Origin of the sequence: Amycolatopsis eburnea, assembly GCF_003937945.1 — a bacterium.
Lineage (GTDB): Bacteria > Actinomycetota > Actinomycetes > Mycobacteriales > Pseudonocardiaceae > Amycolatopsis > Amycolatopsis eburnea.
Genome location: NZ_RSEC01000062.1, coordinates 1 through 112383, shown reverse-complemented (window position 1 = coordinate 112383; position 112383 = coordinate 1). Strand labels below are relative to the sequence as shown.

General features: G+C 72.0%; 112 protein-coding genes (1 of these 112 only partly in view). 50 read left to right on the top strand and 62 right to left on the bottom strand.

What is annotated here, in order from left to right; genetic code table 11:
• The 3 genes from EIY87_RS42715 to EIY87_RS42705 form a co-directional block, all read right to left on the bottom strand.
• Positions 1-385: the beginning of a DUF1996 domain-containing protein gene (locus EIY87_RS42715; RefSeq protein ID WP_125315702.1), read on the bottom strand. The gene continues 1010 nt to the left of window position 1, outside the view; the window shows 385 of its 1395 coding nt (coding positions 1-385); it begins with the start codon at positions 383-385; its stop codon lies off the left edge, out of view.
• Positions 386-661: 276 nt separating this feature from the next.
• Entirely contained in the window at positions 662-1435 is a 774-nt protein-coding gene (locus EIY87_RS42710) for a zf-HC2 domain-containing protein (protein WP_125315701.1), read from the bottom strand.
• A 7-nt stretch (positions 1436-1442) separates the two neighbouring features.
• Positions 1443-2003: a sigma-70 family RNA polymerase sigma factor gene (locus EIY87_RS42705; protein WP_125315700.1), complete on the bottom strand. Its 561-nt coding sequence runs from the start codon at positions 2001-2003 to the stop codon at positions 1443-1445.
• Between the two features lie 229 nt (positions 2004-2232).
• Here EIY87_RS42705 and EIY87_RS42700 point away from each other — a divergent pair, with 229 nt between their 5' ends.
• The 5 genes from EIY87_RS42700 to EIY87_RS42680 are packed head-to-tail and all read left to right on the top strand — an operon-like array spanning position 2233 to position 5872.
• Positions 2233-2829 (top strand): hypothetical protein, encoded by a 597-nt coding sequence (locus EIY87_RS42700; protein ID WP_125315699.1) that lies wholly within the window; start codon positions 2233-2235, stop codon positions 2827-2829.
• Entirely contained in the window at positions 2813-3610 is a 798-nt protein-coding gene (locus tag EIY87_RS42695; protein ID WP_125315698.1) for a DUF4142 domain-containing protein, read from the top strand. The genes EIY87_RS42700 and EIY87_RS42695 overlap by 17 nt, the downstream gene beginning before the upstream one ends.
• A complete protein-coding gene (locus EIY87_RS42690) occupies positions 3603-4220 on the top strand; it encodes a ferric reductase-like transmembrane domain-containing protein (RefSeq protein WP_125315697.1) in 618 nt (205 codons plus the stop codon). Before EIY87_RS42695 ends, EIY87_RS42690 begins: the two co-directional genes overlap by 8 nt.
• A 1-nt stretch (position 4221) precedes the next feature.
• On the top strand, positions 4222-4452 hold the full coding sequence (locus EIY87_RS42685; RefSeq protein ID WP_086865695.1) for a ferredoxin: 231 nt from the start codon (positions 4222-4224) through the stop codon (positions 4450-4452).
• Positions 4445-5872 carry an NAD(P)/FAD-dependent oxidoreductase gene (locus tag EIY87_RS42680; protein WP_125315696.1) on the top strand — a complete coding sequence of 476 codons (1428 nt, stop codon included), beginning with the start codon at positions 4445-4447 and terminating at the stop codon, positions 5870-5872. The genes EIY87_RS42685 and EIY87_RS42680 overlap by 8 nt, the downstream gene beginning before the upstream one ends.
• Positions 5873-6174: 302 nt before the next feature.
• On the opposite strand, the gene EIY87_RS42675 is transcribed toward EIY87_RS42680, so the two are convergent.
• A complete protein-coding gene (locus EIY87_RS42675; RefSeq protein WP_225440391.1) occupies positions 6175-7662 on the bottom strand; it encodes an MFS transporter in 1488 nt (495 codons plus the stop codon).
• Positions 7663-7737: 75 nt separating this feature from the next.
• Between EIY87_RS42675 and EIY87_RS42670 the strand changes: the two genes are divergently transcribed.
• The 11 genes from EIY87_RS42670 (at position 7738) to EIY87_RS42620 (ending at position 16799) form a co-directional block, all read left to right on the top strand.
• Positions 7738-8616 (top strand): LysR family transcriptional regulator, encoded by an 879-nt coding sequence (locus EIY87_RS42670; RefSeq protein ID WP_125315695.1) that lies wholly within the window; start codon positions 7738-7740, stop codon positions 8614-8616.
• A gap of 288 nt (positions 8617-8904) precedes the next feature.
• Positions 8905-9348, top strand: coding sequence for a helix-turn-helix transcriptional regulator (locus EIY87_RS42665; RefSeq protein ID WP_125315694.1), 444 nt, complete (start codon positions 8905-8907; stop codon positions 9346-9348).
• Positions 9349-9358: 10 nt separating this feature from the next.
• On the top strand, positions 9359-9769 hold the full coding sequence (locus EIY87_RS42660) for a VOC family protein (protein ID WP_125315693.1): 411 nt from the start codon (positions 9359-9361) through the stop codon (positions 9767-9769).
• Positions 9770-9801: 32 nt separating this feature from the next.
• Positions 9802-10998, top strand: a complete 1197-nt coding sequence (locus EIY87_RS42655; protein ID WP_125315692.1) for an MFS transporter — start codon at positions 9802-9804, stop codon at positions 10996-10998.
• Entirely contained in the window at positions 10989-11240 is a 252-nt protein-coding gene (locus EIY87_RS42650) for a helix-turn-helix transcriptional regulator (RefSeq protein WP_125315691.1), read from the top strand. The genes EIY87_RS42655 and EIY87_RS42650 overlap by 10 nt, the downstream gene beginning before the upstream one ends.
• Before the next feature lie 5 nt (positions 11241-11245).
• Positions 11246-11659: a VOC family protein gene (locus tag EIY87_RS42645; protein ID WP_125315690.1), complete on the top strand. Its 414-nt coding sequence runs from the start codon at positions 11246-11248 to the stop codon at positions 11657-11659.
• Between the two features lie 25 nt (positions 11660-11684).
• Positions 11685-14042 carry an ATP-binding cassette domain-containing protein gene (locus tag EIY87_RS42640; RefSeq protein WP_125315689.1) on the top strand — a complete coding sequence of 786 codons (2358 nt, stop codon included), beginning with the start codon at positions 11685-11687 and terminating at the stop codon, positions 14040-14042.
• A 184-nt stretch (positions 14043-14226) separates the two neighbouring features.
• Complete coding sequence (locus EIY87_RS42635) at positions 14227-15246, top strand: fatty acid desaturase family protein (RefSeq protein ID WP_125315688.1); 1020 nt, start codon at positions 14227-14229, stop codon at positions 15244-15246.
• A 10-nt stretch (positions 15247-15256) separates the two neighbouring features.
• Positions 15257-16318, top strand: a complete 1062-nt coding sequence (locus EIY87_RS42630; protein WP_125315687.1) for an MBL fold metallo-hydrolase — start codon at positions 15257-15259, stop codon at positions 16316-16318.
• On the top strand, positions 16303-16548 hold the full coding sequence (locus tag EIY87_RS42625; RefSeq protein WP_125315686.1) for a hypothetical protein: 246 nt from the start codon (positions 16303-16305) through the stop codon (positions 16546-16548). The genes EIY87_RS42630 and EIY87_RS42625 overlap by 16 nt, the downstream gene beginning before the upstream one ends.
• Complete coding sequence (locus EIY87_RS42620) at positions 16545-16799, top strand: Smr/MutS family protein (RefSeq protein WP_009075408.1); 255 nt, start codon at positions 16545-16547, stop codon at positions 16797-16799. Before EIY87_RS42625 ends, EIY87_RS42620 begins: the two co-directional genes overlap by 4 nt.
• Here EIY87_RS42620 and EIY87_RS42615 read toward each other — a convergent pair whose 3' ends face one another.
• From EIY87_RS42615 to EIY87_RS42590, 6 genes are all read right to left on the bottom strand, one after another.
• Positions 16800-17399, bottom strand: coding sequence for an Rv1733c family protein (locus EIY87_RS42615; RefSeq protein ID WP_125315685.1), 600 nt, complete (start codon positions 17397-17399; stop codon positions 16800-16802).
• Positions 17400-17579: 180 nt separating this feature from the next.
• A complete protein-coding gene (hsaB, locus tag EIY87_RS42610) occupies positions 17580-18119 on the bottom strand; it encodes a 3-hydroxy-9,10-secoandrosta-1,3,5(10)-triene-9,17-dione monooxygenase reductase subunit (RefSeq protein WP_125315684.1) in 540 nt (179 codons plus the stop codon).
• Positions 18116-19027, bottom strand: coding sequence for an iron-dependent extradiol dioxygenase HsaC (gene hsaC / locus EIY87_RS42605; RefSeq protein ID WP_125315683.1), 912 nt, complete (start codon positions 19025-19027; stop codon positions 18116-18118). Before hsaC ends, hsaB begins: the two co-directional genes overlap by 4 nt.
• Entirely contained in the window at positions 19027-19872 is an 846-nt protein-coding gene (gene hsaD, locus EIY87_RS42600; protein ID WP_125315682.1) for a 4,5:9,10-diseco-3-hydroxy-5,9,17-trioxoandrosta-1(10),2-diene-4-oate hydrolase, read from the bottom strand. Before hsaD ends, hsaC begins: the two co-directional genes overlap by 1 nt.
• Positions 19872-21035 carry a 3-hydroxy-9,10-secoandrosta-1,3,5(10)-triene-9,17-dione monooxygenase oxygenase subunit gene (gene hsaA, locus EIY87_RS42595; protein ID WP_125315681.1) on the bottom strand — a complete coding sequence of 388 codons (1164 nt, stop codon included), beginning with the start codon at positions 21033-21035 and terminating at the stop codon, positions 19872-19874. The genes hsaD and hsaA overlap by 1 nt, the downstream gene beginning before the upstream one ends.
• Before the next feature lie 27 nt (positions 21036-21062).
• Positions 21063-22661 (bottom strand): FAD-binding protein, encoded by a 1599-nt coding sequence (locus tag EIY87_RS42590; RefSeq protein ID WP_125315680.1) that lies wholly within the window; start codon positions 22659-22661, stop codon positions 21063-21065.
• Positions 22662-22760: 99 nt separating this feature from the next.
• Between EIY87_RS42590 and kstD the strand changes: the two genes are divergently transcribed.
• From kstD to EIY87_RS42560, 6 genes are read left to right on the top strand one after another with little or no spacing between them, the layout of a single operon-like run.
• Entirely contained in the window at positions 22761-24425 is a 1665-nt protein-coding gene (gene kstD, locus EIY87_RS42585) for a 3-oxosteroid 1-dehydrogenase (protein ID WP_125315679.1), read from the top strand.
• Positions 24422-25558: a Rieske 2Fe-2S domain-containing protein gene (locus tag EIY87_RS42580; protein ID WP_125315678.1), complete on the top strand. Its 1137-nt coding sequence runs from the start codon at positions 24422-24424 to the stop codon at positions 25556-25558. The genes kstD and EIY87_RS42580 overlap by 4 nt, the downstream gene beginning before the upstream one ends.
• Positions 25555-25812 carry a hypothetical protein gene (locus EIY87_RS42575; RefSeq protein WP_125315677.1) on the top strand — a complete coding sequence of 86 codons (258 nt, stop codon included), beginning with the start codon at positions 25555-25557 and terminating at the stop codon, positions 25810-25812. Before EIY87_RS42580 ends, EIY87_RS42575 begins: the two co-directional genes overlap by 4 nt.
• On the top strand, positions 25805-26836 hold the full coding sequence (locus EIY87_RS42570) for a ferredoxin--NADP reductase (protein WP_125315676.1): 1032 nt from the start codon (positions 25805-25807) through the stop codon (positions 26834-26836). The genes EIY87_RS42575 and EIY87_RS42570 overlap by 8 nt, the downstream gene beginning before the upstream one ends.
• 8 nt (positions 26837-26844) lie before the next feature.
• Positions 26845-27690, top strand: coding sequence for a MaoC/PaaZ C-terminal domain-containing protein (locus tag EIY87_RS42565; RefSeq protein WP_125315675.1), 846 nt, complete (start codon positions 26845-26847; stop codon positions 27688-27690).
• Positions 27691-27746: 56 nt separating this feature from the next.
• On the top strand, positions 27747-28199 hold the full coding sequence (locus tag EIY87_RS42560; RefSeq protein WP_125315674.1) for a riboflavin kinase: 453 nt from the start codon (positions 27747-27749) through the stop codon (positions 28197-28199).
• 90 nt (positions 28200-28289) lie between these two features.
• Here EIY87_RS42560 and EIY87_RS42555 read toward each other — a convergent pair whose 3' ends face one another.
• From EIY87_RS42555 to EIY87_RS42530, 6 genes are all read right to left on the bottom strand, one after another.
• Complete coding sequence (locus EIY87_RS42555) at positions 28290-28847, bottom strand: DUF5134 domain-containing protein (protein WP_125315673.1); 558 nt, start codon at positions 28845-28847, stop codon at positions 28290-28292.
• An 88-nt stretch (positions 28848-28935) separates the two neighbouring features.
• Positions 28936-30105 carry a lipid-transfer protein gene (locus tag EIY87_RS42550; protein ID WP_125315672.1) on the bottom strand — a complete coding sequence of 390 codons (1170 nt, stop codon included), beginning with the start codon at positions 30103-30105 and terminating at the stop codon, positions 28936-28938.
• Positions 30102-30488, bottom strand: coding sequence for a MaoC family dehydratase (locus tag EIY87_RS42545; RefSeq protein ID WP_125315671.1), 387 nt, complete (start codon positions 30486-30488; stop codon positions 30102-30104). Before EIY87_RS42545 ends, EIY87_RS42550 begins: the two co-directional genes overlap by 4 nt.
• Positions 30485-31393, bottom strand: a complete 909-nt coding sequence (locus tag EIY87_RS42540) for a bifunctional MaoC family dehydratase N-terminal/OB-fold nucleic acid binding domain-containing protein (RefSeq protein WP_125315670.1) — start codon at positions 31391-31393, stop codon at positions 30485-30487. Before EIY87_RS42540 ends, EIY87_RS42545 begins: the two co-directional genes overlap by 4 nt.
• Entirely contained in the window at positions 31390-32544 is a 1155-nt protein-coding gene (locus EIY87_RS42535; protein ID WP_191984474.1) for an acyl-CoA dehydrogenase family protein, read from the bottom strand. Before EIY87_RS42535 ends, EIY87_RS42540 begins: the two co-directional genes overlap by 4 nt.
• Positions 32545-32549: 5 nt before the next feature.
• Positions 32550-33599: an acyl-CoA dehydrogenase family protein gene (locus EIY87_RS42530; protein ID WP_125315668.1), complete on the bottom strand. Its 1050-nt coding sequence runs from the start codon at positions 33597-33599 to the stop codon at positions 32550-32552.
• Between the two features lie 146 nt (positions 33600-33745).
• Between EIY87_RS42530 and EIY87_RS42525 the strand changes: the two genes are divergently transcribed.
• On the top strand, positions 33746-34243 hold the full coding sequence (locus tag EIY87_RS42525) for a nitroreductase family deazaflavin-dependent oxidoreductase (RefSeq protein WP_125315667.1): 498 nt from the start codon (positions 33746-33748) through the stop codon (positions 34241-34243).
• On the opposite strand, the gene EIY87_RS42520 is transcribed toward EIY87_RS42525, so the two are convergent.
• Positions 34227-35612: a WS/DGAT/MGAT family O-acyltransferase gene (locus tag EIY87_RS42520; RefSeq protein WP_125315666.1), complete on the bottom strand. Its 1386-nt coding sequence runs from the start codon at positions 35610-35612 to the stop codon at positions 34227-34229. The two genes, EIY87_RS42525 and EIY87_RS42520, sit on opposite strands and share 17 nt — an antisense overlap.
• A gap of 64 nt (positions 35613-35676) precedes the next feature.
• On the opposite strand from EIY87_RS42520, the gene EIY87_RS42515 reads away from it, so the two are divergent.
• Positions 35677-36909: an alpha/beta hydrolase gene (locus EIY87_RS42515; protein WP_125315665.1), complete on the top strand. Its 1233-nt coding sequence runs from the start codon at positions 35677-35679 to the stop codon at positions 36907-36909.
• Here EIY87_RS42515 and EIY87_RS42510 read toward each other — a convergent pair.
• From EIY87_RS42510 to EIY87_RS42500, 3 genes are all read right to left on the bottom strand, one after another.
• Positions 36903-38063, bottom strand: a complete 1161-nt coding sequence (locus tag EIY87_RS42510) for an SWIM zinc finger family protein (protein WP_125315664.1) — start codon at positions 38061-38063, stop codon at positions 36903-36905. The genes EIY87_RS42515 and EIY87_RS42510 overlap by 7 nt on opposite strands.
• On the bottom strand, positions 38063-40843 hold the full coding sequence (locus EIY87_RS42505; protein ID WP_125315663.1) for a DEAD/DEAH box helicase: 2781 nt from the start codon (positions 40841-40843) through the stop codon (positions 38063-38065). Before EIY87_RS42505 ends, EIY87_RS42510 begins: the two co-directional genes overlap by 1 nt.
• 75 nt (positions 40844-40918) lie before the next feature.
• Positions 40919-42964, bottom strand: coding sequence for an acyl-CoA dehydrogenase family protein (locus EIY87_RS42500; RefSeq protein WP_125315662.1), 2046 nt, complete (start codon positions 42962-42964; stop codon positions 40919-40921).
• Between the two features lie 146 nt (positions 42965-43110).
• On the opposite strand from EIY87_RS42500, the gene kstR reads away from it, so the two are divergent.
• Positions 43111-43731 (top strand): cholesterol catabolism transcriptional regulator KstR, encoded by a 621-nt coding sequence (gene kstR / locus EIY87_RS42495; protein ID WP_125315661.1) that lies wholly within the window; start codon positions 43111-43113, stop codon positions 43729-43731.
• Between the two features lie 7 nt (positions 43732-43738).
• Here kstR and EIY87_RS42490 read toward each other — a convergent pair whose 3' ends face one another.
• On the bottom strand, positions 43739-44569 hold the full coding sequence (locus EIY87_RS42490; protein ID WP_125315660.1) for an LLM class F420-dependent oxidoreductase: 831 nt from the start codon (positions 44567-44569) through the stop codon (positions 43739-43741).
• Positions 44570-44645: 76 nt separating this feature from the next.
• On the opposite strand from EIY87_RS42490, the gene EIY87_RS42485 reads away from it, so the two are divergent.
• Positions 44646-45341, top strand: coding sequence for a class I SAM-dependent methyltransferase (locus EIY87_RS42485; protein ID WP_125315659.1), 696 nt, complete (start codon positions 44646-44648; stop codon positions 45339-45341).
• Positions 45342-45462: 121 nt separating this feature from the next.
• Here the strand turns inward: EIY87_RS42485 and icmF are convergent, their stop codons facing one another.
• Positions 45463-48696 carry a fused isobutyryl-CoA mutase/GTPase IcmF gene (gene icmF / locus EIY87_RS42480; RefSeq protein WP_125315658.1) on the bottom strand — a complete coding sequence of 1078 codons (3234 nt, stop codon included), beginning with the start codon at positions 48694-48696 and terminating at the stop codon, positions 45463-45465.
• 134 nt (positions 48697-48830) lie between these two features.
• Between icmF and EIY87_RS42475 the strand changes: the two genes are divergently transcribed.
• The 4 genes from EIY87_RS42475 to EIY87_RS42460 all read left to right on the top strand — a co-directional run bounded on the left by EIY87_RS42475 (position 48831) and on the right by EIY87_RS42460 (position 50901).
• Positions 48831-49169 (top strand): ArsR/SmtB family transcription factor, encoded by a 339-nt coding sequence (locus EIY87_RS42475; protein ID WP_125315910.1) that lies wholly within the window; start codon positions 48831-48833, stop codon positions 49167-49169.
• On the top strand, positions 49162-49608 hold the full coding sequence (locus EIY87_RS42470; protein ID WP_125315657.1) for an SRPBCC family protein: 447 nt from the start codon (positions 49162-49164) through the stop codon (positions 49606-49608). The genes EIY87_RS42475 and EIY87_RS42470 overlap by 8 nt, the downstream gene beginning before the upstream one ends.
• Positions 49605-50264 (top strand): DUF899 domain-containing protein, encoded by a 660-nt coding sequence (locus tag EIY87_RS42465; RefSeq protein ID WP_125315656.1) that lies wholly within the window; start codon positions 49605-49607, stop codon positions 50262-50264. The genes EIY87_RS42470 and EIY87_RS42465 overlap by 4 nt, the downstream gene beginning before the upstream one ends.
• Positions 50265-50340: 76 nt before the next feature.
• Positions 50341-50901 (top strand): dihydrofolate reductase family protein, encoded by a 561-nt coding sequence (locus EIY87_RS42460; protein ID WP_125315655.1) that lies wholly within the window; start codon positions 50341-50343, stop codon positions 50899-50901.
• A gap of 39 nt (positions 50902-50940) precedes the next feature.
• On the opposite strand, the gene EIY87_RS42455 is transcribed toward EIY87_RS42460, so the two are convergent.
• The 4 genes from EIY87_RS42455 to EIY87_RS42440 are packed head-to-tail and all read right to left on the bottom strand — an operon-like array spanning position 50941 to position 56797.
• Positions 50941-51504 (bottom strand): GTP-binding protein, encoded by a 564-nt coding sequence (locus tag EIY87_RS42455; protein ID WP_086861521.1) that lies wholly within the window; start codon positions 51502-51504, stop codon positions 50941-50943.
• Positions 51505-51532: 28 nt separating this feature from the next.
• Entirely contained in the window at positions 51533-52249 is a 717-nt protein-coding gene (locus tag EIY87_RS48780) for a DUF742 domain-containing protein (RefSeq protein WP_225440390.1), read from the bottom strand.
• Positions 52250-52256: 7 nt separating this feature from the next.
• Positions 52257-52709 (bottom strand): roadblock/LC7 domain-containing protein, encoded by a 453-nt coding sequence (locus EIY87_RS42445; protein ID WP_086861520.1) that lies wholly within the window; start codon positions 52707-52709, stop codon positions 52257-52259.
• Positions 52706-56797, bottom strand: a complete 4092-nt coding sequence (locus EIY87_RS42440) for a sensor histidine kinase (RefSeq protein WP_125315907.1) — start codon at positions 56795-56797, stop codon at positions 52706-52708. The genes EIY87_RS42445 and EIY87_RS42440 overlap by 4 nt, the downstream gene beginning before the upstream one ends.
• 1000 nt (positions 56798-57797) lie before the next feature.
• On the opposite strand from EIY87_RS42440, the gene EIY87_RS42435 reads away from it, so the two are divergent.
• Both EIY87_RS42435 and EIY87_RS42430 read left to right on the top strand, forming a co-directional pair.
• Positions 57798-58235: a DUF485 domain-containing protein gene (locus EIY87_RS42435; RefSeq protein ID WP_125315654.1), complete on the top strand. Its 438-nt coding sequence runs from the start codon at positions 57798-57800 to the stop codon at positions 58233-58235.
• The gene (locus EIY87_RS42430) at positions 58232-59821 is read left to right on the top strand and encodes a solute symporter family protein (protein WP_125315653.1); all 1590 of its coding nucleotides are present in this window, start codon (positions 58232-58234) and stop codon (positions 59819-59821) included. Before EIY87_RS42435 ends, EIY87_RS42430 begins: the two co-directional genes overlap by 4 nt.
• 21 nt (positions 59822-59842) lie before the next feature.
• On the opposite strand, the gene EIY87_RS42425 is transcribed toward EIY87_RS42430, so the two are convergent.
• Positions 59843-60409, bottom strand: a complete 567-nt coding sequence (locus EIY87_RS42425; protein WP_125315652.1) for a TetR/AcrR family transcriptional regulator — start codon at positions 60407-60409, stop codon at positions 59843-59845.
• Positions 60410-60544: 135 nt separating this feature from the next.
• On the opposite strand from EIY87_RS42425, the gene EIY87_RS42420 reads away from it, so the two are divergent.
• Positions 60545-61969 (top strand): MFS transporter, encoded by a 1425-nt coding sequence (locus tag EIY87_RS42420; protein WP_125315651.1) that lies wholly within the window; start codon positions 60545-60547, stop codon positions 61967-61969.
• Here EIY87_RS42420 and EIY87_RS42415 read toward each other — a convergent pair.
• From EIY87_RS42415 to EIY87_RS48195, 5 genes are all read right to left on the bottom strand, one after another.
• The gene (locus EIY87_RS42415; protein WP_125315650.1) at positions 61947-62288 is read right to left on the bottom strand and encodes a DUF3817 domain-containing protein; all 342 of its coding nucleotides are present in this window, start codon (positions 62286-62288) and stop codon (positions 61947-61949) included. The two genes, EIY87_RS42420 and EIY87_RS42415, sit on opposite strands and share 23 nt — an antisense overlap.
• Positions 62289-62298: 10 nt before the next feature.
• Positions 62299-62697 carry a hypothetical protein gene (locus EIY87_RS42410; RefSeq protein ID WP_191984473.1) on the bottom strand — a complete coding sequence of 133 codons (399 nt, stop codon included), beginning with the start codon at positions 62695-62697 and terminating at the stop codon, positions 62299-62301.
• Between the two features lie 315 nt (positions 62698-63012).
• Entirely contained in the window at positions 63013-63927 is a 915-nt protein-coding gene (locus EIY87_RS42405) for a lytic transglycosylase domain-containing protein (protein WP_125315649.1), read from the bottom strand.
• 118 nt (positions 63928-64045) lie between these two features.
• Positions 64046-64528: a helix-turn-helix transcriptional regulator gene (locus EIY87_RS42400; RefSeq protein WP_125315648.1), complete on the bottom strand. Its 483-nt coding sequence runs from the start codon at positions 64526-64528 to the stop codon at positions 64046-64048.
• Between the two features lie 360 nt (positions 64529-64888).
• Positions 64889-65056: a hypothetical protein gene (locus tag EIY87_RS48195; protein ID WP_166641399.1), complete on the bottom strand. Its 168-nt coding sequence runs from the start codon at positions 65054-65056 to the stop codon at positions 64889-64891.
• 102 nt (positions 65057-65158) lie between these two features.
• Here EIY87_RS48195 and EIY87_RS42395 point away from each other — a divergent pair, with 102 nt between their 5' ends.
• Together EIY87_RS42395 and EIY87_RS42390 are read left to right on the top strand one after the other, a co-directional pair.
• Entirely contained in the window at positions 65159-65932 is a 774-nt protein-coding gene (locus EIY87_RS42395; RefSeq protein WP_125315647.1) for a crotonase/enoyl-CoA hydratase family protein, read from the top strand.
• An 86-nt stretch (positions 65933-66018) separates the two neighbouring features.
• A complete protein-coding gene (locus tag EIY87_RS42390; RefSeq protein ID WP_125315646.1) occupies positions 66019-66549 on the top strand; it encodes a GNAT family N-acetyltransferase in 531 nt (176 codons plus the stop codon).
• On the opposite strand, the gene EIY87_RS42385 is transcribed toward EIY87_RS42390, so the two are convergent.
• Both EIY87_RS42385 and EIY87_RS42380 read right to left on the bottom strand, forming a co-directional pair.
• Positions 66546-67682, bottom strand: coding sequence for a CaiB/BaiF CoA transferase family protein (locus tag EIY87_RS42385; protein ID WP_125315645.1), 1137 nt, complete (start codon positions 67680-67682; stop codon positions 66546-66548). The two genes, EIY87_RS42390 and EIY87_RS42385, sit on opposite strands and share 4 nt — an antisense overlap.
• A gap of 11 nt (positions 67683-67693) precedes the next feature.
• Positions 67694-68845, bottom strand: coding sequence for an acyl-CoA dehydrogenase family protein (locus tag EIY87_RS42380; RefSeq protein ID WP_125315644.1), 1152 nt, complete (start codon positions 68843-68845; stop codon positions 67694-67696).
• 97 nt (positions 68846-68942) lie between these two features.
• On the opposite strand from EIY87_RS42380, the gene EIY87_RS42375 reads away from it, so the two are divergent.
• From EIY87_RS42375 to EIY87_RS42365, 3 genes are all read left to right on the top strand, one after another.
• Complete coding sequence (locus EIY87_RS42375) at positions 68943-69560, top strand: TetR/AcrR family transcriptional regulator (protein WP_125315643.1); 618 nt, start codon at positions 68943-68945, stop codon at positions 69558-69560.
• A 61-nt stretch (positions 69561-69621) separates the two neighbouring features.
• Positions 69622-70614, top strand: coding sequence for a hypothetical protein (locus tag EIY87_RS42370; protein ID WP_125315642.1), 993 nt, complete (start codon positions 69622-69624; stop codon positions 70612-70614).
• A 109-nt stretch (positions 70615-70723) separates the two neighbouring features.
• Entirely contained in the window at positions 70724-72334 is a 1611-nt protein-coding gene (locus EIY87_RS42365; protein ID WP_125315641.1) for a succinic semialdehyde dehydrogenase, read from the top strand.
• Between the two features lie 6 nt (positions 72335-72340).
• Here EIY87_RS42365 and EIY87_RS42360 read toward each other — a convergent pair whose 3' ends face one another.
• The 8 genes from EIY87_RS42360 to EIY87_RS42325 all read right to left on the bottom strand — a co-directional run bounded on the left by EIY87_RS42360 (position 72341) and on the right by EIY87_RS42325 (position 81685).
• Complete coding sequence (locus EIY87_RS42360; protein WP_125315640.1) at positions 72341-75364, bottom strand: helix-turn-helix transcriptional regulator; 3024 nt, start codon at positions 75362-75364, stop codon at positions 72341-72343.
• Positions 75365-75425: 61 nt separating this feature from the next.
• Complete coding sequence (locus tag EIY87_RS42355; RefSeq protein ID WP_125315639.1) at positions 75426-75635, bottom strand: hypothetical protein; 210 nt, start codon at positions 75633-75635, stop codon at positions 75426-75428.
• Between the two features lie 160 nt (positions 75636-75795).
• Positions 75796-75999 carry a DUF397 domain-containing protein gene (locus tag EIY87_RS42350; RefSeq protein ID WP_125315638.1) on the bottom strand — a complete coding sequence of 68 codons (204 nt, stop codon included), beginning with the start codon at positions 75997-75999 and terminating at the stop codon, positions 75796-75798.
• A 14-nt stretch (positions 76000-76013) separates the two neighbouring features.
• Positions 76014-76916: a helix-turn-helix domain-containing protein gene (locus EIY87_RS42345; RefSeq protein WP_125315637.1), complete on the bottom strand. Its 903-nt coding sequence runs from the start codon at positions 76914-76916 to the stop codon at positions 76014-76016.
• Positions 76917-77296: 380 nt separating this feature from the next.
• Entirely contained in the window at positions 77297-78193 is an 897-nt protein-coding gene (gene tesB / locus EIY87_RS42340) for an acyl-CoA thioesterase II (RefSeq protein WP_125315636.1), read from the bottom strand.
• 36 nt (positions 78194-78229) lie between these two features.
• Entirely contained in the window at positions 78230-79654 is a 1425-nt protein-coding gene (gene pyk / locus EIY87_RS42335; RefSeq protein WP_125315635.1) for a pyruvate kinase, read from the bottom strand.
• Between the two features lie 92 nt (positions 79655-79746).
• The gene (locus EIY87_RS42330) at positions 79747-80412 is read right to left on the bottom strand and encodes a DUF2461 domain-containing protein (RefSeq protein WP_125315634.1); all 666 of its coding nucleotides are present in this window, start codon (positions 80410-80412) and stop codon (positions 79747-79749) included.
• Between the two features lie 55 nt (positions 80413-80467).
• Positions 80468-81685 (bottom strand): glycoside hydrolase family 18 protein, encoded by a 1218-nt coding sequence (locus EIY87_RS42325; RefSeq protein WP_125315633.1) that lies wholly within the window; start codon positions 81683-81685, stop codon positions 80468-80470.
• Positions 81686-81850: 165 nt separating this feature from the next.
• On the opposite strand from EIY87_RS42325, the gene EIY87_RS42320 reads away from it, so the two are divergent.
• Complete coding sequence (locus tag EIY87_RS42320) at positions 81851-82162, top strand: ArsR/SmtB family transcription factor (RefSeq protein ID WP_125315632.1); 312 nt, start codon at positions 81851-81853, stop codon at positions 82160-82162.
• A 196-nt stretch (positions 82163-82358) separates the two neighbouring features.
• On the opposite strand, the gene EIY87_RS42315 is transcribed toward EIY87_RS42320, so the two are convergent.
• Positions 82359-82697 carry a winged helix-turn-helix transcriptional regulator gene (locus tag EIY87_RS42315; RefSeq protein ID WP_125315631.1) on the bottom strand — a complete coding sequence of 113 codons (339 nt, stop codon included), beginning with the start codon at positions 82695-82697 and terminating at the stop codon, positions 82359-82361.
• A gap of 69 nt (positions 82698-82766) precedes the next feature.
• On the opposite strand from EIY87_RS42315, the gene EIY87_RS42310 reads away from it, so the two are divergent.
• The 4 genes from EIY87_RS42310 to EIY87_RS42295 all read left to right on the top strand — a co-directional run bounded on the left by EIY87_RS42310 (position 82767) and on the right by EIY87_RS42295 (position 86370).
• Entirely contained in the window at positions 82767-83405 is a 639-nt protein-coding gene (locus EIY87_RS42310) for a group II truncated hemoglobin (RefSeq protein ID WP_225440389.1), read from the top strand.
• A gap of 34 nt (positions 83406-83439) precedes the next feature.
• Entirely contained in the window at positions 83440-84876 is a 1437-nt protein-coding gene (locus tag EIY87_RS42305) for an aromatic amino acid ammonia-lyase (protein ID WP_125315630.1), read from the top strand.
• Between the two features lie 65 nt (positions 84877-84941).
• A complete protein-coding gene (locus tag EIY87_RS42300) occupies positions 84942-85514 on the top strand; it encodes an RNA polymerase sigma factor (protein WP_125315629.1) in 573 nt (190 codons plus the stop codon).
• Positions 85507-86370: a CU044_5270 family protein gene (locus EIY87_RS42295; RefSeq protein ID WP_125315628.1), complete on the top strand. Its 864-nt coding sequence runs from the start codon at positions 85507-85509 to the stop codon at positions 86368-86370. Before EIY87_RS42300 ends, EIY87_RS42295 begins: the two co-directional genes overlap by 8 nt.
• A 63-nt stretch (positions 86371-86433) precedes the next feature.
• On the opposite strand, the gene EIY87_RS42290 is transcribed toward EIY87_RS42295, so the two are convergent.
• Complete coding sequence (locus EIY87_RS42290) at positions 86434-87459, bottom strand: 6-phosphofructokinase (protein ID WP_125315627.1); 1026 nt, start codon at positions 87457-87459, stop codon at positions 86434-86436.
• Positions 87460-87740: 281 nt separating this feature from the next.
• Here EIY87_RS42290 and EIY87_RS42285 point away from each other — a divergent pair, with 281 nt between their 5' ends.
• Positions 87741-88823, top strand: a complete 1083-nt coding sequence (locus tag EIY87_RS42285; protein ID WP_125315626.1) for a 3-deoxy-7-phosphoheptulonate synthase — start codon at positions 87741-87743, stop codon at positions 88821-88823.
• 109 nt (positions 88824-88932) lie between these two features.
• Here EIY87_RS42285 and EIY87_RS42280 read toward each other — a convergent pair whose 3' ends face one another.
• Together EIY87_RS42280 and EIY87_RS42275 are read right to left on the bottom strand one after the other, a co-directional pair.
• Complete coding sequence (locus EIY87_RS42280) at positions 88933-89421, bottom strand: polyadenylate-specific 3'-exoribonuclease AS (RefSeq protein WP_125315625.1); 489 nt, start codon at positions 89419-89421, stop codon at positions 88933-88935.
• A 20-nt stretch (positions 89422-89441) separates the two neighbouring features.
• Entirely contained in the window at positions 89442-90203 is a 762-nt protein-coding gene (locus EIY87_RS42275) for a lysophospholipid acyltransferase family protein (protein WP_125315624.1), read from the bottom strand.
• 209 nt (positions 90204-90412) lie between these two features.
• Between EIY87_RS42275 and EIY87_RS42270 the strand changes: the two genes are divergently transcribed.
• Genes EIY87_RS42270 through EIY87_RS42260 form a run of 3 tightly spaced genes read left to right on the top strand, consistent with a single transcriptional unit; the run spans position 90413 to position 92835 of the window.
• Positions 90413-91180 carry an alpha/beta hydrolase gene (locus EIY87_RS42270; protein ID WP_125315623.1) on the top strand — a complete coding sequence of 256 codons (768 nt, stop codon included), beginning with the start codon at positions 90413-90415 and terminating at the stop codon, positions 91178-91180.
• The gene (locus EIY87_RS42265) at positions 91177-91683 is read left to right on the top strand and encodes a hypothetical protein (RefSeq protein WP_125315622.1); all 507 of its coding nucleotides are present in this window, start codon (positions 91177-91179) and stop codon (positions 91681-91683) included. The genes EIY87_RS42270 and EIY87_RS42265 overlap by 4 nt, the downstream gene beginning before the upstream one ends.
• Positions 91684-91695: 12 nt before the next feature.
• The gene (locus EIY87_RS42260; RefSeq protein ID WP_125315621.1) at positions 91696-92835 is read left to right on the top strand and encodes a glutamate--cysteine ligase; all 1140 of its coding nucleotides are present in this window, start codon (positions 91696-91698) and stop codon (positions 92833-92835) included.
• Here EIY87_RS42260 and EIY87_RS42255 read toward each other — a convergent pair.
• The 7 genes from EIY87_RS42255 to EIY87_RS42225 are packed head-to-tail and all read right to left on the bottom strand — an operon-like array spanning position 92832 to position 97903.
• Complete coding sequence (locus EIY87_RS42255) at positions 92832-93677, bottom strand: NUDIX hydrolase (protein WP_125315620.1); 846 nt, start codon at positions 93675-93677, stop codon at positions 92832-92834. The genes EIY87_RS42260 and EIY87_RS42255 overlap by 4 nt on opposite strands.
• A 60-nt stretch (positions 93678-93737) precedes the next feature.
• Entirely contained in the window at positions 93738-94676 is a 939-nt protein-coding gene (locus EIY87_RS42250; protein WP_125315902.1) for an ROK family protein, read from the bottom strand.
• Between the two features lie 15 nt (positions 94677-94691).
• Positions 94692-95096 carry a hypothetical protein gene (locus tag EIY87_RS42245; RefSeq protein ID WP_125315619.1) on the bottom strand — a complete coding sequence of 135 codons (405 nt, stop codon included), beginning with the start codon at positions 95094-95096 and terminating at the stop codon, positions 94692-94694.
• Positions 95093-96220, bottom strand: a complete 1128-nt coding sequence (locus EIY87_RS42240) for an ArsA family ATPase (RefSeq protein ID WP_125315618.1) — start codon at positions 96218-96220, stop codon at positions 95093-95095. Before EIY87_RS42240 ends, EIY87_RS42245 begins: the two co-directional genes overlap by 4 nt.
• Before the next feature lie 4 nt (positions 96221-96224).
• Positions 96225-96659: an SRPBCC family protein gene (locus EIY87_RS42235; protein ID WP_086856845.1), complete on the bottom strand. Its 435-nt coding sequence runs from the start codon at positions 96657-96659 to the stop codon at positions 96225-96227.
• A gap of 27 nt (positions 96660-96686) precedes the next feature.
• The gene (locus tag EIY87_RS42230; protein ID WP_125315617.1) at positions 96687-97481 is read right to left on the bottom strand and encodes a metallophosphoesterase family protein; all 795 of its coding nucleotides are present in this window, start codon (positions 97479-97481) and stop codon (positions 96687-96689) included.
• A gap of 11 nt (positions 97482-97492) precedes the next feature.
• Positions 97493-97903 (bottom strand): polyketide cyclase / dehydrase and lipid transport, encoded by a 411-nt coding sequence (locus tag EIY87_RS42225; protein WP_125315616.1) that lies wholly within the window; start codon positions 97901-97903, stop codon positions 97493-97495.
• A 127-nt stretch (positions 97904-98030) separates the two neighbouring features.
• Between EIY87_RS42225 and EIY87_RS42220 the strand changes: the two genes are divergently transcribed.
• Positions 98031-99827 carry an AMP-dependent synthetase/ligase gene (locus EIY87_RS42220; protein WP_125315615.1) on the top strand — a complete coding sequence of 599 codons (1797 nt, stop codon included), beginning with the start codon at positions 98031-98033 and terminating at the stop codon, positions 99825-99827.
• 3 nt (positions 99828-99830) lie between these two features.
• Here EIY87_RS42220 and EIY87_RS42215 read toward each other — a convergent pair whose 3' ends face one another.
• The 4 genes from EIY87_RS42215 to EIY87_RS42200 are packed head-to-tail and all read right to left on the bottom strand — an operon-like array spanning position 99831 to position 104291.
• A complete protein-coding gene (locus EIY87_RS42215; protein ID WP_125315614.1) occupies positions 99831-101195 on the bottom strand; it encodes a GH1 family beta-glucosidase in 1365 nt (454 codons plus the stop codon).
• A gap of 16 nt (positions 101196-101211) precedes the next feature.
• Positions 101212-102096 (bottom strand): carbohydrate ABC transporter permease, encoded by an 885-nt coding sequence (locus EIY87_RS42210; RefSeq protein WP_125315613.1) that lies wholly within the window; start codon positions 102094-102096, stop codon positions 101212-101214.
• Positions 102097-102105: 9 nt separating this feature from the next.
• Positions 102106-103026: a carbohydrate ABC transporter permease gene (locus EIY87_RS42205; protein ID WP_125315612.1), complete on the bottom strand. Its 921-nt coding sequence runs from the start codon at positions 103024-103026 to the stop codon at positions 102106-102108.
• Positions 103026-104291 (bottom strand): ABC transporter substrate-binding protein, encoded by a 1266-nt coding sequence (locus EIY87_RS42200; RefSeq protein ID WP_125315611.1) that lies wholly within the window; start codon positions 104289-104291, stop codon positions 103026-103028. The genes EIY87_RS42205 and EIY87_RS42200 overlap by 1 nt, the downstream gene beginning before the upstream one ends.
• Before the next feature lie 159 nt (positions 104292-104450).
• Between EIY87_RS42200 and EIY87_RS42195 the strand changes: the two genes are divergently transcribed.
• A complete protein-coding gene (locus tag EIY87_RS42195) occupies positions 104451-105488 on the top strand; it encodes a LacI family DNA-binding transcriptional regulator (protein WP_125315610.1) in 1038 nt (345 codons plus the stop codon).
• 2 nt (positions 105489-105490) lie between these two features.
• Here EIY87_RS42195 and EIY87_RS42190 read toward each other — a convergent pair whose 3' ends face one another.
• The 4 genes from EIY87_RS42190 to EIY87_RS42175 form a co-directional block, all read right to left on the bottom strand.
• Complete coding sequence (locus EIY87_RS42190; RefSeq protein ID WP_125315609.1) at positions 105491-106360, bottom strand: aminoglycoside phosphotransferase family protein; 870 nt, start codon at positions 106358-106360, stop codon at positions 105491-105493.
• The gene (locus EIY87_RS42185) at positions 106357-107466 is read right to left on the bottom strand and encodes an FAD-dependent oxidoreductase (RefSeq protein WP_125315608.1); all 1110 of its coding nucleotides are present in this window, start codon (positions 107464-107466) and stop codon (positions 106357-106359) included. The genes EIY87_RS42190 and EIY87_RS42185 overlap by 4 nt, the downstream gene beginning before the upstream one ends.
• A gap of 67 nt (positions 107467-107533) precedes the next feature.
• Positions 107534-108508, bottom strand: a complete 975-nt coding sequence (locus tag EIY87_RS42180) for a ferritin-like domain-containing protein (protein WP_125315901.1) — start codon at positions 108506-108508, stop codon at positions 107534-107536.
• 116 nt (positions 108509-108624) lie between these two features.
• Positions 108625-109866, bottom strand: a complete 1242-nt coding sequence (locus tag EIY87_RS42175; protein WP_125315607.1) for an aminotransferase class I/II-fold pyridoxal phosphate-dependent enzyme — start codon at positions 109864-109866, stop codon at positions 108625-108627.
• A gap of 54 nt (positions 109867-109920) precedes the next feature.
• On the opposite strand from EIY87_RS42175, the gene EIY87_RS42170 reads away from it, so the two are divergent.
• A complete protein-coding gene (locus tag EIY87_RS42170) occupies positions 109921-110406 on the top strand; it encodes a hypothetical protein (protein ID WP_225440388.1) in 486 nt (161 codons plus the stop codon).
• Positions 110407-111036: 630 nt separating this feature from the next.
• On the opposite strand, the gene EIY87_RS42165 is transcribed toward EIY87_RS42170, so the two are convergent.
• Positions 111037-112242 (bottom strand): HNH endonuclease signature motif containing protein, encoded by a 1206-nt coding sequence (locus tag EIY87_RS42165; RefSeq protein WP_125315606.1) that lies wholly within the window; start codon positions 112240-112242, stop codon positions 111037-111039.
• Positions 112243-112383 lie beyond the last annotated feature (141 nt).

The following is a 112383-nucleotide window of genomic DNA, read 5'->3' as shown; positions in this document are numbered from 1 at the left end:
TGAGGTTCGAGTCCGCGTCGGTGGTCACGTTGCCGACGTAGTCGTGCAGGTGCTGGGCACCGTTCTTGATCCCGGGCTGGGCGATGAAGTTGTCCGGGTTGTGGTGCGCGCCGTCCGCGTTCGTTCCACAGTCGACGGTGAAGGAACCCTGCGCGCCCTTCTTCTTCAAGGCCGCGTTGACGTTGTTGCCGGCGGGAACCTTGGTGATGTCGATGAAGAACGACGGGTCCGCGGGGTCCGCGCTGGCCTCGCCCGTGCGGCCCGCGGTGACCGCGACGGCCAGCGCGCCGACGGCGATCGCCAGGCCGATCGCACCCATCGCGATCTTGGTTCGGCGGGCAACGCGGTGCTTGCCCGTCACGGGGGACCGAGAATTCCGGGCCATAGACTAGTTCACCTCGTTCGTTTTTCCGGGCGCGCGCTTCAGCAGCGCGGCAGCCCGGGCAAGAACTACCGTTGTTTTGACGTCGAGATTCGCGCGGAACCGGGGTTCGGGTCGGGTGGTTCCGCCGCGTCGGGACGCATCGGGGGATGCATTGGGGGATACGGACCCCAGCGCCTAGAGGTTCAAAAGCGACCGGTCCGTTATCTGTTCGTTATCAAGCGGAACGCAACCGGGCAGCATTCATCCAGGTCATCGCGTTATCGGGAAAAGAAAGAGTCAGCGCTGCACGGAAACGAGGACCGAACCGTCGTCACCCCGGACCTCGAAGCGCGAGATCTGGTCCATCGCCAGCGAGATGGTTCCCTGCAGCCGCAACGGTTCGGGCGAGCCCGGGATGCCGAACCCCTTGGGCGGCACCGCCCAGCTGGAGACGACGCGCTCGTCGCCGGCCGTGGAGATCGCGACCAGCTGGCACTTCACCGGCCCGACGATGCCGCGCAGCTCGAGCTCGACGCGGCTGCCCCACTCCACCGGCGAGACCGTCACGAGGGCGTTGACCGCGGACCCGCCGCTGCCGCGCCCGTAGGTCTGCCCGCCACCCGGCTGGGCCGGCGGCACGCTCGTCGCCAGGACGCCCGTCTCCGGCGGCGCCTGCTTGCTGCTCGGCGCGGCCAGCGACGCGGGCGGGACGGCGTCGGCGGGCCGGACCGCCAGCGTCACGAGCGGGCCGGCCACGACGAGGGCGGCGGCCGCGGCGCCGGCCAGCAGGCCGAGCCGCTTGCGCCGCCGTCGCTTCACCGTGGCCTCTTCCATCAGGCCGCGCAGCACGCGCGGCCCGGGCGCCAGGGTCCGCGGACCCGGCGCGGGCATCGGGGGTTCCGGCCAGCTGCGCTTGACCAGGTCGAGGACGTCCGGCAGCTGGTAGAGCTCGATCAGGTCGAGCTGGCAGTGCGGGCAGTTCATCAGGTGGGCTTCGAACTGGGTGTTCTCGGCCTCGCTGAGGACGCCGAGCACGTACGCGGCGACATCGGTGTGTGCGGACCCGGCCACCCTCACTTCACCCCCGCTCGCGCAGGGCCCGGCGCAGCGCGCGGACGGCGTGGTGGATGCGGGACTTGACGGTGCCCGGGGGTACGCCGAGGGTCGCCGCGACCTCGTTCACGGTCCGATCGCGCAGGTAGGTCTGCTGGATGGCCTCCCGCTGCTCGGGCGAAAGGCCCTGCAGCGCCTCGTAAACGATCATCGCGGCGAGCGTCCGGTCCGATTCGTCGGACACCGCGATCGCGTCGGATTCGATCTCCTCGAGCTCCTGGGGCCGGACACTGCGGCTGCGCCAGCCGTCGATGACGATCCGCCGGGCCACCGTGAACAACCAGGCACGCAGCATCTCCGGCCGGCGGTCGAGCTTGTCCGCGTTCCGCCACGCCTTGATCAGGGTCTCCTGCACGACGTCTTCGGCCCACTGCCGGTCGTGGCCGGTCAGCCGCAGCGCGAACGCCATGAGGGACCCGCCGAACTCCTGGTAGAGCGCCTTCGCCAAGTCGTCGGAGGCGTCGTTGAACTCGGCAACGACTTCCTGATCTTGAACGGGTCTCAGCGCTCGGGTGTGCCGTCCCACGCCGGACATCCTGGTGCTCCGAAGGGCCTACGTCCAGTACCAAACGGTCCCGAAACTTTTTTGAACCGTTTCCGGACCGTGTCCGTATCCCCTACCGAAGACCCCGACAAGGCGTTGTCCCCCGCAACGCTCCGCATCCACCCCGGACCAAATGTCCACTGTGGATCCTTCGCGCGCTTTTCCGTTGCACCTCACGGTACAGCGCGTAGTCATGCCCTCCGGAGGAGCAGTGATCCGCATTCCCCGAACGGCGGTCCCCGCCGCCGTGTGCCTCACCGCACTCGCCCTGCTCACCGCCTGTACCGCCGGCGCGGCCACCACCTCGGCCGGCGGGTACGCCGGCGGCGGCGCCGGGATGCAGATGCCCGGGATGCAGGCCCCGATGACCATCGCGATGCCGCAGCCCATCACCGCCACGCCGAACGACCCGGCGAAGAGCCAGCTCAGGGCCGCGAAGACGTTCGACCTCGGGCTCATGCTCGTCGACGGCACCGGTTTCACCATCTACCGCTACGACCGCGACACGACGAACCCCCCGCGGTCGAACTGCACCGGCGGGTGCGCGGCGAAGTGGATCCCGGTCAAGGCCGGCGGCACCCTCGCCCCCGTCGACGTCGACCAGTCCCTGATCGGCCAAATCACCCGGGACGACGGCACCCAGCAGCTCACCCTGGCCGGCTGGCCGCTGTACCACTTCGCCGGCGACAGCGAGCCCGCCGACACCTCCGGCCAGGGCGCGGACCAGGCCTGGTACCCGATCGCGCCGGACGGCACCAAGATCACGCTCACGCAGGACGAGTGGAGGCAGAATGCTTTCGGCGTCTGAGTTCGCCGGGCCGGACTTCGCGCTCCGGCCCGCCGCCGGCCGCTCCCGTCCCTTCGTCCGCGTCGTGTTCGTCCTGGTCGCGGTGCTGACGCTGCTCGCGTCGGTGGCCGTGACCTCCACCGCCCAGACCGCGGAGGTGTCCGAAACCGACGCGGTGCTGCTGACCAAGGTCCGCCAGGCCGGGCTCTGGGAAATGCCCTCGGGCATGATGGCGATGCAGAAGGGCAGCCCGATCGTCCAGGCCGTCGGCTTCGCGATCATGATGGACCACGGCCGCCTCGACGTCGCCACGCGCGCGCTGTCGCAGAAGCTGAACTCGCCGGTCCCCGACCAGCCCTCCGCCGAGCAGCTCGGCTGGCTCGCCGAGGAGATGAACGCCTCCCCCGGCCCGGAGTTCGACCGCATCTTCGCCAACCGGCTGCGCGCGGCGCACGGCCAGGTCTTCGCCGTCCTCGCGCAGCTGCGCGCCGGCACGCGCAACGACGACGTGCGCGCGTTCGCGACCGTCGGCAACCAGGCCGTCATGCGGCACATGACGATGCTCGAAAGCACCGGGATGGTCGACTACACGGCGCTGCCCACGCCGGCCGTCTCCACCACCGCGGCGCCCGTCGGGCAGCCGCTCGGCCTGGACACGTCGCAGATCGCCGTGGTGGGAGCGCTGTTCCTGCTGGTCGGCGGCGGCCTGTTCTACGTGCTGCGCCAGATCAAGGGCAACCGCGGCCGGGCCAGGGCGACGCGCCGGCCGGCCGCCGTGAGAACCGGGGGTAGCCATGGTTGAGACCTGGCACGAAGCGACGATCTTCCTCACGCAGCAGTTCCAGCCCAAGACGGACCCGGCGGCCCGCGGGCTCGCCGCCTTCGCGGCACGGGCGTCGTACGCGGCCATGATGCTGACGCTCACCTGGGGCGTGCTCACCGCCACCGGCTGGGTCCGCTCGGTCACCGGCCGCAAGGCGCTGCGCAGCTCGCACATGGTGCTGGCGACCGGGACGCTGATCTTCGGCGGCATCCACGCGCTGGGCTTCTTCTACCTGACGATCCAGCCGTACACCCTGCAGTACCTGTTCCTCCCGTTCCTCGCCGGCCAGGAAGGCAGGCACATCGCCGGCATCGTCGGCTTCGAGGTCATGCTCGCCATCGCGCTCACCGCGGGCCTGCAGCGGTTCACCTCCTACCGCCGCTGGCTGTGGCTGCACCGCTGCGCGTACCCGGCGGTGGCGCTGACCGCGCTGCACGCCTGGTTCGGCTCGATCGCCAACGGCCACCTCGCCGTCGTCTGGCTGGGCGGCATCACGCTGCTCATCCCGGCGGTCACGGTGTCGCTGCTGCGGTTCATGCCCGCGCGGACCCTCGAACGCATCGGCCTCGTGGAAGAGCAGGTGGCCTGACATGCCCTTCCGCCTACCCGGGAGCGGACCCCGGATCAGCGTCGACAACGACCGGTGCGAGCTCTACGGCATCTGTGCCATGGAGGCGCCGGACGTGTTCGACCTCGGCCAGGACGGCCGCCTGCGCTTCCACACGCGGCTGCTGGACGAAACCACCATGGAACAGGCGAAGATGGCCGCCCGCTGCTGCCCGATGCAGGCGGTCGTGATGAGAGGGGACCTCGATGGCTGACGGCGACCGGATCGTCATCGTCGGCGCGGGCGTCGCCGGGCTGCGTGCCGCGGAACGCCTGCGGGAACAGAACTTCGACGGCGAGATCGTCCTGATCGGCGACGAAGCGCGCCGGCCCTACCACCGGCCGATGGTCTCCAAGGCACTGGTGATGGGCACCGAACGGCCCAGCGACGTAGGCCTTTCGCACTACCTGCCCGACCTCGACGTGCACTGGCGGCTCGGCGCGCGGGTCACGCACCTGGACACCACCGAGCGGGTCGTGCACCTGCCCGGCGGCGAATCCCTCTGGTACGACGGCCTGATCGCCGCGACCGGCGTCTACCCGCGGCACCTGCCCGGCTCCCCGCGGCACGACCCGCGGGTGCGGATCCTGCGCACGGTCGAGGATTCGATGGCGGTGCGGCGCTGCCTGCACGCCAGCAAGAAGCCGGCCGTCGTGATCGGCGCCGGCCTGATCGGCAACGAGTTCGCGGCCAGCATGCGGCACATCGGCCGGGACGTCACCCTGGTCGGGCACGCGAAGGCGCCGCTGCACCGCTTCGGCGACCGCGTCTCCAGCGGCATCGTCGAGGCGCACCACGAGCACCGCGCGAAGCTCGCGATGAAGAGCGAAGTGCGGCACTGGATCAGCACGAAGGACACCGTCGGGCTGCACCTGACGAACAACCAGCTGCTGGTCGCCAGCGTCGTCGTGCTCGCCATCGGCAGCGTCCCGTCGGTCGACTGGATGCGCGGCTCCGGCCTCGACATCAGCGACGGCGTCCTGTGCGACGCGAAGCTGTTCGCCGAGGGCGCCTCCGACGTCGTCATCGCCGGCGACATCGCGCGCTGGCCGAACCTGCGCTTCGACGAGACCCCGCGGCGGGTCGAGCACTGGATCAACGCCGTCGAGTCGGCGCGGCACGCCGCGGACAACCTGCTGATGGGGCACTCGAGCGCGAAGCCGTTCACCCCGCTCCCCCGCGCCTGGTCGACGCTGTACGACACCCGGCTGCAGATGTGCGGGATGCCGTCGCTGGCCGAGGACACCGTGTCGCTGGCCGACGGCATCACCGGCTTCATCCGCGACGGCAGGCTCGTCGGCATCTCCGCGTGGGACAAGCCGCGGGCGATGCTCGACTGGATGGCCGAGCTCGACCGGCGGCTGCCCGCCCCCGACTACGTGCCCGAGCCGGAGCCCGCGCCCGAGGTCCCGGTGGCCGAGCCGTCGGTCGCCGCGCTGGCGGCCGACGTGCCCGCCGAGTTCGACAGCGGCTTCGACCACCAGGCCTTCGAGCGCGAGTTCGAAAGCGAGTTCGCCAACGACATCCCGACGACGGCGTTCCCCGCGCAGTCCCTGCCGGCCCCGCCGACCACGGCGTTCGCCGCGCAGCCCGGAGCGGCGCTGCCGACCATGGCCATCCCGATGGGGAGGTAGTGAAAGCCGGGGCGGGGCTGCGCGCGGCGGCCTGTCGTCCCCTTGCCGGTCACCACGCCCCCTCCGCGGCTGGGCGGTGTGGTGACCGGCCCCAGCGTCCCCCTGCCCGCCTCGCGGTTGCGGAACCGAGCGCCCGGCGGGCCAGGAGAGGGCCATCCCGAGGGAACCCGACGCCCCCGGGGTGGCCTTCTTCCGGCGCACCGGGCGGGGGCCCGGGGTCGACGCCGTGACGGGGTTCCCCGCCGCGGCGAACGGAACCGTGGGGGTCTTCGCGGTGGAAGGGTATGCCGCCGCGGAGGCCGTCACGGCTCCGGTCGGGGTTGCACCGGTGCACGGCCGTCCCGGGGGAACGGGAACTCCCGGGACGGTCGCCGCCGCCACGCTTCGCCGGCGACCAGCGCGCCGAGGACCAGCACGGCGATCCCGGCCACGCGCAGCCCCGCGTCCGTGCCTTCGACGAACGCCGTGACGACGTCCGCGGCGTGGGCGGTCCTGGCCAGCGCTTCCGCGACGGTCCGGGAACCGCGGGCGTCCGGCGGCAGCGCGGCCGTGAACTCCGCGGTCATGACCGTGCCGGCGACGGCGACGCCGAGCGCGCTGCCGAACTCGCGGGTGGTGGCCTGCAGCCCGGTGCCGACGCCGGCCTGCGCGGGCGGCAGCGACCCGGCGATCACGCCGGACAGCGTCGGCAGCGCCAGCGTCACGCCGATCCCGGTGACCACGAGCCAAGCCGCGTACTGCGCGTACGGCGTCTGAGCGTCGCTCGTGGACAGTCCGACCAGGCCGCCGCCGACGAACGCGAAGGCGAGCGCCACCGTCGCGTCGAGGCCGATGCGCCGGGTCAGGTGCCCCACGTGCCGTCCGCCGAGGACGATCGGGACGGTCAAGGGGACGATCCCCAGGCCGGTCCCCAGCACGCCGAACCCCTTGGCGTACTGCAGGAACGACGCGTTGACGTAGAACAGCGCGAACATGCCGAAGAAGACCGTGGTCATGCCGAGGCAGGCGCTGCGCAGGCCGGCGATCCGGAACAGCCGGGGGTCCAGGAGCGGGTGCGCGGCCTTCAGCTCCCGCAGCGTCCAGGCGGTGAACAACACCGCGGCGGCGGCGAACCCGGTCACGACGACCGCGCTCCCCCAGCCCGCCTCCGGGCCCTGGACGATCCCCACGAGCAGCGCGACCGACGCGGCGACCAGCAGCAACGCGGCCAGCGGGTCGAGCGGGCGGTCGTGGCGCGAGGAGACCGGCGCTGTCCGGGCCACCAGCGCGGCCGCGGCGAGAGCGGCCGGTACGGCGGCGGCGAACAGCCAGCGCCACGAGCCACCGGACAGCACCAGCCCGCCGCCGACGTTGCCCGCGACGCCGCCGATGCCGGTCATCGACGCCCAGGTCGCGATCGTGGCCGCCTTCCGGTCCGCGGGCGCGGCGTGCAGCAGGACGGCGAGCGAGTTGGGCAGCACGGCGGCCGCGCCGACGCCGGTGAGCGCCCGGCCGGCGAGCAGCACGGCGACGTCCGGGGCGAGCGCCGACAGCAGCGCGCCCGCCGCGAAGAGGCCGAGGCCCGCCAGCAGGACGCCCTTGCGGCCGAACCGGTCGCCCGCGGCGCCGCCGGGGATCACCAGGCAGGCGAACACGACGACGTAGGTGTCGACGATCCAGACCAGCGCGGACGCCGACGGGTGCAGCGCGCTCGCGGAGAGCATCGGGACGGCGAGGTTGACCGCCGCGACCATCCCGACGACGAGCACGACGCACGCGCACATCAGGGCGACCAGTTTCTTGAACTCCATGCGGCCGACGCTAAGGACGTCCCGGGGTGTCTTGCCACGCAACTTCGTCAAGGCAGGTTTGCGTACAGTGCAACCATGGACCTGAACCTCCTGCGCGTGTTCGACGCGCTGCTGCGGGAAGGGAGCGTCACGGCCGCGGCCGAGCGCCTGAACCTGTCCATCCCGGCAACCAGCCGCGCGCTGGGCCGCCTGCGGCGGGCGATGAACGACCCGATCCTGGTGCGCGCCGGCCGCGGCATGGCCCCGACGCCGTTCGCGCTGCGCACCGCCCCGCGCGTGCGGTCGCTGCTGGAGGAGGCGTCGGCGCTGATCAGCACCGAGGTGGCGATCGCCGATCTCGAGCGCACGTTCACGATCCGCATCAACGACGGCGTGGCGGCCACCCTGGCGACCGCGGCGGCCGAAGCGACGGCGGCGGCCGCGCCCGGCGTCACGCTGCGGTTCGTCGCGGAGGGCACGGAAAGCGCGGAGGCACTGCGCGACGGCTCGATCGACCTCGACATCGGCGTGGGCGAGCACGCGGCCCCGGACATCCACAGCGCGGTGCTGTACCGCGAACGCCTGGTCGCGGCGGTCCGCGCGGACAGCCCGCTGGGCAAGCACCGGCGTCCGACGCTGGCGCAGCTGTGCCGCTACCCGCACGTGTCGGCGTCCCGGCGCGGGCGAGCGCGCGGCCCGTTGGACGACGTCCTCGCGGCAGCGGGCTTGCAGCGCCGGGTGGCGGCGGTGGTGCCGACGTCCGCGGTGGCCGCGCTGGTGGTCTCGACCAGCGACTACGTGGGCCTGCTGCCCCAGCGCCTGGCCGAGCGGCACGGCCCGGCACTGGGCCTGCGGTGGTTCCCGGTCCCGGCGGAGCTGCCGGAGGTGGAGGTCCGGCTGTCGTGGCACGCGCGCCTGGACGCGGACCCGCCGCAACGCTGGCTGCGGGAGACGATCACGACCGCGCTCCGCTGACCCGAGCTTGCCGGCCCGGATGTCATGAAAGGGTCGTTCATGGCGCCAGACGACATGAAAGAGTCGTTCACGACATCCAGCGCCAGCCCGCGGAGAAGTCGGCGGACCGGCCGCCCCAGCCCGGGCCCCGGCGCCGACCGCCGCGAGCGGCTCCAGGCCGACCGGGCGTCTCGCCGTGCTCCCGGGCCCGGATGTCATGAAAGAGTCGTTCATGACATCCGGCGTCCCGCTGACCCGAGCCGGTCCGGTTCACTCCGCCGAGCGCTCCCCGTGTGGCACGATTCCCTCGTGACCAGCACCGCCGCCTCGGCGCAGTACCTGCGCGACCTCGCGCTGCTTCGCCGTGTCCGGGACCGGATCGACCGCGAATACGCCCAGCCGCTCGATGTCGACGCGCTCGCCAAAGGCGTGAACATGTCGGCCGGGCACCTCAGCCGGCAGTTCCGGAAGGCCTACGGAGAGTCACCGTATTCGTACCTCATGACGCGGCGGATCGAACGGGCGATGGCGCTGCTGCGCAAAGGCGAGCTGAGCGTCACCGAGGTCTGCTTCACCGTCGGGTTCTCGTCGCTCGGCACCTTCAGCACCCGGTTCGCCGAGCTGGTGGGCATGCCCCCGAGCGTCTACCGGGAGCAGCAGGCCGAGGCGACCGTCGGGATGCCACCGTGCGTCGCGAAGCAGGTCACCAGACCGATCAGGAATCGAGAAGCGCGACCGCAGGCGCACACATAGTGTGACGACCATGGACGTCACCATTCACTCGAGCTTCCTGCCCCACACCGACCCGGAAGCCTCGCTCGCCTTCTACCGCGACCTGCTGGGCTTCGAGGTCCGCCAGAACGTCAAGTACGGCGGCCTGCAGTGGATCACCGTCGGCCCGCCGAACCAGCCCGACACCGCGATCGTGCTGACGCCGCCGACCGCGACGCCGGGGCTGACCGACGACGAGCGCCGGATGATCGCCGAGATGATGGCGAAGGGCACCTACGCCGGGGCCAACCTCGCCACCAAGGACCTCGACGCCCTGTTCGCGAAGCTCCAGGAGGGTGGCGCCGAAGTCGTCCAGGAGCCGATCGAGCAGCCCTACGGCGTCCGCGACTGCTCCTTCCGCGACCCGGCGGGCAACCTGCTGCGCATCCAGGAACTGCGCTGACCACGACCGCGGCCCCGCACGGCTACCGCGAGGTGCTGCGCGACCGGCGGATCGCCGGGCTGCTCCTGGGGGATCTCCTGGCCGGCGTCGGCACCGGCATGCTGCTGGTCGCCATGCCGGTGCAGACGCTGTCCCTGCCCGGCGGCGTGCCGAAGGCGATCGCCGTCGGGCTCGTCGAGGCGGCGCCGTTCGTGCTGTCCACCGCGCTGGCGCTGGCCATCGGGCTGGGCCGGGTGCGCGTGCCGCCGCGGACGCTCCTGGTCGCCGACTGCGTGCTGCGGTCGCTGACGTTCACCGCGCTCGGGGTGCTGGCCGCCACCGGCTCGCTGACCCTGCCGGTGCTGCTCGCCGGGCTCTTCTTCGGCGCGACGTTCCGGCTGGCCGGGGCGAGCAGCCGCCGGGTGCTGGCGACGGCCGCCGCGGGCGAGGCCGGCCGGTTCTCGGTCAACGGCCTGCTCGGGCTGAACACGACGTTCGCGCTCTACATCGCCGGGCCGGTGCTCGGCGGGATCGTCGTGGCCACCGCGGGCGCGAGCCTCGCGCTGTTCCTGGACGCGTGCGGCGCGCTGGTCCTGCTGGCGGCCACCCTCGCGTGCGTCCCCCAGCCCGCCGAAGCGCCGGCCCGGCCGGAAAGCTCGGGCTGGCGGATCCTGCGCCGCCGTCCAGTGGCCGCGCGGCTGCTCGTGGTCGAGTTCTTCTTCAACTTCCTCTACATGCCCGTCGAAGTGGCCCTCCCGCTCTACGTGAGCGGGACGCTGCACGCGGGCGCGACCGGCCTGGGCTGGCTGTGGGGCGCGCTCGGCGCCGGCGCGTTCGTCGGGGCCGCGCTCGTCGGACGGCTGCGGAACCTGCCGCAGCGGCCGCTGCTGGTCGCGATCATCGGGCTGTGGGCGCTGTGCCCGATCGGCCTCGCGCTGACCGGCGACCTGACCGTGGCGCTGGTCGTCTTCGGCCTGGGCGGGCTGGTGTACGCGCCGTTCACCCCGGTCGCCTACAGCTTCCTCCAAGCCGGGCTGGCCCCGGCCGAACAGCAGCCGGTCGTCACGCTCTGGACGACCGGCGCGACCGTCGCCGCCCCGCTGGGCCTGGCGCTGGGCGGGCCGCTGATCGAGCTGGCCGGCAGTTCCGGCGGGCTGGTCCTGTCCGGCGTGCTGACCCTCCTGCTGCTCCCGATCGCGGCCCGGGCGGTGCTCGGCCGCACCCCGGAAAGGGAACCGACATGTGCCTGAGCCTCGCCGCCGCCGCGCGGAAGCACCTGGCCGAATTGGCGCTGCTGCGCCGCGTCCGCGATCGCCTCGACCGCGAATCGCCGCTCGACGTCGAAACGCTGGCGCGCGAGGTGGATCTGCCCGTCGCGCTCTTCGTCCGCCGGTTCCAGGACGCTTACGGCCTTTCCCCGCACGAATACCGGCGGGCCGCCGAAGCGATCAGGAATCGAGAAGCCCGCCCCGCGCCGGCGAAAGTAGCGTGATTCCCATGAACCTCACCATTCACCAGACGTTCCTCCCCCACCACGACCACGAAGCGTCGCTCGCTTTCTACCGCGACACGCTCGGTTTCGAAGTGCGCAACGACGTCGACTACGGCGGCCAGCACTGGCTGACGATCGGCCTCCCGGGCCAGCCCGACACCGCGCTCGTCCTGCAGCCGACCGGCGCCGCGTACGCGGGCCTGTCCGACGAAGAACGCCGTACCATCACGGAAATGATGGCCAAGGGCACCTTCGCGGCGGTCAACCTGGCCACCGACGACCTCGACGGCACCTTCGAGCGGGTGCAGGCCGGCTCCGCCGAAGTCGTCCAGGAGCCGACCGACCAGCCGTGGGGCATCCGCGACTGCTCCTTCCGCGACCCCGCGGGCAACCTCGTCCGCATCCAAGAAGTGCGCTGAACCCACCGAAAGCTGGAGAACCCCGATGAGCAAGCCCACCGCCGACAGCCACGACCTGATCCGCGTGCACGGCGCCCGCGTGAACAACCTCAAGGACGTCAGCGTCGAACTGCCGAAGCGGCGGCTGACGGTGTTCACCGGGGTCTCCGGCTCCGGCAAGAGCTCCCTGGTGTTCAGCACGATCGCGGCCGAGTCGCAGCGGCTGATCAACGAGACCTACAGCACCTTCGTGCAGGGGTTCATGCCGACGCTGGCCCGGCCCGACGTCGACGTGCTCGACGGGATCACCACCGCGATCATCGTCGACCAGGAGCGGATGGGCGCGAACCCGCACTCCACCGTCGGCACCGCGACCGACGCGAACGCGATGCTGCGCATCCTGTTCAGCAGGCTCGGCACGCCGCACATCGGTTCGCCGCAGGCGTTTTCCTTCAACGTCGCCTCGATCAGCGGCGCGGGCGCGGTGACCATCGAAAAGGGCGGGCGCCGGATCAAGGAGCGCCGCAGCTTCAGCATCACCGGCGGCATGTGCCCGCGCTGCGAGGGCCGCGGCAAGGTCAACGACATCGACCTCACCGCGCTGTTCGACGAGAACAAGTCGCTCAACGAAGGCGCGATCACCATCCCGGGCTACAGCATGGAAGGCTGGTACGGCCGCATCTTCCGCGGCTCCGGCTTCTTCGACCCGGACAAGCCGATCAAGAAGTACACCAAGAAGCAGTTCGCCGACCTGGTGTACAAGGAGCCGACCAAGATCAAGGTCGACGGCATCAACCTCACCTACACCGGGCTGGTGCCGGCGATCCAGAAGTCCATGCTGTCCAAGGACGTCGACTCGATGCAGCCGCACATCCGCGCGTTCGTCGAGCGGGCGGTGACGTTCCAGACCTGCCCGGACTGCGGCGGGACAAGGCTTTCGGAAGAGGCGCGGTCGTCGAAGATCGACGGGCTCAGCATCGCCGACGCGTGCGAGATGCAGATCAGCGACCTCGCCGCGTGGGTCGGGAAGCTCTCGGAGCCGTCGGTCGCGCCGCTGCTGGACGCGCTGAAGCACACACTCGACTCGTTCGTCGAGATCGGCCTCGGCTACCTCTCGCTCGACCGTCCATCCGGGACGCTGTCGGGCGGGGAAGCCCAGCGCACCAAGATGATCCGCCACCTCGGGTCGTCGCTGACCGACGTCACCTACGTCTTCGACGAGCCGACGATCGGGCTGCACCCGCACGACATCGCGCGGATGAACGAGCTGCTGCTGCAGCTGCGGGACAAGGGCAACACGGTGCTGGTCGTCGAGCACAAGCCGGAGGCGATCGCGATCGCCGACCACGTCGTCGACCTCGGGCCGGGGGCCGGCTCCGCGGGCGGCGAGGTGGTCTTCGAGGGCACTGTGGACGGTCTGCGCAAGAGCGGGACGCTGACCGGGCGCCACCTCGACGACCGCGCGTCGCTGAAGTCGTCGGTGCGCTCGCCGTCGGGCGTGCTGGAGGTGCGCGGGGCTTCGACGCACAACCTCCAGGACGTCGACGTCGACATCCCGCTCGGCGTGCTGGTCGTCGTGACCGGCGTGGCGGGCTCGGGCAAGAGCTCCCTGATCCACGGGTCGGTGTCCGGCGGTGAGGGCGTGGTGACGGTGGACCAGACCGGCATCCGCGGTTCGCGCCGCAGCAACCCGGCCACCTACACCGGGCTGCTGGAGCCGATCCGCAAGGCCTTCGCCAAGGCCAACGGCGTCAAGCCGGCGTTGTTCAGCGCCAACTCCGAGGGCGCCTGCCCGAACTGCAACGGCGCCGGAGTCGTCTACACCGACCTCGGCATCATGGCCGGCACCTCGACCCCGTGCGAAGTCTGCGACGGCAAGCGGTTCTCGGCCGAGGTGCTGGAGTACACGTTCGGCGGCCGCGACATCAGCGAGGTCCTCGGGATGTCGGTCGCGGAGGCGCTGGAGTTCTTCGCCGACGGCGACGCGAAAACCCCGGCGGCGCACAAGATCCTGACCCACCTCTCCGACGTCGGCCTCGGCTACCTGACGCTCGGCCAGCCCCTGACGACGCTCTCGGGCGGCGAGCGGCAGCGCATCAAGCTGGCGACGCACATGGCGGAACAGGGCGGGATCTACGTCCTCGACGAGCCGACGGCGGGCCTGCACCTGGCCGACGTCGAGCAGCTGCTCGGCCTGCTGGACCGGCTGGTGGAGTCGGGCAAGTCGGTGATCGTGATCGAGCACCACCAGGCGGTGATGGCCCACGCGGACTGGATCATCGACCTCGGCCCGGGCGCGGGACACGACGGCGGGAAGATCGTGTTCGAGGGCACGCCGGCGCAGCTGGTGAAGGCCCGGAAGAAAACCCTGACGGGCCGGCACCTGGCGGAGTACATCGCCTGACCGAAGCGCCCCAATGTGGCGTTCGGTGCGTTGGACGCACCGAACGCCACATTGGGTGCGCTGGACGCAACCAACGCCACATTGGGGCGCTCGTATACCAGCGCGGCCGGTAGGGCTGGCCCCCCGAAAGTGCCGGAGGCGCACCGGATTCCGCCGCGGGCCCGCGGCGCGAAGACTCGGCCGGGTGACCACCACAGAAAACCTCGTCGGCAGCGACTTCGCCCGGCTGAGCCGCCGCATCTCCGCCGCCGGGCTGCTGGCGCGCCGTCCCGGTTACTACGTCGCGAGGACCACCGTCGTCGCCGGGCTGTTCGCCGCCGGGTGGGTGGCCTTCGCGCTGCTCGGGAACTCCTGGTGGCAGCTCGGTGTCGCCGTCTTCCAGGCCTTCCTGTTCGGCCAGATCGCGTTGCTCTCCCACGACCTCGCGCACAAGCAGGTGTTCCGGCGCCGCCGTCCCACCGAGATCGCCGGGATGCTCGCCGGGAACCTCGGGATCGGGATGAGCTACGGCTGGTGGATGGACAAGCACACCCGCCACCACGCCAACCCGAACCACGAGGAGCTCGACCCGGACGTCGACCCGGACATCCTGGTGTGGTCGAAGGACCAGGCTCGCGCGGATCTCGGGCCAGTGCCCCGGTTCATCGGGCGGTACCAGGCGTTCCTGTTCTTCCCGCTGCTCACCCTCGAGGGCCTGAACCTGCACTGGTCGGGGATCCGCGCGGTGCGCAAACCCGGCCTGCGCCGCCGCGGCACCGAGGCCGCGTTGCTCGCGGTGCACCACCTCCTCTACTTCAGCGCGCTGTTCACCGTGCTCTCCCCCGGCATGGCGGTGCTGTTCTTCGCCGTCCACCAAGGACTCTGGGGTGTCTACATGGGATCGATCTTCGCGCCGAACCACAAGGGCATGCCGACGCTGACCGGGCCCGCCGAGCTGGACTTCCTGCGCAAGCAGGTGCTGACCTCGCGCAACGTCCGCGGCGGCCTCGTCACCGACGTCGCGCTCGGCGGCCTCAACTACCAGATCGAGCACCACCTGTTCCCGAGCATGCCCTCGCCGCACCTGCGGCGGGCGCAGCCGATCGTCCAGGCCTACTGCGCCGAGCTCGGCGTCCCCTACCTGCAGACGAGCCTGGCCGAGTCCTACCGGCAGGCGCTCACCCACCTGCATGAAGCTGGGGCGCCTCTCAGGAACCGTTCGTAGACTCGGAACCATGAGGAAGACGATCGCGGGGCTGCGCGACCTGCCGGCGGCGTTCGGCGCGAAGGCGGCCGGGGCGCGGGCCGAGCGGGTGCGCTCGTCGCCGCAGTTCGACGGGAAGGTGTTCCGCAACGCCGCCCCGCGGCACCCGATGACGGCGGCGGCGATGCGGACCATCTTCCGCGAGATGTTCTTCGGCGAGCACCGCGAACTGCGCAAACCGGGCGGGGCGGTCCCGCTGGTCGCGGCCGCGCCGGTCGAGTCCGCCGAGGGCGCGCACCTGACCTGGTACGGCCACGCGTCCGCGCTGGTCGAGCTCGACGGCGCCCGCGTCCTGCTGGACCCGGTGTGGAGCGAGCGGGTCTCGCCAGCGGCGTTCACCGGCCCGCGGCGGCTGCACGAGCCGCCGGTGCCGTTGTCGGGCCTCGGCCGGATCGACGCGGTGGTCATCTCGCACGACCACTACGACCACCTGGACCTGGCGACCGTCCGCGCGCTGGTCGCGTCGACGACGGCGCCGTTCCTGGTGCCGCTCGGCGTGGGCGCGCACCTCGAACGCTGGCGCGTCCCGGCGGCCCGGATCATCGAGCTGGACTGGCACGAAGAGGCCACGGTGGCGGGCGTCCGGTTCGTCGCGACGCCGGCCCAGCACTTCTCCGGCCGCGGCATCTCCAACGACAGCACGCTCTGGACGTCGTGGGCGCTGCTCGGCCCCGCGCACCGGGTGTTCTACAGCGGCGACACCGGGTACTTCGACGGCTTCGCGAAGATCGGCGAGGAGCACGGCCCGTTCGACGCGGCCCTGATCCAGGTCGGCGCGTACGCCCCGCACTGGCCGGACATCCACATGACGCCGGAGGAAGGCGTCGCGGCGGGGCTCGACGTGCGGGCGAAGCTGCTGGTCCCGGTGCACTGGGCGACGTTCCAGCTGGCGATGCACCCGTGGGGCGAGCCGGCGGACCGCGTGTGGCGCGAAGCGAAGGCGGCCGACCTGCCGCTGGCGATCCCCCGCCCGGGCGAGCGCATCGACGTCACCGCGCCCCCGCCGGTGGACGGCTGGTGGCAGGCGCTGTGACCGGCGAACACGAGCGGTACGCGCGCTACCTGCTCGAGTTCGCCAACGTCACCGACGCCGACGAGCCAGACCTGGTCCGCGCGGTGCTGACCGACCCCGATCGGGTGATGGCGGAATCCGCGGTGGTCCAGCACGTCGACCTGCGCGCGGTCACCACGGGCGAGGATGGGCGCGAGACCGACCGGCCGCAGCGGCGGCGGGCGGCCCGCCGAGCACGGGAGCGCGTGTGAAGCTCAAGCTGGACCTGCACGACATCTACAACCGCGGCGGCGAAATCGACCGGGCGCTGCGCGCGGTCATCGACGAGGCCGTGGCCAAGAAGGCGCCGCTGGTGGAGATCATCCCGGGCAAGGGGTCGGGGCAGCTGAAGAAGCACGTCCTGCGGTTCCTCGAGCGCAAGGACGTCAAGGCGCTGTACCACCGGGTCGAGAAGGACAAGGACAACTTCGGCCGGGTGTTCGTGCACTTCCGCTGGAAGTGATCAGAAGCGGCTGTCGTGCCGGGCTTCGGCCCACGCGCGGTCCCACGCCGCCGCGTGCAGGCGGCTCAGGACGAAGCGGCCGGCGCCGTAGAGGCCTGCCAGGGAGCCCGTGATCGCGACCCACAGCAGGATCGCCGCGAAGACGCCGTCGGCCGCCGAGGTGGCCGGGGACAGCGGCTCGCTCGTCAGCTCGCCGTGCTGGTCGAGCCACACGGACACGCGGGTGCCCGCCGGGCTGCCCGCGTCGGCGAGGACATCGCCGGTGTGGCGGGCGCCGCGCGCGTCGAACCAGGCGGCCTGGACCGTCGTCTGGTCGGCCGGGGCGCCGGCGCCGTCGGTGCTGTAGGTCTGGCTGGGCGCCGCGGCGAGGGACACCGCCGTCGCCGGGTGGCGGGTCGCGCGCTCCTGCTCGGCGCGGACGGTCTGCGCCGCGTAGGTGTCGGAGCCGAACGCCGCCGCGAACGGCACGGCCAGGAACGCCCCCGCGATCACCAGGAGCAGCAGGAGGGACTCGAGCCGGTCGCCGGTCCGCGCCAGCGGGTTGCGCCCGGGGTGCAACCGGCGCCGGAACCGGGCGATCCGTCCGCTGGGCCTGCGCATGCGCGACTCACTCCCTCCCGGTAAACGTCATCTCGATAACAGTGTGCGCGCAGAGGCTTGGCTTTCTCTCGTAAATGGGATGCGGCCCACCTGTGAACCCGTGCACAACCACCCGGTCGCGCTAACTCGCCGCGATCGCCGACCACAGTGCGTGAGCGATCGCGAGCGGACGACGGCTGCTCAGAGCCAGTCGTCCGGACGCGGCCACGGCATCAGCGCCGCCAGCGCGTCCTGGGCCGGTTCCGTCACCGCGTACCTGCCCCGGTGGAACAGCAGCGGCCGCGCGTCGGACGGCGCGCCCAGCGCCGTCACCCGGCCGATCACCACGTAGTGGTCCCCGGCCTCGTGCACGGCCTCCAGAGCGCAGTCGATCCAGGTCAGCGCGCCGTCGAGCAGCGGCGCGCCGGACGGTGCCGGCGTCCAGCCGACCCGGGCGAACTTGTCCTCGCCCCGCGCGCCGAACACCGCGCTGATCTCCTGCTGGTCCTCGGCCAGCACGTTGACCGCGAACCGCCCGGCCGCGGCCAGCACCGGCCACGTCCGCGAGGTGCGGGCCGGGCAGAACAGCACCAGCGGCGGGTCCAGCGACAGCGCCGCGAACGACTGGCAGGCGAACCCGGCGAGGGTGTCGCCGTCGCGGCCGGTGACCACCGTGACGCCGGTGCAGAAGTGCCCGAGCACGCTGCGGAACTCGGTCTGGTCGACCGCCACGGAAGTCATGCGCCCGGGGGTCGCGCGCCGACCGAGAAGTCGTGGCCCCACAGCGAGACCGCCGTGCTCTCGCGGGCGATCCAGTTGTCGTCGTCGACTTGGCGGCCTTCGCAGCCGAACTCGACGTCGAAGCCGCCGGGGGTCTTCATGTAGAACGACAGCATCAGGTCGTTGACGTGCCGGCCGAGCGTGGCCGACATCGGTACCTTGCGCCGGATCGCGCGGTCGAGGCACAGGCCGACGTCGTCGGTGTTCTCGACCTCCACCATCAGGTGCACGATCCCGGACGGCGTCGGCATCGGCAGGAACGCCAGGCTGTGGTGGCGCGGGTTGCAGCCGAAGAACCGCAGCCACGCGGGTGGCCCGTCGGCCGGACGCCCGACCAGCTGCGGCGGCAGGCGCATCGAGTCGCGCAGCCGGAAGCCGAGGACGTCGCGGTAGAACCGCAGTGACGCCTCGTCGTCCTTTGTGGACAAGACGACGTGACCGAGGCCCTGCTCGCCGGTGACGAACTTGTGGCCGTACGGGCTCACCACCCGCCGGTGCTGCAGCGCGACGCCGTGGAACACCTCCTGGGTGTTGCCGGACGGGTCGTCGAAGCTGATCAGCTCGTCGACGCGCCGGTCGGCCAGTTCCTCCGGCGTGCCTTCCTTGTACGGCACCGCCGCACTGTCCAGCCGCGACCGGATCTCGGCCAGCTCACCGGCGTTGGCCGCCTCCCAGCCCGTGACGGCCAACCGGTCCGCGGACCCGGGCGAGATCACCAGGCGCGCGGGGAAGTCGTCCATGCGCAGGTAGAGCGCGTCCGGGTCGGCGCCGCTGCCTTCGACCATGCCGAGCACCTTGAGCCCGTACTCGCGCCACGCGGCCATGTCGGTGGCCTCGATGCGGAGGTAGCCCAGTGACCGGATGCCCATCAGGAACTCCCGAGGAAGTCGAGGGCCAGCCGGTTGAACTCGTCGAACTTCTCCAGCTGGGCCCAGTGCCCGCAGCCGCCGAACACGTGCAGCTGCGCGCGCGGAATCGTCTTCAGGGCCACCAAAGCGCCGTCCAGCGGGTTGACGCGGTCTTCGCGGCCCCAGATCAGGAGCACGCGCTGGCGGAGGCGGTGGGCTTCGCGCCAGAGCATGCCTTCTTCGTAGGTTTCGGGGTGGGCGAACGACTTCCCCATCGCCCGCATCGCCGCCAGGGAGTCCGGGGTGTTCGCCGCGGCGAAGCGTTCGTCGATCAGCTCGTCGGTGATCAGCGCCTGGTCGTGGACCATGATGCGCAGGAACGCTTCCATCCGCTCGCGGCTCGGCTTCGCGCCGAACTTGCCGAGGTTCTTCACGCCTTCGGTGGGGTCGGGCGCGAACAGGTTGACGCTCAGCCCGCCCGGCCCCATCAGCACCAGGCGTCCCGCGCGTTTGCCGTGGTTCAACGCGAACCGCACCGCCGCGCCGCCGCCGAGGGAGTTGCCGACGAAGTGGGCGCGCTCGATGCCCAGCGCGTCCATCAGCCCGGCGACGGCGTCCGCGCTGTGCCGGAAGTACTGCGGGTGCTCGGTGGGCTTGTCCGACCGGCCGAAGCCGGGCTGGTCGACGGCGATCGTCCGGTAGTGCTTGGCGAACTCCGGCAGGTTGCGCCCGAAGTTGCTCCACGCCGACGCGCCGGGCCCGCCGCCGTGCAGCAGGATCACCGTCTCGGCGTGCTCGGCGCCGGCCTCGTGGTAGTGCAGCTTCAGCGAACCGGCTTGGACGTACTTGCCTTCGGGCGCGGCCATCAGTACATCGCGTTCTCGACGGGGAGCCCGAAGGCGCCGGTGCCGAACATGACGTACGCGCGCTCGGCGTCGTTGGCCGCGTGGACCCGGCCCGCGTGCGCGTCGCGCCAGAAGCGCTGGATCGGCGTGCCGCGCTGGATCGCGCGGCCGCCGGAGTTCTCGAAGAGCCGGTCGATCGCGGCGATCGCGCGCTCGGTGCCGCGCACCTGGTCGCGCCGGACGCGCAGCCGCAGGTCCGCGGGCAGCCGCTCCTCGCGCTCGGCGAGTTCGTACAGCTCCTGGATGTTGCGCGTCAGCTGCAGCCACGCGGCGTCGATCTCGCTGGCCGCCTCGGCGATCCGCACCTTGGCGAACGGGTCCTCTTTGGACTGTTCACCGGCGTACGCGGCCCGCACGCGCTTGCGCTGGTGCTCGACGTGGGCGTCGTAGGCGCCTTGGGCCATGCCGATGATCGGCGCGGTGATCGTGGACGGGTGCACCGAGCCGTAGGGCAGCCGGTACAGCGGGCCGGGGTTGATCGCCTGGCCCGGCACCTTGCACTTCGACGTCGCGATGAAGCTGAGCGCCCGGTGCTGCGGGACGAAGACGTCCTCGACGACGATGTCGTTCGAGCCGGTGCCGCGCAGGCCGACGGTGTCCCAGACGTCCACGATGGTGTAGTCCGCGATCGGCAGCAGGTAGGTGCAGAAGTCGACCGGTTTCCCGTCCTTGAACGCCGGTCCCCCGAGCAGCACCCACGTGCAGTGGCCGGAGCCGGAGGAGAAGCTCCAGCGGCCGGACAGCCGGTAGCCGCCGTCGACGACCTCGGCCTTGCCCATCGGCGCGTACGACGACGAGATCCGCACGTCCTCGTCGTCGCCCCAGACCTCCTGCTGCGCCTGTGCGTCGAACAGCGCCACGTGCCACGGGTGGACGCCGAGGATGGAGGCGACCCAGCCGGTGGACCCGCACGCGCTCGCGATCAGCTTGACCGCGGTGTAGAAGCTCACCGGGTCGGTTTCGAGGCCGCCGAAGGACTTCGGCTGCAGCATCTTGAAGAACCCGGTCTCCTGCAGGGCCTTGACGGACTCCTCGGGGACGTTCCGCGCGTCCTCGGTGTCCTGGGCCCGTTCCCGCAGGACCGGCAGGAGGTCCCGGACCCCGGCGATCACCTGCTCGCTCATGCGCACTCCTTCGCTCACCGCCAAAGACTAGAACACGTTCTCGTTTTTGTCGAGAACACCCTGCGCCAGGGCACTGTTGATCCCCGCCCTGCGGCCGGAAAACACGCAGTCGGCCAGGGACAGACCGCTCACGTAGGACCTGGAACAGATTCCCACCGCGGTGCGGCCGGCGGCGTACAGGCCCGGGATCGGCGCCCCCGCGGTGTCGCGGACCGCGCCGGTGTCCTCGTCCACCACCAGGCCGCCGAGGGTGAGCATCGGCGTCGGGTACCCCAGGTTGGGCCGCACCGAGATGTCGATCAGCGAGAACGGCGGCGTCTCCAGGCGCCGCCGGAACTCGTCCGGCTTGCCGGCCGGGTCCGAAGCGCCGTGGTAGGCCTCGACGCTCGCCCGCAGTCCCTGAGGATCGACCCCGGCCTTGCGCGCGGCCTCCTCGACCGTCGCCCCGGTCACGCGGCCGCGCCGCAGCAGGTAGCGCAGCTGAAGGCCTTGGAACCACTGGCTCTGCGCCTTCGTGTCACGCCGCGCCTCCGCCACGATCGGCGCGTCGACGAGCAGCCAGCCCTTGCTCCCGTGCTCTTCGATGAGCTTCTCGCCGACCGCGGCGCCGTAGCGGGACTCGTCGATGACCCGCCCGCCCCCGGCGTCGACGATGATCCCGCCGAGGAACGCGCTGGGCGGCGTGATGAACCGCCACGCGGAGATCCGGCCGAGTTCGCCGGTCGCGGCCCCGGCCTCGACGCCGAGACGGATGCCCGAGCCGTTGTCGGCGGACGTGCCGAGCGCCAGCCCGCCGCGGTACTTCGGGGCGTGCTCGCGCACCATCTCGCGGTTCGCGATGAAGCCGCCCGCGGCCAGCACGACCCCGCGCCGGGCGGTGATCCGCAGCTCACGGCCGTGGGCGCGCTCGATCCGTTCGACGCGGCGATGCAGCGACTTGCGCAGCGAAGGTACGTAGATCCCGGGCTTCGCGGCGTACCGCGCGAGCCGTTGATGCCGGGCTTTGACTCCCGCGGGCGCGTTCTGCAACGTGTCGGCGACGAGCCCGGTGACCCGGCCGTCCTCCCGCACGAGGCGCCGGACGTGCGTCTGGGTCAGCACCCGGATCCCGCGACGGCGCACGGCCTCCTTGAGCCGCGTCATCAGCATCTTCCCCGAGGTCCCGGGCCCCTTGACCCGATGGCCGCGAGGCGCGGGCTTCGCCGCGTCGCGGAAGCCGCCGGCGGCCTCGCTGCCGGAGTAGTACAGGTAGTGGGCGTCGCTGGGGTACGACGTCTTGTACGGGCACAGGCTGCCTTCGAACGGCACGCCGTTGCCCTCCAGCCAGGTGATCATCTCGCGGCTGCCTTCGCAGAACCGCCGCAGCGTCTCCCCGGCGACGACGTCCCCGGTCTCGAGCCGCAGGTAGGCGTACATCGCGTCGACCGAGTCGTCGACGCCCGCGTCCCGCTGCTGGGCGGTCCCGCCGCCCGCGTAGACCACGCCCCCGCTGACCGCGCTGGCACCGCCACCGGCGAACCGCTCGACGATGACGACGTCGGCGCCCGCGTCGGCCGCTTCGAGGGCCGCGCACGCGCCGGCCGCGCCGAACCCCACGATGATGACGTCCGCGACGAGTTCGTCCATGGTCGGTACCCTAGAACTGAAACACGTTCTCGTCTATGGTTGCCGAAGCGGCTCCCAACTGGATACTCATTTCGTGGAACACGTTACAGGTGAGGTGGCATGACGGAGCAGTTCGACGTCGTCGTGGTCGGCAGTGGCGCCGCCGGGATGACCGCCGCGCTGGCCGCGGCTCACCACGGTCTGAGCGTCGTCGTCCTGGAGAAGGCGGCCTGCTTCGGCGGTTCGACCGCGCGCTCCGGCGGCGGGGTCTGGCTGCCGGGCAACCACGCGCTGCGCGCCGCCGGGATCGACGAACCCCCGGAGCGGGCGCGCGAGTACCTGGCCTCGATCGTCGGCGACGTCGTCCCGGCCGTCCGGCGCGACACGTTCCTCGACCACGGGCCCGAGGTGCTGAAGTTCGTCTGCGACCACACGCCGCTGAAGTTCCGCTGGGTCCGCGACTACAGCGACTACCACCCCGAGGCCCCCGGCGGGCGGCCCGGCGGGCGCTCGGTCGAGCCGATGGCCTTCGACGGCAAGCTGCTCGGCGCCGAGCTGGCCCACCTCGAACCGCCGTACAGCGCTCCCCCGCTCGGCGTGCCGATCACCCAGGCCGACTACCGCTGGCTGAGCCTCCTCGCGCGGCACCCCCGCGGGAGTGTCCGGCTGCTGTCGCTGGGCCGCCAGTGGCTGGTCGGGAAGCTCCGCGGGCAGCGGCTGCTGAGCATGGGGCAAGCGCTTGCGGCCGGGCTCCGGGTGGGCCTGACCAGGGCGGGCGTCGAAGTACGGCTGAACACGCCGCTGGTCGACCTGCGGGTCGAAGCCGACCGCGTCACCGGCGTCGTGACCCCGGACGGGGTCGTCGGGGCCCGGCGCGGGGTGATCCTCGCCAGCGGCGGGTTCGAGCAGAACCTCGAGATGCGCGAGAAGTACCAGCGCGCGCCGATCGGCGTCGACTGGACCGTCGGCGCGGCCGCCAACACCGGCGACGGCATCACCGCCGGCATCCAGCTCGGCGCCGCGCTCGACCTGATGGACGACGCCTGGTGGGGGCCGTCGCTGCCGCTGACCGGCGGCCCGTGGTTCGCGCTCGCCGAGCGGTCGCGGCCGCGCAGCATCATGGTCGACGCGCGCGGCGAGCGGTTCGTCAACGAGTCCGCGCCGTACGTCGAGGCCGTGCACGCGATGTACGGCGAGGGCGACGGGCCCGGCGAGCACATCCCGACCTGGCTGGTGTTCGACCAGCGCTACAAGGACCGGTACATGTTCACCGGCATCGGGCCGCGCCAGCCGCTGCCCGGCCGCTGGTTCAAGGCCGGGATCGCGGCGAAGTCGGCGACGCTGGCCGGGCTGGCGGCGAAGATCGAGGTGCCCGCCGACGCGCTCGAAGCGACCGTCCGGCGGTTCAACGGCTTCGCGCGCACCGGCGTCGACGAGGACTTCCACCGCGGCGTCAGCAAGTACGACCACTACTACGGGGACCCGCGCAACAAGCCCAACCCCAGCCTCGGCCCGCTCGACAAGGCGCCGTACTACGCGGTGAAGATCGTGCCGGGCGACCTGGGCACCAAGGGCGGGCTGCGCACCGACGAACACGCGCGCGTGCTGCGCGAGGACGGCTCGGTGGTGCCCGGGCTGTCCGCCGCGGGCAACGTCAGCGCGGCCGTGATGGGCCGGACCTACGCCGGGCCGGGCGCGACCATCGGCCCGGCCATGGTGTTCGGCTACCTTGCGGCGACGCGGCTGGCCAACGAAGATCAGGGCACCACGGGAGGCGAGCGATGACGCAGGAGTCCGTACGCACGATCTACGCCGGTGAGCCGCCGGCCCGGTTCGCCCGCGGCTGGCACTGCCTCGGCCTGGCCGAGCGGTTCCGCGACGGGAAACCCCACGCGGTCACGGCGTTCGGCACGAAGCTCGTCGTGTTCGCCGACTCTCACGGAGAGTTGAACGTCCTCGACGGCTACTGCCGGCACATGGGCGGCGACCTCACCCAGGGCAGCGTCAAGGGCGACGAGGTCGCGTGCCCGTTCCACGACTGGCGCTGGAACGGCAAGGGCAAGTGCGTCTCGATCCCCTACGCCAAGCGGGTTCCGCTGCGCGCGCGGACGCGGTCGTGGACGGTCTCGGAGCAGAACGGCCAGCTGATGCTCTGGCACGACCCCGAGGGCAACCCGCCGCCGGAAGAGCTGGCCATCCCGCGGATCGAGGCCGCCTACAGCGACGAGTGGAGCAACTGGACCTGGGACGAGATCTTCATCGACGGCTCCAACTGCCGGGAGATCATCGACAACGTCGTCGACATGGCCCACTTCTTCTACATCCACTACGCCTACCCGACGTACTTCAAGAACGTCTTCGAAGGCCACATCGCCACGCAGTACCTCAACACCAAGGGCCGCCCGGACGTGGGCATGGCGTCCAACTACGGCGGCGAGGACAACCTGCTGCGCTCGGAGGCGTCGTACTTCGGGCCGTCCTACATGATCAACAAGCTGGTGAACTCGTTCCAGGGCTACGAAATCGAGAGCGTGCTCATCAACTGCCACTACCCCGTGACGCCGACGTCGTTCGTGCTGCAGTACGGCATGAAGGTCAAGAAGCAGCACGGGCTCACCGACGAGCACGCCGACAAGATCGCCGCGAAGCTGGCCCGCGGGATCGGCGCCGGGTTCCTGCAGGACGTCGAGATCTGGAAGCACAAGACGCAGATCGACAACCCGCTGCTGTGCGAAGAGGACGGTCCGGTCTACCAGCTTCGCCGGTGGTACCAGCAGTTCTACGTCGACGCGGCCGACGTCACCGAGGACATGACCCGGCGCTTCGAGTTCGAAGTGGACACTTCGAAGGCGAACGAGGCGTGGGCGGCCGAGGTGGCGGAGAACCTGGCGCGCCGGAAGACCGAGGCGGAAGTGTGACCACCGCCGAGCAGGCCGAGTTCCTTTCGGGCGGGCTGCGGCCGCACGAGTGCCGCAGCTGCGGGACGTGCGTGCTGGTGAAGAAGAACAGCATCCAGCACACGAGCATCCAGTGGACGTCCCGGCCCGCCGACAGCTGCCCGGTGTTCGCGGACGCGGACGGCCCGTCGGCGCTGCTCGACACGTGCCCGAAGCTGGCCGACAGCATCGGCGACGCCGTGCGCGAGGGCACGCTGGCGGTGGCCGATGGCTGAGCGGGTCTACACGCTGACCGTCGCCGACGTCGTCGTCGAGACACCGGACGCGCGGTCGGTGGTCTTCGAGGTCCCGCCCGAGCACGCTTCGGCTTTCGCCTACCGGGCCGGGCAGTTCCTGACGTTGAAGATCCCCAGCGACCGGACCGGTTCGGTGGCGCGGTGCTACTCGCTCTCGAGCGCGCCGCACGAAAACCGCGTGCAGGTGACGGTCAAGCGCACCGACGGCGGCTACGGGTCGGGCTGGGTGTGCTCGGCGCTGGAGCCGGGGATGCAGGTGGACGTGCTCGCGCCGGCGGGCGTGTTCTGCCCGGCGTCGGTGGACGAGGACTTCCTGCTCTTCGCCGGCGGCAGCGGCATCACGCCGGTGATGGCGATCCTGAAAACGGCGCTGGAGACCGGATCCGGCCGGGTCGTGCTGGTCTACGCGAACCGCGACGAGAATTCCGTCATCTTCGCGGGCGAGCTGGCGTCGCTGGCGAAGCGCTACGGCGACCGCTTGGTCGTCGTGCACTGGCTGGAGAGCGTCCAGGGCCTGCCGGACGTCGCGCAGCTGCGCGGGCTGGCGTCGGCGTACACCTCGCACGAGGCGTTCCTGTGCGGGCCCGCGCCGTTCATGGCGGCTGTGCGGGAGGCACTCGGGCAGCTCGGGGTGCCGCGGGACCGGGTGCACGTCGAGAAGTTCACGTCGCTCACCGGGAACCCGTTCGAAGAAGTCCCCGCCGAGGAGGCTCCCGAGTCGGACGACGCACCGGCGTCGCTGACGGTGTCGCTCGACGGTTCGACGCGGACGATGTCCTGGCCGCGGCAGCGGAAGCTGCTGGACCACCTGCTGGACGCGGGCATGGACGCGCCGTACTCCTGCCGCGAGGGACAATGCAGCGCGTGCGCGTGCCGGGTCGTCTCGGGCGAGGTGAAGATGCTGCACAACGAGGTCCTCGACGCCGAGGACATGGCGGACGGCATCGTGCTGGCCTGCCAGTCGCTCCCGGTCACCGACGACGTCTCGATCAGCTACGAATAGGAGCCCGCGTGCCCATCAACCCCGACGTCGCGATCGGCGCCGAGATCGGCGAGGTGAGCTTCGCCTGGACGGCGTCGGACGTGCTGCTGTACCACCTGGCGCTGGGTGCGGGGCCCGACGAGCTGCGCTACACCTACGAGCGGGACCTGGTGGTGCTGCCGACGTTCGCGACGGTCGCGGCCAACCTGCGCGTGTTCGACCCGCCGGCGGTGTCGTTCCCCGGCGTGGAGATCGACCTGGCGAAGGTGCTGCACGGCAAGCAGGAGATCACCCTGCACGGGCCGATCCCGGCTTCGGGCAAGGCCGTGGCCCGCTCGCGCGTCGCGGACGTGTACGACAAGGGCAAGGCCGCGGTGGTCGTCCAGGAGGTCTCGGTCACGTCGTCGTCCGGCGATCCATTGTGGACGGCCCGGTCGAGCATCTTCGCCCGCGGCGAAGGCGGGTTCGGCGGCTCGCGGGGCCCGTCGGACCGCGTCGAATGGCCTGCTCGTGAACCCGACGTTGTGCTCGAGACGCCGACGCTGCCGCAGCAGGCGCTGCTGTACCGGCTGTGCGGCGACCGCAACCCGCTGCACGCCGACCCCGAGTTCGCCCGTGCTGCCGGGTTCGACCGGCCGATCCTGCACGGGCTGTGCACGTACGGGATCGTCGCGCGGGTGCTGGTGAACGAGTTCCTCGACGGCGACCCGGCCCGCGTGGCGTCGTTCGCGACGAAGTTCGCCGGCGTGGTCTTCCCCGGCGAGACGCTGCGGATCCGGGTGTGGCGCGAGGACGGCCGGCTGCTGGTGACGACGTCGGCGGCCGACCGCGACGACGCCCCGGTGCTGGCGGACACGGTGCTGTCCACGCTCTGAACGCCGTCCGCGCGCCCGCTACCGTGGAGGGGAGCGACTCGGGAGGACGGAACGCGATGCCGGAATACTTCGTGGTGCGGGGAACGGTCGAATCGGGCGACAAGCGCGGCCGTGAGCTGGGCTTTCCCACGGCCAACATCGCCCTGCGCGACCAGGACGGCTCGCTGGGCGACGGCGTCTGGGCCGGCTGGGTCCGCCGCGCGGACGGCACCCACGTCCCGGCCGCGGTCTCGGTCGGCCGCCGCCCGACGTACTACGGCGCGGACGGCTACCGCCTGCTGGAGGCCCACCTGCTCGAGTTCACCGGCGACCTCTACGGCGAGACGCTGGTGGTGTGGCTCGGCTCCCACCTGCGCGACCAGGAGAAGTACTCTTCGGCGGAGGACCTGATCACGGCGTTGAAGAACGACATCGCGACGGCGACCCAGTGGACCCTCGCGCACCCCGCCACCTCGCTCCCGCCGGTCGACGAGAGCCCCCTCGGCGAGGTCCGCCGCCTCACCACCTGAGCCCGCACCCGGTGTCTTGAATGACTCATTCAGGACCTCCGAAGACCTGAATGACTCATTCAAGACCTTGGGGCGGCGCCGGGGAGGGTGTCAGAGGGCCGAGGCGAGGAGCAGGTAGCCCATCCCGGCACCCATCGCCGCCCGGCAGAGCGCGCGCGAAGTGTGCCCGGAGCCGGCCACGCCGGGGACCGGGCGGGAGGCCGGCCCGCGGACCACGACGACTCCCGTGCGGGCCGCGTCGGCCACGAAGTAGCCTGCCGCCGCCACGGCGAGCAGCGGCAGGGCCAGCCGGGCGTCCATTGTGGACATGGTCAGCCACGGGCCGTGCGTGCTCGCGTGGGGCATCGCCGTCACCATGTAGAACATCGCCGCCGCCGACAGGGCGTGGTGGGCGCAGGAGCGGTCCCGCCACCAGGCCACCGCGAACCAGCCCGCCGTCAGCGCCAGCACCGCCTGCCAGCCCGCCGCCGGGATCGGGCCGCCGACCGGGGAGACCATCGCCACCATCGCCACGACCAGCAGCAGCTCGGCCAGGTCGCCGTGGCGGACGCCGTGGCCCAGCCGCGTGTAGTCGAGGCGGACCAGCCGCAGCACGCACGGCAGCGCCAGCGCCGCGAACGCGGCCGTGAGCGCCCAGTCGACGACCATCGCCAGTCGGCCTCACTCTCCGTCGCGGGTGGTACCTCCACCGTGACACCCGCGACGGCCGCGCACCAGCCGTCAATGAGGTGACGCCTCAGTCACCCGTCAGGATGAGTCCGCTCGTCGGCACGCCCGTTCCCGCCGTGACCAGCACCCGGGCCGCGCCGGTGACCTGGTTGACCGCCGTGCCGCGGATCTGCCGGACGCCTTCCGCGATGCCGTTCATGCCGTGGATGTAGGCCTCGCCGAGCTGCCCGCCGTGCGGGTTGAGCGGCAGCGAGCCGTCGAGCTCCAGCGCGCCGCCGGCGATGAAGTCCTTGGCCTCGCCGCGGCCGCAGAAGCCGAGCTCCTCCAGCTGCATCAGGACGTACGGCGTGAAGTGGTCGTACAGCACCGCGACGTCCACATCGGACGGTCCGAGCCCGGACTGGGCCCACAGCTGCCGCCCGACGACGCCCATCTCCGGCAGCGCGGCCAGGTCGTCGCGGTAGTAGCTGGTCATCACGTACTGGTCCGGCCCGCTCCCCTGCGCCGCCGCGGTGATCACCGCCGGCGCCCGCGCCAGGTCGCGGGCCCGCTCGACGCTCGTGACGACCAGCGCGACCCCGCCGTCGCTCTCCTGGCAGCAGTCGAGCAGGTGCAGCGGCTCGGCCACCCAGCGCGACGCCTGGTGCTCCTCGAGGGTGATCGGCCGTTCGTGGAACCACGCGTTCGGGTTGGTCGCCGCGTGCTTGCGGTCGAGCACCGCGACGCGGCCGAAGTCCTCGCTCGTCGCGCCGTAGTCGTGCAGGTAGCGCCGCGCCACCATGGCCACGGTCGCCGCCGGGGTCGCGATGCCCATCGGGTAGTGGAAGGCGTTGTCCACCCCGGACGAGTTCACCTGCCCGGCCGCGGCCGAGGACACCTGGCCGAACCGCATCCCCGACCGTTCGTTGAACGCCCGGTACGCGACGACGACGTCCGCGACGCCAGTCGCCACCGCCATCGCGGCCTGCTGCACGGTCGCCGCCGCCGCGCCACCGCCGTAGTGGATGCGGCTGAAGAACTTCAGTTCGGGGATGCCGAGTTCCCGGGCCACGGCGATTTCCGCGTTGCCGTCCATGGTGAACGACACCAGTCCGTCCACATCGGACGGCGACAGCCCGGCGTCGGCGAGCGCGTGGGAGATGCATTCGGCGGCCAGCCGCAGTTCGCTGCGCCCGGAGTCCTTCGAGAACTCCGTGGCGCCGATGCCGGCGATGGCCGCCTTGCCCGGGAGCGTCACGGCAGGGTCACCTCCACGGTGCCGGCGACGTGCTCGCCGAGTGAGTCCACTCCGGACACCGCCACGACGACGTCGTTGCCGTCGGCGGATACCACACGGCCGGTGAAGGTCAAGGTGTCGTAGGCGTAGCAGGGCACGCCGAGCCGGATCTTGACCGAGCGGATGAGCGCCTCCGGCCCGGCCCAGTCCGAGACGAACCGCTGTACCAGTCCGGTGTCGGTGAGGATGTTGAGGAAGATGTCCTTCGAGCCGCGCGCCACCGCGGCGTCCCGGTCGTGGTGCACGTCCTGGAAGTCGCGGGTGGCGATCGCGGTGCTGACGACGAACGTCGGCGTCGCCTCGATCGTCAGCGGCGGCAGTTCGGTTCCTTCGGCGACGGTCATCGAGCCATCTTCCACGCGGGCAGGGTCAGGTCGTCGTCGACCCGGACGAACGCGGCGGTCACCGGCAGTCCGATGTGGACTTCCTCCGGCGCCGCGTCCAGGAGTTCCGCCATCACGCGGACCCCTTCTTCCAGCTCCACCAGCGCCACGACGAACGGGAGGTCCTTGCCCGGCACGGGCGGGTGGTGGTGCACGACGTAGGAGAACACCGTCCCGCGGCCGCTCGCGACGACGTAGTCCGGCTTGGTGTCCAGCGCGCCGTCCGGCGGCATCGGGCCGGGCGGGTGCCGCAGCGTCTCGCCCCAGCGCTGGATGCGCAGCTCGCCCTGGCGAAGCCCCTCCCAGAAGAACTCCGTGTCCCGGCTGATCACCGGCCGCAGCACCGGCGCCGCCGGCGGTTTCGGCGCGGGCGGCCGGAACTTGAGGACGCGGAACATCATTTCCGCGACGGCCTCACCCTCGACGTACCAGGTCATCCGCGTGGTGACGAACCAGCCTTCGCCGAGCGCGGTCTTCTTCGGCCCGACGACGTCCTCGAGCTTCGTCCGGGCCTCGACCCGCTCGCCCGGGCGCAGGTAGCGGTGGTAGGTCTGCTCGGAGTTCGTCGCGACGACGGAGGTGTACCCGGCTTCGTCGAGCAGTTCCATCATCAGCCCGAGCGGGTCGTCGCTCCCCCGCGGGACGTTCAGGCCGCCCATGGTCCACACCTGCGCCATCGCCGGCGGCGCGACCAGTCCCTTGTGGACGCTCGCGGCGGCGAACTCCGGGTCGGTGTAGACGGGGTTGGTGTCCCCGATGGCCTCGACCCAGTTGTTGACCATGGCCTGGTTGACCGGGTCCCTGGCCAGGCGCGGCGCGCATTCCCCGCGCGCGGCGATCTCTTCGGCGGCTTCCCGGATGGTCATCGCGGCACCCTCGGCAGACCCAGGCCGATCGAGGCGATCAGCTCCCGTTGGATTTCGCTGACGCCGCCCCCGAACGTCAGCACGATGTTGCGCTTGGCGGAGACGTCCAGCCAGTCGGCCAGCTCGGCGGTGTCCGGGTCGGCCGGATCGCCGTGGCGGGCGACGAGCTCTTCGAGGTTCCGGCCGATCCGCTGGATCGCCTCGGAACTGAACACCTTGGTCGCCGACGCGTCCCCGACGCCGACCGGCGCGGTCGCCGAGGACACCGCGACCTGCCAGTTCAGCAGCTCGTTCACCCGCGTCACCGCCATCGCCTCGGCCAGCACGGCCCGCACGTCGGCGAGGTCGAGCAGGTCGTGGGCGGCGGCCCAGGCGCGCACGCGGTCGTACATCCCGCCGATCCGCCCGGCCGGCCCGAGCATGACGCGCTCGTGGTTGAGCTGCGTCGTGATCAGCCGCCAGCCCTCGTTTTCCTTGCCCACCAGGCGGTTCACCGGCACGCGGACGTCCGAATAGTACGTCGCGTTGACGTGGTGGGCGCCGTCGCAGGTGATGATCGGCGTCCACGAATAGCCGGGGTCGCTCGTGTCCACGATGAGGATCGAGATGCCCTTGTGCCGCGGCGCGTCGGGCGCGGTCCGCACGGCGAGCCAGATGTAGTCGGCGTCGTGCCCGCCGGTGGTGAAGATCTTCTGGCCGTTGACGACGTACTCGTCGCCGTCGCGCACCGCGGTCGTCCGCAGCGCCGCGAGGTCGGTACCCGCCTCCGGCTCGGTGTAGCCGATCGCGAAGTGGATCTCCCCGGCCAGGATCTTCGGCAGGAAGAAGGACTTCTGCTCCTCGGTGCCGAACTGCTGCAGCGTCGGCCCGACGGTCTGCAGCGTCACCGACGGCAGCTGGACGTCGGCGCGCGCGGCCTCGTCGACGAACAGGTGCTGCTCGATCTCGCCGAAGCCCTGCCCGCCGTACTCTTCCGGCCAGCCGACGCCGAGCCGCCCGTCGCGGCCCATCCGGCGGACGATCTCGCGGAACACCGGCCCGTGCCGCTCGCGCCGCATCTCGCGGCGTTCCTCGGGGCTGATCAGCCCGGCGAAGTACTCCCGCAGCTCCGCGCGCAGGTCCTTCTGCGCCGCGGTCAGTTCGACGTGCATTTCGCTCACCCCGCCACTCGTTCGCCGAGCCTGCCGAGCCGGTGCGCGGCGCCGCCGAGCGCCCGGCCGAGATCCTTGACCGCCGACGAATAGCGGTGCAGCGGGTACGTTTCGTCGACGCCGACGCCGCCGTGCAGGTGGTGGCAGGTCGCGAGCGCCTTCGGGGCCTCCTCGGCGAGCCAGTAGGCGGCGACGTCGAGTTCGGCGTCCGCGTCGAGCCCGGCAGCCAGCCGCCACACCGCGGACGTCACGGCGAGGTGTACGGTCCGCGCGGCGACGTAGACGTCGGCGATCTGGCCCGCGACCGCCTGGAACGTCGCCAGCGGCCGGCCGAACTGGGTGCGTTCGCCGACGTGCTTGACGGTGAGCGCGAGCGCGCCGGCCAGCAGCCCATCGCCGAGCGCGAGCGCGCCGGCCAGCGCGAACCGGTGCAGCGTCGCGACCGCGCCCCGGTCGAAGAGGAGGTCGGTCTCCTCGACGGCGACGTCGTCGAGCCGCACGGTGCACTCCGGCGACCCGGCCGAGTTCCGCGTCGGGACGAGCGTGACCCCGTTGGCGCGCGGGTCGGCCAGGTAGACGGCGGTGCCGTGCGCGGTGGTCACCGGGGTGAGGATCCGGGTGGCTTCGGCGGCGTACGGGACAGCGGTCTTCACGCCGCTGAGCAGCCACTTCCCGTTCGCGGCGCGCGCGGTGGCGGCGGGCTCGGCGGTCAGCGGCGCGGACGGCTCGTGCAGCGCCGCGGTGAGCAGCGCCTCCCCGGCCGCGACCGGCGGCAGGAACCGCGCGCGCTGGGCGGGCGTGCCGAGCGTCTCGACCGGCAGGACGCCCAGCGCCAACGCGGCGTACGCGGGCACCGGCGCGGCGGCCCGCCCCACCTCGGTCAGGACCTGCGCGACCTCGGCGACGCCCAAGCCGTCGCCCTCGAGGTCGGTGGGCAGGGCGAGCGCCAGCAGGCCCGCGCCGGCGAGCGCGCGCCACGGATCGTCTTCCGCGCCGAGCACCTTCGCGGCGAGAGCGGCGATCTCGCTCTGCGTATCGTCAAGGGTGAAGTCCACGCCCGACCTCCGGCTCGACGCAATACTGAAACATGTTCTAGTCTTAACCGGAAAGGACCGGCACGGCAACCCCGCGGGAGGACTCGGATCACGACTGGCCGCCCGTGCCGAGTCAGAACGTGTTCCCCCCGAGGAAGGAACCCGCGATGGGACGCTTCAGCCTGCCGGAGCAGAAGCCCGGCGGCCTGGACTCACCGGTGACCGCGAAGGTCATGAAGTACGGCGCGAAGGCGCAGGTCGCGGTCTTCCGGCTGACCGGCGGCCGGATCGGCGGCACCTGGCGGATCGGGGCCGGGTTCCGCAAGCCGGTGCCGACGCTGCTGCTGGAGCACCGGGGCCGCAAGTCCGGGCGCCGGTTCACCACACCGCTGCTGTACCTGCGCTCCGGCGACGACGTCGTCATCGTCGCCTCGCAGGGCGGGCTGCCTCGGCACCCGCAGTGGTACTTCAACCTGCGGGCGGACCCCGAGACGCGCATCCACCTGAAGGGCCGCCGCGACGTCGCGGTCACGGCTCGCGTGGCCGGAGCCGACGAGCGCGCCGAACTGTGGCCGCGGCTGGTCGAGCTGTACGCCGACTTCGCGAAGTACCAGGCGTGGACCGACCGGGAGATCCCGGTCGTGGTGCTCAGCCCGCGGCCTTGAGCAGCTGGTCGAGGGCGTCCGGCAGCGCGTCGGCCAGCGGCCACAGGTCCCGGGTCAGCTCCCGCGCGCCCAGCAGGCCGACGTGCACCTTGCCCGCGTTGGACAGCACGGTGACGTTCAGGCCCGCGCCGTGGAAGACCGGCCCGAGCGGGTAGAAGCCGGTGATCCGCGCGCCGAGGAAGTACAGCGGCATCGGCGGGCCGGGCACGTTGGAGACGACCAGGTTGTGCACCACCGGGTGCTTCTCCGCCAAGCGCAACGCCGAGTACGCGCGGACGGCGAGGCCGAACGCCGTCGCGGCCGAGAACTGCGCCCAGTCCTGCAGCATGTCGGCGTCGATGTCGTAGTGGTGGTCCTTCGAGAGCCGGTTGGCCTCGGCGAGGAAGAACACGCGCGCGGCCGGGTCGGGCAGGTGCGTCGGGAGCGAGGCGAAGAACGCCGACACCTTGTTGCTGCCGTGGTCGCGCTCGGTCCGGTCGTGGATCGAGACGGGCACGGTCGCGACCAGCGGGTCGGCCGGCAGTTCGCCGCGCGCTTCGAGGAACTCGCGCAGCGCGCCCGCGACGAGCGCGAGGACGACGTCGTTGACCGTGACCCCGAAGGCGTTCTTCACCTCTTTGACCTCGTCGAGGTCGAGCTGGGCGAACGCGACGCTGCGGTGCCCGGTGATCGTGCCGTTCAGCGACGTCCGCGGCGCGGTGAACGGGACCGGCATCCCCTTGCCGCGCAGGGCTTTCCCGAGCCACCGCGGCACCAGCCCCAGCAGGTCGGGCAGCAGCCGGGCGACTTCGGCGGGACGTCGCACGACGGTCCCGGCGCCCGAGCGCAGCAGGTCCAGCGCCGAGGGCGCGGCCGGGTTGCCGGGCTGCTCCGTGACCGGCGCCGGCGCGTCGGGCTCCAGCCCGGCCAGCGCGGTGATCAGGCTGGCCCCGCTCACCCCGTCGACGCTGGCGTGGTGCATCTTCAGCAGCACGGCGATCCGGCCGTCGGCCAGTCCTTCGATGACGTAGAGCTGCCACAGCGGCCGCGCGCGGTCGAGCTGCTGGCCGGCGATGTGCGCGCACAGCTCGGCCAGCTCGGCGCGGTCGCCGGGCGCGGGCACGCCGATGCGGTGCACGTGGTGGTCGAGGTCGAAGTCCTCGTCCTCGATCCACACGGGATGGCCGAGGTTCCAGACCGGGTTGTGCAGTTTGCGGCGGAACGCCGGGATCAGCCGGACCCGTTCGTCGAGCTTGGCCAGGAGCTTCGCGAAGGTGTAGCCGCCGGGGACGGTCGAGCCGTCGAGGACGAGCAGCCCGCAGACGTGCAGGACCTGGGACGGCGTCTCGAGGTAGAGGAAGCTCGCGTCGAGGCCGCTCAGTCTCTGCATGCCGCCAGGGTAAGCCCGTTCCGGTGCGCGGCGCGTCACCCTACTCACCGGTATCATCGCGCTGGTGCAGCCGAACTTCCTGATCCGCCGCGCGGTCCAGCTCGGTCTCACGGCGAACGCGCTCCGCCCGCTGAAGGCCCGCTCGACGACGATCCCGGTGTTCTTCGCCGGGTGGCTGACCGGCGAGCTGGCGCCCCAGCTACTGGCCCTGACCGCGGCCGACACCGCGGTCCACCTGGCCCGCCACGGCGCGCGCGACCGCTCGACGCAGGCGGGCCTGGCCATGGCCGCGGCGTCGGCCGCCGGCCTGGGCGCGCTGATCCGCACCGGCCACGGCGCCCGCGAGGAGATCGAGAAGGCGCTGACGGAGGCACTCGGCGAGGACTACGCGGCCGAGCTGGGCCGGTCCGACCTCGGGCTGCCGTGGAGCGAGCTGGCGCTGCCGTTCCGGATGGGCGCCCCGGACGTGCGGGTGGATCGCGACATCGCCTACGCCCCGGGCGGCAAGCGCTTCTTGCTGGACGTCTACCGGCCGTCGGAGCCGGTGACCGGCGCGCCCGTGCTGCTGCAGGTCCACGGCGGCGCGTGGGTGATCGGCAACAAGGAGGAGCAGGGCCGCCCGCTGATGCGCTACCTCGCCCGCCGCGGCTGGGTGTGCGTGGCGATCAACTACCCGCTGTCGCCGGCGCATCGCTGGCCGGCCCACATCGTGGCGGCGAAGCGGGCGCTGGCGTGGATCCGCTCGTCGATTTCGGAGTACGGCGGCGACCCGGACTTCGTCGCGGTGACCGGCGGTTCGGCGGGCGGCCACCTGTCGGCACTGCTGGCGCTGTCGCAGAACGACCCGGCGCTGCAGCCGGAGTTCGAGGACGTGGACACGAGCGTCCAGGCCTGCGTCCCGCACTACGGCGTGTACGACTTCGCGGCCACGTCGGGTTCCCGGGCCAGCAAGTACCGGCTGGAGAGCCTGATCGCGCGCCGGGTGTTCGCCGCCGACCGCGACCCGGTCAACCACCTGGACGACTACATCGCGGCCTCGCCGCTGGACCGGATCAGTTCGGACGCGCCGCCGTTCTTCGTGATCCACGGCCGCGACGATTCCCTGGTCCCGGTCCGCGAGGCCCGCGAATTCGTGCGGCGGCTGCGGGAGAAGTCCCGCCGGCCGGTGGCGTACGCGGAACTGGCGGGGGCGCAACACGCGTTCGACGTGTTCACGTCGGTGCGGAGCGCGCACGTGGTCCGCGGCGTCGGGCGGTTCCTGGACCACACGTACAACGCGTGGAAGGCCGGTCAGTAGGCCAGGTCCACCGGGCTCGCCGACGGCGGGCCGTCCAGCCGCCACTCCGTGCCCGAGCGGGTGAAGCGGTACCACCGGGCGTCGCGGCCGTAGCGCAGCTGCAGGTTCCCCTGGGTGAGGCGGTTGCGCCAGAGCTTCGGCCGGCCCGGGAGGCCCGCTTCGGCCAGGATCGCCTGCGCCTCGGCCAGCGGGCCGGGGCCGGGCTGCCAGGTGTCGCGCAGGGCCGCCAGGCCGCCGCGGCCGCCTTCGCGCCAGGCTTCGGCCCAGCGGGCGAGGTCGCGGGGTGGCACGCCCGCCGCCGCGGCGAGGGTGGTGATCTCCGGGGCGGTGCGGGCGGCCGCGCGGCGGGCCAGGTCCTCTTCGAACGTCAGCTCGGCCGCCGTCACGCCGCCGATCAGCAGGTCGCGGGCCAGGGAGGCCGCGTCCGCCGCGAGCGACGACAGGGCGGCCGCCGTCCAGCCCGTGGCCGGTGGCGGGTCGAGGTCCAGGACCGCCGGCGGCCCCGCGACGCGCGGCGGGGGCGGCAGGTCCGGGATCGGGCCCGGCCGCCGGGTGTAGGCCGCTCGCGGCGTCAGGCCTTCGTCCGCCGCTTTCGGGAGCTTCGGCTGGTCCGCGCGGGCCGGCGACCGGCGGGCACGCAGCTCGGCCAGGACGTCCGCCCGCGGCCGGCCGCGGAGCAGGAACAGCGTGAACGGGTCGCGGTCCACCTCGTCGGCGACCAGGTAGTACACCGCGGCGACGTGCTTGCACGGGTTCGCCGAGTCCGGGCACGAACACCGCGGCCGCAGGTCGCCGGGCCCCGGCAGGAGGTCGGCGCCGGCCTCGCGGGCCTGCTCGGCGAGCGCGCCCGGCAGTTCGCCGTCGAGCAGCGCCGCGGCGTGCCCGAGCCGCGTGCCGACCACGCCGAGCAGGGTGTCCCACTCGCCGTCGGTGAAGGTGCGCATGGTGATGGTGACTTTGTAGGGCTCGGGACGGCTGCCGCGCACCAGCGCCTTCATCTCCCCGGCGCCGAAGTGCAGCTCGCTGACGGTGCCCTTGCGCGCGTAGGTGCGACCGCGCGGCAGCCGGTTCGGGTCGAGCTTCGCGCGCTGCTCCAGCGCGTCGACCCAGGCACGCCCCCACCAGGTGGTGCCGAAGTTCCGCCGCGGCGGCATCACCCGCTCCCGAGCCGGACGAGGTCGGCGAGCGCGTCGTCGGACAGCTCGGTGATCCAGTCCTCCCCCGCGCCGACGATCGACTCGGCCAGCCCCCGCTTCTTCTCGAGCACCTCGGCGATCCGCTCCTCGAGGGTGCCTTCGGCGATCAGCCGGTGCACCTGGACGGGCCGGTCCTGCCCGATGCGGTAGGCGCGGTCGGTGGCCTGGTCTTCGACCGCGGGGTTCCACCAGCGGTCGTAGTGGATGACGTGGGTGGCGCGGGTCAGGTTGAGCCCGACCCCGCCCGCCTTCAGCGAGAGCAGGAACACGGGGATCTCGCCGGCCTGGAACCGGTCGACCATGTCCTGCCGCTTCGACGGCGAGCTGTCCCCCGAGAGGACTTCGGTGGGCAGCCCCCGGTCCTTGAGGCGGCGTTCGAGCAGCCGGCAGAGCTGGACGTACTGGCTGAACACCAGGACGCTCTCGCCTTCGTCGAGGATGACGTCCAGCAGTTCTTCGAAGGCCGCGAGCTTGCCGGACCGGCCGGTGAGCGCGCCGTGCGGTTCTTTGAGGAACTGCGCCGGGTGGTTGCAGATCTGCTTCAGCTCGGTGAGCAGCTGGAGTACTTGCCCGCGCCGCTTGATGCCCTGCGATTCGCGGATTTCGGCGAGGTTCTCGCGCACGACGGCTTCGTACAGCGTGGTCTGCTCGGCGGTGAGCGGGACGAACCGGTCGGTCTCGGTCTTGGGCGGCAGCTCCGGCGCGATGTCGGGGTCGGTCTTGCGGCGGCGGAGGAGGAACGGCCGGACGGTGGCGGCCAGCCGTTCGGTGACTTCCTTGTCGCGGTCGCGTTCGATCGGCTTCGCGACCGTGCGGCGGAAGCGGTCGAGCGGGCCGAGCAGGCCGGGGGTGGTCCAGTCCACAATGGACCAGAGTTCGGTGAGCCGGTTTTCGACCGGGGTACCGGTGAGGGCGACTTTCGCCCGGGCGGGGATCTTGCGGAGTTCCTTGGCGGTGGCGGACAGCGGGTTCTTGACGTGCTGCGCCTCGTCGGCGGCGACCAGGCCCCAGTCCACTTCGGACAGTGTCTCGCGATCGCGGCGGAGGACGCCGTAGGTGGCCAGGACGACTTCGTCGGGGGCGAGGTCGTCGAGGTGACGGCTGCCGCCGTGGAACCGCCGGACGGGGATCTCGGGGGCGAAGCGGGCGAACTCGCGCTCCCAGTTGCCGAGGAGGGAGGTGGGGCAGAGGACGAGGGTGGGGCCGCCGGCGGTGGACGCGGGCTCGGCGCCGGTGAGGGCGGGTGGGCGGGCCAGCTCGCGGCGGTGCAGGTGCAGGGCGATCAGCTGGATCGTCTTGCCCAGGCCCATGTCGTCGGCCAAGCACGCGCCCAGGCCCAGTTCCGTCATCGTGGCCAGCCAGGACAGCCCCGCCTGCTGGTACGGCCGCAGCGTCGCCTGCAACCCCGGGGGCGCCGGGATCGCGGCGTCCGCCCGGTCGCGGATGCGGGAAGCCAGGCCGCCCAGTGCCGGGGGTGGGGCGAACTCGACGCGTTCGCCGTCCAGGTCCAGCTCGCCCGTCAGGGCCGCCGCCAGGGCTTCGGCCGCCTCCAGTTTGCGGGGGCGGCCGCGGACGCGGGCCAGCAGCTGCGGGTCGACCCGGACCCACTGGCCGCGCAGGCGGACCAGGGGGCGCTTGGCCTCGGCGAGCGCCGCCACCTCCGCCGCCGTCAGCTGCTCGCCGCCCAGGCTGAGCTGCCAGCGGAACTCCAGCAGCGAACGCAAGGCGAACTCCGGCCCGGCGACGCTCGCCGGGGCCTGGGTCGCGCTCGCCTTCGCCTTCACCTCGCCCGCGAACAGGCCCTTCGACCAGAGCACCTCGATGCCCGCGCCGCCCAGTTCGCGGGCGCCGTCGGTGAGGAGGTCGACGACCTCTTCGTCGGACAGGAGCAGGGACGCCGGCGCGGGCTCGGCGAGGACGCGGCCCAGTGGCGCCCACGCCCGCGCCCCGCGGCGCAGGCCGAGCAGCAGCTGCGTTTCGACCTGGTCGCCGAGGCGGTTCAGGACCGCGTCCGGGGCGTCCCAGAGCGTGGCCGCCTCCACCACCAGGCTCGGCTCGGCCAGGCTCCGGACCGCCAGCACCCCCGCGAACGTGTCGTCGTCCAGGCCCTCGACGCGCAACAGCACCTGCACGCCCCGCGGCTCGCGGGCCTCCAGCTCGGCCAGCCAGGCCGCGCCGTCCGGGCCCAGCAGCGCGGGTTCGCGGGCCGCGAACGCCGGGTCGCCGGCGCCGACCGGGGCGGCCGGGCTGCGGACCAGCAGGTCGGCCGTCGCGTCCCAGAGGGCGCGGACCAGGGAGTCCGGCGAGTGCAGCCGGATGCGTTTCAGCCCGGTCAGCGGCAGCGCGTACGCCTCCGGTGGCAGCGCGCCGGCGAGCCCGCGCAGCAGCTCCTCGTCCGCGGCGTCGAGCGGGCCGATCCGCCACGCCGCCGCGCCGGCCGGGGACGCGGCGGGACGCAGCCGTCCCCGCGCGACCAGGTTCACCCCCGCGTTGACCGCGGCCGACCACGCCGCGACCGCCGGGCTGGCCCCCTCCCCCACCGCCAGCAGCCGCGGCAGCGCGCGTTCGAGCGGCACCAGCTCCGCGTCGACCTTCGTCCGCGCGAACTTGGCGCCCCGGGGCAGGACGAGCTCGATCGTGGTCCCGCCGGCCACGTCGTCGCCCCACAGGGCCAGCACGCCTTCCCGCGGGGGATCCGCGGGGAGGTAGGTGGCCTGGGTGTCTGCGCTGAACTCCACGCCCGCAACGCTAGAACACGCCACCGACAGTTTCGGGCCGGGCGGCACGAACGGTCCGTTCGCGCCGCCCGGACGTCAGCGCGGCAGGCCGAGAAGCCGTTCGGCCGTCAGCGAAAGCAGCACCTGGGTGGTCCCGCCGGCAATCGACAGGCACCGCGTCAGCAGGAACTCGCGCTGCGCCGCGCCGTCCGCCAGCAGGGCCCCGGTCCCGGCCGCTTCCACGGCGAACTCGGCCACGTCCTGCCGGTGCCGCACCCCGAGCAGCTTCCGCACGCTCGACTCCGCGCCGGGATCCTGCCCGCCGAGCCGCCGCAGCGCCGCCCGCAGGTCCAGCACCGAGCCCGCGACCCCGTCCGCCACCAGGGAACCGAGCCGGTCGAGCGCGACACCGTCGAGCGCCGAGGCGTCCATTGTGGACACCAATGTCTGCACGCTCTCCCCCACCGCCGACCCGCTCCCGATGGCGACCCGCTCGTTCGCGAGCGTCGTGCGCGCCAGCCGCCAGCCGCCACCCGGCGGGCCGACCACGTCCGCGTCCGGGACGAACACGTCGTCCAGGAACACCTCGTTGAACACGGCGTCGCCGGTGATCTCGCGCAGCGGCCTCGTGGTGATGCCCGCGGCGCGCATGTCGACCAGGAAGTACGTGATGCCCTTGTGCTTGGGCGCGTCCGGATCGGTGCGGGCCAGGCAGATCCCCCAATCGGCTTCGCGCGCCAGCGACGTCCACACCTTCTGGCCGGACAGCCGCCAGCCGCCGTCGACCCGCCGCGCCGCCGTCCGCAACGCCGCCAGGTCGGAGCCCGCGCCGGGTTCGCTGAACAGCTGGCACCACGTGAGCTCGCCGCGGAGGGTGGGCCGGGCGAACCGTTCGCGCTGCTCGTCGCTGCCGTGTTCGAGGATCGTCGGCACCGCCCAGGCGCCGATCACCAGGTCCGGGCGGCGGACGCCGGCTTCGGCCAGCGCGCCGTCGATCCGCAGCTGCTCCGCGGCTCCGGCGCCCCGGCCGTAGGGCGCGGGCCAGTGCGGTGTCAGCAACCCGGCGTCGGCGAGCGCGACCCGCTGCTCCCCGGCGGGCAGCGCCGCGATCCGCGCCACCTCGGCGCGCAGCGCGGGATCGTCGCCGACGTCGACGTTGAGGGTGCGCACGGCCCCCGCCAGCGCCAGCTCCGCCGCCCGCCGCCGCCAGCCGCCGCCGAGCCACTGCCGCAGCGCGACCGCGCGGCGCAGGTACAGGTGCGCGTCGTGCTCCCAGGTGAACCCGATGCCGCCGAGCACCTGGACGCAGTCCTTGGCGTTGGCGACGGCGGCGTCGAGGGCGACGACGGCCGCGCTCGCCACCGACAGCGGGTCCTGCCCGGACGCCGCGTCCCAGGCCAGCGCTTCGGCCGCTTCGGCGCGGCAGAGCATCTCGGCGCACAGGTGCTTGACCGCCTGGAACGCCCCGATCGGCCGGCCGAACTGCTCACGGACCTTGGCGTAGTCGACGGCGACGGTCAGGCACCGCCGCGCCACCCCGGCCGCTTCGGCGGCGGCCAGCGTCGCCGCGAGGGGCGCGACCGGCGGCAGGGTGAGGACGTCGGCGCGGGCCCCGGAGAACCGGACGCGCGCGAGCGGGCGCGAGAAGTCGAACGCGGCCAGCGGTTCGACCGTGACGCCGGGCGTGCCCGGCGCGAGCAACACGTGACCGCCGTCGACCGGCACCAGGAGCCACGTCTCGGCGTCGGCACCGGGCACCGGGCCGGTGACGCCGTCGTCGAGCGAGGGCGCGTCCAGCAGCACCGCGAGGGTGGCTTCGCCCTCGGCCAGCGCCGGCAGCAGTTCCTTCGCGGCCGGGACGTCGGCGAGCAGGAGGCCACCCAGAGCGGTGCCGAGCACCGGGCCGGGGACGAGTTCTTCGGCCGCCGCGGCGAGGCCGGCGGCGAGATCGGCGATACTTCCGTCGGCGCCGCCCACCGACGCGGGCAGGGCCACCCCGAACAGGCCGAGCGCGGCGAACCCTTCGGGAAGACCGGCCCCGGTTCCGGCCGCGCGCACCGCCTCTCGCGGGTGGTGCGCCGCCGACCAGGCGTGGATCGCCTCGGCCAGCGCGGCTTGTTCGTCGGTGAGCGTGACCGGCATCGGGCCTCCTCGCGGAACGGGACACTACTCGCGAGTGTAGAACGTGTTACAGTTTTTCGGCCAGTGGGTCGATTGTTGAACGTTTCGCCAGGAGAGGTACGCTGTGTCCTGAAGTGGAACAAGTTCCGACAGACGGGGGAGCTCCGATGCCCGGCAAGACCAAGGCGCGCGGCAACGGCCTGAGCGCGATCGGCGCCGACGAGCTCGGCTCGGCCGCCCAGCGCGACCGGCGCCGCCGGATCATCGACGCGACCCTCGCCCTGGCCTCGAAGGGCGGCTACGACGCCGTCCAGATGCGGGCCGTCGCCGAGAAGGCGGACGTCGCGCTCGGCACGCTGTACCGGTACTTCCCGTCGAAGATCCACCTGCTCGTCTCCGGCCTGGCGCGCGAGTTCGAGCGCGCGCAGGAGAAGCTCGAGCGGCAGGCCATCCCGGGCGAGACGCCCGCCGAGCGGCTGATGTTCGTGCTCGGCCGCAACACCCGCCTGATGCAGCGCGACCCGCACCTGACCGAAGCCATGGTGCGGGCCTTCATGTTCGCCGACACGTCCGCGGCCGCCGAGGTCGAGCAGGTCGGGCTGCTGATGGAGAACATGTTCGCCAAGGCGATGGGCATCGACGAGCCGACCGAGGCCGACCGCGACATCTTCCACGTCGTCGCCGACGTCTGGATGGCGAACCTGGTGGCCTGGGTGACCCGCCGCGCCTCGGCGGCCGACGTCGCGAACCGCCTCGAACTGTCGGTCCACCTGCTGCTGGACAAGTAGCCGCGCCTCAGCGGTGCGCGGCGGCCACCTCCGCCAGCTCGTCGAGGGCCTTGAGCGTCTCCGCTTCCGGCAGCGTGTCGAGCAGGAACGTGTACCGCTCGACGCCGGCCTCGCGGAAGCCGTCGATCACCTTCGGGATCGTCGGGCCGCCGAACACCGCGAACTGGACGTCTTCCCGGCCCTGCTCGGCCAGCCAGCGGCGGACGCGCTGCGCCTCCTGGTACTTCGTGTAGCCCCGCAGCAGCCAGCCGTCGCCGTACTTGGCGAGCCGGTTCAGGGCCGCCTCGCTCTCGCCGCCGATGTAGATCGGGACGTGCGGCTTCTGCACCGGCTTCGGCCAGCTGAAGATCGGGTCGAGGTCGATGTGCTCGCCGTGGAACTCGGCCTCGTCCTTCGTCCAGATCTCCTTGAGCGCGGCCAGCTGCTCGTCGATGAGCGCGCCGCGGGTCTTCGGGTCGGTGCCGTGGTTGCGCATCTCCTCGCGGTTCCAGCCGACGCCGACGCCGAACAGCGCGCGCCCGTCGGAGAGCACGTCCAGCGACGCGACCTCCTTCGCGGTGTGGATCAGGTCGCGCTGGATCAGCAGCGCGATCCCGGTGCCGAGCAGCAGCTCCGACGTCGCCGTGGCCGCGGCGGTGAGCGCCAGGAACGGGTCGAGCGTGCGGTAGTACACGCGCGGCAGCTCGCCCCCGCCGGGATAGGGGGTTTCGCGGCTCACGGGGATGTGCGAGTGCTCGGCCAGGAAGAGCGAATCGAAGCCGCGTTCCTCCAGCGCCGCACCCAGCACGTCGGGGCGGATGCCCTCGTCGGTCACGAACGTCGAGATCCCGAATTTCATGCTCCAGGAGTACCACCGCCTTGACACGGGGTGCACGATGGAGTCATCTCATCATCCGTTGAATAAGGGGGCGGTCATGGACGTACAGGACGTCGACTTCGAGGAGCTCTACCAGGGCGCCACGCCGATGGGCCGGAAGATGCCCTGGGACCTCGGCGCACCGCAGCCCGCGGTCGTCGAGCTGGCCGACGCCGGCGAGTTCGGCGGCGACGTGCTCGACATCGGCTGCGGCCTGGGCGACAACTCCGCGTTCCTCGCCTCGCGCGGCCTGCGCGTGACCGGCCTGGACGGCGCGCCGTCGGCGGTTTCGCAGGCTCGCGCCCGCGCGGCGGAGAGGGGCCTCGACATCGAGTTCGCGGTCGCCGACGCGACGAAGCTCGAAGGCTACGAAGGCCGGTTCGACACGGTGCTCGACAGCGCGCTGTACCACTGCCTGAGCGAGGGCCAGCGGAGGGCGTACCTCGCGGCCCTTACCCGCGCGACCCGCCCGGGCGCGCGGCTGCACCTGTTCTGCTTCTCGCCGGAGGTCCCCGACGCGTTCCCGGCGCCGTACCTGATCAGCGAGGCCAACCTGCGGGAGACGGTCGGGAAGGACTGGACGATCGAGACGCTCGAGCCGCGGCTGTACACGACGTCGATGACGCCGGAGGAGCTGCGGCAGAGCGTCCGGGTGGTGCTGGACGCGGACCCGGCGGGGCTGACGTCGATGGAGACCGACGCGGACGGGCGGGTGCTGGTCCCGGTTTGGCAGCTGAAGGCGGTCCGCCGCTAGCGAGCGGTGACGGAAAGCGCCCCAATGTGGCGTTGGTTGCGTCCAACGCACCGAACGCCACATTGGGTGCGTCTGACGCACCGAAGGCCACATTGGGGCGCTCGAGCCGGGCCGTGCGCCGCTAGACGTTGCGGCGGTACTGGCCCCCGACCTCGAAGAACGCCTCCGTGATCTGGCCCAGCGAGCACACCCGCGCGGCGTCCATCAGCACCCCGAACAGGTTGCCGCCGCGGGTTGCCGCTTCGCGCAGGGCCTTCAGGGCCTGCTGGGCTTCCTCGTGGTGGCGGTGCTGGAAGTCGGCCAGGCGGTCCAGCTGGGACTTCTTCTCGGCCTCCGTCGCGCGGGCCAGTTCGACCTCGACGTCGTCCTCGCCCTGGTTCGGGTTGCGGAACGTGTTGACGCCGATGATCGGCAGCGAGCCGTCGTGCTTCTTGCGCTCGTACAGGATCGACTCGTCCTGGATCTTGCCGCGCTGGTAGCCCGTCTCCATCGCGCCGAGGACACCGCCGCGCTCGGAGATGCGGTCGAACTCGGCCAGGACCGCTTCCTCGACCAGGTCCGTCAGCTCGTCGATGACGAACGAGCCCTGCAGCGGGTTCTCGTTCTTCGACAGGCCCCATTCCTTGTTGATGATCATCTGGATGGCCATCGCGCGGCGCACCGACGACTCCGACGGCGTCGTGATCGCCTCGTCGAAGGCGTTGGTGTGCAACGAGTTCGCGTTGTCGTACAGCGCGCACAGCGCCTGCAGCGTGGTGCGGATGTCGTTGAAGCTCATCTCCTGCGCGTGCAGCGAGCGGCCGGACGTCTGCACGTGGTACTTGAGCTTCTGCGACCGCTCGTTCGCGCCGTAGCGGTCGCGCATCGCCACCGACCAGATCCGGCGCGCCACCCGGCCCAGCACCGAGTACTCGGCGTCCATTCCGTTGGAGAAGAAGAACGACAGGTTCGGCGCGAAGCAGTCGACGTCCATGCCGCGGGCGAGGTACGACTCGACGTAGGTGAAGCCGTTCGCCAGCGTGAAGGCCAGCTGCGAGATGGGGTTCGCGCCGGCCTCGGCGATGTGGTAGCCGGAGATCGAGACCGAGTAGAAGTTCCGCAGGTGGTGCTCGATGAACCACTCCTGGATGTCGGCCATCATCCGGAGGCTGAACTCGGTGGAGAAGATGCAGGTGTTCTGGCCCTGGTCCTCCTTGAGGATGTCGGCCTGCACCGTGCCGCGCACGTTCTGCAGCGTCCACGAGCGCAGCTCGGCGGCCTCGGCGTCGGACGGCTCGCGGCCGTGCTCGGCCCGGAACGCGTCGATCTTCTGGTCGATCGCGGTGTTGAGGAAGAACGCCAGGATCGTCGGCGCGGGGCCGTTGATCGTCATCGACACCGACGTGTTCGGCGCGGTCAGGTCGAAGCCGTCGTAGAGGGCCTTCATGTCCTCGACCGTCGCGATGGACACGCCCGAGGTGCCGACCTTGCCGTAGATGTCGGGACGCGTGTCGGGGTCGTGGCCGTAGAGGGTCACGGAGTCGAACGCCGTCGACAGCCGCTTGGCCTCGGAGTCGGCCGAGAGCAGCTTGAAGCGGCGGTTGGTGCGGAACGCGTCCCCCTCTCCGGCGAACATCCGCGCCGGGTCCTCGCCCTCGCGCTTGAACGGGAAAACGCCCGCGGTGTAGGGGAAGTAGCCCGGCAGGTTCTCGCGGCGCAGGAACGACAGCAGCTCGCCGTCCTCGCCGTAGCGCGGCAGGGCGACGCGCGGGACCCGGTTGCCGGACAGCGTGTCGCGCCACAGCTGCGTGCGCAGCTCCTTGTCGCGGATCTTCACGACCAGCTCGTCCTGGCGGTATTCCTCGGCCAGCTCCCGGAAGCGCTCGAGGAGCTTTGTCGACTCGCCGTCCACATCGGACTCGGCCGCGGCGAGCAGCCCGTCGAGCGCGTCGGTGGACGCGTCCGCCTTGGCCAGTTCCTCGCGCGCCACCGAAAGCGCGTTCCGCTTGCGGACCGCGGCGACCTGCTGGTCGGTCTTCGCGTGGTAACCGCGTACGGAGTCGGCGATCTCGGCCAGGTACCGCGCGCGGTTGCCGGGGATGATCGTCGAGGCGTCCGTGGACACCTTGCCTTCCACGCGGGGCAGCGTCCCCGCCGAAACGGACAGCCCTCGTTCGGCGAGCACGTCGCGCAGGTGCTGGTACAGCGCGGTGACGCCGTCGTCGTTGAACTTCGCCGCGCTCGTGCCGTAGACCGGCATGTCCTCGGGGCCTTCCGAGAAGGCTTCGCGGTTGCGCACCAGCTGGCGCGCGACGTCGCGGCGGGCGTCCTCGGCGCCGCGGCGCTCGAACTTGTTGATCGCGACGACGTCGGCGAAGTCGAGCATGTCGATCTTCTCCAGCTGCGACGCGGCGCCGAACTCCGGCGTCATCACGTACAGCGACTCGTCCACGAAGTCGACGATCCCGGCGTCGCCCTGGCCGATGCCCGGCGTCTCGACGATGACCAGGTCGTAGCCGGCGGCCTTGCAGGCCAGGATCGATTCGCGCAACCCGGCCGGGATCTCCCCCGACGTCGTGCGCGTGGCCAGCGAACGGAAGTACACCGGCGAGCCGTCGAGGCAGTTCATCCGGATGCGGTCGCCGAGCAGCGCGCCGCCGCCCTTGCGCCGCGACGGGTCGACCGCGAGCACCGCGATCCGCAGCTTGTCCTCCTGGTCGAGGCGGAAGCGGCGGACCAGCTCGTCGGTGAGCGACGACTTGCCGGAGCCACCGGTGCCGGTGATGCCCAGTACCGGCACCGTCCGCCCGCTCGCGGCTTCGGTGATGCCGTCGAGCAGCTCGGCGGGCAGCCGTTCGGCCGCCAGCTGCGTGATGACCCGCGAAAGCGCGGGGACGTCCCCGGAGAGCACCTTGTCGAGCGCCGGGCCCTCGGCCGCGAGGTCGGTGTCGCAGGCCTCGATCATCGAGTTGATCATGCCCGGCAGGCCCATCTCGTAGCCGTCCTCGGGCGAGAAGATGCGGGCGACGCCGCGCGAGTGCAGCAGGTCGATCTCCTCGCGCACGATCACCCCGCCCCCGCCGCCGAAGACCTTGATGTGGCCGGCGCCGCGCTCGCGCAGCAGCTCGACCAGGTACGAGAAGTACTCGACGTGCCCGCCCTGGTAGGCGGAGATGGCGACGCCCTGGACGTCCTCGGCGATGGCGGCGGTGGCCACCTCGTCGACCGAGCGGTTGTGCCCGAGGTGGACGACCTCCGCGCCCTGGGACTGCAGGATCCGCCGCATGATGTTGATCGACGCGTCGTGACCGTCGAAGAGGCTCGACGCCGTCACGAACCGGACGGGGTGCACGGGGCGGTACAGCTCGCTGCTCATCCCTCAAAAATACTTTGGCTTCCTACTATTGGAAACCCGAGGACCAGTGACGCGGCTCTCACGACAACCTTGACAGTGCTCAGCTGGGGGCTATATTTAACGGAGACGTTAATTAACAAGAGGCTGAAATGACCATGCCCGCAGACCACCTGAGCCGCACGTTCGCCGCACTCGCCGACCCGACCCGGCGGGCCATCCTCGCCCGGCTTTCCGCGGGTGAGGCGACGGTGAACGAGCTCGCCGAGCCGTTCCCGATGAGCCTGCCCGCCGTCTCCCGCCACCTGAAGGTGCTGGAGCAGGCCGGGCTCATCACCCGCGGCCGCACCCGCCAGTGGCGGCCCTGCCGGCTGGCGGCGAAACCGCTGGAAGACGTGGCCGACTGGGTGGCGCGCTACCGCCCGTTCTGGGACGACGGGTTCGACCGCCTCGAAGAGCACCTGCGCACCCTGCGGAACGGAGGCGAAGATGCCTGACCTCACCATCTCCCGGGTCTTCGACGCGCCGCGCGAGCTCGTCTTCGCCGCGTGGACCGACCCCGACCAGCTGGCGAGCTGGCTCGGGCCGCACGGCTACACCGGCTCCGCGGTCACCCTCGCCACGCGGCCGGGCGGCGCCTGGCGCGCGTGCATCCGCTCCCCCGAGGGCGACGAGCACTGGATGCACGGCACCTACCGCGAGATCGCCGCGCCCGAGCGGCTCGTGTTCACCTTCATCTGGGACACCGAAGGCGACATGCGCGCGGAGACCCTCGTGACGATCGACTTCGCCGACCTGGGCGGCAAGACGGAGATGACGTTCGTCCAGACCGGCTTCCCGACCGTCGCCGACCGCGACGGCCACCACGACGGCTGGACCTCCAGCTTCGGCGACCTGACCGGCTTCATCCACCACCGAGGAGAGGAAGACCGATGACCGCGACCCAGCACGCCCTGCCCGAGATCGTCTCGCCGGAGGAATGGCAGGCCGCGCGCGACGCGTTGCTCGTCAAGGAGAAGGAGCACATGAAGGCGGCCGACCACCTCGCCGCCGAACGGCGCCGCCTGCCGATGGTGCCCTTCCCGAAGCCGTACGTGTTCACCACGCCCGAGGGCGAGAAGAGCCTGCTGGACCTGTTCGAGGGACGGCCGCAGCTGATCGTCTACCACTTCATGCTGCACCCGGGCGACGAGGCGGGGTGCCCGGGGTGCTCCCTGCTCGTCGACAACATGCCGCACCTGGCGCACCTGCACGACCGGGACGTCACGCTCCAGGTCGTCGCGCCGGCGACGCTGCCCGAGATCGAGCGGTACAAGAACCGGATGGGCTGGGACGTGCCGTTCGTGTCCTCGCACGGCAGCGACTTCACCGAGGACTGCGGCGTCGGCATGGGCTTCGGGGTCAGCGTGTTCCTGCGCAACGGCGACGACGTCTACCGGACGTACTTCACCTCGGGCCGCGGCGGCGAGATGTTCCTCGCCTCGCACCGGTACCTCGACATCACGCCGCTGGGCCGCCAGGAGGCGTGGGAAGAGGAGAGCCGCGGCGACGACGGCCCGGGTGCCTGGTGGCGGCGCCACGACGAGTACTGAAGTTTCCCGCGCGGGCGTGTCCGGTCCGCCGGCGCGGCTCCGACCTGCTGGTGACCCGAAGCACCAGGAGGCGGAAATGCGCGAGATCGTCCACATGGTCCACACATCGCTCGACGGCTGCGTCGAGGGCCCGAACGGCGAGTTCGACTGGCCGGTGCTGGGCCCCGAGCTGTCCGGGTACTCGCGGGAGCTGAGCGCGCGGTGCGGCGAGTTCGCGTACGGCCGCAAGGTCTGGGACATGATGGCGGGGTTCTGGCCGGCCGCCGAGTCGATCTCGGACGACCCGCACGACCTCGCCTTCGCGCCCGTCTGGCGGGAGACGCCGAAGGTCGTGTTCTCGCGGACGCTGGAGAAGCCGGGCTGGCACACCCGCGTCGTCGGCGGCGACCTCCACGAGGCCGTGGCGTCGTTGAAGGCGGAACCGGGCGGCGACGTGCTGCTCATGGGCGGCGCGGAGCTGGCCGCCGCGCTGACCGCGCGCGGCCTGATCGACGAGTACCAGGTGTTCGTGCACCCGGTCGTCCTCGGCGGCGGCAAGCGCCCGTTCGCCGAGGGCACCGCGCGGCTCGGCCTCGACCTGGTCGAATCGCGCACCTTCGACGGCCGCGTCGTGCTGCTGCGCTACCGCCGGGCGTGACAGCGCCGGGCCCGGGGCGTTCCCCGGGCCCGTGCGGCGTCAGCGGGCGTTCGCCGCCCGCAGCGCGATCCACTGGCGCATGGCGTACTCGACCAGCGTGATGAGCGTCTGCTTGGTCGACTCGCGGTCCCGCGCGTCGCAGCGGACGATCGGGATGTTCGGGTCGATCGACAGCGCCTCGCGGACGTCGTTGATGTCGTGCTCCAGCACGCCGTCGAACGTGTTGACGCCGACGATGTACGGCAGTCCCCGGTCCTCGAAGAAGTCGATCGGGGCGAACGAGTCCGCCAGCCGGCGCGTGTCGGCCAGCACCACCGCGCCGATCGCGCCGCGGACGAGGTCGTCCCACATGAACCAGAACCGCTGCTGGCCGGGCGTGCCGAACAGGTAGAGGATCAGGTCCGCGTCCAGGGAGACGCGCCCGAAGTCCATCGCCACCGTGGTCGTCGACTTGCCCGGCGTGTGGTCGAGGTTGTCGACGCCGACGCTGGCGTCGGTCATCATCGCCTCGGTGGTCAGCGGCACGATCTCCGACACCGACCCGACGAAGGTCGTCTTCCCCGCACCGAAACCGCCAGCCACCACGATCTTGGCGGATGTCATGGTCGGGGGCGCGGTGTCCCGCGGTGCCTTATAGCCGACGGAGTCCACTCAAAACCCTTTCCATCAACACCAGATGTGCCTCGGCGCCGTCATTGCCCGTAATCGTCTTGTGCACCGTGACCAGCCCCGCGTCCGCCGCGTCGCTGATCAGCACCCGGGCCACGCCCAGAGGCACCCGCAAGGCCGACACGATCTCGGCGACCGAACGGGGGGTCCGGCACTCTTCCATGATCGAAATGCACTCGATCTGCTCCGCGGCCACTTCGGGGAAGCCACCGGTGGCAGCGTAGTCCTTCGCGGAGATCAGTGTCTCCAGCTCCAGGGCGTAGTTTGCCCGGGTGCGGCCGCCGGTCAGCGCGTAGGGCCGGACGATGGCCGTCAGCTCCTCCGGCGCGGGCGGCTGTTCGAACACCGCGGGCATCACGAACTCGCCGCTGGGCGGCCCGGGATCGAACAAACCCCCAGGTCGCGGGCTGTCCCCGTCGGTACTGCCGGGTGGAGAGACTAAAGAGGTCACGCGATCTCCTTGGTCGGCCGACGGCGCGGGCGCCGGCGGTTCCGCGGCCGCGTGCGCACCGGCGGCCGGGGGTGGCGGGGACTCCTTGCTCTTCTTGCGCTTCCGGCGGGCACGGCCGGAATCCAGGGTGAACCCGTTGAGGACGTCGGCGAACGTGCCGTCGTCCCCTCGCCCGGCGGGGTGCTGCCCCTCGGGTGGTTCGCCGTCGAATCCGGACCCCGTGCTCATCGCGCCATCATCCCACCGGTTCGCCGATCAGCGACCCACCGGAGCCCTGAAGCTGGGCGCGCAGCTCCGGGGTGAGGATCTGACCGACCCGGTCGACGAGCATCGTCATCTCGTAGGCGACCTGCCCGATGTCGCAGTTGGGGGCGGCGAGGACGGCGAGGCAGGACCCGTCGCTGATCGACATCAGCACCATGATCCCGAGTTCCATCTCGACGACGGTCTCGTTGACCGCGCCGGCCTCGAAGCAGCGGGCGGCGCCCTGGGTGAGGCTGACCAGGCCCGATGCGACCGCGGCGAGCTGGTCGGCCCGGTCGAGCGGGAGCCGGTTCGACGCGGTCAGCAGCAAGCCGTCCGCCGAGACGACCACGGCGTGGGCCACCCCCGGCACCCGCTCCGCGAAGTCGTTCACCAGCCAGCCGAACTGGTTCTGCGTCGGCTGGGCGCTACTCGGCGAGTTCATTCACCCTCCAGTGTCTCGTGGTTGGTCTCGGCCGCCTGTGCGGTGCGGTGGCGTCCACGCTCGATGCCCTGCTGGAAGCTCCGCAGGCGGCCGCGCACGTCGTGCGCGTCCCGTTGTGGTCGGGGGGCCGTGGCCCCGGTGGGCGGTCCGGCGCTGCCCGGAAGCAGCTGCTCCCCGCGACGGCGCCGGGGCAATCCTGCCGAAGTGAACGTGGCGGGTGTCGACTGGGACACCGCTTGCACCGCCCGCCAGCCGTCATCGGTCCCGAAGTTCCACTCGGCGGTGGCTTCGACGGCGGAGGTTTCCTCGCGCGGAGCTGGGGTTTCGGCTTTGGTGCCGCGGCGGGGCAGCGACGTCGGCGGGGTGCTCGGACGGCCGTTGGCGGGGGCCTCGTCGAAGATCGACGCGGGCTCCTGGGAGGGGCGGCCGTTGGGGCGGGACAGGCCGGTGGACTGGGAGGGCTGCGGGAGTCCGTTCGGCTGGGCACCGGGTTGGCCTGGCTGGGCGAGACCGTTCGGCTGGGAGCCGGGCTGGCTCGGCTGGGAGCCGGGCTGGCTCGGCTGGGGGCCGGGCTGGCTCGGCTGCGCGAGACCGTTCGGCTGCGCGGCGTTCTGGCTCGGCTGGGCGAGACCGTTCGGCTGCGCGCCCGGCTGGGCGTGACCGCTCGGCTGAGCACCGGGCTGCCCCGGCTGGGCCAGACCGTTCGCCTGCGCGCCCGGCTGGGCGTGACCGTTCGAAGTCGCCGGGGGCTGGCGGCGGGGCTGCGGCAGGAGGTTCTGCTGCGGCTCGGCCGGCTGCTGAACGGCGCCGGCAGGAGGCTGGCCGGTCGGCTCCGGCTGGGAACCCGTCGCCTGCGCGGCCGGGGTCGGCTGGGGTGCCGGGTGGGTCGCGCTCGGCTGGGGTACGGCTGAAGCGCCCGCGGCCGGAGTGCCCGCCGCCGGAGTGCCGAGTGCCGGAGCGCCAGGCGCGAAGGCGCCGGACGCCGGGGCTCCAGGTGCCGGGGCACCGGCCTGGGATGCCGGGGTGCCCGCTGCCTGGCCGGCCGCACCCTGCTGCTGGGCCGCACCCGGCTGCGAGGCCGCACCAGGTTGCTGGACCACACCCGGCTGCGAGGCCGAGCCCGACTGCTGGACCACACCAGGCTGCTGGACCACACCCGGCTGCGAGGCCGAACCCGACTGCTGGACCACACCAGGCTGCTGGACCACACCCGGCTGCGAGGCCGAGCCCGGCTGCGCCGCGCCAGTTGCCGGAACGCCCGGCGCCTGCTGGGGCTTGGCCTGGCGGGCCTGCTGTCGCCCCCTGGTCACGCCCTGCTGGAAGCTGCTCAGCCTGCCCCGCACGTCCGCCGGGTCGCGGACCGGGAGTTCCGGGCGGGATGGGGCCGGGGTGGGGGCCGCCGGAGGCGGGACCGCGCTGCCCGGCATCAGCTGCTCGCCGCGGCGGCGGCGCGGGAGGCCCGCTTCCGTGAAGGCCGTCGGGGCCGCCTGGGAACGGGCCTGGACCGTGCGGAAGTTCTCGTCGCTGGCGAAGTCCCAGCTGCGGCGCTCCTGCGGCTCGGGTTCCGCCTGCTCGGGCTCGGCCGGTTCCTCCGAAGCCGAGGGAGCCGCGGGGGCGGGCGCGGCCGGCTTGTCCTCGCGGAACCAGGCCGACAGCATCTCGTCGAAGATCGGCGTCGTCTCGGACCGGTCCGGTGCCGGCTCGGGAGCCGGCGGGGCGGGCGGCGTCGCGGTGGCCTGCTGCCACCAGTCGGTCAGCGTCGTTTCGTTGGCGGAGAACAGGTCCTTGCCCGCCGGCAGCTCGTCCGGTTTCGGCTGCTGCACCGGCACCGGCAGCACCGCGGGGAGCGTCGGGCGCGGCGGCGGTGGGGTGTCGTCGTCCTTCGGGATGGGCGCGAACAACGCCGTCCCCGAAATCTCCAGGTCGGACGGGGGGCGGGCCTCGGACAGGCCGGCGAGGTCGCTCGCGGACGGCCAGCGCTCCTCCCCCATCGCCGGCTGCTGCGGGACGACCGGGCGCGGGCGGGAGGTGCCGTTGACCTGGCGGCGCGGCAGCTGGTTGCCCGCCGCGGGGCTGGCCGGGTGCTGCTGGAGGGCGCCGATCGGGCCGGTCAGCGGGCCGTCGGTCACCGGCATCACCAGGTCGGCCGGGACGACGACCGTGGCGCGGACGCCGACGATGTCCTTGCCGCCGTGCAGCGACACGCCGATGCGGTGCCTGCTGGCCAGGCGGCCGACGACGAACAGGCCCATCCGGCGCGAGGTGGCCAGGTCGACCGAGCCCGCCTCGGTCAGCCGGGTGTTCGCCTCGGCGACCTCGGCCTCGTTCATGCCGATGCCCTTGTCGAGGATGTCGATGTTGAGCGAGCCGTCCTCGCCCAGCCGCGACGCCACCGTCACCGACGTCTCCGGTGCGGAGAACGCCGTGGCGTTGTCGAGCAGCTCGGCGACCAGGCGCATCAGGTCGCTCGCCGCGTAGCCGACGATCCGCGCCGGGGGCGGCGGCTGGACCTGGACCCGCTGGTACTGCTCGATCTCCGACACCGCCGCGCGGAGCATGTCGGTGGTGCCGACCGGCTTCCCCGACCGGCGGCCCGGCTCGGCGCCCGAGAGCACCATGAGGTTCTCGTTGTTGCGCCGCATCCGGGTGGCGAGGTGGTCGAGCTGGAACAGCGTCGCCAGCTGGTCGGCGTCCTCCTCGTCCCGCTCGAGCTGCTCGATCAGCTGCAGCTGCCGCTGGACCAGGCTCTGGCTGCGCCGCGAGAGGTTGACGAAGACGCTGCCGTAGCCGGTGCGCATCGCGGCCTGCTCGGTCGCCAGCCGCAGCGCCTGGTGGTGCACCTTGTCGAACGCGCGCGCCACCTCGCCGACCTCGTCGTCGGTCTGCACCGGCACCGGGCGGACGTCGGTGCCCTGCGCGCGGCCCTCCTGGATGTTGCGGACCGCCTCCGGCAGCGCGGTCTCGGCGACGTCGAGGGCGCTGCGGCGCAGCACCTTCAGCGAGCGCAGCAGCTGCCGGGTGATGAGGAAGACGACCGCGACGGCGAGCACCATCGCGGCGAACAGCAGCACGGCGAGCAGGCCGGCGCCGCTGCTGGAGTCGTCGACCAGTTCCTGCGACGTCGCCGACGCCGACGCGCCGAGCCGGTCGGCGACCTGCCCGATCTGCGCGCGCATCGCGGCGGACGCGGCGTTCCAGTCCTGGACCGGCAGCGTGCGGAAGGCGTCGTCGACCGCGCCGCTCGGCGCGTTCAGCACCGACTCGACCATCCGCGCGCGGCTCTGCGCCTGCGAGCCTTCGGCGATGGCCGCGAAGTCGCGCTGCAGCGAGTCGCCCGCCGCGGACCGGAAGTCGACCAGCCGGTCGGCGAGCCGCAGCTCGGCGGCGCGGAGGGTGGCGAGCTCGCTCGGCGACAGCCCGGCGCGGGCGATGCCGAAGGCCACCAGTGCCTGGCTGACCGACACCTGCTCGCCCGCGACGAGCAGCTCGTGCAGCCCGGCCGGGGTACCGCCGAGCGTGCCGTCGCCGGCACCCGCGGTGGCCGCGGTGTCGAGGGCGATCAGCGGCTTGGCGAGGTCGGAGAACGCGGTGATGGCCTGGCCCGGGTCGAGCTGGCCGCCGTCGACCTGGCGGCGCAGGAACCCGAGGTTGCCCAGCTGCGAGGTGGCGGCGCCCGCGGCGCCGGCCACACCGGGCTCGATCGCGGCCGCGCGGGCCTGCGCCGCGGTGAACGGCTCGACCGCCGCGTCCGTGGCCTGGCGGGCCTTCGCCAGCTCGGGGGTGCCGCCGACGGTGCCCTCGGTCAGCATCGCCGCGGTGACCGTGCGCTCCTGCTGCAGGGCGCCGGTGAGCGCGCGCACCTGGCCGCCGAGCGCGACGAGCCGGTCGAGCCGCTGGTACTCGTCCGAGCGGCCGACCTGCGCCGCGATCGTCGTGATGCCGAGCACCAGCGCGAGGACGATGGGCACGACGGTGACGGCCGAGAGCTTGACGGGGAGGCTCCAGTCGCGCCAGTGCGCGAGCGCGTGCCAGGCCGCCTTCCCCTTCGACCGCCGGGGTGCTCGGCCGAGCAGCTCCCCCACGGGCACCTGACCTTCTCCTGCAACGGTCACGTGTGTGACTCCCTGTCCGGCGTCATGGATCCGCGTCGGCGGCGCGGCGTGCCGGCTCGCGGCGGGCGCCCGGACGGCCGCGCCGCCCGCACCCTGCCACTTCGCCGTCGCCCTCGCTCGCCCCCGGCAGCCCGGCCGTCCGCGCGCCCGTCTCCGGGCAGGCACCGCCCCGACGTCCCGTGCAAGGGACTGTGCACGTGCACGGCGCAAGTTGCGTTCTGCACGGTGGTCGAGATCAACTTTATCGATGCCAATCGATCGCTGCGGTCAGCTGGGCCAAAGAATCGTACCCCCGATGCCGGGCCGGTCAATTTTGTCGTCCACTCGGGCGCTGACCTGCGAAAAGCGGATTTCCGGCCGAGAACCGCGCCGGCCCCGCTCCCGAAGGGGGAATTCCGGTTACCGGGCAGCCCTCACCCAGGCATCCGGTCGTCACCCGATTAGCCCAAGCAGGGCAGCAGCATACCTCGGACGATCTACACTCAGTACCCCCAACGGGTGGGTCAAGTCTCAAGATGTGCCCGATCTTGTGGCGTTGCGCGCGACCGTCCCCCGACCTGGTGATTTCTTTCGAGAACCCGCGCCGACCAGTGGATCTTCGCCGCCACGCCGCCCGCGGTGGACCCTCTTCGGCGCTACGAAACCGTACTGCGACTACCCCGGGTGACGGCCGGTCACCCGCGTCCGGCAGGATTACTTCGTTCGCCGCAGCGTAGGCCGAACGCGACAACGTCGCGTCACAATTTTTCTCATCATTACGGGTGATCTGCCCGTGATCTTGTCACCAAAAGCGTATTCGACACTTTCGACGAGAAAGCGAATACGAGGGCTTCCGGGGCCCCGAACCGCCCGGCCGCCTTCGGACTCCGCCGGACGGCGTAGTTACGATGTTCGCCTCGCAGACCGCAAGGGCGGCCGGCGCCCGCCGCGGGCACCGGGTCCCGCCGCCACGCCAGGCTCTCTGCCGGAGGCACCCATGTACGACGTCGCGCGACCAGCGACGGGCAACGCCCTCGAGGAGACCGGCCGGATGCCGGCCCTCTTCACCGGGGAGCGCCCGTCCGGCGCCCCGCAGCGGCGGACCGCCGCCCCCACCGGCCCCGACTACGCCGGGATCCAGGCCAGTCCCGAGTTCGCCGCGCTGCGCCGCCGGTTCCGCGGGTTCGTCTTCCCGATGAGCTTCGCCTTCTTCGCCTGGTACATGACGTACGTGCTGCTGGCGGCCTACGCGCACGACTTCATGAGCCGGAAGGTGTTCGGCCAGGTCAACGTCGGCATCGTGCTCGGCATCGGCCAGTTCGCCAGCACCGCGCTGGTCACCTGGCTCTACCTCCGCTACGCGCGCCGCCAGGTCGACCCGCGCGTGGCCGAACTGCGCGCCACCGCGGGCGCGCCGGAAGGGACGCGCCGGTGACCGCCCTCGCCGCGGGGGCACCCGCCAGCAACCCGCTCGTCAACACGGTCGTGTTCGCCCTCTTCGTGGCGATCACGCTGTACGTCGTCTACCGGGCCAGCACCCGGAACTCCTCGACGTCGGACTACTACGCCGCGGGCAGCGCCTTCACCGGCCGCCAGAACGGCATCGCGCTGTCCGGCGACTTCCTGTCGGCGGCGTCCTTCCTCGGGATCGCCGGCGCCATCGCGATCCACGGCTACGACGGCTTCCTCTACTCCATCGGCTTCCTGGTCGCCTGGCTGGTCGACCTGCTGCTGATCGCCGAGCTGCTGCGCAACACCGGCCGCTTCACGATGGGCGACGTGCTCAGCTTCCGGATGCAGCAGCGCCCGGTCCGCGCCGCGGCGGCGACGTCGACGCTGGTCATCTCCTTCTTCTACATGCTCGCGCAGATGGCGGGCGCCGGCGGCCTGGTGGCGCTGCTGCTCAACGTGCACTCCAAGCTCGGCCAGGCGCTGGTGATCGGCGTCGTCGGCGTGGTCATGGTGCTGTACGTGCTGGTCGGCGGGATGAAGGGCACCACGTGGGTGCAGATCATCAAGGCGACGATCCTGCTGCTGTGCGGCGCGCTGCTCACGGTGTTCCTGTTCGGCAAGTTCGGCTTCTCGTTCTCGAACCTGCTCTCCGCGGCGGCCGAGAACAGCCCGCTCGGCGACAAGCTCCTCGAGCCGGGCGGCTCGTACGGCAAGAACGGCACCACCAAGCTGGACTTCGTGTCGCTGGCACTGGCGCTGGTCCTCGGCGCGGCGGCGCTGCCGCACGTGCTGATGCGCTTCTACACCGTGCCGAACTCCCGCGAAGCGCGGCGAAGCGTCGTCTGGGCGACGGCGTGCATGTTCCTCTTCTACCTGTGCACGCTGGTGATCGGATTCGGCGCGGCCGCGCTGGTCGGCGCGGACGAGATCAAGGCCGCGCCCGGCGGCGAGAACTCGGCGGCGCCGCTGCTGGCCCTGCACGTCGGCGGCACGCTGCTGCTGGGCATCATCGCCGCGGTGGCGTTCGCGACGATCCTCGCGGTCGTGGCCGGCCTGACGATCACCGCGTCGGCCTCCTTCGCCCACGACGTCTACGCGAACATCTTCAAGCGGGGCAAGGCGGAGCCGGCCGACGAGGTCCGGGTGGCGCGGCTGACCGCGATCGTCGTCGGGGCGATGGCCATCATCGGCGGCGTCCTGGCGAACGGGCAGAACATCGCGTTCCTGGTGGCACTGGCGTTCGCCGTGGCGGCGTCGGCGAACCTCTCGACGCTGCTCTACTCCTTGTTCTGGAAGCGGTTCAACACGACCGGCACGCTGTGGGGCATCTACGGCGGCCTGATCGCGTGCCTGCTGCTCGTGCTCTTCTCACCGGTCGTGTCCGGCTCGCCGGACTCGATCTTCAAGAGCATCGACTTCGCCTGGTTCCCGCTGAAGAACCCGGGCCTGGTCTCGATCCCGTTCTCGTTCCTGTGCGGGTTCGTCGGCACGCTGGTCGGCAAGCCGAAGGCGGACGAAGCCAAGCAGGCCGAGATGGAGGTCCGGTCCCTCACCGGGATCGGCAGCTGACCCCCGCCTGGACGGCCCGCGTCACGCGCGCAGGCCGTCCAGGATCACGGCCAGCACCCGCCTGCCGTCCTCCGGACTGCAGTTGCGCACGGCCATCCCCGCGCCGTGCCCCAGCCGGAGCACGTCGACGCCCTCGATGTCCGGGCGGACCAGCCCCGCGTCCCGGGCCGCGTCGACCAGCACGCCGGTCGCCTCGCGCAGCCGCTTCTGGCAGTACTGGAACGTCTCCGAGCCGGAGTCGATCGACTCCTTGAGGAACGCCGCCAGCTTGTGCCGCTCGACCACCCAGGTGACCTGCGCGGTCAGCCACGCCTCCAGCGCCTCCCACGGCGGCAGCTCGTCGTGCAGCGCGAACGCGCGGTCGGCCAGCACCTCGATCTCGTCGCGGTAGACGGCTTCGAACAGCTTCTCCCGGGTCGGGAAGTGCCGGTAGAGCGTCCCGGCCCCGACTCCCGCCTTCTTGGCGACGTCGTCCAGCGGCACGTCGGGCCCCTGCGCGGTGAAGAGGTCCTTCGCCGTCGCGACGATGCGCTCGTAGTTGCGCCGCGCGTCCGCCCGCATCGGACGCGCCGTGTCCCCGCCCGGCATCCCGGCCTCCTCACCACATAACCGGAGAGATTCTCCGAATTCACTTGCGCATCCGGAGACGCTCTCCATATTATCGCGTCGTGTCCAAGTGGAGAAGCTCTCCACTTACCTTCGTGCTCCTTGGGGGAGTATCCCTTGTCGCAGCAAACGCTCCACCCCGCGCCCGTGGCGGCCACGCCACGCCGCAGCGGGTTCGTCCTGGCGATCATCCTGACCTGCCAGCTCATGCTCATCCTCGACGCGACCGTGATGAACGTCGCGCTCCCGCGCATCCAGGCCGACCTGGGGTTCTCCCCCACCGGCCTGTCCTGGGTGATGACCGCCTACAGCCTCGTCTTCGGCGGGCTCCTGCTGCTCGGCGGCCGGGCGGGCGACCTGTTCGGCAGGCGCCGGATGTTCGTCGCGGGCACCGCCCTGTTCACCCTCGCCTCGCTGGCCGGCGGCCTCGCCGACTCGGCCGCGCTGCTCATCGCCGCCCGCGTCCTGCAGGGCGTCGGTGCCGCGATGGCGGGCCCGAGCACCCTGGCACTGGTCACCACGACGTTCACCGAGGCCAAGGCCCGCGTCCGGGCGCTCGCGCTGTTCTCCGCGATGTCCAGCGGCGGCTTCGCGATCGGCCTGATCGTCGGCGGCCTGCTCACCGAGTGGATCTCGTGGCGCGCCGCGCTGTTCATCAACGTGCCGTTCGGGCTGGCGATCGTGCTGCTCGCCCCGCGGTTCGTCCCCGAGCCGCCGCGCCGGCGGGCGCACCTCGACCTGCCCGGCGCGATCACCGGCACCTTCGGCGTCGGCGCGCTCGTGTTCGCCTTCACCCACGCCGCGTCCGACGGCTGGGCGAGCCCGGTGACCCTCGGGTCGCTCGCCGGCGGCCTGGCGCTGCTGACGGCGTTCGTCGTGATCGAAGCCCGGACCGCGTTGCCGCTGGTCCCGCTGCGCCTGTTCGCCGACCGCAACCGCAGCGCGGCCTACGTCAACTTCTTCCTCGGCCCGATGGCGATGATGTCGATGTTCTTCTTCCTCACCCAGTTCATGCAGGACATCCGGCACTACGCGGTGCTGGCCACCGGGTTCGCCTTCCTGCCGATGGCGGCGCTGATCTTCACCATGAGCCGGCTCGTGCCGCGGCTGCTCCCCCGCTACGGGCCGAAGCCGCTGGCGCTCACGGGCTCGCTGCTGATGGTCGCGGGAGTGGCTTGGCTCGCCACGCTCACCACGAGCAGCGCGTACTTCCCGGCGCTGCTGGGTCCGCTGCTGCTCATGGGACTCGGCGGCGGGCTGGCGTTCGCGCCGCTCAACGTGATCGTGATGGCCACGGTGCCCACCGAGGACGCGGGCGCCGCGGGCGGCGTGCTGCAGACAATGCAGCAGGTCGGCAGCACGCTGGGGCTGGCCGTGCTGATCACGGTGTTCGGCTCGGTGACCCGCACCACGACGTCGACGGGCGCCCAGCTCACGGTCGACGGGATGACCGCCGCGTTCGGGACGGCCGCGGTGTTCGCGGCCGGTTCGTTCCTGGTGGCGCTGACGTTCCGCCGGGTTACAGCTTCTGCCCGGCCTTGACCTTGTGCGTCACCCGGCGCTCGACGAGGAACGAGACGAACGGGACGCAGCCGGCCAGCAGCACGAGCACGGTGCCCTTGATCGACCAGCGGGCCTTGATCGCCAGGTCGATGGTCAGCACCAGGTAGATCATGTAGAGGACGCCGTGGATCGGCGAGTACACCGCGGACGGCGTCGGGTTGTCGAAGCCGTAGCGCAGCACCATCACGAAGCACAGGCCGAGCAGCCCGACGCCGGTGACGTAGGCGGCGGTCCGGAAGCGGAGCAGGGGGCCGGCGAGCGGCACCGCGGTCCGGGCGCCTTCGGTGCTGGTGGTCATCGGGTCGTCCTCACTCTGCGGCCTGCTGGTCGCGGGCGTTCAGCTCGCGCAGGTAACGGTTGTACGCGGCCAGCTCCTCGTCCTCGTCCGAGCGTGGTACGTCGGGACGGGGACGGGGGGCGGGCACCTCGGCGACGGGCTTTTCGGCGGGCTTCTCGTCCGCGGTGCCGTCGGCTTCGGCCTTCAGGCGGAGCTTGCGGATCCGCCAGAACATGAAGGCCGGGAAGAGCCCGAACAGCGGCCACTGCAGGACGTAGCCGAGGTTCTGGAAGGTGCCGTTCGCCGAGGTGAAGCGGTCCCACTGCCACCAGGCGAGCCCGCAGCAGACGAGCAGGCTCACCAGGCACGTCGCGGCGATCGCGATCCGGCGGCCCCAGGGGGACGCGGCAGGCGGCTGGGGATCTGGCACGGCATCGACGCTAGCACTGGGCGGCTGAGCGGCGACGGCCGACCGCGTACCGGGTGGCGCCGCTCTCAGCCCAGGTCGGCCGCGCTTTACCGCCCGTTGGCCCTGACGGACTTGACCTTCGCGCACCCGGGGGACGTCATGAACGACTCTTTCCTGGCGCCGGACGACAGGGTCCCGGCAAAGTCCCGGCGGCTCGCTCGACGGCAGAGTCGCCTGGCCGCGTGGTCTGCCCGGCGTCGCGGCGATGTCATGAAAGGGTCGTTCATGTCGTCTGACGAGGTGAACGACCCTTTCATGGCGTTTCGGGCCGCCGGGTCAGCCCTGCTTTCGGACCGACTGGGCGGCCTTCGCGTAGCCGTCCGCCAACCCGAACACCTTCTGCGCGTACTCCGTCGAGTTGTTGTACGACAGGATCCCGGCCCACCAGCCGCCCGGGCTCGCCATGTCGCGGCCGCCCGCGCACAGGTAGCGGGCCGCCGCCAGGGCCGCGTCGTCGATCTGCTGGGGGTCGCCGAGGCCGTCGCCGTTGCCGTCCGAGGCCCACTTTCGCCAGGTGCTCGGGATGAACTGCATCGGGCCGACCGCGCGGTCGACGCCCGCGTCGCCGTCGTAGCGGCCGCCGTCGGTGTCGCCGATGGCCTGGACGCCGGCCGAGCCGTCGAGGGGGACGCCGATGATCGGCTTGGACGGGCGGCCGTCGGCGCCCAGGACCGCGCCCGCGTACTGGCCGTGGTTCGACTCGATGCGGCCGATGCCGGCGAGCGTCGCCCACGAGATCTTGCACTTCGGCTGGTCCGCGCGCATCGCCAGCTCGGCGTTGCCGTAGGCCTGCAGGGCCCGGGCGGGGACGTTCGTGACCGCCGCGACCTGGCTCGCCCACTGCGACAGCGTCGCCGGGCCGGTGCTGCGGGCCTGCTGGGGAGACGTCTGCTGCTCGGCACCGCCCGCCACGGCGCCGCCGGCCGGGGCGACCGACCCCGGGCGGACGTCGGCGGCCTTGACCTGCAGAGCGGGGATTTCGGTGGTGAGCGGGCTCGCCTCGGGCGTCGCCGCGCGGGTGACGAGCCAGATGCCGCCGCCGGCCACGGCCAGCACGGCGAGGACCACGATCAGCCGGGTGAGCACCGCGACGCTCCCGGAGCGCGGCGCCGGTGCCGGTGCGGCGGGGGCGGCTGCTTCGACGCTCGCGTCGATCGGGTCGTCCTCGTTCTTTCCGGTCCTGGTGCGCACGTAACTCCGGTTCTCCAGCGTGGTGTCGACGAAGTGTCAACGAGCCCGCGCAGGTTAGCGTTACGCGGGTCGCCGAAATCCTCTCACCACGCCGGTTCACCCGGCCGCGTGAAACGCGTCAGGCGGACTTCTGCTGCCGCGCGAGGCGCGCGACGCACCAGGCCGGGGCGCTGCCGCGGCGGAGGTGCTGCAGGACGGTCATCGGCCCGAGCCGGCGGCTCAGGTCGGACGGCGCGAGCCCGGCCGCCCGGTAGTCGAGGGCCCGCTGGTCGAGCGGGCTGATGCCGGCGTTCCACCACTCCTCGGCCTCGGCGACGCCGCCGACCATCTGCCACCAGCCCGCGGCGGCGGTGAGGAGCTCTTCGGGCACGTCCGGCAGGCGGCTGCGCATCGCGGCCAGGTAGCCGGGGTCGGCCGACTCGACGGGGACGAACCGCGACTGCCCGGTCCGGGCCCGCTGGCCGGGGATGCCCGGGGCCTGCGGCGGCGCGTCGGCCAGCCACGCGTTCGCGATGCGGTCGACCTCCTGCTCTTCGGGGGTCTGCTCGCGCTCGGCGGCCCATTGCCGGATCAGCGCGTCCACTCCGGGATCTCCGGTCATCCCTGCCTCCTTGTAGGTCCCCGACGGACAGGCCCTGACGCCTGTCCCACGCGGTGGTGCCGCACGCACCAACCTGCACCTTGCTGAGTGGAAACTGCCTGCGTACCGGGGTTCTCCGGGGGGAGGGCGAACCACCCGATCACGCAATGTGAGCACCGTAGGGCCGGGGTGGTCCCCTTCGCCAGACCCCGGCTGCCACGAATTCGCCGACCTGCGCGTTTTCCGCCGCAATCCACCCGGATGGTCGAGTGCTGGGGTCCGAATTCCGGGATTGGTGACGCTGGGTGATTTACCGTCCGCTAACACGCAGGGTAGCCACCGGCGCCGCCCGATGCGGTGCCGGTGGGCGGTTCGCGAAGATCAGGAGAAGAGCGTCCGGAAGAACGTGACGATCGCTTCGGCGCCGTCCTTGAGCCAGCCGAGCACGCGGTGGACGAAGTCGGCGGACTGCGTCGGCTGGGTGATCAGGAAGAACAGGACGATCGCGACGACTCCGACGATCAGGACCTTCTTCATCCCACCCGACATGCGCTTCCTCCCGGCTCGCCGTCCCCGTCCCGGGAGTGGCCACCCCCTTACTCTAGGGAAGGCGTGCCCGGAAGACACGCCGGTCAACCGCGAGGAGCGCCGATGCCCCGGAACGTGCTGGTCGAGCAGGACGGTCCCGTCACCACGATCACCCTCGACCGCCCGGCCGCCCGCAACGCCGTCGACGGGCCCACCGCGGCCGAGCTGGCCGACGCCTTCCGCGCGTTCGACGCCGACCCGGACGCCGCCGTCGCGGTGCTGACCGGCGCCGGCGGCGCGTTCTGCGCGGGTGCCGACCTCAAGGCGATCGGCACCGAGCGGGTGAACCGGACTCACCCGGACGGGGACGGCCCGATGGGCCCCACCCGGATGGCGCTCGGCAAGCCGGTGATCGCGGCGGTGCACGGGCCGGCCGTCGCGGGCGGGCTGGAGCTGGCGCTGTGGTGCGACCTGCGGGTCGCGGACGCGACGGCGGTGTTCGGCGTGTACTGCCGCCGCTGGGGCGTCCCGCTGATCGACGGCGGGACGGTGCGCCTGCCGCGCCTGATCGGCCAGTCGCGGGCGATGGACCTGATCCTCACCGGACGGCCCGTGGACGCGGAGGAAGCGTTCTCGATCGGCTTGGCCAACCGCCTGGTCCCGGCGGGCGAAGCGGTTCCGGCGGCGCAGGAGCTGGCCCGGCAGCTCGCGGCGTTCCCGCAGGCGTGCCTGCGCGGCGACCGGCTGTCGGCGCTGGCGCAGTGGGGACAGTCCGAAGAGGACGCTCTCACGGCGGAGTTCCGGGCCGCGATGGGCGCCGGGGTGCTGGCGGCCGAAGCGGTCGAAGGCGCGGCCCGGTTCGCGGGCGGCGAAGGCCGCCACGGCAGCTTCGGCTGACCACGCTCCGCTGCCACGCATCACCTGAGAGGCTGGATCCCGCGTAGGGGTCCCGGTTCCGGTCAAGCGGCCGATAAGGTCGCCGGATGGACGACGACGTCTCCAGAGTCGAGCTCCGGCCCGTCGCCGAGGCCGACCTCGAGCTGCTCGACCGGCTGACGAACGACCCCGTCGCCGCGGGCGAACACCAGTGGTTCGGCTGGCACGACCCCGGCTACCTGCGCCGCCGGTGGCACGAAACCGGGATGCTCACCGCCGAGAGCGGCATGCTCGTGCCCGTGCTCGGCGGCCGCGTGCTCGGCCTCGTTTCGTGGCACCGCACCCGCACCGGGCCGACGTCGTACTGCTGGAACGTCGGCCTGGTGCTGGCGCCCGAAGCCCGCGGCCACGGCCACGGCACCGAGGCCCAGCGGCTGCTCGCCGAATACCTCTTCGCGCACACGCAGCTGAACCGCGTCGAAGCGACGACCGAGGTCGGCAACCGCGCCGAACAGCGCTCGCTCGAGAAAGCCGGCTTCACCCGCGAAGGCGTGCTTCGCGGCTACGGCTTCCGCGACGGCGAGTGGCGCGACCACGTCATCTACTCGGTCGTGCGCTCCGACCTGGCTCGGACCTAGGCGATCGCACCCGCCGCACGCAGCGCGTCGAGGTCCGTGACGCCCAGTTCCGCCAGCACGGCTTCGGTGTCGGATCCCTTGGCGCGCGGTGCTTCCGGGGTTTCCGGCGGCGTCCGGTCGAAGCGCGGCGCCGGGGCCGGCTGCACCATGCCGCCGATCTCGACGAACGTCCCGCGCGCCGCGTTGTGCGGGTGCGCCGCCGCCTCGCCCGGCGCCAGGACCGGCGTCAGGCACGCGTCGGTGCCCTCGGCACGCGCGACGAGTTCGTCGCGCGTGTGCTTGCCGATCGTCGTCGCGAGGATCTCGCGCAGCTTCGGCCACTGCGTCTTGTCGACGTGCAGCGGCAGCGACTCCTGGTCCAGTTCAAGGACCTTGACCAGGTCGCCCCAGAACCGCATCTCGATCGCGCCGACGGCGACGTACTTGCCGTCCGCGGTCTCGTAGGTGTCGTAGAAGGGCGCGCCGCCGTCGAGCATGTTGTCCCCGCGGCCGCCGCCCCACAGCCCGGCCGCGGCCATGCCGTGCAGGCTCGTGGTGAGCAGCGCGGCGCCGTCGACCATCGAGGCGTCGACGACCTGCCCCTTGCCGGAGGTGTTCCGTTCGTACAGCGCGGCCAGGATGCCCATCGCGAGCAGCAGGCCGCCGCCACCGAAGTCGCCGACGAGGTTGAGCGGCGGCACCGGTCGCTCCCCCGCGCGCCCGATGGGTTCGAGCGCGCCGGAGATGCCGATGTAGTTGATGTCGTGCCCGGCCGCCGGAGCGAGCGGCCCGTCCTGGCCCCAGCCGGTCATCCGGCCGTAGACCAGCCGCGGGTTGCGGGCGTGCACGGCTTCCGGGCCGAGCCCGATCCGCTCGGCGACGCCGGGGCGGAACGGCTCGATGAGGACGTCGGCGGTGTCGCACAGCTTCAGCACCAGTTCGACGCCCTCGGGGGTCTTGGTGTTGATGCCGACGGACCGGCGGCCGCGGGCGAGCGGGTCGGTCGCGATGCCGAGCACGTCCTCCCCCGGCTTCGCGCGGTCGACGCGCACGACGTCGGCGCCGAGGTCGGAGAGGATCATCGCGGCGAAGGGCCCGGGCGCGAGACCCGCGAGCTCCACCACCTTCAGGCCGCTGAGCGGACCTGCCTTCATGTCGGGTCCTTTCACAGCGAGCGGGAGATGATTTCCTTCATGATCTCGCTGGTGCCGCCGAAGATCCGGGAGATCCGGACGTCGGCCCACGCGCGCGCGATCGGGTACTCGGTCATGTAGCCGTAGCCGCCGAAGAGCTGCACGCAGTCGTCGATGACCTTGTTGACCCGCTCGGTGGTCCAGAGCTTCGCCATCGCCGCGCCCTGGACGTCCAGTTCACCGCGCAGGTGGCGTTCGATGCACTGGTCGAGGAACGCGCGCGAGACGGCGGCTTCGGTGGCGGCCTCGGCGAGGGTGAACTTCGTGTTCTGGAAGCCGAAGAGCGGCCGGCCGAACGCCGTGCGCTCCTTGGTGTACTCCAGGGTCAGGTCGACCGCGGCCTCCAGCCCGGCCACCGCGGTGACGGCGATGATCAGCCGTTCCTGCGGCAGCTGCAGCATCAGCTGGAAGAAGCCCTGGCCTTCGGCGTCGCCGAGGAGGTTGGCGGCGGGCACGCGGACGTCGTCGAAGAACAGCTCGGCGGTGTCCTGTCCCTTGAGCCCGACCTTGTCGAGGACGCGGCCGCGGCGGAAGCCCGGCGTGTCGGTCTCGACCACGATCAGCGAGACGCCCTGCGCGCCCGCGTCCGGGTCGGTCTTGACCGCGACGACGACGAGGTCGGCGTGGAAACCGTTGGTGATGAACGTCTTGGCGCCGTTGATGACGTAGTGGTCGCCGTCGCGCACCGCGCGGGTCTTGATGCCCTGCAGGTCCGAGCCGGTGCCGGGTTCGGTCATCGCGATCGCGCCGACCATCTCGCCGGTGGCCATCTTCGGCAGCCACTCGCGCTTCTTCTCTTCGGAAGCGTAGGCGCTCAGGTAGTGCGCGACGATTCCATTGTGGACGGTGACGCCCCACGCGCTGTCCCCGGCGCGGGCCTGCTCCTCGTAGAGGACGGCCTCGTGCGCGAAGGTGCCGCCACCCCCGCCGTACTCCTCGGGGATCGACAGGCAGAGCAGCCCGACCTCGCCCGCCTTGTTCCACAGCTCGCGGTCGACCTTCTTCTCGGCCGCCCAGCGCTCCTGGTGCGGCACGAGCTCCTTCTGCATGAACGACCGCGAGAGTTCGCGGAGGTCTTCGAGCTCGGTCGTGCTCCACGAGCTCTTCGGCAGTTGCAGCGGCACGGGGACACCCTCCTGCTGGAAAACATGACGATCAGCATGTAAGTTCTCTGCGGAATGTACATCCGTACCGGCCTGTAGGTAAAGCAGGGAGGCCGAAGTGACCTCGACGGCGCACCGGACCCAGGCGCAGCGGCGCGAGCAGACCCGCACGGCGCTGCTCGACGCCACCATCGACTGCCTGGTGGACCTCGGCTACGCGCGGACGTCGGTCCAGGAGATCTGCGCCCGGGCGGGCGTCTCGAAGGGCGCGGTGCAGCACCACTTCACGGCGAAGGCCGAGCTGATGGCCGCCGCGGTCGAGCACCTGACGACCAAGCTGCGCCGCCGGCTCGCGGCTTCGCTGGACGAGCTGCCCGGCGGCGGCACCGGGGTCGCCGCCGCGATCGACCTGCTGTGGACCGGCTACTCGGGCACGCTCTCGACCGCCGTCACCGAGCTGTGGGTCGCCGCCCGCACCGACCCCGAGCTGCGCGCGGCCATCCGGCCGGTCGACCGCGCGCTCGGCCGCGCCACGCTGGAGCACGTCACGCAGGTCGCCGGCGAGCTCCCGCCCGAGCGGGCCGAGATGCTGTTCTGGCTCACCGTCAACCTCACCCGCGGGCTCGCGCTGGACGCCGAGCTCGGTGGCGACCCGGACCGGCGGCGGCAGCTCCTCGAGGAGTGGAAGCGCATCGCCGTCCTGCTCTACCAGGACGCCGCCACTGCTCCGAGCTGACCAACCCCTTATCCGCGGCCGCCGAATCGTGGTCCAATCCCCCGGACAGAGGGGAGTCACCATGACCGCCGCTCCGCACCCGTATCCCTACGGCCCGCCGCCCGCGCGGCCGGCCGCCGATCCCGGCGGGTTCCGCCGGCTGCTCGCCGGGATGTTCGGCGCCGTCGCCGCGGCCCTCGTCGTGGCCGGGTCGTTCCTGCCGCAGACGTCGTTCGAGCAGGTCGTCGACGGCAAGAGCGAAAGCAGCCAGACGATCAGCGCCTGGACGCGGTCGTTCTCCGTCGAACCCGGCGAGGAAGCGAAGAAGTTCTACGAGAACACCCACGTCGCGCGCTACGGGATCCCGCTCACCGCCGGCGCGGTGGTGCTGCTGGCCGGGGCGGGCATGGCGTTCGCGGGACGGCGCCGCTCCGCGGGCCCGGGCGTCCGCGACGGCGCCCGGACGGCGCTGATCGCCGGCGGCGCGGGCGTGGCCGCGGCGGTGTGGATGCTGGGCATGGACGTCTCGGCGACGTTGAGCTACGAGTCCGGCGAGGGCTCGGTCCAGTCCCACTACGCGACCGGGACCGGTTTCTGGCTGCTGCTCGGCGGCGGCGCGGTGGCGGTGGTGGCACTGGTGTTCGCCGCACTGGCCGGGCGGCGGGCGGCGGCACCCGCGCCCGCACCGGCCGGGCCGGCCGGACCGCCGGGGCCGTACCAGCAGCAGTCGCGGCCCTACCCGGTGCCGCCGCAGCAGCAGTACGGGTACGGCGGCGCCCCGGCCTTCCCCGGTCCCTACGGCGGGCCGCCCTCGCAGCCGTTCCCCGCGCAGCCCGGGTACGGCACGCCGCCGTCCCAGCCCTTCCCCGCGCAGCCCGCGGGCGGTCCGGGCCGCGGCGGGCCGCCGTCGCAGCCGTTCCCGGCCCAGCCCGCCGCCGACGAGGAGGCGCCCGGCACGCTGTCGGCGCGGCTCGACGACCCCTACGGCGGGGCGACCCAGGCCCACCCGCCGCCGAAGCAGGAGCCGACCGAGCCGACCTACCAGCTCCCGCCGCTGAACCCGCCCAATACGTGAAAGATATTCACATCAGACTGGACATCTGACGTACCGACGGTATGGTGTACTCGTCGGTAACCCCTGCGCGGCGTCGCGCGGACTCCGGACGCCGCGGAACGGAGACGTCATGACCAGCACGACCCCCGCGAACACGGTCGAAGACACCCCTTTGCCGCCGACCGTCGGCGGCGTCGCCGGGGCGCCCGGCTCGGCGCGGGCGGCCCAGCTCGTCGCCCGCGTGGCCGGCGGGGCGGACTCGGCGCCGATCCGGATGACCGCGCCCTTCACCGGGCAGCCGATCGCGACGCTGCCCCAGGCCACCGACGCCGACGTCCGCTCGGTGTTCGCGAGCGCGCGCACGGCCCAGCGGGCGTGGGCCGACCGCTCCCCCGCCGAGCGCGCCCGCGTGCTCACCCGCCTGCACGACCTGGTGCTCGCCCGCCAGGACGAGGTGCTCGACCTGATCCAGGTCGAGGCGGGCAAGGCCCGGCTCGACGCCTTCGACGAGGTCAGCGCGACCGCGCTGGTGGCGGCCTACTACGGCAAGCACGCGGCCAAGATCCTCGCCCCGCGGCGCGTCGCGGGCGTCATCCCCGGCCTGACCCGCGCCGGCGAGATCCGCCACCCCAAGGGCGTGGTCGGGATCATCTCGCCCTGGAACTACCCGCTGGCGCTGACCGCGATGGACGTCCTGCCGGCGCTGGCCGCGGGCAACGCCGTCGTGCAGAAGCCGGACAACCAGACCGCGCTTTCCGCGCTGTGGCTGCACGAGCTCGCCGAGGAAGCCGGGCTGCCCGCCGGGACCTGGCAGATCGTGCTCGGCCGCGGCTCGAAGATCGGCACCGCGCTGGTCGAGGAGTCCGACTACCTGTGCTTCACCGGCTCCACCCCGACCGGCAAGGAACTGGCCGGGCAGGTGGCGAAGCGGCTCACGTCGTACTCGCTGGAGCTCGGCGGCAAGAACCCGATGATCGTGCTGCCCGACGCCGACGTCGCCAAGGCCGCGACCGGCGCGGTGGCGGCCTGCTTCTCCTCGGCGGGCCAGCTGTGCGTGTCGGTCGAGCGGATCTACGTCCACGAGGACATCCGCGACGAGTTCACCCGCGCGTTCGTGGCGAAGACCGCGGCGCTCAAGCTCGGCGGCGCGCTCGACTACCACGCCCAGATGGGGTCGCTGACCTCGGAAGACCAGCTCGCGACGGTGTCGGCGCACGTCGAAGACGCCCGCGGGAAGGGCGCTTCGGTGCTCACCGGCGGCCGCGCCCGGCCCGACCTCGGCCCGCTGTTCTACGAGCCGACGGTGCTGTCCGGCGTCACCCCGGACATGCTGCCGTTCGCCGAGGAGACCTTCGGGCCGGTCGTCTCGATCTACGGCTACACCGACGTCACCGAGGCCATCGACCGGGCCAACGACACGCCGTTCGGGCTCAACGCCAGCGTCTGGTCGCGCAACGGCCGCGCGGGCTGGGAGGTCGGCGCGCGGCTCAAGGCGGGCACGGTCAACGTCAACGAGGGGTACGCGGCGACGTTCGGCAGCGTCGGGGTGCCGATGGGCGGCATGAAGGACTCCGGCGTCGGCCGCCGCAACGGCGCCGAAGGCCTGCTGAAGTACACCGAGTCCCAGTCGATCGCGGTGCAGCGCGGGCTGGCCCTGCGGCCGCCGCGCGCGGTGCCGGGTTCGCTGTGGTCGCGCGGGATGACGTTCGGCATCAGGGCCCTGCGCCGCCTCCCCCGCTGAGGCCGCTCACGCGTGTTCGGAGGCCGGGGCGGTCAGCAGGCCCCGGTCGTAGGCGATCGCCACGGCCTCCGCGCGCCGGCTCGCGCCCAGCTTCGCCATCACCCGGGACAGGTGCACGCTCACCGTCTTCTCGCTGATGTAGAGCTCCTCCCCCACCTGCCGGTTGGTGCGGCCCAGCGCGACACGCTCCAGGACGTCGCGCTCGCGGTCGGTCAGCGGGTCGGTGACCGTGCGGGCCGGCGCGGCCGGTTCGACCCCGGCCAGCTCGACGCGGGCGCGGTGCGCCAGGTCCCGGACCGCGTCGCGCAGCGGGATCGCGCCCAGCCGGACGGCGACCGCGTGGGCCGCTTCGAGCGCGTCAGCCGCATCGGCGTCGGAAGCGAGCAGCGCTTCGGCCTCGTGCCAGCGGCAGATCGCCTGCTCGTAGACGGCGCCGTAGCCGAACGCCTCCGCCGCGGCCGCCCACTTCGCCGCGTCGCCCCGGCCGGGCAGGCAGGACGCCGCCGCTTCGAGCCGGGCCAGCCAGGCCCGGCCCTCCGGCCCGAGCGTGCCCGAGCGCGGCTGCCCCACGACCGAGCACATGCGGCCGTGCGCCAGGATCCGCTCGCCCGCCGCCACCGCCGCGTCCGCCGCCGCCGAGTCACCGCGGACCCGGGCCGCGGCGGCCAGCGCGGCCGCCGCGGAGACGCCGAGCGCGGCCACCCGGATGCCGGCCAGCAGGCCGGGTTCGATCCGCTCCAGCCAGCCGATGAGGTCTTCGGTCCGGCGCACCGCCTCGGCGTGCTCGCCCCGCCAGTACGCCAGCTCGATCCCGGCGCCGCCCAGCGACAGGGGGATCTGCATGTCCGCCGTCCAGTGCTGCCGCTGCCCGGCGACGAGCTTCGCGGCTTCGTCGAACCGGCCGCGGGCGACGAGGAACATCGACCAGATGGCCAGGATCCGCGCGGCGACCGCGCTGGACACCCCGCGCCCGGCGCGCCCGGCGCTTTCGTCCGGCCAGTCGCCCATCAGGTAGCGCAGCTTCAGCTGCGCCGCCCGCAGCTCCAGTCCGTAGACGCTCCAGCTCAGCCCGGCTTCTTCGGCGCGGGCGACACCGCGGGCCGCGTGGGCCAGCGCTTCGGCGAACTCGCCCTGGTCGTCGTGGCTCAGCGCCAGGAAGTAGGTCGCACGGATCTCGGTGTTGAGCGCCCCGGCGTCCCGTGCCTTGCGTTCGGCCTGCCGCAGCCGCTCGCGGGCCTCGGCGGCGTCGCCCGCGGAGTCGGCCAGCGTGCCCAGGGTGACCAGCGCCGACGCCTCCGCGCCCGCCGCGCCGGCCGCCCGCGCGTCGGCGACCGCGGTCAGCGCGCTGTCCAGCGCTTCCTCGGGCTTGTCGAGGATCCGCAGGAAGCCGGCCCGGCTGGCCAGCACCCACGCCCGCGTCCCGCTCGGCTCGCCGTCCTTGACCAGGTCCCAGGCCCGGTCGATGGCCGCGGTGGCCTCGTCGAGCGTGCCCTCCAGCGCCAGCAGCGCCTCGGCCAGCCGCCGCCACGTCTTCGCCGCGCGGTCCACCGGGGTGTCCGGGGTCAGGGCCCGGGTGGCCGAGCGCGCGAAGGCCGCGGCCCGCTCGGGCTCGCCGGACGTGCCGGCGAAGTAGGACGCCTCGTGCAGCAGGCGCAGCTCGTCGTAGCCTTCGGGCCGGCCCGCGGCCGGGACGGCGTCCCAGATGGACAGTGCCTGTTCGACGTGCCGCAGCGCCGAACCGGGCGCGCCCAGCTTCTCGGCCTCGTCCATCGCGCGCAGCAACGCCGGCAGCGCGGTGACCAGGTCGCTGCTCTGCAGCGAGTGGTGGGCCAGCTTCGCGTCGTGCCCGCGGCCCTGCGGCCGGGCCTGGATCCGCGCGGCGTACGCGGCGTGCGTGCGCGACCGCTCCCCCGGCAGCAGGTCGCCGTACACCGCCTCCTGCAGCAGCGCGTGCCGGAACGTGTAGGAACCGTCGGAGAGCACGACGAGCACGTGGTGCTGGACGGCTTCGCGCAGCGCCTCGTCGAGCTCCAGCTCGCCCAGCCCGGAGACCTCGGCGAGCGCGGCGTGCATCACGGGCTCGTTGGCCACCGAGATCACGCGGACCACCCGGCGCGTGTCCGGCGAGAGCCGCTCGAGCCGGGACAGCAGCACCTCGGCCAGCCCGGCGGGCAGGTCGTTGCACTCGGTCTTGGTGGCGAGCAGCTCCTCGGCGAAGAACGGGTTGCCCTCGGACCGGCTGACGATGTCGGCCACGACGTCCGCCGGCAGCGGCTCGTCGGCCAGCGCCTCGACGAACTTGCGGGCGTCGGCGGCGCCGAAGGGGTGCAGGTCGACGCGCTCGACGGTGGCGAGGCGGACCAGTTCGGAGAGGAGGCCGCGCAGCGGGTGGCGCCGGTGGACGTCCTCCTCGCGGTAGCTGCCCACGACCAGCAGCCGCTGCGCGCGCAGCCGGCTCAGCAGGAAGGACAGCAGGTTGCGGGTCGACGCGTCGGCCCAGTGGAGATCCTCCAGCAGGATCACCACCGGGCGCGACTCCGCGATCTCGGTCAGCACCCCCAGTACCGCGTCGAACAACTGCAGCTGACCGAGATCCTGCTCGGGCCGGGGACGCACCATGGTCTCCCGGTCGTTCGAGGTCATCGGCGGGTGCTCGGCGGCCCGCGGTTCCTCGAACCCCTGCCCCTGGGGCAGCAGCCTGCCGAGCGCGGGCCGGGCCCGCACCGCGGCCGCGACCACCGCGTCCGTCGCCACGCCGAGGGGGGCGAGCGCCTCGGCGAACGGAAGATAAGGGAGACCGCCCTCGCGGACGTCGATGCAGCGGCCGGTGAGCACCAGCGCACCGCAGCCGTCGACGTGCTCGCCGAGCGCGGTCAGCAGCCGGGTCTTGCCGACCCCGGCGTCCCCCGAGAGCAGCACCGCGCCGGCTTCGCCACGTTCAGCCCTGGCGAAGGCGGCGCGGAGCCGCCGCATCTCGTGGGTACGGGCGACGAGCGGGATTCCGGAGCCGAGTCGGGGCACGAGGAGCATTCTGTCTCACCCCACCGACAGTTTCCGACCGCTTATCGCCATCGACACCATCACCCCGCCCTCACCGGGCGGTCTTGCCGGCGCCCGCGGCCTCCCGCGCGGTCTCGCGGCGCTCCTGCGCCGGGACCACGACGTCGGTGCGCGCGGCCCGCACGTGGCGGGCGGCGCGGCGGGCGCGGGCGGCCCAGGCGCTGCGCCCGGCCTTCCGCAGTTCCTCGGCCCGGTAGGCCGCTTCGGCGCGGACCGCGTCGAGCATGAGATCGCTGTGCATCGTGTTCCCCTGTTCCCGAGTTCTCCGGTTTGGTAGCACTCAGGTTCGTCCTGAGGGGGCGCCTCAGGCATCGGGTGATCACGCAGCTCTGGTCGCGAAAAGACCCCTTACTCCCGGTCGAGCCCAGCTCGGCGGGGGTAAGGGGTCTTCGTGGACGGCCTCAGCCGTGCGTGCGGCCGCCGGTCCGCACCGCGGCCAGCAGCCCCCGCCAGCCCGACGCGGGCAGGCGGAACGCACCACCTTCGGGGTCCTTCGAGTCGCGCACCGCGGCGCCGCCGTCGACGAAAGCGACCTCTACGCAGTCGTTGCCGCCCCCGCTGTGGCTGCTCTTGCGCCAGCGCGCCCCGGACAGATCTGCTTCCATGGTCCCCAACTCCCTTAGTGTGTCCTCGGTTCCAGATGGTGCACCGGAGCCGGAGCGGCAGCCTGCTCGGCGAACCGTCCGGCGGCCTCGGCGATCAGATCCACCGAGTCGTCCGGCTTCAGTGCGGCCGCGCGCAGATGGTCGAACATCAGCCCGTAGCGCCGGACGTCTGTGGGTTCCTCCAGGTAGAGGCCGCTGGACGTGCTGTCGTCGACGTAGACGACGTCCGGGTCGGCCTGCTCGGGGAACCCCATGATCAGGAAAGGGCCCTCCATGCCGGGGTGCGCGCCGGCGCCGAACGGCACGACCTGGACGGTCACGTTCGGTTTCTCGGCGACCGCGACCATGCGGTAGAGCTGCTCGGCCATCACCTCGGGGCCGTCGACCACCCGGCGCAGCACGGCTTCGTCCATCACGGCCCAGTACTCCGGCGGCGGGGTCTCCGACAGCAGTTCCTGGCGCGCCATCCGCGCGGCGACGCGGCGGCGGATCTCGGCGTCCTCGGCGTCCGGGCGCAGCGCGCGGATCACCGCGCGGGCGTACCGCTCGGTCTGCAGCAGCCCGGGCACCAGCAGCGCCTGGAACGCGCGCAGCGAACTGGCGTCGGCCTCGAGCCCGACGAAGGTGCCGGTGAAGACCTCGTTGTAGGCGTGCCACCAGCCGCGCTTGCGGGCTTCCCTGGCCAGCTGGACGAGCGCTTCCTGCTCGTCGCCGGTGATGCCGTAGAGGGCCAGCATGTCGCGGGCGTCCCGCGGGGTGACGCCGACGTGGCCGGTCTCGATGCGGCTGATCTTCGAGGCGGAGCACTCGAGCTTCTCGCCGACCTCGTCGATGGTCAGGTCCGCGGCTTCCCGCAGCCGGCGCAGCTCGCCCGCGAGCCTCCGGCGGCGAACCGTGGGGCTCTGTCCCCGTGCCATCGCGCACCTCCGGATGTCGACGGCGTCGTAGCCGTTCGGTCGCTGCCAGTATCCAACCACGACAGTGCCGCAATAACACCGGCACTTATTCCCGCCCGGCCAGCCGGGGCGGAATCTGCAATTTGCAGAATGCTCTTGTATGCTCGCGGCCTGCACTGCCCAGGACGCGCGCGGGGCCCGGTGGCTCCGTCCCCAAGCCCCCGCCCGGCCCTGGTGAGCAGCGTAGACGATGGATCCGCGGCCCGCCGCGTGATCGTCGGGAGAAGAGGTCCGGGGCCGTCCCCCGATCGGTCCCGGCCCTCTCCCCCGCCCGAGTGCCCTTTTGCGGAGCGGGATATTCCGCCAATTTGTCGCCCGTAGGGGTGATTTCCGCGCCGCGTTCAGAGGACGCGCAGGAGTCCTTCTTGGACGACCGTCGCGATGAGCGTGCCGTCCTCGGCGAAGAACCGGCCCGTGGCGAGGCCGCGGGCGCCGGACGCCGTCGGCGAAGCGCTGTCGTAGAGGAACCACTCGTCGGCGCGGAACGGCCGGTGGAACCACAGCGCGTGGTCGAGGCTCGCGCCGAGCACCTTGTCGGTGTCCCAGTAGACGCCGTGGCGCGCGAGCACCGAGTCCAGCAGCGTCATGTCCGAGGCGTAGGTGAGCACGCAGACGTGCAGCAGCTCGTCCTCGGGCAGCTTCCCGTCGGCGCGCATCCACACCTGGTTGCGCGCGGGCCGCTTCCCGGTCTCGCGGGTGATCCACGGCGGCTCGTTGACGTAGCGGACGTCGATCGGCCGCGGCCGGCTGTGCGCGCCGATCGCGTAGCCCTCGGCGCGTTCCATGAGCGTCGGCAGCGTCTCGGGCGCGGGGATGCCCTCGGGCATCGTCTCGGCGTGCTCGATGCCCGGTTCGTCCTTCTGGAACGACGCCGACAGCGAGAAGATCGCCTTGCCGTGCTGGACCGCGACGACGCGGCGGGTGGTGAACGACCGGCCGTCCCGGATCCGGTCGACCTCGTAGACGATCGGCACGCTCGGGTCGCCGCCCCGGATGAAGTACGCGTGCAGCGAGTGCACCCGGCGTTCCTCGGGGACCGTGCGCCCGGCCGCGACCAGCGCCTGGCCGGCGACCTGTCCGCCGAACACCCGCACCGGCGAATGGGCGGGCGAGACGCCGCGGAAGATGTTCTCTTCGATCTTTTCCAGGTCGAGCAGCGCGATCAGGCGGTCGAGCACCGGTTGGCCGCCACCGGGCCGGTCGGGTTCGGTGGCGGCCGTCCTGGCCATTTCAGTCATGGCAGGACCTTACGTCCATACTGAGCGGTCGGTCCCTCAAGCGTGGTCGTCTTCACCGAGCCGGTGCACGCGGATGAGGTTCGTCGACCCGACGGTCCCCGGCGGCGAGCCGGCCACGATGACGACCAGGTCGCCCTTCTGGTACTTGCCCATCTCCAGCATCGCGTGGTCGACCTGCTGGATCATCTGGTCGGTCGAGTCGACCTTCGGCACGATCCGGGTCGTGGTGCCCCAGGTCATCGACAGCTGGCTGCGGACGCTCTCTTCGGGCGTGAACGCCAGCAGCGGCAGCCGGGTGTGCAGCCGCGCGAGGCGGCGCACGGTGTCACCGGACTGCGTGAAGGCGACCAGGGCCTTCGCGTTGAGCCGCTCGCCGATGTCGCGGGCGGCGTAGGAGATCACGCCGCGCTTGGTGCGCGGGACGTGCGAGAGCGGCGGGACGACCGGCGAGTCGGTCTCGACCGCCTCGATGATCCGGCCCATCGTCTCCACGACCTCGATCGCGTACCGGCCGACCGAGGTCTCGCCGGACAGCATCAGCGCGTCGGCGCCGTCGAGCACCGCGTTCGCGACGTCGGAGGCCTCGGCGCGGGTCGGCCGGGAGTTGTTGATCATCGACTCGAGCATCTGCGTCGCGACGATGACCGGCTTCGCGTTCTCGCGGCAGATCTGGATGGCGCGCTTCTGGACCAGGGGCACCTGCTCCAGCGGCAGCTCGACGCCCAGGTCGCCGCGGGCGACCATGACCGCGTCGAAGGCCAGCACGATGGCCTCGAGGTTGTAGACCGCCTCGGGCTTCTCGATCTTGGCGACGACCGGCAGCCGTCCCTTGCCCATCCGGTCCATCACCTGGTGGACCAGGTCGATGTCGGCGGGCGAGCGGACGAAGGAGAGCGCGATGAAGTCGACGCCCAGCTCCAGCGCGAACTCGAGGTCCTCGATGTCCTTGTCGGACAGCGCCGGCACGGAGACGTCCATGCCGGGCAGCGAGACGCCCTTGTTGTTGCTGACCGGGCCGCCCTCGGTGACCTCGCAGACGACGTCCGGGCCCTCGACGCCCTTGACGACCAGGCCGACCTTGCCGTCGTCGACCAGCAGCCGGTCACCCGGCTTGGCGTCCTTGGCGAGGCCCTTGTAGGTGGTCGAGACCCGGTCGTGGGTGCCGGCGACGTCCTCGACGGTGATCCGCACGACGTCGCCGTTGTGCCACTCGACCGGCCCGCCGGCGAACGTGCCGAGGCGGATCTTCGGCCCCTGCAGGTCGGCGAGGATGCCGACCGCCCGGCCGCTCTCCGCGGCCGCGGCCCGGATCAGGTCGTAGACCTGCTTGTGGTCGCTGTGGCTGCCGTGGCTGAAGTTCATCCTGGCCACGTCCATGCCCGCATCCACCAGGGCCCGCATCTTCTCCGGCGTGGCGGTGGCGGGGCCCAGGGTACAAACGATCTTCGCGCGTCGGCTCACGTCTGCACAGCGTAGTCCCTCTTCGCGCGTTCGTCTGTACCGATCCCGAAAAGTTCAGAAAAACTGTTCAGAAACCCGCCCCGTCCAGCCGGTCAACGCCGGGGTTGCGCGCTCGGGCCGATCCGGTCGCGGGCCCACTCGTTGAACTCGCGCAGCTGCCGCCAGGCCTTTTTCACCCGGTCGAGGGCACCCCGCTCGTGGAGGACGTCGTCCGGTTCCCAGGCCCGCACCGCGTACACCGAGCGGTAGCGCAGCAGGTCGAGGCGGGGGTGGTCGGCGTCGAAGCCCCGGGGTTTCGACTTCAGCCGGTCGCCGCGGATCTCCCAGCCGCCCTTCTCGAGCTTGGCGAGGATCTTCTCGAGCGCTTCGCCGTGCAGCTCGGTGTCGACGGCCTGCCGGAACCGGGCGAGCTGGTCGGCGGCCAGGTGGAAGCAGCCGCCGCCGACGCGCAGGCCTTCGGGGCCGACCTCGACGTAGTAGGCGCCGCCGCCGCGGCCCTGCTCGATCACCGCGCCGCAGTGGGTCTTGTACGGCGTCTTGTCCTTGGCGAACCGGACGTCGCGGTAGGGGCGGAACACCTTGGGCTCGCCGAAGCCGTCCGAGAACTCCGGCGCGAGCTCGGCGAGCAGCGCTTCCATGGGGGCGCGGACGTCGGACTTGTAGGTCTCGACGTGGTCGTCCCAGTAGGGCTTCGAGTTGTCCTCGACGAGGCCGTCGTAGAAGTCGACGGCGTACTCGCCGAATCCGCTGAACTTCACGCCGTGGACGATAAACGGGGGCACCGACAACTTTCGCCGGTGCCCCCGCGGGTGCTTACTTCGCGACGGCCGTGATCAGCTCGCCGTCGGTGGTGTCACCGGACAGTTCCCAGAACATCGCGCCGCCGAGCCCCTGCTGCCGGGCGTAGTCCACCTTGCCCGCGATGGTCGACGGGGTGTCGTAGCTCCACCAGTTGCTGCCGCACTTGGCGTACGCGGTGCCGGCGACCGTGCCGGTCGAGGGGCAGGACGTCTTGAGCACCTTGTAGTCCTCGATGCCCTGCTCGTACTTGCCGGGCGCCGGGCCGGTCGCGGTGCCGCCCGGGGCGTCCTGCGTGACGCCCGTCCAGCCGCGGCCGTAGAACCCGATGCCCAGCAACAGCTTGCCCGCCGGGACGCCCTTGCCCTTGAGCTTCTGGATCGCCGCGTCGGAGTAGAAGCCCGGGGTCGGGATGCCGGTGAAGTTCGTCAGCGGCGAATGCGGAGCCGTCGGACCCTGCGCGGCCCAGGCGCCGAAGTAGTCGTAGGTCATGACGTTGTACCAGTCGACGTACTGCGCGGCGCCGCCGTAGTCGGCCGCGTCGATCTTGCCGCCGTCGGTGCCGTCCGCGGTGATCGCGGAGGTGACCAGCTGCGAGCCGAACTTGGCGCGCAGGGCGGCCATCAGGTTCTTGTACGTCGCCGCGCCGCTGGTGTCGCAGCTCAGGCCGCAGGCGTTGGGGTACTCCCAGTCGATGTCGATGCCGTCGAAGACGCCGGCCCAGCGCGGGTCGTTGACCAGGTTGTAGCAGGAGTCCGCGAACGCGGCGGGGTTCTGCGCCGCCTGCCCGAAGCCGCCGGACCAGGTCCAGCCGCCGAACGACCAGATCACCTTGAGACCCGGGTGCTTGGCCTTGAGCTTCTTGAGCTGGTTGAAGCTGCCGGCGAGGGGCTGGTCCCAGGTGTCGGCGACGCCGTCCACGCTGCCCGCGGCGTCGTAGGTCTTCTGGTAGTCGGCGTAGGCGTCGCCGATCGCGCAGCCGCCGTTCGTCACGTTGCCGAAGGCGTAGTTGATGTGCGTCAGCTTGCTCGCCGAGCCCGACGTCTCGATGTTCTTGACGTGGTAGTTCCGGTCGTAGACACCCCACTCGGTGAAGTAGCCGACGACCTTGCCGACGGACGCCTGCGCGCTTTCGGTGGCGGCGGTGGCCACCGGGGCGGTCGCGGCCCCCGCGACCAGGCCCGCGACGGCGGCCACCGTCAGCAGCGCCGAGAAGCTCTTCCTGCGGGACATGCGTTCTCCCTCCGGAGAATTACTCACGGCCGCGTTGCCGGAGTGGTGAGGACCACACCACCGTAAGTGGACTAGACCATTAGGTCAATGGTTCAGACCAAGCAGCCCACGGGCCGGGTCGTGCATGCCTTGACAGGAATATGCCCGGCGGAGCACATTTCGGGGGTGATGCAGACCTTCGAGGTGCTGGCCGAACCCCGCCGCCGCACGATCCTGGACCTCCTCCGCGACGGCGAGCGCTCGGTCGGCGAACTGGTCGAGGAGATGGCGCTCAGCCAGCCGGCGGTCTCGAAGCACCTGCGGGTGCTGCGGGAGGCCGGCCTGGTGACGGTCCGGGTGGCGGCGCAGCGGAGGTGCTACGCGCTGAGGCCGGAGCCCCTGGCGGAGGTGGACGCGTGGCTGGCCCCGTACCGGCGGTTCTGGGGCGAGCGCCTCGACGCGCTGGAGCGGCGCCTGGACACCACCGACCCGCACTGAGCGGCCTGGACGCCATGGCTGCGGCGGCGGCTTCGCCGACGTCTTGAATGAGTCATTCAGGTCTTCGGAGGTCCTGAATGACTCATTCAAGACACCGCTGGCCCCGGCGCGGCTTCGCCGGAGCCCTGGCGCCGGACCGACCGCGCCGGACCGATCGCGCCGATCCGACCGCGCCGATCCGGCTTGCCGTGCGGTGTCAGGGCGCCGGCGGCTCGAACGTGATGCCGCGCTCCGCCGCGCGGCGCTCGCCCCACTCGTACAGGGCCGTCAGCGCCGGGCGGAGCTCCTCCCCCACCGGCGTCAGGTGGTACTCGACCCGCGGGACCCGGCCGGGGATCTCCACCCGGCGGACCAGGCCGTCCGCGGTCAGCTCGCGCAGCTGCTGGGTCAGCATCTTCTCGCTCACCCCGGGCACCCGGCGCCGCAGTTCGCCGTAGCGGTGGGCGCCTTCCTTGAGGTGCGCCAGGAGCACCGGCTTCCACTTGCCGCCGATCAGGTCGACCGCCAGTTCCGTCGCGCAGTGGTACCGCTTCACGCCGTTCCTCCCCACGCACCGGAAAGTACGTGCTTGCCGCCGCGGCCCGGCCGCTGGTTGCCTGACCGGGTGATCGTCGACTACTTCCGCTACACCGTGCCAGAAGCCGCGCGGGCCGAGTTCGAAAAGGCCGCGGCCGGGCACCACGTCGAGCGCGCGCCCGGCCGGTACCTGGTGCGCGCGACGTCGCCGTTCGGCGGCATCGAAGGGTTCACGCCCGACGGCGAACCCGAACGCTACGAAACCACCACCCCCTCCCTCTACGACTGGGCGGGCGGCCGCGAAGCCCTCGTGCGCCTCCTCACGATCTTCTACGGCCACGTCCTCGAAGACCCGCTGCTCGAGCCCGTCTTCCGCGACATGGACCCGCACCACGCCGAGCACGTCGCCGTCTGGCTCGGCGAGGTCTTCGGCGGGCCGCCCGCCTACACCGGCAGCCACGGCGGGCACGCCCACATGATCGGCCGCCACCTCGGCCGCGGGATCACCGAGCCGCAGCGCCGGCGGTGGGTGTCGCTGCTGCTCGACGCCGCCGACGAGGCCGGGCTGCCCGGCGACCCCGAGTTCCGCGCGGCCTTCGCCGGGTACGTCGAGTGGGGCAGCCGCCTGGCCGTGGTCTTCTCCGCCCCCGGCGCCGAGCCGAACCCGCACGAACCGGTCCCGCGCTGGGACTGGCCGATGCCGCCCTGGCCGCAGGCGGGGCCCTAGCCGCATAGTGAGGGCAGGCGAAAGGAGGCTGCCCTTGATCCGGGTGGACGGCCGGACCCTCCGGTGCGCGGACGTCGTGACGGCGGCACGCACCGAGGGCCCGCTGGGCATCGACGTCTCGATCGCCGCGCAGCGCGCGGCCGAGCACGCGTGGAAGCTCGCGGAAGACCTGAGCACGCGCCGCGTGGTCTACGGCCGGACCACCGGCGTCGGGGCCAACAAGGACGACACCGTCGAGAGCTCGCGGGAACACGGCCTGCGCCTGCTGCGCAGCCACGCGGGCGGCAGCGGCGACGTGCTGCCGCCCGGGCAGGTCCGGGCGATGCTGCTGATCCGGCTGAACCAGCTGCTCGCCGGGCGATCCGGGATCAGCCCCGAGCTGATCGGCGCGCTGGCCGAAGCGGTCCGCTCCGGCGCGCTGCCGCTGGTGCACCGGCTCGGCGCGATCGGCACCGGCGACCTCGCGCCCCTGGCCGAGACCGCGCTGGCGCTCACCGGCGAACGGCCGTGGGTCACCGGGCACGTGCCGCCGGTCCCGGTGCACGCCGGCGACGCGCTGGCGTTCATGAGCAGCAACGCCGCGACGCTCGCCGAAGCGACCCTCGCCGCGATGCGGCTGGACGCGCTGACCCGGGCGAGCCACGCCGTCGCGGCGCTGACGTACGTCGCGCTCGACGGCAACCCCGAGGCGTACGCGACGCCGGTGCACGAAGCGCGCCCGCACGCCGGGCAGGTCGCCTGCGCCGCGGAGATGCGGCGGCTGCTGGGCATGCACCAGACGCCGAAGCCGGGCCGCCGCATCCAGGACCCGTTCGGGCTGCGGGCGTTCCCGCAGGTGCAGGGCCCGGCGCTGGACGCGATCCACTACCTGCGGGACGTCCTCGCCGTCGAGATCAACGCGAGCACCGAGAACCCGATGATCTCGACGGTGCACGGCGACGCCTACCACCACGCGCACTTCCACACGGCGTACGTGTCGACCGCGCTGGACCAGGCCCGCGCGACCGTGCACCAGGTGGCGGAGCTGTCGGTGGCGCGGCTGGGCGACCTGGTGGAGCCGGAGTTCACCGGGCTGCGGCCGTTCCTGGCGGCGGGCCCGGCGGGCAGCTCGGGCGTGATGATCCTCGAGTACGTGGCGCACGACGCGCTCACCGAGCTGCGGCAGGCCGCGCTCCCGGCGACGCTCGGCACGGCCGTGGTGTCCCGCGGCATCGAAGACCACGCGAGCTTCTCGACCCAGGCGGCCCGCGCGGCGACCGCGGCGTGCCAGGCCTACCAGCAGGTCCTGGCGTGCGAGCTGGTGGCGGCGGTCCGGGCGCTGCGGATGCGGGACGCGGACCTGGTCGACCTGCCGGTGCGCGACGCCTTCGAGATCGCGTCCGAGGTGCTGGACGCGAGCGTCGACGACCGGCCCCTGACCGACGACATCGCCGCCGCGGCCGGCGTCCTGGACCGCCTCGCCCGGATCTAGCGTGAACCCGGACCGCCCGGACCGCCAATAAGGGGAGCAGGTGGCGGACGACAGGCAGGCGGTTCATGAGTTCACCAGGCGCGGCCGACGCGGAGATCATCGCGGCGTCACTGCGGCAGCCCGAGCGGTTCGCGGTGGTCTTCGACCGCCACGCCGCGCACATCCACCGGTACCTCGCCCGGCGGCTCGGCGGCCAGCTCGCCGACGACGTCCTCGGCGAGACGTTCCTGGCCGCCTTCACCGGCCGCGGCCGCTACGACCCGGCCTTCCCGGACGCGCGGCCGTGGCTCTACGGCATCGCCACCAACCTGGTCGGCAAGCGCCGTCGCGAGGAGGCGCGCGAGTACCGGCTGCGCGCCGCGCTCGGACCGCCCGGCACGCAGGAGGGGCACGCGGACCGGGTGGCCGCGCGGGTGAGCGCGCAGGCGCTGACCGGCAGGCTCGCCGCCGCGCTGGCCGGGCTCGCCCGCGGTGATCGCGACGTCCTGCTGCTGATCGCCTGGGAAGGCCTGTCCTACGAGGAAGTCGCGACGGCGCTGGGCATCCCGGTCGGCACCGTCCGGTCGCGCCTGAACCGGGCCCGCAAGAAGGTCCGCGCGGAACTCGCGCCCGCCGAGGAGGTTTCGAACCGTGGATGAGCTGCAGCTGCTGTGGGACTTCGCCGGACCGGCGACGCTCCCGGCGCACGACGACCTCGCCCGCCAGCGAGCCGAGCTGCTCGCCGCCACGACCGCGCGGCGACCGGCCCGGCGCTGGGTGTGGGGCTCGGTCACGGCGGCCGGGCTCGCCGCGGCCGCCACCGCCGTCATCGCCCTCACGCCGACGGCGCCGACGGCTCCGCCGCCGGTCGCCGGCCCCCAGGAAATCCTGTACCGGGCCGCCGCCGCCGCGCGCGCCCTGCCGGACGTCGAGCCTCGGCCCGACCAGTTCCTCTACACCAGGACGCGGCTCGCGGACGGCCGGGAGAACGAGTTCTGGGTGTCGGCGGACGGGACCCACGACGGCCTCGAGGTCCTCTTCGGCCACGAAACGGAAATCGCGGGCTGCCGCGCCGGGAAGCGCGTGCAGAAGGAAGGCCGGGGGCGGACCGTGACCAGCCGGTGCGAGCCGCGTCCGGCCGTCCACCCCGACCTGCCGACGGACGCCGACGCCATGCTCGCCCACCTGCACCGGAGCACCCACGGCGAAGGCGACACCCTGCACGACCTCGGCAACGAGGCCGTGGACCTGGCCGGGGACTACCTGCGGCCGGCGGCGCGGGCCGCGCTCTACGAGGCGCTTGCGAAGGTGCCCGGGCTGGTCGCCCGCACCGACGCGAAGGACGCCACCGGCCGGGCCGTCCTGGGCATCACGTGGAACAGCACCACCGAGCACGGGATCGGCAACCAGGACGAGTTCCTGTTCGACCCGGTGACCTTCGCCTACCTCGGCAATGGGACGACCGGCGCGGTGGTCAGCCAGGGCATCGTCGACGCCGTGCGCCAGCGCCCCTGAAAGCCGTGAAGGCCTCCTTACCGGCTTTTATGACCGGTAAGGAGGCCTTCACGGACAACGAGCTCAGCCGAAGAAGACTTCGGCTTCCTGGTAGCGCTCGGCCGGGACCGTCTTCAGCTCGGCCGTCGCCTCGGACAGCTTCACGCGGACGATGTCCGTGCCCTTGAGGGCGACCATCACGCCGAAGTCGCCGTCGGCCACCGCGTCGACCGCGTGCAGGCCGAAGCGGGTCGCGAGGACGCGGTCGTAGGCCGTCGGGGTGCCGCCGCGCTGGACGTGGCCCAGGACCACCGCGCGGGACTCCTTGCCGGTGCGGTGGGCGATCTCGTCGGCCAGCCAGGTGCCGATGCCGCCGAGGCGGACGTGCCCGAAGGCGTCCTTCTCGCCGGTCAGCAGCTTCTCCTCGCCGCCCTCGGGCAGCGCGCCCTCGGCGACGACGATGATCGGCGCGTACTCCTTCTCGAAGCGGCTCTCGACGTAGGAGACGACCTGGTCGACGTTGAAGTGCTTCTCCGGCACCAGGATGACGCTCGCGCCGCCGGCCAGGCCGGAGTGCAGCGCGATCCAGCCGGCGTGCCGGCCCATGACCTCGACGACGAGGGCGCGGTGGTGCGACTCGGCGGTGGTGTGCAGCCGGTCGATCGCCTCGGTCGCGATGGAGACCGCGGTGTCGAAGCCGAAGGTGTAGTCGGTGGCGCCCAGGTCGTTGTCGATGGTCTTGGGCACGCCCACGACGCCGACGCCGTCGTCGGTCAGCCGCTTCGCGACGCCGAGGGTGTCCTCGCCGCCGATCGCGATCAGCGCGTCGACGCCCTGGTCGGCCAGGACCTTCTTGATCTTGTCGACGCCGCCCTCGACCTTGTACGGGTTGGTGCGCGAGGACCGCAGGATGGTGCCGCCGCGGGTCAGGATGTCCTCGACGTCGTTGAGGCCGAGCGGACGGCTGTCCCCGGTGAGCGGGCCGTTCCAGCCGTTGCGGAAGCCCACGAAGTCCCAGCCGTGCACCTCGATGCCCTTACGCACCACACCGCGGATGACCGCGTTGAGCCCCGGGCAGTCGCCGCCGCCGGTCAGCACACCGACACGCATGAGAAGCCTCCGTCTGTTCTCTGGAGATGACAGTCACATTTCGTCGTCCGCCAGAGTAGCGGCTCTCGTCTTGATCGGTGCAGCCCGTACCACCTGCCGAATCGGTCCGCGCCCGGCGTGTGCTACCTTGGCGCCGTGCAGCGCTATTTCTGGTTTACGAAGCCGGCCCCGGGTGGGCACGGCGGCGTGAACCTGCGCTGACCACCACCCCGAGCCGGATTTCCCACCGGCTCGGCGAGTCCCCCGCGGGTCGGTGTCCACCAGGAAGGAACACCCCCGCCATGACGCTCTCCGCCGGCCCCGCCACCATCGGTGACCTCGACGCCGCGCGCACCACGTCGATCAGCCCGCTCATTTCGCCCGCGCTGCTGCGCGAAGACCATCCGGTCGACGCCGCCGTCGCCAAGGTCGTGCGGCACGGGCGCGCCGAGACCGTCGACATCCTCGAGGGCCGCGACGACCGCCTGCTCGTCATCGTCGGCCCGTGCTCGGTGCACGACCCCGAGGCGGCCCTCGACTACGCCCGCCGGCTGGCCGCGAAGGCCGAAGAGCTGCGCGAAGACATCCACGTCGTGATGCGCGTGTACTTCGAGAAGCCGCGCACGACGCTGGGCTGGAAGGGCCTGATCAACGACCCGGACCTGGACGGCACGTTCGCCGTCAACAAGGGCCTGCGGCTGGCGCGGAAGCTGCTGCTCGACGTGTCCGCGCTCGGCCTGCCGGTCGGCTGCGAGTTCCTCGACCCGATCACGCCGCAGTTCATCGCCGACATCGTCACGTGGGGCTCGATCGGCGCGCGCACGGCGGCGAGCCAGGTGCACCGCCAGCTGTGCAGCGCCCTGTCGATGCCGGTGGGCATCAAGAACTCGACGGAGGGCGACGTCCAGGTGGCGATCGACGCGACCCGCGCGGCGGCCGCGAGCCACGTCTTCCCCGGCATCAACACCGACGGCCTCGCGGCGCTGCTGACGACGTCGGGCAACCCGGACTGCCACGTCATCCTGCGCGGCCACAACGCGGGCCCGAACTACGACGCCGCTTCCGTTGCGGATGCCCTCGCCCGGCTGGCGAAGTCCGGGCTGCCGGAGCGGCTGATCATCGACGCTTCGCACGGCAACAGCGGCAAGGACCACGTCCGGCAGGGCGCGGTGGTGCGCGAGCTGGCCGCGCGGATCGCATCCGGCGAGCGCGGGATTTCCGGCCTGATGATGGAGAGCTTCCTGGCCGGCGGGCGGCAGGACCTCGCGCTGGGGCGCGCGGAGGAGCTGACCTACGGGCAGTCGATCACCGACGCGTGCCTGGCGTGGGACGACACGGCCCCGCTGCTGGACGAGCTGGCCGCGGCGGTCCGGGCGCGCCGCTGAGAGGTCCCCGGCCTGGGGGTCCCCCGGTTTTGACGTTACCGGGCAGCACCGACAATTCCGGGCCCCCGGCGGCCGGGCGGCGCCGCTCGCGGGGGATTCCGGGGCGCGGTCAGCGGCGCGGGAAGTACTCCTCGATGACTTCCCAGCGCGCCAGGTTGTGCTTCGCGTCCGCCAGCGCGTCGTGCTGGTCGGTGGGGGCCGCCGGGAGCTTCGGCTTTCCGGCGTCCTCCCACCGCTGCCGCAGATCACGAGTGAACCGCGGCAGCTGGCGGGGCAGGGCCGGCATCGGGCCCCACAGCTGGGCCAGCGCCACGTGGTCGTACGCCGCGAACCAGGCCCACAGCTCGATGCCGCCCGGGGGCTTGCCGAAGAACTCCAGCAGGTCGGCGCGGATCTTCTCGCGGCTGCGCCACGCCTTGTCCGCCGGCGACGGGAGCTTGTCCAGCACGTTGTCCCGGACCCACGGCCCGGCGCGGTCCGGGTCGAACTCCGTCGAGACCGCGTAGAACTCGCGGCCCCGCTCGTCGACGACACCGATGGAGACCAGGTCGATCGTCACGCCGTCTTCGATGAACTCGGTGTCGTAGAAAAAACGCACTGGTGAACAGTAGTAGTGGGTCAGCCGACCTTGGAATCCGGCACCCGGGCCGCGTCGCGGGAGGCGGGCTGGGCCGGCACCTTGGGCTTGACCCCGGCGGCCTCGGCGGCCAGCAGCTCCTTGGCCTTCGCCGCGTAGATGTCGACGTACTCCTGGCCGGACAGCTCCATCAGCGCGTACATGATCTCGTCGGTGATCGACCGCTCGATGAACCGGTCGCCCGCGAGGCCTTCGTAGCGCGAGAAGTCCAGCGGCTTGCCGAAGCGGACCTCGAGGCGGCGGGGCCACCACATCCGGGAGCCGATCGGGTTGACCTTGTCCGTGCCGATCATCGCCACCGGGACGACGACGCCGCCGGACTCCAGCGCGATGCGGGCGACGCCGGTCTTGCCCTTGTACAGGCGGCCGTCCGGGGAGCGGGTGCCCTCGGGGTAGATGCCGAGCAGGTGGCCGTCCTTGACCAGGCGGGTCGCGGTGTCGAGCGCGGCCTGGGCGGCGTTGCCGCCGGAGCGGTCGATGGGGAACTGGCCGACGCCGGTGAAGAACCACTTCTTGAGCAGGCCCTTGAAGCCGGGCTCGGTGAAGTACTCGGACTTCGCCGGGAAGGTGACCTTGCGCTTGACCCGCAGCGGCATGAAGAACGAGTCCGCGACCGCCAGGTGGTTGCCGGCGAGGATCGCGCCGCCGGTTTCGGGGATGTTCTCCGCGCCGACGACCTTCGTCGGCCACAGCGTCTTGAGCAGCGGTCCGATGAATACCCACTTCATGAGCCAGTACAGCACCGGTGCCTCAGTCCTCCATCGCAGCTCAGCCCCATTCACCCGCGCCGGACAGCCTACGAACCCGGGTGCCCGCCGCACAACGGAGACCACCCGGTTACCGGCGGGCAGCGATCGATCTCACAGCGAATTCCGGGCCCGGGCGGAGCCCCACAACGCCCGCGAGCCGTGAGAGCATGGACGGATCCACCGCTCACACGGAAGGCGATCGCATGGGCGTGCTCGCCGGCGCGGAACCGTTCGGCCACACCGGTTCGGCCGAGATCGGGTTCCTGCTCTGCCACGGGTTCACCGGTACCCCGGCGAGCATGCGGGCCTGGGGTGATCACCTGGCCGGCGCCGGGTTCACCGTGCGCTGCCCGCTCCTGCCCGGCCACGGCACCCGCTGGCCGGACCTCAACCGCACGACGTGGGAAGACTGGTACGGCACGGTCCGCGAAGCGCTCCTCGAGCTGCTCTCGGCGTGCAAGACGGTCTTCGTCGGCGGCCTCTCCATGGGCGGCACGCTCACCCTGCGCCTCGCCGAGGAGTTCGGCGACCGGATCGCCGGGATCGTCCTGGTCAACCCGTCGGTGACGCGGCTGAAGTGGGACACGCGGCTGCTGCCGGTGCTGGGCCGGATCGTGCCGTCGGTGCCGGCGATCGCGAACGACATCAAGAAGCCGGGCGAGACGGAGCTGGCCTACCCGCGCACCCCGGTGCGCGCCGCCGCGAGCCTGGCGAAGCTGTGGGCGGTCGTGCGCGCGGACCTGGGCAAGGTCACGCAGCCGGTGCTGCTGCTGCACTCGTCGGTGGACCACGTCGTCGAGCCGGTGAACTCGCAGCTGGTCCTGAAGGGCGTCTCGAGCACCGACGTCACGGAGGTCGTGCTGGAGAACAGCTACCACGTGGCGACGCAGGACAACGACGCCGAGGTCATCTTTTCGCGTAGCGTCGAGTTCGCGAAGGCGCACGCCGCACAGCCTGAGGAGACCGCATGAGCCGCGGGAAGGACGGGCCGGAGGACGTCGACGCGACGTTCGCCGAGATCGTCGCCGACCTGCGGGCCGACGGCTTCGGGCTCCCGGAGGACGACACCGCCGACACGCCGCAGACGGGCACGGCGACCGAGTCGCGGAAGACGCCGGAACGGCCCGTCGAGCCGCCGGCCGCGGACCCCGCCCCGCCCGAGCCCGGCTGGCGCTCCGGCGGCACGTCGTGGGACACCACGATGTTCTCCGACGACCCCGCGGACGACGACGAGCACTACATCCCGCCGGAGCCGCCGCCGCTGCCGCGGCCCAAGATGGGCGCGTTCCTCATCCTGCTGCTGTTCCTGGCCGGGCTGTTCCTGCTGATCCTGCCCGGCGCGATCGGCGTCGGCCCGACGGTGGCGACCCCGCTCGGCATCCTCGCGCTCGCGACGGCGATCGCGCTCCTGCTGCTCCGCGTCCGGCAGGGACCGCCGCCCGGCGCCGATCCCAGCAACGGCGCCCAGGTCTGACGCGTCACGGCGATGCGCATCGATTTCAGCCCTTCGCGGCGATCGACCGTCGGCGCGGAGTGGGAGCTCGGCCTGGTCGACCGCCGCAGCGGCGAGCTGTCTTCGGTGGCGGAACGGATCCTCGAAGCGGTCCGGCCCGACGGCGCCGCCGAGCACCCGAAGATCAAGCAGGAGCTGCTGCTCAACACCATCGAGATCATCACCGGCGTCTGCGACACGATCGCCGAGGTCAAGGCCGACCTGAACGGGTCGCTCGACGTCGTGCACGGCGTCACCGACCCGCTCGGCGTGGAGATGTTCTCGGCCGGGACGCACCCGTTTTCGAACTGGTACCAGCAGAAGGTCACCGACAAGGAGCGCTACGCGAAGCTGATCGACCGGACCCAGTGGTGGGGCCGCCAGATGCTGATCTACGGCGTCCACGTGCACGTCGGGGTCGACCACCGCGAGAAGGTGCTGCCGATCCTCGACGCGCTGCTCAACTACGCGCCGCACCTGCAGGCGCTGTCGGCATCGTCGCCGTACTGGGGCGCCGAGGACACCGGGTACGCCTCGAACCGGGCGCTGATGTTCCAGCAGCTGCCGACGGCCGGGCTGCCGTTCCAGTTCCGGAAGTGGGCGGAGCTGGAGAACTACGTCGACGACATGTTCACCACCGGCGTGATCGACCACTTCTCGGAGATCCGCTGGGACATCCGGCCGGCCCCGCACCTGGGCACGATCGAGATGCGCGTCTGCGACGGGCTGCCGACGCTGCTGGAGGTCGGCGCGATCGCGGCGCTGACGCAGTGCTTGGTCGACGACTTCAGCCAGCGCCTCGACGACGGCGAGATCCTGCCGACGCTGCCGCCGTGGCACGTCCAGGAGAACAAGTGGCGCGCGGCCCGCTACGGCACCGACGCGATCGTCATCCTGGACGCGGCTGGGCGCGAGCGGCTGGTCACCGACGACATCGCCGACCTGCTCGACCGGCTGGAGCCGGTGGCGCGGCGGCTGGACTGCGTTGCCGAGCTGCGTGACGTCGAAACGATCCTGGAGCACGGGCCGAGCTACCGGCGGCAGCGGGCGGTCGCCGAGGCGCACAAGGGCAGCCTCAAGGCCGTGATGGCGTCGCTGGTCGCCGAGATGCGCGACGGCATCCCGAAGGACTAAAGCGCGTCGAGCCGGGTGCGCAGGGTGCCGGGGCCGAGGATCGCCGCGCCGAGGGCTTCGACGCGCCGCTTCAGCTCGCGGTCGGCCGTCGCGACCAGGATCCGGGCGTCGGCCTGCTTCGCGACGACCTCGACGATCTTCGAGTCGCCGTCGGTGTCCGCGGCGACGACCTCCACGCCGGCCACGCCCGTGACGTGCTTGGCCTTGCCCTCGACGACCAGCACGATCCGCGGCCACCAGGTCACGGACGCGTCGTCCGGGTCGGCCAGCCCGGCTTCGGCGAGCCGGGCGAGCTGGTCGCGCAGCCGCTCGGCGGCGCCGTGCCGGTCGCGCCACCAGCCGTCCGGCCGCGAGCCGACGACGTTGGCGCCGTCGACGACGAGGACGAGCTTGCGCCCGACGCGCGCGGCCAGGTCCGGCCAGGCGGCGGCGAAGTCGCGGTGCAGGGGGTATCCGGGGACGTCTTCGGGGTCCACCCAGCGCACCTCCGCGCTCTCGGTGTTGGCGACGCGCGCTTCGGCGCCCTCGGCGAGCGCGAGCACGGTGGTGTAGCTCCACTCGCCGTGGTCGACGACGGAGGCGGAGACGGTCCGGAAGGCTTCGGCGGGCACGGAGGCCTCTTCGAAGGCTTCGCGGGCGGCCGCGGTGAGGGCGGTTTCGCCCGCCTCGATGGCCCCGCCGGGCAGCGCCCAGGTGCGGCCGTGGTGCACCCACCAGGCCCGGCGCTGCAGCAGCACCCCGCGCGCGGGATCGACGAGCAGCAGCCCGGCGGCGCCGTACCGGCCCCAGTGCAGGTGCCCGCAGGAACACTTGACGAAGACGCTCGCGGACGCGGGACTCACCTAGCCAGGGTGTCACAGGTCGGCCGCGGATCACCTCTCCACGGCCGCCGGAGGAGTGACTCAGACCGGGGTCTTGGCCGCTTCCAGCGCCAGCGCCGCCGCGCCGACGATCGCCGTGTCGTCGCCCAGGTGAGCCGTGCGGATCCGGGCCAGCGGCCGGTGCCGCGCCCCCGTGATCGCGCCCGCGTAGTGCTCGCGCGCCTCGTCCAGGAACAGGGGCGCCGACTCCGACACTCCCCCGCCGATCACGATGATCTCCGGGTCGAACACGTCCGCCACCAGCGCCAGGCCTTCGCCCAGCCACTTGGCCAGTTCCGCCATCGCCAGCTGCGCGATCGGGTCGCCGTCCCGCGCCGCCCCGGCGACCCGCCGTCCCGTCACCGAGCCCGGGTCGCCCGCGACCTGCGGGGCCAGCACCGTCGAGCGGCCCGGGTGCCGCGCCAGCAGCTCCACCGCCGTCGCGGCCAACGCCGTTCCGCTGCAGTAACGCTCCCAGCAGCCGTACTTGCCGCACGGGCAGGGCCGGCCGCCGCGGACCACCGTCAGGTGGCCCAGTTCCGGTGCCACGCCGTACGCGCCGCGGAACAGCTTGCCGTCCAGCAGCAGGCCCGCGCCGATGCCCGTGCCCAGCGCCACCAGCGCCGCCACGTGGGCGCCGCGGGCCGCGCCGAAGCGGTGCTCGCCGACCATCGCCGCGTTGACGTCGTGCTCCAGCAGGACCGGCAGGCCGACGCGCTTCTCGATGCGATCGGCGACCGGGGCGCCGCGCCAGGCCAGGTGCGGTGCGAACATCACCGACCGGCGGTCGCGGGCCACGAACCCGGCCACGGCCAGGCCCACCCCGGCCACGTCGTGCCGGTTGCGCAGGTCCTCGACGACGCCCGCGATGGCGTCCTCGAGGGCGCCTTCCTCGCTCGGCGTCCCGACGCGTGCCGTGTCGAGCAGGGAGCCGCGCTCGTCCACCACGCCGGCCCGGACGCTCGTCCCGCCGACGTCCACCCCTATCGTCCGCACTCAGTTCTCCCACTCGTCACGCCTGCGGACGGCGATGTGCTGGACCCGCACCGAGACCGCGGCATCCGCCGGGGGCCGCGGCGCGGGCCGGAACCCGGGCATGTGCACGCCCTCGTCCGGTTCCCAGCGGTCCGCGAGCACCGCCCGGAGCAACGCCACGAGCTGGGCCAGCTGTTCCAGCACGCGGGCCACGAGTTCGGGTCGCTCACCCCGCACCACCGCGACGATCGCACAGAGCGGGCACCACCCGCACGCCGAGCCGTCCGGTTTCGCCTGGTCAGGGTCGCCGTGCCCGGCGGCGACGACGCCCTCCAGCCACGGCGCGGCCTTCTCCACGACCATCTCGACGAGCAGGCGGATCTCCTCCGCGAGCCGCGGCCCGTCCGTGGGTTCCTCTTCGCTCACCCGCGTCCCCGGTTCCCGGCCAGGCTCACGACCAGGCCGTCGGCATCGGATTCCGCGCCGGTGATCCGGCACGGCCGCAGCGACTCCGGCAGGGCGATGAGCCTGCGGAAGCCGTCCACGGTGATCGCCAGGTCGTCGTCGACGCGGGCGAGGTCGACCTCGGTGTCCCGCGTCAGCGGGATCGCGATGCGCAGGGTGTACCCGTCCGGCGCGCGCCGTATGAGCAGCAGCGGGGTGACCGGGGTGCCGTCGCCGGCCAGGGGGTCGCCGTCGCGGTACAGCTCCGCGGCGATCTCCAGCAGCGCGGGCAGCCCGACCGGTTCGACGGCGCGGTGCTCGACGCGGGAGACCCGCTCGAAGCCGGCCCCGGACAGCTCGGCGAGCACGGCGTCCTGCTCGTTGCGGCGGGTGCGCAGCCAGGACGCGGCGCCGCCGCGCCAGAACCCGGGCGCGGGCATCAGCCGGTTGGCGATCAGGCCGTCGACGGCGATGCCGCGCAGGGCCAGCGAGCTGAGCGTGCGCCGCGCCTCGGCGACGACGACCCGCTCCGGGGTCAGCACCAGCCGGACCGTGGTCACCGACGGATCGGTGAGCAGCGCGCGCAGGCCGTCGAGGTGGACGCCGAGCCGGCGCACGGACTCGGTGACGCGCCTGCCGAACACGCGCGCCAGGTAGCCGGAGACGGCTTCCGGGAGGGCGAGCAGCCGCAGCGTCTCGGCCGTCGGCCCGCAGTCGACGACGATGGTCTCCCACGGCCCTTCTTCGGCGAGCCGGCGGACCTCGGTGAGGGCGAGCAGCTCGTCGACGCCGGGCAGCACGGTCAGCTCTTCGGCGTCCAGGGTGTCGAGCCCCGCGCCGGCCAGCGCGGCCTGCAGCTCGGCCCGCAGCCGGTGCCAGGTGGTGTCCACCAGCGTCCGGGAGTCGATCTGGACGGCCGAAAGCAGTGCGTCCACTTCGGACGGTTCGGCGCTCAGGGTGTGCCCGAAGGCGTCGCCGAGCGAGTGCGCCGGGTCGGTGGACACGACGAGCGTCTTCCTGCCGCGAGCGGCCAGGGCGGCGCCGGTGGCGGCGGCCAGCGTCGTCTTCCCGACACCCCCCTTGCCGGTGAACAGCAGGATCCGCACGCGGCTACCCCTCGGCCCGCTTCTTGAGCTCCTTCAGCGCGGTGTCCATGACCATCTTCTCGGCCTTGCGGCGCAGCAGCCCGATCATCGGGAGCGCCAGCTCGACCGACAGCGTGTAGGTGACCCGCGTCCGGCCGCCCAGGTCCTCGAGCGCGTACCGGCCGTTCTGCGCCTTCTGCATCTGGCCCTTGACCAGGTGCCAGCTGACGCCGAGGCCGTCACCGTCCCAGTCGTACTCGAGGGTGTAGACGTCCTTGATCGGGCCCGCGTCCAGGGTCAGCTTGACCTGCTTGGCCCGGCCACCGGCGTCGGTGCCGAGCACCTCGGTCTGCCGGACGGCCTTGGCCCATTCCGGGTAGGCGGGGAAGTCGGCGATCACGGCCATCACCCGGCTGGGCTCGGCGTCGACCTCGATGGACTGTGTGGACTGCTCGGCCATGGGACGAAGCGTAGCCGCCGCGGCCGGTCACCAGCGCAGCACGTACGGCTGCCCGGTCTCCTTGAAGTGACCCACGTTACGGCACTCGGTCAGGCCGACCCGGACCCGCGCGGACAGCGGCTGGTGCACGTGGCCGAACACCGACCAGCGCGGCCGCTGTTCCCGGATCAGCTCCAGCAGCGCCGTGGAGCCGATCTCGTTGCGGCGCGCGACGACGTCGTAGGTCAGCTCCGGCAGGGCGGGCGGGCCGTGCGTGCAGAGCACGTCGACGTCGGTGAGCGCGGCCACGCTCTTGTCGTAGTCCTCGCGATCCCGCAGGTAGGGGCGCCAGGCGGCGCCCTTGCGGCGGCGCGGGACGACGCCGTCGGGCAGCAGCGCGCCGCCGACGAAGCCGAACCGGAGGCCGCCGATCTCGGTCACCTCGCCGTCGAGGACGTGGATGCCCGCGCCGGTGAACTCCGGCCACAGCGACGGCGTGTCCACGTTGCCGGGGGTGGCGTAGGTGGGCGCGGTCATCGCCGCGAACAGCGTCGCGTACTGCTCGCGGATGGCCTCGTCGACCGCGGCGGCCGGGTCGTCGAGGGTCGCCCAGAGCGTCCGGGAGAAGGCAACGGTTTCGTCACGGGTGCCCTCGCGGCGCAGGCGCGCGAACTCCCCGACCTTCTCGGCGCCGAACAGCGCGCCCATGATGCCCTTGTCGTGGTCGCGGTAGTCGACGAAGTCCAGCAGGTCGCCGAGCACGACCAGCGCGTCGGCCCCGTCCCCCGCCCGCTTCAGCGCGTCCGCGTTGCCGTGCACGTCCGAGACGACGTGTACCCGCACCCCTGGTCCCTTCAGTCTTCACCGCGCGGAGGCACTCCGGGCTCGCGCCCGTCCTCCAGGATCTCCTTCAGCCCGAGCGCGATCGCCTTGGCCGCGCGGGCCCGCCGGTCGAACTCCCGGCGCAGCTCGCGCGGCGCCGGCGCACGGGGCGCGCCCGCCGCGTCGGCGGGGGTCGCCCGCAGGAAGTAGTGCAGCAGAGTGCCGTCGAGCACCGGCTCGAGCCAGACCTCCATCGTACCGACGAGCGCGCCGCGCACGGTCCAGCGCAGGCCCTGGTCGCCCCGGTCGGTGTAGACCTCCAGGACCAGGTCGGGCCAGTAGCGCGGCCAGGACCGGGGGTCGGCGAAGGCGGCGGCCACGGTGGACGGCGGGACCGCGAGGAACGTCTCGTCGACGACGTCGATGGCGGGCGGTGCGTTCACGTGCGAAGAATGTCACGCCCTCGCCGTGCGGCGGCGATCAGCATGGTCTTAAGGTGCTCACCACGCTAAGTTGACTGGCGGGTAACAGCGGTGTCGCCCACCGCACGCGTTGAACACGGAGGTCCACGTGCGCGAATACAGCGCTCCCGCCGGCAAGCCGGTGGCCGACGACGAAAACATGTCCGATGTCGTCTGGGCGAACGCCGAGCGGTTCTCCGACGTGGTGAGCTTCCGCCGCCAGGTCGAGGGCAGCTGGCTGGACGTGACCGCCAAGGAGTTCGCCGCCGAGGTGCTGGCGGTCGCCAAGGGCATGGCGAAGGCCGGGATCGGCCGCGGCGACCGCGTCGCGATCATGTCGAAGACCCGCTACGAGTGGACGCTGATCGACTTCGCGATCTGGGCGGCCGGCGCGGTGACCGTCCCGATCTACGACACCTCGTCGCCCGAACAGGTGTACTGGATCCTCTCCGACTCGGCCGCCAAGGCCGTGTTCGTCGAGACGACCGGCCACGCCGGCGCGGTCGAGGAGATCCGCGACCGGCTCACCGAGCTGGACCACACGTGGCAGATCGAGGGCGACGCCCCCGCCGTCGAGACGCTGGCCGCGCTGGGCGCCGACCTCTCCGACGACGAGCTGCACGAGCGCCGCCGCGACGTGAGCGCGGACGAGCTGGCCACGATCGTCTACACCTCGGGCACCACCGGCCGCCCCAAGGGCGTCGAGCTGACCCACCGCAACCTGCTGGCCGAGATCCGCGCCGACATCGAGGCGTTCCCGCAGCTGATGGAGCAGGGCAACTCGCTGCTGTGCTTCCTGCCGCTGGCGCACGTGCTGGCCCGCGCGATCGCGGTGACCGCGCTCACCGCCCGCGTCACCCTCGGGCACACCCCGGACGTCAAGAACCTGGTCGCCGACCTCGGCACGTTCCGCCCGACGTTCGTGGTCGCGGTGCCGCGCGTGTTCGAGAAGGTCTACAACTCGGCCAAGCAGAAGGCCCACAGCGAGGGCAAGGGCAAGATCTTCGACGCCGCCGAGGCGGTCGCGGTCGAGTACAGCCAGGCGCAGGACACCGGCGGCGCCGGGCTCGGCCTCAAGCTGAAGCACCTGGCGTTCGACAAGCTCGTCTACGGCAAGCTGCGCGCGGCCCTCGGCGGCCGCTGCGTCGCGGCGGTGTCCGGCGGCGCTCCCCTGGGCGCCCGGCTGGCGCACTTCTTCCGCGGCATCGGCGTCCCGGTGTTCGAGGGCTACGGCCTCACCGAGACGTCCGCGGCGGCGAACGTCAACACGCAGACGGCGTTCCGCGTCGGCACGGTCGGCAAGCCGGTCAACGGCACGTCGGTCCGCATCGCCGACGACGGCGAGGTCCTGCTCAAGGGCGACGTGGTGTTCAAGGCGTACTACAACAACCCGGCAGCGACGAAGGAAGCGCTCACCGACGGCTGGTTCCACACCGGCGACCTCGGCGAGCTGGACTCCGACGGCTTCCTGAAGATCACCGGCCGCAAGAAGGAGATCATCGTGACGGCGGGCGGCAAGAACGTCGCCCCGTCCGGCCTCGAGGACACGATCAAGGCGGCCCCGCTGGTCAGCCAGGCCATGGTGGTCGGCGACCAGCGCCCGTTCATCGCGGCGCTGGTCACCGTGGACGAGGAGTACTTCCCGGCGTGGAAGTCCCAGCACGGCAAGCCCGCCGGCGCTTCGGTGGCGGACCTCGCTTCCGACACCGACCTGCTCGCGGAGATCCAGGCCGCGGTGGACGAGGCGAACAAGCAGGTGTCGAAGGCCGAGGCGATCAAGAAGTTCACGGTGCTGGCGAACGACTTCACCGAGGCGGGCGGCGAGATCACGCCGAGCCTGAAGCTGAAGCGCAACGTGGTTTCGAAGAACTACGCGAACGCCATCGAAGGCCTGTACAAGAAGTAGGCCTCACGCGAGCCGCTGGGCCGTGACGAAGTCGCGGTACCAGCGGTAACTCGCCCGCGGCGTGCGGGTCTGCGTCGCGTAGTCCACGTGCACCAGGCCGAACCGGTGCTTGTACCCGTGCGCCCACTCGAAGTTGTCCAGGAGCGACCAGCAGAAGTACCCCCGCAGGTCGACCCCCGCCGCCGCGGCCGTGCGCGCCGCCTCGATGTGCTCGCTCAGGTACGTGATGCGCTCGTAGTCGGCGAAGTCGCTGCGGTCCGGGTACACGCAGCCGTTCTCGGTGACGTACACCGGGGGCAGCTCCGGGTAGCGGTTGTGCAGGCCGACCAGCGCCTCGGTCAGCCCCTCCGGCTCCACCGGCCAGCCCATGCCCGTGCGCGGGACGTCCGGCAGCCGCGAGGTGTCCACGCCGATGTCGGCCACCGTGCGCAGCGCCGGGTCGGGTTCGCGGTGCGGGGCGTCCGCGACGTGCAGGCGGTAGTAGTAGTTGACGCCCAGGTAGTCCAGGGGCTGGCCGATCGTGCCCAGGTCGCCGTCACGGCGGAAGGCGAAGTCCGAGGCGCCGCTGAACATCGCCGCCAGGCCCGGGGCGTAGCGGCCGCCGAAGAGCGGGTCGGTGAACTGGCGGCGCAGCAGCGTGTCCTGGCGGGCGGCCGCCGCCACGTCCGCCGGCGAGGCGGACACCGGGACGGCGGGCGACTGGTTGAGGACGATGCCGAACTGGTGGTGCGGCGGTGCCTGCCCCCGCATCGCCCGGACCGCCAGGCCGTGACCGAGCAGCAGGTGGTGGGCCGCGGCGAGGGCGCCGTCGCCCTCCTTCGCGCCGGGCGCGTGGCGGCCCTCGCCGTAGCCCGCGACCGCGCACGGGTACGGCTCGTTCAGCGTCGTCCAGTGCTCGACCAGGTCGCCGAGCTCCGCGTGGACGAGGGCCGCGTAGTCGGCGAACCGGAACGCCGTGTCCCGGGAGCGCCAGCCGCCTTCGTCCTCCAGCGCCTGCGGCAGGTCCCAGTGGTAGAGCGTCAGGAACGGCTCGATCCCCTTCTCCCGCAGCCCTTCCACGAGCCGCCGGTAGAAGTCGAGCCCGCGGCGTTCGACGCGGCCGCGGCCGGACGGCTGCACGCGGGGCCACGACACCGAGAACCGGTAGGCGTCCACGCCGAGGCCGGCGAGCAGGGCGAGGTCCTGCGGCCAGCGGTGGTAGTGGTCGGCCGCCGGTTCGCCGGTGTCGCCGCCGGCCACCGCGCCGGGGACCGCGGCGAAGGTGTCCCAGATGGACGGTCCGCGGCCGTCCGCGGTGGTGGCGCCCTCGATCTGGAACGCCGAAGTGGCGACGCCCCAGCGGAAGCCGGGCGGGAAACTGGTGGTCACGGTGGTCTCCGGGAGGTCAGCCCTTGAGCGCGCCCTGCATGATGCCGCCGACGATCTGGCGGCCGAACAGCAGGAACACGAGGAGGACGGGAACGGTGCCGATGGTGGCGGCGGTGAGCACGAGCGTGTAGTCGGTGGTGTAGCCGCTGGCCAGGCTGGACAGTGCCGTCTGGACGGTCGGGTTCTCCGGCACCAGCACCACCAGCGGCCAGAAGAAGTCGTTCCACGCCTGCATGAACGTGAACAGCCCGAGCACCGCCGCGGCCGGCCGGGCGGCGGGCAGCGCCACGTGCCAGAACAGCCGCAGCGAGCCGCAGCCGTCCATCCGCCCGGCCTCCAGCAGTTCCAGCGGCAGGGCGCGTTCGAAGTACTGGCGCATGAAGAACACGCCGAACGCCGTGACGAGCCCGGGCACGATCACCGCCTGCAGCTGCCCGGCCCAGCCGAAGTCGGCCATCATCATGTAGAGCGGGACGACGCCGAGCTCGGTCGGGATCGCCTGGGTGGCGACCACGAGCAGCAGCAGGAACGTCCGCCCGCGGAACTTCAGCTTGGCGAACGCGAACCCGGCCAGCGTCGAGAACAGCACCACGGACACGGTGATCGTGCCCGCGACGATCAGCGAGTTCCCGAGCGCCAGCGCGAAGTTCGTCTCGTCGAAGACGCGGGCGATGTTCTCGAACAGGTGCCCGCCGGGCACGAGCACCGGGGGCACGCTCCCGACCGCCTCCGTCGTCTGCGAGGAGACGACGAACGACCAGTACACGGGGAACGCCGAACCGGCGAGGATCGCGACGAGCGCGGCGTAGGTCCACGGGCTTGTGGCCCGCCGGACCAGCCGCCGCACCCGGCCGGGCGGGCTCGGCGCCGCGGCGGGCGCCGAGGTCAGCACGGTGGTCATGTCCGCTCCTCAGTCCGTTTGGATGCGCCGGGTGACCAGGTACGACACGCCCGCGACGAGCATCGTGGCCACGGCCAGGATCAGCGCGATCGCCGAGCTGTAGCCGAAGTCGTACTTGGTGAAGCCCTGTTCGTAGAGGTAGAGCGCGGCGGTCTGGAACTGCCGGTCCGAGCCGCCGGTGGCGGCCGCCGTGCCCGGGTTGAACAGCAGCGGCTCGGCGAGCAGCCGCATGTTGCCGGTCGTCGCGATCACCGTCGAGAAGATGATCTGCGGCCGCAGCAGCGGCACGGTGATCCGCCAGAACTGCTGCCACCCGCGGGCGCCGTCGAGGGTGGCGGCTTCGTACATGGCCGACGGGATCGCCTGCATCGACGCCAGGAAGATCAGCGCGTGGTAGCCGGTCCAGCGCCACACCACCATCGCCGCGATGGCGGTGTGGGAGCTGGCCGTGCCCGCCTGCCAGTCGACCTGGCCGGCGCCGAACCAGCTCAGCACCCAGTTGACCAGGCCGAAGTCCCGGCCGAACAGCTGCGCGAAGATGATCGTCACCGCCGCCACCGAGGTGATGTTCGGCAGGATCATCCCCATCCGGAACAGCGTCCGGCCGCGCAGCCGCCGGTTGAGCAAGTGCGCGATGCCGAGCGCGAACAGGATCTGCGGGATCGTGGTCAGCAGCCACAGGCTGACCGTGTTCCCCATCGAGTTCCAGAAGTACGGGTCGTGGAACAGCAGCTGCTCGTAGTTGCCGAACCCGATGAACGTCGCGCCATCGGCGTCGAGCAGGTTCCGCTTCTGCAGCGACACGAACGCCGTGTACAGCAGCGGGAACAGCCCGAAGACGCCGAAGATCAGGAAGTACGGGCTGATGAAGCCGAACGGCGACAGCTTGACGTCCCACTTGTGCCGCCGGTCGGCCCAGGTCAGCGCCATTACTTCAGCTTCGAGACGTCACCGACGAGCTGCTCCCACGCGGCCGCGCCGTCCTGCTTGCCCTGCTCGACGCGCTGCATCGCGTTGCCGAACTCCGTCTGCACGTCGCCGGCCTTGGGGCCCTGGTACTGCGGGTTCAGCTTCTTCGCCGCGTCGGTGAACACCTTGCCGACGGGAGCGTTGTTGAAGAACGGGTTGGTGTAGCCGGTGATCTTCGGGTCGTCGTAGAGCGACGGCGTCGAGGGCAGCAGGCCCTTGCTGGTGAACACCTTCGCCTGCTGCTCGGGCGCGGTCAGCCACGCGGCGAGCTCGGCGGCTTCCTTGGTGTGCTTGCCCGACTTCGGCACGGTCAGGTACGAGCCGCCCCAGTTGCCGCCCCCGCCGGGCACGGCCGCGACGTCCCACTTGCCCGCGGTGTCCGGGGCCTGGTCCTTGATCTTGGTCATCATCCAGGCCGGGCAGGTGACCGTGGCGAACTGGCCCTGGGTGAAGCCGGTGTTCCAGGTCGGCGTGCTGTAGAGCAGGCCGGCGGAGAGGTTCGCCTTGACGGCGTCGACGACCTGGTCCCAGCCGGTGCGCAGGGCCTGGTTGCTCGCGACGACCAGCTGGTCGTTCTGGTCGTAGTAGCCGACGGGCGCCTGGCCGAAGATCGCGTTGAGCACGGTCGGGCCGCCGTCCATGAACTTGACGCCGTTCGGCGCCTTGGCCTGGAAGCGCTTACCGGTGTCGAAGAACGCCTGCCAGGTCGGCCAGAGCGCGGAGACGGCGTCGCGGTCGGTGGGCAGCTGGGCCTTTTCGAACAGGTCGCGGCGGTAGCAGATGGCCAGGCCGCCGACGTCGGTGCCGTAGCCGATCTGCTGGCCGCCCTTGGCGAGCGAGGCCGCCCACTTCCAGCTCAGCCAGCGGTCCTTGAGCTTGTCCCCGCCGACGGTGTTGAGGTCGACGAACTTGTCCGGGGTCGCCTTGAACTGGGCGACGTACCCGGTGTCGATCGCTTCGATGTCCGCGGCGCCGCCCCCGGTGGCCAGGTGCGCGGCGAGGTTCTTGTGGTGGTCGGAGTAGGCCGCCGTCCGCTCGGTGATCTCGATGTCCGGGTGCGCGGCCTGGTACTCCTTGATCAGGTCGGTGTAGCCGAAGTTGCCGAAGAGGCCGAGGCTCAGCTTGATCTTCCCGCCGCCGGCGTCACCGCTCCCGCAGGCGCTCAGGGCGGTGACAGCGGCGCAGACGACCGCCAAGACGAGGCGGGGTGTCGTTTTCGGGCGCATGAGATCTCCGTTGTTCTGCGGGCCGGTCGGAAAACGCGGGACCATGAGAGCGCTCCCAAGCGGGGTACGTCAAGTAACGAAAAGGTAACGCACTCCGGCATTTACGCTGTCTGAGATCATGTGCTACAGATGTAACCGGTTACAACATCGGAGGTCCCCATGGTCACCGCCCGCGAGATCGCGCAGCTCTGCGGCGTTTCGGTCGCAACCGTGTCGCGGGTCTTCAACCGCCCCGCCACGGTCAGCGAGGCGACCCGCACCCACGTCGAACGGGTTGCCCGGGAACTCGACTTTTCGCCGAACGAGTCGGCGCGGGCGCTGTCGCGGCAGCGCTCGGCGATGGTCGGGCTGGTCTGGGACACCGACCACCGGCGGCCCGGCTGGCGGCACCCGTTCCTGCAGGACCTGTTGCTGGGCCTCAAATCGGCGCTCAGCTCGCACGGGTACCACCTGCTGCTGCTCGCCACGAGCGACGACGCCCGCAACCGCCACCCCGGCGTGTCGCTGGCCGACCCGGTCGGGTACGTCGGCATGACCCGGCGCCACCACCTGGCCGGGCTGGTGCTCATCGACAGCGGGACCGACGCCGAGGCGTTCGGCACCTTCGCCCAGTCCGGGCTGCCGTGCGTCGCGCTGGACGTGGCCCTCTCCGGCCCGCGGGCGACCTACGTGACCTCGGACAACGCCGCCGGCGCCGCCGAAGCCGTCCGGCACCTGGCCGGGCTCGGGCACCGGCGGATCGCCACGATCACCGGCCCGCGCGGCAACGCGCCGGCCGCCGCCCGCACCGAGGGCTACCGGCGCGGCCTGGCCGAGGCGGGGCTGCCGGTGCGCGAGGACTACGTCGTGACCGGGGACTTCTACCGCGAGAGCGGCTTCGTCGGCATGCGCCGGCTGCTGGCCCGCAAGGACCCGCCGACGGCGGTGTTCGCGGCCAGCGACGAGATGGCGGTCGGCGCGCTGCTGGCGGCCCGCGCGGCCGGGCTGCGGGTGCCGGACGACCTGGCGGTGGTCGGGTTCGACGACATCGAGGTGGCGTCACTGGTGGACCCGGCGCTGACGACGGTCGCCCAGGACAAGCCCGGGTTCGGCACGGCGGCGGCCGGCGCGCTGCTGGCGATGATCGAGAACGTGGGCGCCCCGGAACCGGTGCGGCTGCCGACGAAACTGGTCATCCGCGACTCTTGCGGCGCCTGACGTCAGCCGCGGTACTCGGCACGGATTTCGCCGAGGACGCGCTCCGCTTCGGCGGCTTCACGGCCGTGCGCGCGGGACCGGGTGACGAGCGTCTTCCACAGCGCCCAGCCGCGGCCGCGGGCCCACGTGGGGTCGTCGATCGCCAGCCGCTCGCGGAACACCCGGCGGCCCTCGGCGGTCAGCAGCGTCCAGGCGATGGCCACGTCGCAGGCCGGATCGCCGGCGCCGCAGCTGCCGAAGTCGATGACCGCGGCGAGTTTTCCGTTGTCCAGCAACAGGTTCCCCGCGGCGACGTCGCCGTGCACCCAGCGCGCCACCCCGTCCCAGCGCGCGTCGAGCGCGGCCTGCCAGATCTCGCCGGTCAGGTCGTCGAGCAGGTGCCGGACCAGCTCGTCGTAGGTGTGCAGCGGGCCGCCCCGGAACCAGTTGTGCTTCCCCGGCCCGGGTACGCCCGTGGGGTCGACGTCCTGCAGCGCCACCAGGAACCCGGCCAGGTCGGTCGCGAACCCGACGGGGTCCGCGATGCCCGCCGCGGTCGCCGGTTCGCCGTCGAGCCACGGGTAGACCGACCATGGGAACGGGTAGTCCGCACCGGGCCGGCCTTCCGCCAGGGGAACCGGAATCGGCAACGGCAGCCGGGGCGCGAGCACCGGGAGCCAGCGCTGTTCCTTATCGACGGCCAGGGCGTACTCGGCCGCGCTGGGCAGCCGCACCGACATCGCGTCGCCGAGGTGGAAGGTCCGGTTGTCCCAGCCGCCGTTCGCCACGGGACGCACGGGAAGGTGCGCCCACCGCGGGAACTGCGCGGCGACGAGCCGCCGCACCTGGTCGGCGGTGACCTCGAGGCGCCGGGGCGGCGGGCCGAGGCTCATCGGGCGGTGATCTTCGCGTCCCAGTCGATGTGGTGCGAGTAGAGCCAGCCGCGCTCCTCGCCGACGTCCCCGCCCGCGCTCGCCTTCACCAGCTTCTCGACCCGCTCGCGCCGCAAGCCTTCGTACGCCGCGAAAGCCGACGCCGGGTCCGGCAGGTCGCGCAGGCACTGCGCGAGGATCACGCTGTCCTCCAGCGCCATCGACGCGCCCTGGCCCGCGGCCGGGGACGCGGCGTGCGCGGCGTCCCCGGTCAGGACCATTTCCGGTGTCGACCAGACGCGCGTTTCGGGGACGTCGTAGGAGTGGCCGCCGAACACCTCGTCACCGGTGGCGGCGACGATCTCGGCGCAGGGCAACGGTTCTCCCTCGAACGCCGCGTGCGCGAACTCGCGCCAGCCCGCCGGGGTGACGGCCGCGATCTCCGCGCGCGAGCGCTCGGCGTCCGGGATGCGGGCGAACCAGAACGTGGCGCCGTCCGGATCGGTGGTGAACCCGAACGCGGCCTTGCTGCCGCGGACCATCCGGTAGACCCCGGGCGCCGCCGGGAGCCCCTCGGCGCGGGTGTAGCCGTACACGACGGTCAGCCCGGTGTAGCGCGGCTCGTCCGCGGCGGGATCGATCAGCCGCCGGACGACCGAGCGCAACCCGTCCGCGCCGACCAACACGTCACCCGTTTCGGTGGTGCCGTCCGCGAACTCCGCCGTGACACCGTCCGGTCCGGTCTTCGCGCTCACGAGGCGTTTGCCGCGTTCGAGCGGTACGCCCCGGCGCGCGGCTTCGTCCTGGAGGACGCGGTAGAGCGTCGCGCGGGTCATCGTGCGCGGCCCGTCGAGGCCTTCGGTGTCGAACTCGCGCCGCCCGACGGTCTCGCCGTTCGGGGCGACCAGTTCGACCCCGAGCGCCGCGAAGGACGCGTCGATCACCGGCTGGTCGGCACCGATCGCGCGCAGGGCGTCCATGCCGTTGTGCATGATCGTGAGGAACGCGCCGATGTCGTCCCCGCCCGCCGGGTACGCCTCGAAGACGACCGGCTCGTGCCCGGCGAGCTTCAGCGCCATCGCCGTGACCGTGCCGGAGATCCCGCCACCCGCAACCAGTACCCGCACCCTGCTCCCCCTCGTGGACTCCGCGTGCCGCCGGCCACGACGTTACCGTGGCGGCGGCACGCGGGGCTCACTCCTTGGCGCCACTGGTGGCGATGTCGCCGTTGAGACCGCGCGGGAAGAAGCCGCCCGAGGACACCTTGTCCGGGTTGAGGTAGGCGATGTTGAGCACGCGGTCGGCCGACCGGCCGAACGCGACGCCGTTGGCGTCCGCCGGCACGAGGTTCGCCATGCCGTCCTTGAGCACGCCTTCGTCGTCGTCGGCCTTGCCGTCGAGGCTGTCGCGGGCGTCGGAGATCTTGTTCGTGACGTCGCCGAGGCCGCGTTCGAACAGCTGCGCGCGCACGATGCCCGCGTGGTAGGCCTCGACCGCGAGGATGCCCGCCGCCGCGTCGAGGAACGTCTTGTTGTTGACCAGCGGCGCCGCGCCCTTGTAGGCGGACACGCCGACGTCTTCGAACAGGTACGCGGCGAGCAGGAAGTTGTTCTCGCTGGCGAACGGGTCGAACGTCTGGCCCTGCTTGATCAGCCCCGCGGCCTGCATGGCGGCGGTGAAGCTGTTCTGGAAGTCGATCTCCGGCTGCGCGACGGCGGCCTTGTCGAGCGCCTTGCGCAGGAAGTTCACGTGCGCGACCTCGTCGCCGGCGATCTCCTGCGCGATCTGCTTGACGTGCTCGCTCTTGAACTTCACGGCGTGCCCGCCGGAGACCTTGCCGAGGTTGCCGATGCCGTTGACGTACTTCTCGTTCAGCCCGTAGCCGGAGACCGCGAACGAGTAGAGGTTCGCCTCCAGGTACTCCAGGTTGAGCGCGAAGTTGAGCACGGCGGCGTCGCTCGCCGCCTCCTTGGCGGCGTCGCCGCCCTGCGCGCCGTACTGCTGCGTGGCACCGGCCGAGCCGAGCCCCAGCGACAGCGCCGTGCCCAGCGCACCGGCGCCCGCGACGCCGAGCCCCGCCGCTCCCGCGGCCTTGAGGAAGCGGCGGCGGTCGGTCGCGTTCTCCGCGCTGCGCTCGATCAGCTGCCGTGTGTAGCGTTTTCCGAACACCGGGGGACGTCCTCTCGTGACGAGTTCGTCCACCTCACCCAACGGTGATACGTACCTGGACGGCCCCCGGCTCGGTCGAATCGGGAAAAAATTCTTCCCGGTTCTGTTTTGCCTGGTCAGCCGCGTTCGGCGACCGCGAGCCGGACGCAGACGGCCAGCGCGCGGACGGCCTCTTCGACCTCGGCGAGCTTCGGGAACGTCGGCGCGATCCGGATCACGGCGTCGTCCGGGTCGGCCCCGTGCGGGTGGGTCGCCCCGGCGGGGGTCAGCGCGACCCCGGCCTCCTTGGCCAGCCGCACGACCTCCTTGGCGGTGCCCGCGGGGACGGTCAGGGTGATGAAGTACCCGCCGGTCGGCTTGGTCCAGGACGCCAGGTCGGCCAGCTCCTCGGTGAGGATGCGGTCGACGGCCGCGAACTTCGGCCCGATGATCTCGGCGTGCTTGCGCATGTGGGCGCGGACGCCGGCCTCGTCCTTGAGGAAGTGGGCGTGGCGCAGCTGGTTGACCTTGTCCGGGCCGATGGTGCGCTTGCCGGTGTTGCCGGTCCACCAGGCGAGGTTGGCCTCGGAGGCCCCGAAGAACCCGACGCCGGCCCCGGCGAGGGTGATCTTGGAGGTCGAACCGAAGACGAACACGCGGTCGGCGTTGCCGGCCTCGGTGGCCAGCGCCAGCAGGTCGGCCAGCTCCGGCTCGTCGTCGGTGAGGTGGTGCACGGCGTAGGCGTTGTCCCAGAAGATCCGGAAGTCCGGCGCCGCGGTGCGCATGGTGGCGAGCCGCCGCACGACGTCGTCACTGAACGTGACCCCGGTCGGGTTGCTGTACTTCGGGACGCACCAGATCCCCTTGACGGCGGGGTCCTCGGCGACCAGCGTCTCGACGGCGTCCATGTCCGGGCCCTCGTCGGTCATCGCGACCGGCACGAGCTCGATGCCGAACCGCTCGGTGAGCGCGAAGTGCCGGTCGTACCCCGGAACGGGCGCGAGGAACTTGACCTGCGGCTCGTCGGCCCACCGGCGCTCGGCCCCGGGCAGCTTGCTCAGCAGCGCCTGCACGACGGCGTCGTGCATCAGCTCGAGGCTGGAGTTCCCGGCGGCGAGCAGCTGCTCGGCGGGCACCTGCAACGCGCCGGCGAAAATGCGGCGCAGCTCGGCCAGGCCCTTCAGGCCACCGTAGTTGCGGACGTCGGTGCCGTCCTCGGCCTTGAAGGAGCCATCGCCGGGGAGGCTCAGCAGCGCGTTCGAAAGATCGAGCTGCTCGGGCGACGGCTTGCCACGGGTGATGTCCAGGGAGAGGCCTCGGCCGACCAGGGCCGCGTAGTCGCTGCGGGCCGTGTCGACGTCGACGGAAGCAGTGGTCATAGCCCCAACGCTAAACCCGGCGTCGATACCATTTCGGGGCGGGTCCTGGCTAGGGTGGCGAGTGTGCTTTTGGTAGTCCACGCCGACCAGCGCCAGTTCTCCCTGCGCGACTCGGCATCCCACCTCACCGGCAGCGGCTGGACCCCCGACGCCCTCGACCACCGGATCGCTTCCGAGCCCGGTGGCATCGCGATCGTGACGGCCCGCTCGGACGTGGTGGAGTCTTCGGTGACGTTGGAGCCGTCCCCGCCCGCGGTGATTCCGGAGGCGGAGCACGTGGTGGAAGCGGATCTTCCGGTTCCGAGCGGGCGGTTGGTGATTTCCGGGCCTTCGGACTACCCGTCGCAGGAGAAGTTCTTTTCGGTGGTGGCGGGGTTGTACCGGGCTCGGGTTTCGTTTGTGCCGGCTGGGCCGCCGTCGGTGACTTGGAACGAGCACGAGTTCGGGGAGCATTACCGGTATGTGGTGGAGCTGTGGCCGGTGACGGATCCGTCGGGGGTCTCGGTGCTGCGGCAGGGGGCTTCGGTCTGGGACGGGTGACTGTTTTGTTCGTGTTTGTTCGTGCGCCTTGTGCTCGGCGGCGGTTGAGGGGGCCGGGTGCGGCCGGTCGTGGCAGATGGTGTGGAACTCAGGCCGCGGGCGGAGTGCGGAGAGGCGCTGGACTCGGGCCGCGGTAGAGCTGGGGCGGGTAGTCGGCATTCGTCACGCAGGGGTGCGGAGTGACTGGGCGCGGGGCCGGGTGAGGGGCGGGCAGTCGACGGTGGAGGACGCGCGGGGCGCGCAGAGCCCAGGGCTGGGCGGCTGGAGCGTGGTCGGGCGCTTGGGCGCTGGGGCCAGCTGAGACGCCAGCAGTCAACGGTGGATGACGCGCGGAGCGCGCAAAGCCTCAGGACACGAGGCGGCCGGAGCGTCGGCGGGCGCTTGGGCGCGCGAGCCAGCTGAGACACCGGCAATCGGCGGCAGACTACGGAAGGCTCCACAGAGCCAGGACTGGAAGCGGCCGGAGCGTGGGCGGACGGTTGGACGCGACGGCCAGCTGAGACACCGGCAATCGACGGCAGACTACGGAAGGCCACGCAGAGCCAGGACTGGAAGCTGCTGGAGCGTGGGCGGGCGGATTGGGCGCGTGGGTGTAGGCCCGTAGCCGGTGGCTGCGGGCCTGTCCCGTGTTCAGGCTGCGAAGGGCAGGGGCTGATGGATGTTGTTGCGCCTGGGTTTTCGGCGTTTGTCCAGGAACCGTGGTGGCAGGAATTCGGGGTGGCCGTCGGTGGCGATGCGTACTTGCCAGCCGGAGCGGTGCAGGAGCCGGTGGTGGTGGCCGCAGAGCAGGACCAGGTTGGCCAGCTCGGTCGGGCCGCCCTCGGCCCAGTGCCGGATGTGGTGGCCTTGGCAGTGCCGGGGTGGGCGGTGGCAGCCGGGGAACGCGCAGCCGCGGTCGCGCAGGAACAACGCGCGGCGCAAGCCGGGGCTGATCAGGCGGCGGGCACGGCCCAGGTCGAGGGGTTCGCTGGCGGAACCGAGGACGGCGGGGATCAACTTGCAGTCGCAGGCGTGGAGGCGAGCTTCGGCGGCCGTGATCAGGCCGGTGTCGCCGAGGGTGGCCGTGCCGAGGCCGGATTGCAGGTCGGACAGGGAGACCGCGACCATGACGTGGGCGCGTTCCCCAGCCTGCGTCGGTAACTCTGGGGAATTCAACGCGAGGTCGACCGCGTCGGAGAAGGCGTCGCCGTAGCGTTCGTGTGGGGAGCGGAGGTCGTCGGCGCCGCGGCGTTCGGCCAACGCGTCGAGCAGGGCGCTGGCGCGGGTGCCGGTTTCGTCGTCGAAGCGACCGGACAGTTCCCAGGTTCCGGTGCGTTTGCGGCGCAGCGACAGTTCTCGGGCGGGGATGGTCGGCTCGGTGTCCTCGGGTTCAACGCCGTCGGGGTCGAGGTGAGCCAGGATCCGCGCACCCAAGGCCGCGACTTGCTTGTGACCGCCCTCGGCGGCGAAAGTGAGGAGATCGGCTTCGGCGGTATCGCGATGGACGGCGGGGATCCGCGAGACAGCCTCGACGATGGTGTCGATCATCGGGGTGCTCAGCGAACCGGTCACGGCAGTGGCACCGGTGGCCGGGGCGAGGGCGGGGGTGACGTCAGAGGAGTAGAGGGCCTGGGCACGGGCGACGGTGCGTCTGGCGGCAGCGTGCGGGACGTCCGCGAGGTGCTCGTAAAGGCGTGCGGTGGAACGGTATCCGAACAGCTCCATAACGCCGCGGGACTCGATTTCCACCAGCAACGCACCGATTTCCGCCTCAGCAGACCGCACCACAGTGAGCAGCGAAACAACACGGTCGGCCAAGGCCGCCGCATCCGCTTGCCACACCGCTTCTCTGTCCACACACCAAGACTACCGGCCATACGAACACCTGTTCATCACACGATCAGGGTAACTGTTCAGGTCGTTTCCGGGCTGTGAGTGGCCATGTGGGATGATCTTGCTTGTGGGGGAAGGTGTTCGCCCGTCGTATGACGAGCTGGC

Coding starts and splice junctions, on each gene's coding strand:
- EIY87_RS42555 (WP_125315673.1), bottom strand. CDS start 28,847: ATGGTCGTCGACTGGGCGCTCACGGCCGCGTTCGCGGCGCTGGCGCTG.
- EIY87_RS42645 (WP_125315690.1), top strand. CDS start 11,246: ATGAACCTCACCATTCACCAGACGTTCCTCCCCCACCACGACCACGAA.
- EIY87_RS42195 (WP_125315610.1), top strand. CDS start 104,451: ATGGTCACCGCCCGCGAGATCGCGCAGCTCTGCGGCGTTTCGGTCGCA.
- EIY87_RS42290 (WP_125315627.1), bottom strand. CDS start 87,459: ATGCGTGTCGGTGTGCTGACCGGCGGCGGCGACTGCCCGGGGCTCAAC.
- EIY87_RS42535 (WP_191984474.1), bottom strand. CDS start 32,544: ATGCACGTCGAACTGACCGCGGCGCAGAAGGACCTGCGCGCGGAGCTG.
- EIY87_RS42190 (WP_125315609.1), bottom strand. CDS start 106,360: ATGAGCCTCGGCCCGCCGCCCCGGCGCCTCGAGGTCACCGCCGACCAG.
- icmF (WP_125315658.1), bottom strand. CDS start 48,696: ATGAGCAGCGAGCTGTACCGCCCCGTGCACCCCGTCCGGTTCGTGACG.
- EIY87_RS42470 (WP_125315657.1), top strand. CDS start 49,162: ATGCCTGACCTCACCATCTCCCGGGTCTTCGACGCGCCGCGCGAGCTC.
- EIY87_RS42365 (WP_125315641.1), top strand. CDS start 70,724: ATGACCAGCACGACCCCCGCGAACACGGTCGAAGACACCCCTTTGCCG.
- EIY87_RS42630 (WP_125315687.1), top strand. CDS start 15,257: ATGAGGAAGACGATCGCGGGGCTGCGCGACCTGCCGGCGGCGTTCGGC.
- EIY87_RS42560 (WP_125315674.1), top strand. CDS start 27,747: ATGCCGGAATACTTCGTGGTGCGGGGAACGGTCGAATCGGGCGACAAG.
- hsaA (WP_125315681.1), bottom strand. CDS start 21,035: ATGAGCGAGCAGGTGATCGCCGGGGTCCGGGACCTCCTGCCGGTCCTG.
- EIY87_RS42695 (WP_125315698.1), top strand. CDS start 2,813: ATGCTTTCGGCGTCTGAGTTCGCCGGGCCGGACTTCGCGCTCCGGCCC.
- EIY87_RS42460 (WP_125315655.1), top strand. CDS start 50,341: ATGCGCGAGATCGTCCACATGGTCCACACATCGCTCGACGGCTGCGTC.
- EIY87_RS42525 (WP_125315667.1), top strand. CDS start 33,746: ATGGGACGCTTCAGCCTGCCGGAGCAGAAGCCCGGCGGCCTGGACTCA.
- EIY87_RS42500 (WP_125315662.1), bottom strand. CDS start 42,964: ATGCCGGTCACGCTCACCGACGAACAAGCCGCGCTGGCCGAGGCGATC.
- EIY87_RS42435 (WP_125315654.1), top strand. CDS start 57,798: ATGTACGACGTCGCGCGACCAGCGACGGGCAACGCCCTCGAGGAGACC.
- EIY87_RS42640 (WP_125315689.1), top strand. CDS start 11,685: ATGAGCAAGCCCACCGCCGACAGCCACGACCTGATCCGCGTGCACGGC.
- EIY87_RS42385 (WP_125315645.1), bottom strand. CDS start 67,682: ATGAAGGCAGGTCCGCTCAGCGGCCTGAAGGTGGTGGAGCTCGCGGGT.
- EIY87_RS42455 (WP_086861521.1), bottom strand. CDS start 51,504: ATGACATCCGCCAAGATCGTGGTGGCTGGCGGTTTCGGTGCGGGGAAG.
- hsaC (WP_125315683.1), bottom strand. CDS start 19,027: ATGGGCATCCGGTCACTGGGCTACCTCCGCATCGAGGCCACCGACATG.
- EIY87_RS42205 (WP_125315612.1), bottom strand. CDS start 103,026: ATGGCGCTGACCTGGGCCGACCGGCGGCACAAGTGGGACGTCAAGCTG.
- EIY87_RS48780 (WP_225440390.1), bottom strand. CDS start 52,249: ATGAGCACGGGGTCCGGATTCGACGGCGAACCACCCGAGGGGCAGCAC.
- EIY87_RS42425 (WP_125315652.1), bottom strand. CDS start 60,409: ATGCCGGGCGGGGACACGGCGCGTCCGATGCGGGCGGACGCGCGGCGC.
- EIY87_RS42200 (WP_125315611.1), bottom strand. CDS start 104,291: ATGCGCCCGAAAACGACACCCCGCCTCGTCTTGGCGGTCGTCTGCGCC.
- EIY87_RS42545 (WP_125315671.1), bottom strand. CDS start 30,488: ATGACCGTCGCCGAAGGAACCGAACTGCCGCCGCTGACGATCGAGGCG.
- EIY87_RS42345 (WP_125315637.1), bottom strand. CDS start 76,916: ATGGCACGGGGACAGAGCCCCACGGTTCGCCGCCGGAGGCTCGCGGGC.
- EIY87_RS42285 (WP_125315626.1), top strand. CDS start 87,741: ATGACGCTCTCCGCCGGCCCCGCCACCATCGGTGACCTCGACGCCGCG.
- EIY87_RS42175 (WP_125315607.1), bottom strand. CDS start 109,866: ATGACCACTGCTTCCGTCGACGTCGACACGGCCCGCAGCGACTACGCG.
- EIY87_RS42475 (WP_125315910.1), top strand. CDS start 48,831: ATGCCCGCAGACCACCTGAGCCGCACGTTCGCCGCACTCGCCGACCCG.
- EIY87_RS42390 (WP_125315646.1), top strand. CDS start 66,019: ATGGACGACGACGTCTCCAGAGTCGAGCTCCGGCCCGTCGCCGAGGCC.
- EIY87_RS42300 (WP_125315629.1), top strand. CDS start 84,942: ATGAGTTCACCAGGCGCGGCCGACGCGGAGATCATCGCGGCGTCACTG.
- EIY87_RS42490 (WP_125315660.1), bottom strand. CDS start 44,569: ATGAAATTCGGGATCTCGACGTTCGTGACCGACGAGGGCATCCGCCCC.
- EIY87_RS42235 (WP_086856845.1), bottom strand. CDS start 96,659: ATGGCCGAGCAGTCCACACAGTCCATCGAGGTCGACGCCGAGCCCAGC.
- EIY87_RS42270 (WP_125315623.1), top strand. CDS start 90,413: ATGGGCGTGCTCGCCGGCGCGGAACCGTTCGGCCACACCGGTTCGGCC.
- EIY87_RS42210 (WP_125315613.1), bottom strand. CDS start 102,096: ATGACCACCGTGCTGACCTCGGCGCCCGCCGCGGCGCCGAGCCCGCCC.
- EIY87_RS42360 (WP_125315640.1), bottom strand. CDS start 75,364: ATGCTCCTCGTGCCCCGACTCGGCTCCGGAATCCCGCTCGTCGCCCGT.
- EIY87_RS48195 (WP_166641399.1), bottom strand. CDS start 65,056: ATGTCGGGTGGGATGAAGAAGGTCCTGATCGTCGGAGTCGTCGCGATC.
- EIY87_RS42485 (WP_125315659.1), top strand. CDS start 44,646: ATGGACGTACAGGACGTCGACTTCGAGGAGCTCTACCAGGGCGCCACG.
- EIY87_RS42680 (WP_125315696.1), top strand. CDS start 4,445: ATGGCTGACGGCGACCGGATCGTCATCGTCGGCGCGGGCGTCGCCGGG.
- EIY87_RS42370 (WP_125315642.1), top strand. CDS start 69,622: ATGACCGCCGCTCCGCACCCGTATCCCTACGGCCCGCCGCCCGCGCGG.
- EIY87_RS42650 (WP_125315691.1), top strand. CDS start 10,989: ATGTGCCTGAGCCTCGCCGCCGCCGCGCGGAAGCACCTGGCCGAATTG.
- EIY87_RS42395 (WP_125315647.1), top strand. CDS start 65,159: ATGCCCCGGAACGTGCTGGTCGAGCAGGACGGTCCCGTCACCACGATC.
- EIY87_RS42260 (WP_125315621.1), top strand. CDS start 91,696: ATGCGCATCGATTTCAGCCCTTCGCGGCGATCGACCGTCGGCGCGGAG.
- tesB (WP_125315636.1), bottom strand. CDS start 78,193: ATGACTGAAATGGCCAGGACGGCCGCCACCGAACCCGACCGGCCCGGT.
- EIY87_RS42660 (WP_125315693.1), top strand. CDS start 9,359: ATGGACGTCACCATTCACTCGAGCTTCCTGCCCCACACCGACCCGGAA.
- EIY87_RS42540 (WP_125315670.1), bottom strand. CDS start 31,393: ATGACCATCCGGGAAGCCGCCGAAGAGATCGCCGCGCGCGGGGAATGC.
- EIY87_RS42265 (WP_125315622.1), top strand. CDS start 91,177: ATGAGCCGCGGGAAGGACGGGCCGGAGGACGTCGACGCGACGTTCGCC.
- hsaB (WP_125315684.1), bottom strand. CDS start 18,119: ATGACTTCCGTGGCGGTCGACCAGACCGAGTTCCGCAGCGTGCTCGGG.
- EIY87_RS42520 (WP_125315666.1), bottom strand. CDS start 35,612: ATGCAGAGACTGAGCGGCCTCGACGCGAGCTTCCTCTACCTCGAGACG.
- EIY87_RS42675 (WP_225440391.1), bottom strand. CDS start 7,662: ATGGAGTTCAAGAAACTGGTCGCCCTGATGTGCGCGTGCGTCGTGCTC.
- EIY87_RS42670 (WP_125315695.1), top strand. CDS start 7,738: ATGGACCTGAACCTCCTGCGCGTGTTCGACGCGCTGCTGCGGGAAGGG.
- EIY87_RS42415 (WP_125315650.1), bottom strand. CDS start 62,288: ATGACCACCAGCACCGAAGGCGCCCGGACCGCGGTGCCGCTCGCCGGC.
- EIY87_RS42685 (WP_086865695.1), top strand. CDS start 4,222: ATGCCCTTCCGCCTACCCGGGAGCGGACCCCGGATCAGCGTCGACAAC.
- kstD (WP_125315679.1), top strand. CDS start 22,761: ATGACGGAGCAGTTCGACGTCGTCGTGGTCGGCAGTGGCGCCGCCGGG.
- EIY87_RS42580 (WP_125315678.1), top strand. CDS start 24,422: ATGACGCAGGAGTCCGTACGCACGATCTACGCCGGTGAGCCGCCGGCC.
- EIY87_RS42690 (WP_125315697.1), top strand. CDS start 3,603: ATGGTTGAGACCTGGCACGAAGCGACGATCTTCCTCACGCAGCAGTTC.
- EIY87_RS42615 (WP_125315685.1), bottom strand. CDS start 17,399: ATGCGCAGGCCCAGCGGACGGATCGCCCGGTTCCGGCGCCGGTTGCAC.
- EIY87_RS42465 (WP_125315656.1), top strand. CDS start 49,605: ATGACCGCGACCCAGCACGCCCTGCCCGAGATCGTCTCGCCGGAGGAA.
- EIY87_RS42445 (WP_086861520.1), bottom strand. CDS start 52,709: ATGAACTCGCCGAGTAGCGCCCAGCCGACGCAGAACCAGTTCGGCTGG.
- EIY87_RS42570 (WP_125315676.1), top strand. CDS start 25,805: ATGGCTGAGCGGGTCTACACGCTGACCGTCGCCGACGTCGTCGTCGAG.
- EIY87_RS42325 (WP_125315633.1), bottom strand. CDS start 81,685: ATGTCCCGCAGGAAGAGCTTCTCGGCGCTGCTGACGGTGGCCGCCGTC.
- EIY87_RS42350 (WP_125315638.1), bottom strand. CDS start 75,999: ATGGAAGCAGATCTGTCCGGGGCGCGCTGGCGCAAGAGCAGCCACAGC.
- EIY87_RS42400 (WP_125315648.1), bottom strand. CDS start 64,528: ATGACCGGAGATCCCGGAGTGGACGCGCTGATCCGGCAATGGGCCGCC.
- EIY87_RS42590 (WP_125315680.1), bottom strand. CDS start 22,661: ATGGACGAACTCGTCGCGGACGTCATCATCGTGGGGTTCGGCGCGGCC.
- EIY87_RS42510 (WP_125315664.1), bottom strand. CDS start 38,063: ATGCCGCCGCGGCGGAACTTCGGCACCACCTGGTGGGGGCGTGCCTGG.
- hsaD (WP_125315682.1), bottom strand. CDS start 19,872: ATGGCCGCGCCCGAAGGCAAGTACGTCCAAGCCGGTTCGCTGAAGCTG.
- kstR (WP_125315661.1), top strand. CDS start 43,111: ATGCCCGGCAAGACCAAGGCGCGCGGCAACGGCCTGAGCGCGATCGGC.
- EIY87_RS42355 (WP_125315639.1), bottom strand. CDS start 75,635: ATGCACAGCGATCTCATGCTCGACGCGGTCCGCGCCGAAGCGGCCTAC.